Below are 115,343 nucleotides of genomic sequence, written 5' to 3'. Positions count from 1 at the left end.
AATTCATACCATAAATACCCGCAACAAGCATAGGCAACGAGATACACATGGTTATGATTGTAAGTGTTTTAAAAATTTTATTCTGTTCTAAATCAATTCTTGTCGAGATGTAATCTTTCAGATCGTCTAAGCGTTCAAAATTATTCTCTACATATTCATTAACTACTGTTAAATCACTTAATTCTAACAAAATAGCATCGATAATTTCAGGACTAGGCTTCGGACTTTTTCTAAGCAAATGCAAAATTCTTCTAAACTCGTTCATAGATTCCTTTACCAAAAGATTATTGAATTTTAAAGCTGTTATTTCATTCAGACGTTGTTCAGAAAAATTATTCTCTTTGAGCAAACCGCCATAAATTGTTTTAATATTTTTAGAAATAACTTCTGTTAAATCGGCGAAATAATCCGGAATAATTCCAATCATCAATAAAAGAAAAGTATCGGTAATAAACGGCTGATCTTTTATTTTATCAAAATGTTCCTGCTTTTTAATTTCCGGAATGAATTTTTCAAAATTAATATCCATGAAGGAAAACATAATTTTCTCCTTTAGAATAAAAGAAATAATTACTTCATCCATTTTATTATGATCTGAAAAGTAGGGAAATGAAAAATTAAAGGCTAACTGATTTTCTTTTTCCAGATAATGAGAACTTATCTCTATGTCTTCGCTATTGCTTAAAATTGCAGTATCAATCTCAAAGAGTTTTTCAAAAATTAAAACATCTTCCTTGCTGTAATTTATAATTTGTACACTCCTAATGTTGCTAAGATTTTTTGGCATTTCATCAATGCTTTTGAGCATCGTAATGTTTTTATCTTTGTCTAACAATTCAATTGTCATGATACTAATTTTGTGCCGTGATTTTAATGTAAAATTTTCACAGCAGGTTTACAACTAAGGTAAGTCCATTATTCGAATTTGCCAAAAGCTGTTATAATATCAATTTTCATTTCACTTACAAAAAGGTTACATCTCTATAATTGTATCGAAATAAATACTTCACATGATTTATAACTTTATATAGTAGATAATTTGTCCTATTATCATGATAACAAGGAAAGTTCTTTTTATAGATACTACTAAATTTGTTTTAGATAAACTTACCTAAAAGATATTGACAAAATCGCCTCTAACAAATCAATAACAATCGATATTCACCTTCATTTTCTTTTGGAGCTCTGTGAATACAAGGCTGAACTTGTTGTTTTGGATGATCTACTGCAAGACGCCAAAGATGCATTTGCCCTAAATTAACAGGTTCTACATTTGCATGTGCCTGATAATGCAAATCGAAGTAATTCTCCTTTAAAAAGTTTTCAAACTCTTCTTCTGTTCCATTATGCAGTTCTTTTAGCTTTGCTCTAATTTCCGGAATTAGAACTTTTTGCTCTGCCTGCGTATTAGAAATAATATCACTTGCTGCTCCGTGATAAGTGCATAAAAAAGTATCAGTTGCAATGGGCGAACGATCAACATGAAATGAATATACATCGGTAGAAATGAAATCAAATTCATCATCACGTTCATAACACTTTAGCAAATTAAGAGAAGGCGAAGCACCAAAGTCAGTTAATAATTGTAAATCATTTAGGATTATTTCCCGGGCTATATTCCCTTTTTCTGATAGTTGGAGTGCTCTTAAATCTTCAGGATAAACTTCGGTTATATTTTCTTCTAAACATAGTCGGTTTACAATCTCATTAAAATCGCCATCTAAATTTCTGTACCAGCATAATGCATTTATTTCTCCTTTGAAATCGGTATGCACAAGTTCAGAGAAAGTGGATACTATGCCAATTTGATTGCTGGTAGAAAATGTATTATCCATATTATAATATTTGTGACTTTAAGCATTACAAAAATATATAATAGTAGCTAGTTAAGGTATTTTTATAGCTTTAAACTTTAGAAATTACCTAAATTATAAACATCTGGAGCAACATAAATTTTATATACTTATACTTCCAATTTGTGAGGGCTTTTAATTTATATTAAAAACTTAGGTATTACAGCTGCTAAAATTAAAATCACTAATCATACATGGCCCAATAATATCGGGATCTATCCTGTTTTTAAATGCTATATGACATTTATATTTCTCATTTAAATAAACTTCTTTTAAAAAGAAATTTTCAGCATTTATACTAGTAGAATTACCAATAACCTGAAAGTCTTGCAATTGAATCGAAAGCCCTTTACCACTTGCTTTAATGACAGCCTCTTTCTTAGTCCAAAAATCAAAAAAGGCTGCCTTAGAATTTTTTGCCCGTCTAATATAATTTCGTTCGGTAATTGTCATTTGCGATTCAAAATCTTCAATATTTATGTCACTCATTATCTCCACATCTATACCAACTTCATTTAGATCTGATAATATACAAACCACAAGCTCACCAGCATGTGATATATTGAATTTAATATCTGAATCTATCAAAAATGGTTTATTATAAGATGTATATCCTATATTATCTTTCTCCTCAAAGGCATCATTTATCTGGAGACCATAGCGCAAAATTAATCGTCCCAAAAGTGACAATTGGGCATCTTGCCAATTTCTAAACGATAGTATTTTTTTTTGAAAATCTACCGGAAAAGTCCTTAAATGTTCTTTTATAAGATAATTATGGTTTTTCTCAGAGATGTAAGCGTACAGGATTTGAGTCATAACTTTATCATTTTATTAATCAACAACTTCAAATACAATAGCTTCAACTGCTCCTGTGGCAGAATTAATAACTCCAACATCTGTTTTTACTTCAGACATTCTTACCCACACTCCTCCATATGCATCCCCAAAGCCAAAAGACCCCCAGATAAGTTTATGAGGTGTCCAATTATTTTGCCCATTTGGCGCCATAAAATCAATAGACTCACTAAATTCCTGAGCAATAAATGCGTTGGTCGATAAAGCTAAATCAATAGCCTCCTGCCATTCATTATCAGTGATGAATTTTCCAACAAAAACATCTTTTCCCTGATATCCTCTCGCTACTTTTATAACAAACTGTTCTTTATTATTTTTCAATAGCTCCAACAAATTATATTCTTTGTTTTTAAACAGTATCTTTTTATTTTCAATAAAAGCTGTCCATGGAACGTTTTTAAGAACGAGTTCATTTTCTTCAGGTGAAAATTTTTCATTGATCGCTAATTCCAATAAAATAGCCAGATTTCTTTTATCTCCCATCATCTTAAGTCCAATGTGATCGGGAAAATATACGCGATCTGTTACGAATGCGCGAAAGACTGCTATATTTACCTGAACTTCCATTGATAAAACAGCAATACCGTGAATCAGATTATTCTTGTAACATAAATCATTATTAACTAATTGTAATTCATTTAAATTACCCGAAAAAGCTTCACCGGTAAGTCCTCTTTTAGCAAGTTCCCGCTGCAAAAAATCATTAAAAAACAACAGACTTGATTTATCTGCCGATTTCTGTTCTAATTCGGTCTCCTCAAAGCCATTATCTATAAATATATTAATAGTATCTTTTACTGTGGTTACTTTTTTAAGTACCTGATCTACAAGAAAATTGATGTAAATCTGTAAAGTGTTCTTTGACTGGTATTGATTCTTATTTTCTGTTAATTCGGGATGAAGTCTCCTTATTAGATTTTCAAAACTATGAATTTGCCATCCTCCTATTGAAGATCCTATATTAGCCTCTAAAATTTTAAATCCGTCTTCAGTATAGGTCAGATCTAAGCGACAACCGGTTTCTAAATTTTTCTTATGGCACATAATTGCAAATTCTGCAGACATTTCATCTCCTTCATAATAAAAATCGGTAATTCTTTTTTTATCATCATTAAAATATAATGAAGGTATTTGCTGTAACAGCTTAGGAATTGTAACGGATAGATTGGCAAGCTCGGTAGAAACCTGACTATTTATCAATACAGGCCAGCCTGTAACAGCATAGATATATTGTTTAAATAAATCAGGAACTGTATCATCATTAGTATTAATTCTTGCCGGAACGTTTGCATTATTTTTGAATTCTGAATATTTTTCTGAAATGATCGAGTACGTTTTTGTGATTTCTTCTGTTCTCATATTTATGATAATTAGTTATTTTTTTTAGGGATGAATAAGGAATAAAATTTAAATTATTCCCCAGTAAAACAGGTAAGTTGCCAGCAGGATATTGGAGAAAATTACCGTAAAAGTGACACTTCTGTCATTTGTTTTTTGAAGGGTCGAGATATAATATACTACTGATAAAATCAGGAATCCTATAAAGACCAAAACCAATGAAAATATATAATTGAAACTATCCGGTAATCCAAATGCCAAAACAAAGAAGTTTTGTTTTGAAACTTCGATTATTGCCAAAACCAAACATCCCAATAGTACTAACCCCAAAACCGAAGTAATGGTAATAAAGATTCTTATAATTTTATCCTGAGTTGTGGTGTATTTATTCTGAATTAATTTTATAACATACATAAAAACAAACACCAGCATCAATACTAAAGCAATTAGCAAAGGAATTAGGAAAACAGGATCTAAATCGCTTATACTTTTACCTGTTTTGGAAACTCCCTGATTAATAATAACCCCCGAAACAAGAGATAATTTCGTGGCTTTATCAAAAGCTTTTTGATCTGGTTTTTGGTTTGAATTATCAATGAAGTTTTCTGCAACTTCACGGCCTATTCTTGTAAAAGCAGGCACATGTCCGTAGGTTTTTGCTTCAATATAAGTGGCATTTTTAAATCTTGCCGCAACTTTTTTTCCGTTGCTCAAGGGCGTAATCGGGTCAAACTCCCCAGAAAAAACCAATATAGGATAAGCAGCTTTAGAAAGATTAGAAAGATCATACGATTTTTTTATGTTCTCTGTACGATTACTATTCCATGCATTACAAACTTTAAAATCAGATTTATAAAAAGAAACCCCTCCATTTAAACCTTTAAAATTTGATGCATTTTGCTCATATTTTGCATAATCATTGTTAGGTATCGTTTCATTACAAGTTATGCAGTAGTATACTCCATAATCCATTCCTAATAAACTGGAAAACGCGCTTACTAAATTTCCTAAAGATTCTCCATTTCGTTTATGAAACTGATAAACCAGTAACGGTATAATCTCGACCAATTGTTTATTGTATAGTGCTTGTTGAATTGCAATTTTAAAATCTTCGGCATTGTATGTAAATTTACCTGTCGAGACAATCGATTTATCTACATTTACCGTAAGCGGATGTTGTTCTAAGTCGGCAATTACCTCATAATACACTTGCTCCAGATTAGGATATTGTTCTTCTTTTTCTTTTTTACAGATTTCAAATACTTTTTTAAGACTATTCATGTAGTTTGAAGTATTCTCTACATAATACGTTGAGATGTCATAAATTGCTGAATCCAATAATAATGACTTTACATCCTCCGGATAAGTATTAGCATAAACCTGCGCTATATAAGTCCCGTACGATACGCCGTAAACGTTCCAGTTTTTATAATTTAAAGCCGATTTTAAAGCGTGAAGATCTTCTGCTACAGCCAGACTGTTATAAGAATCAATATTAATTTTTCTGTTAATAAGATCCTGTTTACAGGCAATGGCAACATCTGTTTTTTGCTTTTCGTCTTCTTGTTCGGTTTGGTTTTTGGCCAGGATTTCAAGAAACTTTTTCCCTAAGTCTGTAGAAAGTCTTGGTTGCGAATAACCTGTGCCACGAACATCAAACAATACAATATCGTTGTTTTTTCTAAGAGGATGATCAAGCCATGACCATATATTATCTATACCGCTGGCTCCTGGCCCTCCCTGCAAAAAAACTACGGCATCAGGGTTTTTAATATTAGATGTGTTTTTTAAAACTGTAACTGCAATTTTTATAGTTTTACCGTCTTTACTACCCCATGTTTCGGGAACATTCAAATACCCCCAAACCATTTGATTTGAATCTGATTTTTGAAATTGAGAAAGAAAAGCAGCACTCTTTTCAAAAGTAACGTTCTGTGCATTTATTTTTCCTAAAAAAGTAACTAATAAAAAAGCAATAGCTATAAATGTGGTTTTTAATTTCATGGTTTTATTTATATGTTTTAATTATAACTTTTAAAAATTGAAGTCTATATCAATTATCTTTTCCTTTTCAAAATCTAACTCTAAATCTGCTGTATTTAAAGACTTATTGGGGGTTTCGATAATCGCAAGCAGTAATTTTTCATATTTTAATTGAATGAGTTCAATAGTTTCTTTTTGATAATTTGAAGTATTATAATCTATAGTTCCTGATAAATTCCCATTATCAATACCAAATGTGATAAGCAGTGGTAATCTATTATAATTTGTACTTATATCTTTTAATTGCAATTCCAGGCTTTCGTTTACTGCTATATTTTCATAAGTAAAGGATTGATTTTGAAGTACCAATAATGTATCTAATCGAAATGTATTTTGTATAATTTGAGGTACATCCTGATGCTCATCGATAAGCAAGGAGTTTTGCTGGGTTTTTAAAAGTACTTCCTCAAAAGTATGTTCTGAATTAATCTTGTTGCGTAGCGGCAGGGTTTTTACAAACATGCCCAATTGATTTTGCAATTCAGCATGGGTTCGTCCTGAATTAACCGTTCCCAAACAAAAATCTTCTTTTCCATACATGATATACAGGAGCATACTATAGGCACCTGTCAATAAAGTATGTAGCGATATATTTTTCTTTTGGATAAATTTATTTATCGCATCAAATGTTAGCGTTTTATAGATAAATTGAAGTTTACATGCATGCTCTTCCTCATATAAATCCTTATCTACAGGAATACTATTTTCCCATGTATATTCGTGAAGGTAAGTTTCCCAAAACTTCAGGTTTTTTTCATGATTAATTTTTTGTTCTTTTTCATACCAAACCGCATAATCTCTAAACTGAAATTCCAGTCTTACATCATTTGAATCTTCCTTATTTGCTATTTGTTTGTATTTGGATACAAATTCGTTTATTAAAATTTCAAGAGACCAACCATCCATTATAATATGATGGGTACAGAATACGAGATAATTGTTCCCCTCATTTTGATGAAATAAACCCACTTTTAACAGCGGTTCCTTATTCAATTCAAATGATTTATTTATATAATGATTTATAACATTTGTAACATTTTCCCCTTCAAAATTGAATTCTTCAATTAATACAGGCCTTTCTTCCTGCGAAAAAATTTGTTGATATGGAATTCCTCCAATCTCAATAAAATTAGTTCTCAATATTTCGTACTTCTTTTGCAATTTTAAAAATACCTGCTCCAGAACTTGCTTATTTAACTCACCGTTTATCCTGAATAATGCCGGCATATTGTAGGCTATTGATTTTTCTTCTTGCTGCGATGCCAGCCATATACCGTATTGTGACTGAGTTACATTATAATATTGAAGATCTTCTACGGCTATGATTTTTGTATTCTCTTTTTTCTCTTTTTTTTCTAAATATTTTGACAATGTTTCGATAGTAGGATAATCAAAAATATCTTTTAAGGTTATCCTGTAATGCAGTTTTTTATTGATCCTATTGATTAATTTCACTGCAATTAATGAATGTCCGCCAAGCACAAAAAAATTATCTGTAACACCAAATTCTATACCTCTTGGTAATAGTTCTTTATAGTATTTACAAAGTGCAATCTCTATTTCTGTCGTTGGGTCTTTATGGTTGACACCCAATTTTTCAGAGGCTAATTTTATAGATGAAAGGGCTTTTCTGTCTACTTTTTTATTAGGTGTTAACGGAAATTCATCCAAAGGAATAATCGCATGGGGAATCATATATTCCGGTAAAACTTCTCTTAAAGATTCAATTATCAAATTACTATTAAAAGTTTCTTTTTCTGTAATTAAATACGCTATTAAAATGGCTTGTTGTTCTTCACTTTTTTGTGCCACGACAACAGCTGCTTTTACAGATTGTATAGTATTCAAAATAGTTTCTATTTCCCCTAGTTCTATACGATATCCTCGTATTTTGACCTGATTGTCATTGCGTCCAAGAAATTCTATTTCGCCCTTCTCGTTCCATTTTCCTAAATCGCCGGTATTGTATATTCTTCTTGTAAGATCAATAGTGCTCTTAATGAATTTTTCATTGGTCAATTCTTCGTTTTTAAAGTACCCCGCAGCAAGGCCATCACCTCCAATATAAATAGCACCAACACTATCTACTGGTAAAAGCTGCATACATTCGTCCAGAATATATATCTGCGTATTATGTATTGGTTTACCAATATTTGAGGCTTCATTCGCCTGAAGTATTTTTTTACAACTTGACCATATCGTGGTTTCTGTTGGTCCATACATATTCCATAATTCTCCGTTGGTCTCTAATAATTTTTCGGCAAGTGTTTCGCTAAGCAAATCTCCGCCACATAAAATTTTAATATTTTTATTTCCTTTCCAGCCTGCATTATAAAGCATTTGAAAAAAGCTTGGTGTCGCCTGAATAATAGTTGGTTTTATTTCTTTTATTTTTAAAACAACTTCTAAAGGATCTGATAAAAGTTCCTGACTTGCCACATATAATTTAGCACCAGATATTAATGGTGCGAAAAATTCCAATATCGAAATATCAAAGGATTGTGTCGTTACAGAAAACAAATAATCCTTGTGTTTTATTTTTGGTTCATGTTTGATGCTGATTAAAAAATTTAATAATGCTTTGTGACTTATAGCAACTCCTTTGGGGTTTCCTGTAGACCCCGAAGTATAGATAATATAAGCAACCGAAGCCGCAAATGCTTCATCCACTTCAACCGAGTCTAAAATTGATTCTTCATTAATGATTAAATCTATATCTATAATTTCATTCTCTAAGTTTAGATCCTTTTTTAGATCATGGGTTGAAATGACTTGTTTAACTTCACTATGCTCAATAATATATTCCAGACGATCTTTTGGAAAAGCAGGATCTAAAGGGATATAGGCATTTCCGGATTTTAATATTCCGAGTAAAACCGCTACCAGATTTGCCGAACGATTCATTAAAACTGCAATTGGCACTTTATCTGATTGTTCTGTTCTTTTTTGCAGATAAAAAGCAATTTTATTTGATAAAACATCAAGATCATGATATGTATAAAATATCTCTTCGTCTACGATGGCGATGCTATTTGGTTTGTGAAGGACTTGCTCTTTAAAAAGGTCCACAACTGTAGCATTTTGAGGATAGTTAAATTGTGTTTTATTAAAATCGTAAAGCAACATCTGCCTTTCTGCAGTTGTTATATATTCATAATTTGAAATTAATTCTTTTGGGTTTGCAATTATCTCAGAAAGCAGTTTTTCAAAATGTGCTGTTACTTTATTAATTGCCGTTTCATCAAAATAATTAACATTATAATCAAAGTCAATTTTTACATCTTCAAGAGCATCAAATTCCCGAATATAAATAGCCAGCGCCACACGTTCTGAGTGATGTGACAGCGGAATTACAGTTGTTTGGGTATCATGAAAATGATCTGCATAATTTTGTTTTTCATACGATAAGGTGATATTAAAAAGTCTGTCTTTTTCATGAAACAAATCCAGTTCTTTTATCAGTTTTCCTAAAGGAAATCGTTGATGACGATAATCTTGTCGTAATTGTTGTTTAATTGTTTTTACCAGATCTTCAAAGCTGTCATCCTGATTAAACTGAATTCGCAAAGGAGAAATCCCCATAAACAAACCAACTGTTTTTTTATATATTGATTTACCTCTGTTCAATACTGGTAATCCTATGGCAAAATCTTTATTATGATGTTTTCTTCCAAAATAAAGATATAAGATGCCCAGAATTACATGAAAAGTTGTGGCCCCTAAATCTGTCGCTATTTCTTCGACTACATTATAAACCGATCTTTTGATTATTATTTCTTTTCGTTTACTTTGATTGGTTTTATCATTTTGATTGATTTTTTCAAATAACCTTTCAGGAAGCTGCTGAAATTTTGTTGTCCAAAATCTTTTATCATTCTGATAACTTTCCGATAGTGAATATTGCTCATCATCCTGAACAAAGTCTTTGTACGTAAAAGGGTAATCTGTGCTTATTTCTCCAAATTCAGAAAGTTCATTGTAGTTCTTCACCAATCTCTGAAACATTAGAGATGTTCCCCAGCCATCGGTAATAATATGATGATACACTGAGAAAAGATAATGCAGATTTTCCCTTACTTTTATTAAAATAAATTTATGCAATACATTATCCGAGGTAAATTCAAAAGGCGTTTCAAATCTTTTCTGCATAAAATCATTTGCCTCAATATCTGCGTTTTGCAATGATGAAAAATCAACAAATTCTAATGGAGAAATATATTTCTCACTGGTTTTCATTGTTACTTCATCATCAGACAAAGAGATACTGCTTCTATAAGTATCGTGCTGATTTATGAGTGCCAAATAAGCATCATTAAGTGTATTATAAACTATGGTTCCGTTAATAACTATTTTGGCTCCAATATTATAAATAGGGTCTTCCGGGAACATCAGTTGCTCGAAATATATATCTTGTTGAGGAAGTGTAAGTTTCATTTTTTGAATACTAGAAATTAAGGAATTAAGTGATCAAAAGCTTAGCCTTTAAAAGCCTTTTTAGATTATTATCGATAGAAAACTATACCCAGAAATTTTCTGTCAATTCTTCTTTAGAAGTAGTTTTTATATCCTTGACAATAGTACCGTAATCAAATTTTATGATTCTGTCTGCCAGATGAAAATAGGCATCATCATGGGTTACGGCAACTATGGTTTTACCTGCTTCTTTAAATTTTGGCAGTAGTTCTTCATAAAAATATTTTCTGAAATGAGGATCCTGATCTGCCGCCCATTCGTCGAGAACCAAAATTGGCCGGTTTTCCAGTAAAGCAAATATCAGGGACATACGCTTACTTTGCCCTTTAGAGAATTTCCTTCTAACAGATTCATCTTTATCATCTACAACGACCTTATCTAATTCCATTGTTTCTAATAAACCCGTGTAGTGACTATTATTTTCTAAAGTATAGTTATCGTAGTTTTTAGAAAACAAATGGTTGTCTGTAAATACGGCCGCAACTAAATCCTGAAAACTCATTGAATCAATTTCCTGATAATGGTTATTGATCGTTATTTTACCTTCTGATGGTGGATACAAACCTGTAAGAACGTTAATAAAAGTACTTTTACCTGACCCGTTTCCTCCTACTACAAAAATGGTTTCTCCTTTCTGGATGTTTAGATTTATAGGGCCTAGTTTAAATAAAGAATCACTATCTGCATTGGGATAAGCAAAACCAATGTCATTAAAATGCAATGATTCAAAATCATTGTTAGTTTGTGGCTCAGTTGGCGTATTATCTTCGGGAACTTCAAAATCTTTCATGAACTTTGAAATCCTTGTATTTGCAACAAAAAAACGTGTATATAATTGCTGCAAATTGATAATATTATTAATAGGTCCAGAGATAAAAAGAATTATAACTACATAGGCAATAACATCTTCTCTTGAAAGTAAATCAAAAGCCGGTAAGACAAATAAAATAACCGATACAACAAAATACAATCCATATTGACTGATTAAATTAATGGAGAGAAAGACATAATTTATATTAAAATCAAGATTCATAGCTGCATCTCTGTTAGGAACAATAAATTTATTCATTAGATTTTCTCTTCTTATCAGGTTAATTTTCAACTCTTTAAATCCTCTAATAACATCATCAACAGATTTGTAATAACCATCATTGTATTCTCTTAATTGATTGACACGTTTAGACATTGTGTTCATTACTATAAAATAACATGCTCCAACCAACACGATTAAGGCCACTACTATTAATGCCGAAACAAACGATAATGTAAACATGTATATCAAACACAAAACAAGCATTAGCAATGAATTTATTGTATGTGTAACCGTGTACGGAAGCAGAGAAAATGTTCTTAAATCTTCGACAACGGTATAAAATCGCTGCGAGCCAAATTGTTCGAGTTTTAGCAACGGAACGCTCAAAATTTTCTTAAAAATATTTTTCTCATTTTGATATAACATATCAAAAGAAAACTCATTTAATTTTTTCTGAAAAATAATATTCAGTAAGTAGGTGTAAACAAGAACAGCCGTAAAAACAATTCCCATGTAGCCATTTAAAAAAGCTTTATTTCCTGCCATTACATTATTAATAATGTACACGATTGCAAATGTCAATAAGGTATTTGGTACGGCATACAGCAGTAAATAGATTATCTGTCTTTTTTTTATTTTTAACATTTCTGATTTTATTAAATAATTTGATTTTTAAATTTGATACTCTAAATATTAATTGACTTGTTAGCTGGTTTTATTTTGATAAAAAAGGTATTCTTCTTTACAATTCCTGAAAGTGCATTTCTGTTAAAAACGATTTTTTTATCAGGGTTGTTAATTCCTTTACATGGTTATAAATAAAAAAATGATTCCCTTTTAAAATTTTATATTCAAAACTAGCACTGGTAAAATTCCTCCAGTTTGTGATCTCGTTGCAGCATTCTTCTTCAGATCCCATCATGGCATATATCGGGGTTTGCAGTTTAGCGTTATTCTTATTTTCTGAAGCAGTAGTTTTTTTTTCAATACATTCAAAATCTGCACGCATTATAGGCGCAAAAAAATCATATAAAACTGTATTTGTCAGTACTTCTTCAGGAATTCCACCTAAGTTTCTTAGTTCTTCCTTAAAGTGAAAATCATCTAACAAATAGCGTATAACATTTTCTTTTTTTTGTACACCGGGGCCAGCATTTCCGGTAACAATCAGTCGCTTTGGATAATAGCCGGCACGCTCAAGTTCTGAAACCACTCGTAATCCTAATGAAGCTCCCATACTATGCCCATAAATTATAAAGGGAGATCCATTACTTAAACTAATGATCTGTTTGCAATAATCAGCGATTGCCAATTGTTTTGATTTTAGTAATTTTTCCTCAAATCTTTTTCCTCTGCCCGGCAATTCAAGTGCAATGAATTCGATATCCGCATCAAACTCTTTCTTTAAAAAATCAAAAGAATAGGAACTTCCTCCTGCAAAATGAAGCAAAAACAATTGAAATTTATTTACTCTATTTTCCATGCTTATTAATTTTTAGTTACTTCTTCTTCTTATTTCTTCGTTACCAAAATTTCTGTCTTTTTTAGAAACTTTGTCGTTTCCAAAATTGTAAGACAGTGATACTTTGAAATAGCGATTACTTGGATAAGAGATAAAGCTTTGATTGATACCATTTACTGTTGAATAAGCATAGCTTGGGCTTGAATTGAATAAGTCATTTACCCCCACGGTTAAATTCATGTTTTTTACCAATGACTTAAATGCAACTGCCATATCTAATGAACTTGATGCTGAATAATGAAATAAGACATTATTATAGGCCGAATCATACCAAAAATTGACCTCGCCTACGATAGACTTTGATTTATTGAAATTTATAACATTATTAATTTGTGCACGAAATTCAAAACCATTCAGAAGCTCTACATCTACAGCAGGATCTGTTTTCTTTGCAGTACTATAATTTATAAATATATTACTGTCGGTTTTTAACCAATTAGTGATGTCCCATTGATAACTTTCTGTCAATGAATAATTATATTCATTAAAAAAGTTTTTAAATATAATGGTCTGTTCATTGGTCACTTTATTAACTTCGGGAATTACACTATATGAATTTGTAGTAGCGCTAAATGAAATTTTGGTAGACAAATTACTTTTATAAGTATGCGATAATTCTATGTTATTACTGTAAGATGGTAATAAGTATGGATTACCAATTGCAGATACCTGACTATTAATAAAATAACGTGCCGGATTTAATTGTCTGTAACCAGGTCTGTTTATTCTTTTTCCATAATTTACTATATAAGTGTTATTTTCATTTTGGGCAAATAACAAATAAAGCGTAGGGAATAATTTTGCGTACTTATTTTCATATTCCGGCGGAAATGCATCTAAAGAAACACCTTTGGTTTGTGTAAATTCAGAGCGTAATCCTAATTGCGCTTCCCATCTTTCATTAAACTTTTTAGAACCATTTACATAAACAGACTGAATATTTTCATCAAAGTCAAACTGATTGGATTGCAAAGGATTTAAAACAGGTGTTCCGCTTATGGTATTGTAATTATACAACTGGTAATTGGTTTTACTAAAACTCGCTTTACCACCATACGAAAGCTTAACCCATTCTATTGGAAATTCTACATCAATTTTTCCACTGTAATTGCTGACATCCTGAAAAGAATTTCCTGTGTTAGAAAAATCAATGTTTAAAAATTCTCCGTCAGGACTGTAGTTATTAGACAAAATACTATTTTCTCTTTTTGTATTATAATCCAGAATATCAAAATTAAAGACAATCTTTTTGCCTAACGTATCTAACTTCTGATCTACATAGAAATTAAATATCGAGTTGTTTTTATCATCCTTAGTATCTACGTTTCCTATTAAGTAATTTGTTATTTGCTGATTCTTGTCAAAAAACGTTGTTTTAACATCATCAGTTGTGGTAGGAATAACAACCATACGTAAATATTGTACACCAACTCTTGTGTTTTTAGTAAAGTCATAATCCAGCAGTAATCGGGTAGAAAAATCATTCTTCTTTTCCTTAGATTTACTTATTAATTTTAGAGGACTATCTACAAAATCAATTGTTGTTCTTTCTTCTCTGTAAAATGATCCGGAATTGTACACTCCGCTTATAAGAAAACTTAATTTATCTTTTTGATAACTAAAGTTATTTCTAAAGGTTCTCCATCCGTATTTTGCCTGATTCTCTACTAATGACATGCTATCACTCCAGGTATCTTTTTTGATCTTTTTATAAATGATATTAATAACACCGCTATTTCCTTGTGCTTCATATTTGGCAGAAGGATTCGTGATTACCTCAACTTCCTTGATATCACTTGCTGGCAATGATTTTAAAAAATTACTTAAATCTTCTCCGGAAAGCTGTACCATTCTACCGTCTATAGATATCATTACACCACTTTTTCCCAGCATAGAAATCTGATCATTTCTAACCACTAAGCCCGGGGTTTTTCCTAAAGCTTCAAAAATATTTCCTGTGCTGGTAATTGGACTTCGGTCAATGTTTACGACTGTTTTATCAGCTTCTCTTCTAATTTTTGTCGGAGAAGAATTAATCACCACCTCATCTAAAGAAGTACTTTTTTCTACCAGTACTATTGGTTCTAAAACCATTGGTTCTGTTAAATCAATTTTTTTTACAAAACTCAAATAATTACTATGACTTACTGTCAAAGTATAGGATTCGGCTTTTGCTTCAATTTCAAAATCACCATTGCTATTGGTAAGTGTTTGTTTTATGGTTTGATTTTTACCGTTTGTCAAAACAATGTCCACAAATGCGAGCATAGCTTTTTCGTCCTTGATCTTACCACTTATTTTTATTTGTCCGATACAAAAAAATGGGCTTATAATTAATATTAGTGTTATTATGATTCTTTTCATTTTTTAATTTGTGTAAATCTTTTTTATTATTTATTGTATTGATCTGCTATATTAATATTTTGATTTTCAGCTAAAACACTGAGGAATTCTTCAACATATTGCTCAAGTGATAAAACATTTTTGTTCTCATCATAAAAATGTTTTTTACAAACTAATTTTACCGTAATACCATTTAAGAAGAGTTTACAAACTAAACTTAGATCAAACCCTATATCCGTTTTCGTTTCTTTTATGGTACTTTTTTCTGTATTCTCTACATTATCAATCTCTGTTTCAGAAATTAGAAAATTCAGAAAACCAATAACATTTCGGTCTAAATCTATACCCGAAGCAATCCTAAAATCCTCGCGTATTGTTTCATAAGGAATTGTCTGTTCTATTCTGTCATTTAAATACTGTAAATAATTATTTCTGATAAATTCGATACTTAAATCAAAATCATTATTGAAATAGTTTGCTATCAAAACATCATCAATTACTCCGAGTATATTCTCTGTTTGCAAACCTTTTACTTCCCTTTCTCTGTTGTTGACCAAAATTTGATACAATTTTTGATCTTCTTTACCCGTCTTATTCAGGATCATTAGAAAAAATGCATTAAAAATTGCACTCACAGGAAGGTTCAAATCTTTACTAAACTCTTGTATTTTCTTAAACTCCTGTCCTGAAATAATCATTTCCTGCTCCAGAAAATCTTCTCTTTCAATTTCTTTAGTAACATGATTATAAAGTCGTTGATCTTCTAAGTTTTCAACCAGGTACATTCTTTTTTCGAATGCTTCTTCCGAATTTAGATACTGTTGCTGCAATGCAATAAACTGAAAGGGATGATGAAATTTTTTAATCTCCCTATCTTTTTCAAAATAAGCCACAGCTTGTTCTACAAGTATATCTGTTGTATAAGCATCTGCAAGAGAGTGATGTAATGCTACAAAAATTGTCGCTTTGAGTTTACTAACATCAGGAACAACAAAGGCTCTGATTAATTCTCCGTGAAGTAAATCAAATGGTTTATCCAATAAAAATTCTTTTCCTGTATTATAAATTTGCTTTTCATCATTTACTTCCGGCTTATTTACCAAAATTTTAATTTTAGTTTCATTGGCACTTATATATCTTTGAAAAACTCCATCTTCATTTTCTTCATATTTTATAGTAAGATTTGGAAAATGAGATAAAAAGATTCTGAATTTTTCTTCAAATTGAAATACATTGAAATAGGGCATTGTAAAGCTGAAGCTAACTGCCGAATACTTCATTTTATAAAATCTTTTTTGATTCGGTGATAAGGCTATCACATCCCCGATTTCCCAAATTTTCTCGTGATCGGAGGCAACGATTTGTTTTTCTGAACTACTTTTTTCTACCGAATTCTTCGATATTAACTTTGATAAATCTTCCAGTATTGGATTTTTTAATAAGTAGTCTATTTTTAACAGATAACCTTGTTGTTTGAGATTTGAAACGATTGATATTGCTTTAATAGAATCACCTCCCAAGTTGTAAAAATTATCTTTTAAACCTATCGTATCACATTTAAGAACTAGTTTCCAAACGTCGGCCAAAACCTTTTCTTCTGTAGTTGTGGCAGGCACATATGCTGTTTTTATTAAATCATCTTCTTTAACGGCCGGAAGTGCTTTTTTATCGATCTTTCCATTTATGGTCAAGGGTATCGAATTTAACTGAATATAATAGCTGGGTAACATATAATCAGGTAGTACTTTAATCAATTGAGATTGTATTTCTTTCTTGTCTAAAACGTCATTCAATACATAGTAGGCTACGAGAAATTTATCGCCTTCGTTTTCTCTTATAACCACTACAGAATGACTAATTCCTTTTATTTGCGAAATACTGTTTTCTATTTCTCCTAATTCTATCCTATGTCCACGAATTTTTACCTGATCGTCTGCTCTTTCTGCAAACTCAACATTTCCATCTGGCAACCATTTGCCTAAATCGCCTGAGCGATACATCAATTCGCCTTCTTTAAAAGGATTTGGAATAAACTTTTCTTTTGTGAGATCAGTACGATTAAGATATCCTCTCGCCAAACCATTTCCACCAATATAAATTTCGCCCGTAACGTTAATTGAACATGGTGAAAGGAATTCATTCAAAATATAAATGGCAGTATTGGCAATGGGTTTTCCAATAGGAATATTCACTGTGTTTAGTTTGCTATCTTTTTCTATTTTAAATATGGTTGCACATATACTTGTTTCCGTTGGTCCGTATGCGTTATAAAATGTCCCGTATTGTAAGTACTCTACAACTTTGTCGTACACGGCCGATTCGCCCGCACTTATCAAAACTTTTAAATCTTTTAAACTGCTTATGTCCAGTAGCTTTAAATAAGCTGGCGTTATAGTAGCAATGTCTATTTTATTTTCGATAATGTATTTTTCGAATAATTTAACATCCATTCGGGTTTCGTCGTTTAATACATAAAGACTGGAACCGGACAAAAGCGTGATAAATATTTCTGAAATCGAGGCATCGAACGAAAAAGACGCCAATTGCAAACTGTTCTTGCAATTTTTAAGTTCAAAAATATCAATCTGTGATAGTATGGTATTTACAATTCCTGCATGTTCAATAGCCACGCCTTTAGGATTTCCTGTAGATCCGGAAGTATAAATTATATAAGCCAGATCATCAGGAGATAGTTTTGGTTGCTGATAATGTACCTCAAGTGTTCCATCAAATTCTACATCTATAGAAAAAACATGACCTTCATAAAAATTTAAATCAAAGATGAATAAGGTCTCCGTAATTAATAATTTTAAATCGGCATCTTCAAAAATAAATGCTTTTCTATCTGCCGGTAAATGAGGGTCAATAGGTACATAAACAGCACCAGCTTTTAATATTCCAAGAATTGAGACAATAAACCATTCACTTCTGTTTAACTGCACCCCAATAAAATCTCCTTTTTGAATATTATAATTTTCTTGCAGATTATATGCCAAACGATCAGAAAGTAAATCCAGCTCACTATACGTTAGTGCTTTGTCTTCAAAAACTACAGCAATAGTATCAGGAATGTTTTTAACTTGTTGCTGAAACAAACTGATCAAGGTATTATTTTTTGGATAGTCAACAGCTGTATTATTAAAATCGTGTATTAGCTTCGATTTTTCTACTTCGGTTAAATAATTTAAATCGTCGATCGGGCTGTCTGGATTGTTTACTAATGTTGATAAAATTTGCTTAAAATGCTTCATGAACCGAATAATCATTTCAGATTCATAAACATCTGTATTAAAGTTTACCATGAACGATAAATGGTCTCCTAATTCCTGAAAATGAAATTCAATATCCTGCTTACACTTACTTGCTCCCAGATCATCAATTATTGTATGATCAAAGTTTTTATTAAATTGATTTTCTGATGAAATATTATGAAAAGTAAGCGAAATGTCGAATAACGGATTTCTTGCAGGATCGTAATCTAATTTTAAATCGTTTACCAAAACCTGAAAAGGATACTGTTTGTTATTGAATGCCAAAAAAGTATTTTTCTTTAGTTTTTGATAAAAAGTACTAAACGTATCTTCCGGAGACAAATAATCACGCAATGCCAATGGTTTTATGTAATAACCAATTTGGTTTTGCAAATTAAACTCGTCTCTGTTGACAATAGGAAATCCAATTGTAATATCCCTTTCGTTTGTATACTTGTATAGCAGGATTTTTAATATTGCCAAAATAGATGTAAATAAAGTTCCCCCTTCTTTTTGAAGTAATTTCTTTGTTCCAGCTAATTCATCGGCAGCTATATATGCCTGAAACTGATGTCCGTTATAGGTTTTAAACTTAGGTCTTTGTTTGTTTGCAGGCAGATTAATACGTGGTAATTCACCTGCCAGTTTATCTGTCCAAAACTTTTTATAGCTTTCCATTTTTCCACTCTCAAAAAGTGAATTTTCCCAGACAGCATAATCTTTATATTGCGTTTCTAATTCAGGCAAATTGATTGCCGTACCGTCCAGATAGAAATTATAAAAAGCCAGCACTTCTTTTTCTAAAATAGCATTAGACCAGCCATCACTTATTATGTGATGCAAATTGTAGTAGAAATAAAAGCTCTCTTCCGAAATTTGCAAAAAAGCAACTCTTAATAGTGGCCCTTTTTCTAAATCAAAGGGTTGGTACGAATCATTTTGAATGTACTTAAATACACTTTTTTCACGCTCTTCCTCTTCTCTCAAATCGATATGATGAGCTTTAAAATTCAATGCATTAAAATCTAAAATGAATTGCTTCAATTCGCCTTGATCATCGTTCTTAAAAACAGTTCTCAAAATCTCATGTCTGTCAATAACTGCGTTTATAGCTTTTTTTAAAATGGCTATATCTTTTACGCCCTGCAATAATTTATATGAAGGAATATTATAAGCAATTGAAGCAATTTCGTCCTGACTAACAATCCACAATGATTTTTGTGCCGATGAGGTTACATAACTTTCAGCAGGCCTGGCTTTCTCTATTTTGTTTTCTGACCGATTTTCAGCAGATTTCAGATAACTAATGATATCTTGTTTATGTTCCCTGATTTCCTGAACTAATTCAGAAGGAATTTTTCCATGTTTCACCGTAATTTCTAATTCCTCATTATAATTTACTTTAAGATAAATATCACTATCTCTCAATCTTCTCAACAGGTTTTTGATTAAATCTTCCATGGTTAAACATTTTTCTTCTGGTTAATAATTTATTCTTTTGGAACACATTGTTCAATGCTCAATAGTTTAACTACATTTTCTCCTTATGCAACTTATTAGACTTGTCTTCTTTTTGTTTGCTTTTTTTATTTATGAATGCTGCAAACTCTTCAATGTATGCTTCAAGAGATAAAGAGCTTGTGTTTTTTTCATAAAAATCTTTCTTGGATATCAACCTTACAATGATGCCATTTGAGAATAGATTACAAATCAAACTCACCTCACAAGACGCATCTGATTTGGTATAAATGGTAGTCACTTTTTCAAGTAAATCAATGTTAGAAAGGCTATTTTCTGAAATAATAAAATTCAAAAATCCAATGATGTTAGCATCTAAATCAATTCCTGATGCATCTCTGAAATCCTCTCGCATTGTTTCATAAGGAAGTGTCTGCTCCATTCTCTCTTTTAGATATTGCAGATAGGTATCTCTAATAGTCTCGATGTTTAAATCAAAATCATTTTCATAATAATTATGAATCAAAACATTATCAATTGCACCTAATATTCGGTCTGTTTCTAATCCTTTGATTTCTTTTTCTCTGCCTGTAACAAAAATTTGGTATAGCTTTTTAGCTTCGTTACCCACTTTGTTAAGAATCATGAGATAAAACACATTAAAAAGAGCACTAACCGGCACATTTAAATCAATTGCCAAATCTTTTATTTTATCGAATTTTTCCCCGAAAATTATAATCTCCTGTTCAACATAATCAACCCTTTCATTGTTATGATAGGTACGGTGCAGTAATTGATCGTTTAAATTTTGAACCCAATACTTTCGTTTTTCGAGCCCTTCTTCAGAATTAAGATATTTTTCCTGAAGCGTAATAAATTCGAAAGGATGATGGTAAGCTCCGATTTCTTTTTTACTACTAAAATAATTTACTGCTTCTTTTAAAATTGTATCAGTGGTATAAGCATCTGCAAGTGAATGGTGGATGGCTAATACTACTGTTGCATCACTTTTAATGACATCAGGAACTATAAAAGCTCTTATTAACGCTCCTTGAAGCAAATCAAAAGGTTGTTCTAATAAAAATGCTTTTCCGTTTTGGGTTATTACATCTTCATTATTGCTTTCTATTTCATTTACTAAAACCTGAATTTTAGTATCTTCTGCGGCAATATATCTTTGATAAACAGTATTATTTATCTCTTCATACCTCACTGTCAGATTTGGAATATGGGATAAGAATGCCTTAAAGTCTTTTTCAAATTGTAATAAACTAAAATCAGGTACTCTAAAACTTAGCGTAACTGCAGCATATTTCATTTTATAAAACCTTTTTTGGTTTGGTGAAAGCGGAATTAAATCTCCAATTTTCCAATTTGAAGTTGCGGTTTCGGCCTCCTTTTGACTTTCTTCTGTTGTGTCTTGAATTGCTGTTTTCTCAAGTTTTTTTGCTAAATCTTCCAAAACAGGATGTTTCAGTAAATGATCAATTCTTAATATATAACCCAGCTCTTTCAATTTGACAATTATCATTATTGACTTTATAGAATCGCCACCCAAATTATAGAAATGATCCTTTTTACCAATATTATCTGTTTTTAATACTTCAGACCACATTTTGGCCAAAACAATTTCTTCAGGAGTTTCCGGTGTCTCGTATTGCGTTTTTATCAAATCTTTTTCTGCAACTGCCGGAAGTGCTTTTTTATCTACTTTTCTATTGGTTGTCAAAGGAATAAAAGGTAACTGCACATAATAATTTGGCAACATAAATACAGGTAAAACCTTGCTCAATTCAGTTTGTATTTTGTTTTTATCTAAAGTTTCATCTGAAACATAATAGGCTACCAAATATTTATCTTCCTCATCCTGCTTAACAATTACTACAGAATGTTTTACGCCTTCAATTTCGGAAAGGCGATTCTCGATTTCTCCTAATTCAATTCGATATCCATGAAGTTTTACCTGATCGTCTACTCTTCCTTTGTATTCCAGATTTCCATCAGGTAACCATCTGCCCATATCGCCTGATTTGTACATTCGTTTTCCTTCCTGAAAAGGATTAGGGATAAAGGTGTTAGAAGTCAGTTCCTCACGATTTTGATATCCTCTGGCCAAACCTGCTCCGGCTATATATATCTCGCCATAAATACCTGTTCCGCAAGGATTAAGATTAGCATCAAGTATATATATCTGTGCATTTTTTATGGGTTTTCCAATCGGTATATTTGTAGATTGAAGCTTATCTCCTTTCCCTACCTTATATCCTGTGCAACTAATACTTGATTCTGTTGGTCCAAATGAATTATAGAAAGAACCATATTCTAAATATGCCGTAACTTTATCATAGATTGCGGCCTCTCCTGCCGTGATAAGCATTTTTAGGTTTTTAAGACAATTGATGTCTATAAGTTTTAAAAATGCTGGTGGAAGTGTTGCAATATCAATTTTATTTTCAACTATATAAGCTTCAAATGCTTTAACATCCTTACGGGTTTCTTCACTTAAAATATAAAGGGCACTTCCTGATAAGAGCGTATTGAAGATGTCCCAAATTGAGGTATCAAAAGAAAAAGAAGCAAATTGTAAACTATTCTTATAATTTTTCATTCCAATTGCCTCTCTTTCTGAGGCAATTGTATTTACAATTCCTGCATGCTCGATCATTACTCCTTTTGGATTTCCTGTTGAGCCCGATGTATAGATAACGTAAGCTAAATCCTGGGGAGTTAAATTTTGTTTTTGGTACGCAGCTGTTTCTATAGAGGAATCAAATTCTACATCTATAGAAAAAAGTAGTCCATCATAAAAATCCAGATCAAAAATAAATGCCGTTTCTACAATCAATAGTTTTAAACCTGTGTCAGAAATAATAAATGACTTTCTGTCTTCTGGCAATTCATAATCTATTGGAACATAAACTGCACCTGCTTTAAGAATTCCTAAAAATGAAATAATGTACCATTCACTTCTATGCAACTGAACCCCTACGAAATCTCCCTTTTCGATACCATGTTCTGTTCTTAAACTAACAGCCAATCTATCTGTAATTACATCCAGTTCTTTGTATGTTATGCTCTTTCCTTCAAAGAAAACAGCCTCATTATCTGGTGTTTCTTTAACCTGAATTTCGAATAAATCTACCAGTGTCTTATCTTTTGGAGAGTCACCGGCAGTATTATTAAATTCATGTATTAATGTAGCCCACTCTTTTGTACTTAAATAGTTTAAATCTTTAATAGCCTTACCAGGGTTGCTATGTAAATCAGCTACTAATTCTTTAAAGTGACTCATAAATTGAATCACCATATCTGAGTCATAAACATCAGGATTGTAATTGAGTACAAATGACAAATAATTTCCTATTTCCTTAAAGTGAAATTCAATATCCTGTTTGCATTTATTACTTCCCAAATCTGAAATTTTAGATGTGTTAAAAATTTCAGTGTTATTCTCAGATGAAGTGTTATGAAAGGTTAGTGAAATATCAAAAATAGGGCTTCTGCCAGGGTCATTTTTTATTTTTAAATCATTTACCAGAATCGGAAAAGGATACTCTTTATTATTAAAAGCTAAAAAAGTATTGTCTTTTAGTTTTTTATAAAATTGGGCAAAAGTCTCCTCCGGCAAAATATGATTACGCAACGCCAATGGTCTGATATAAAACCCAATCTGATCCTGTAGGTTTAAATTATCTCTGTTGGCCATAGGAAAACCAATCGTAATATCTGTCTCATTTGTATATTTATACAAAAGAATTTTTATTAACGATAATACGGACATGAACAAACTACCGCCTTCTTTTTGGGTTATTTCTCTTAACTTATTTACTTCGTCAGGCGAAATATAGGTTTGAAACTGGTGTCCGTTATAGGTCTGAAACTTTGGTCTTTGCTTGTTTGAAGGTAAGTTTAAACGAGGCAAATCACCGGATAATTTTTCTGTCCAGTATTTTTTGTAATCCTCCATTTTTTCACTTGCCAGCAAAGAACTTTCCCATACCGCATAATCTTTATACTGCATGTTAAGTTCCGGCAGGTTAATGCCGGATTTAGTACTATAAACGCTGTAAAAAGCAAGGAATTCTTTTTCTAAAATATCATTAGACCAACCATCACTAATGATATGATGCAAATTATAATAAAAGCAAAACTCCTGCTCATTGATCTCTAAAATGGCAACTCTCAATAAAGGTCCTTTTTCCAGATCGAATGGGGTATTGGTATCATTTTTAATATAATTAGAAATACCTGCCTGAGCATTACTTTCGTTTTTGAAATCTACATAATCAATTTTAAAGTTTAAATCAGCAGTATTAAGGATAAATTGTCTTAATTCTCCGTTTTCATTGTTTTTAAAAACTGTTCTTAAAATTTCATGTCTGTCAATTACTGCTTTTATAGCCTGGTCTAAAACATCAATATTTTTTAACCCTTTTAAGACACTATAAGACGGGATATTGTATGCCAATGAAGCTTCAGGATCCTGGCTTACAATCCATAATGATTTCTGGGCCGATGATAACGGATAACTATCTGATTCAGGGGCTTTTTCTATTTTATTTGCAGTATCATCCTCAGATGATTTCAAATATTCAAGAATATCTTTTTTGTGCGCTCTGATTTCTTCAACAAGTTCTGATGGAATTTTACCTTGTTTTACTGTTATTTCAAGCTCTTCTTTATCGTTTACTTTTAGATAAATATCGTTTTCCCTTAATCTTTTCAGCAGGTTTTTGATTAAATGTGCCATTCTTAAATACTTACCTTTTCGTTATTGTATTCTATCGTTTTTTCTCCAAATAATCTTTCGGCATCTATACCTCTTTTTTTACATTCTTCGATCAATCTATTAGATTCTACAATAGGTCTTGATTCGTCTGTATACTTAATTGAGCTTATAAAAACAAGCCAAGGCTCTAACCCCATTGCGTAGACAAAGACATTTTTAGGATTATAGATATCAACAAGCGACTTGCCCTGTTCAAAATCACAACCCGCTAATCTTCTGGATAAGTCTTTGTTTCTTTCTAATTTATCCGGCATTAATGGTCCGTATAGCCATGATAGCGGGGCACCATCACATTCCATACCTAAAAACAATACATCAACATCTCCTAAGATTTCATGGATTTTTTTATAAATAGAAGGCTCCACATTACAAGAATCTGCTACAAAAAGTATTTTTAAATCATTATGCAAAGCGATATGATAGCATAATTTACTTCTTACATCCAGATCAGAATGTTCTCCTAAAAATGGAATTCCTGTTATGGTACAATCGCCCATATTTACGCTTTCCATATCATCAAGTTCAATCACATTTTTAAACCCGATGATATTAAACATCAATTTCAAGTTTGGATCCTGTAAGCTTCCTTTCCCCCCGCTTGGAACAATAATATTTTTAATACGATGACGTAATTGCAATAACGTTTCTAATAAAATATGATCCTGGTGATTGTGTGTAATTAATACATAATCAATTTCTTCCGGTAAGTCGTTTATGGTATATCTGTTTACATCTGTTTCGTAACCATCATAACTAATAACAGGATCTACCAGAATCGATACTTTGCTGGTTTCTACTAATACACAAGCATGTCCGAAATAGCGTGTTCTAACTCCACTACCCTCATATTCTTTAAATTTAGCCGGTGCTTCTTTTGTAAAAAATTGTTTGAACAATGCTTCTTCTTCTCCAGATAAACCAAGTTTATCTTTGATTGTATTGTAATTTCCCGGTACTTTTTTCATTTTAAATAATTCATCAATCACATCTGATTTAAATGGAATATCTAAATGAATAAGATTATTGTCATTAAGTCTTGGTGTACTCAATACAAAAGATCTTGAATCATCGGCCTCAACTAATTGTAAAGAAACAGATTGTGCCTTTTCATCATAATATTTGCTTTTGTAAAGTAAGTATTCATATAATCTGAAATTTGGGTTATTATTCAAATCATAAATCAATTCTACATAACCTTTTAAGATATCAGGAACTTTTTCATACAAAGAATTTAAAGAATATCCTTTTGCTTCTTTTTGCAACAACTCATTTAACTCTACAATTGCATCTGCGAATTCTAATAAAGAAGATCTTCTGCTTAAAGTATCGTCGTATAAATTTTTAATCTCATCAATTCTTCCTCCGTCATAATCAATAAAAGGACCACCCAGCATTTTTGGATTTTGCACTGCTGCTGCATGTATTTTTGGATTCTTGATATAAGATTCCATAATCTTAAGATGTCTCTCTTTAATGTTCATGGCTGCTGTTGCAGGCGATACGATGTGCGACCATGCATACCATCTGTCTACTAATGCTTCTAATGCTACGTTTAATTTTAAATAATAAGTGTTGTCGTTTGATTCCATTTTAATAAATTTCTGAATGTTAAGTCAATTCGTTTTTAGATAATAATTTTGTCTGTAATACTCTCTTCTGTTAATTCCTGACTGTACCAGATTTTGTTTCTGATTTCTGTAGCGATAGTTTTAATATCCGGGTTGTTAAAGAGTACATCCAGTTCAATTTTGACATTGAATGCTTTTTTGATTTCTGCAATAACCATAATGGCCTTTATACTCTGACCTCCGAGAAAAAAGAAATTATCTGTAATTCCAATTTTATCCCGGTTTAATACTCTTTGCCAGATTTCGACCAATTCAGATTCAACCTCGTCGGTTGGAGCTACATACTCAGATCGGATCAAATCTGCATCGTCTACTGAAGGAAGTAACTTTTTATCTACTTTACCATTTGTGGTAATTGGTATGGCTTCAAGTTGAATATAATAACCCGGTAGCATATAATCGGGTAATACTTTGCTTAATTCTGACTGGATAAGGTTTTTATCTAATGTAATGTCAGCAACATAATAAGCTACAAGATATTTCTCGCCATTGTCTTCTTTTACAGCAATTACAGACTGGCTGATTTGCGGAATATTTGAAAGAGCATTTTCTAATTCACCTAATTCTATTCTGTATCCGCGAATTTTTACCTGATCGTCTACACGGCCTGTATAATCAATGTTTCCATCAGCAAGCCATTTTCCTAAATCTCCTGTTTTGTACATCAAAGTATCTTCACGGAAAGGATTTGGCACAAATTTTTCCTGCGTAAGATCAGGTCGGTTTATATAACCGCTTGCAAGTCCGTCTCCGGAAATGTATAATTCTCCTTTTACTCCTATTGCACAAGGATTTAAAGATTCATCCAGAATATAGATTTGCGTATTAGCGATTGGTTTACCTATTAAAACCGTTTCCTGAGCATCTTTTACATCATAAATAATACAACCAACAGTAGCTTCTGTAGGTCCGTATTCATTAATGATTCTGATATTTGGATTTAGGTTTTGAAGGATTCTTACCTGATTCTCCAATAGTGCTTCTCCTCCAACTATTGCCAGTTCTACAGCTGTTGAAGACAACTCCAGACTTTCTAAAATATTAATATGGGCTGGCGTTAGTTTTATGCTTGTAATATCACTTTTTAAATAATCTTCAAGCAATTGAGCAATATCATCTGTGGTCTCAAAAACAGTTAATGCTCCTCCGCTTATCAATGGCAAAAACAAACTTGTTACTGTCAGGTCGAAAGAAAGTGAAGTAAACAATCCGAAATCAAGATTTCCTGATCTGTTTGCTGAATAATAGTCTTTTCCCCAAAGAAGATAATTTGTTAATGATGAATGCGCAATTTCTACTCCTTTAGGATTTCCTGTAGAACCTGAAGTATAAATTACATAAGCCTGATTTTGAGGTAATATTCTTTGTTTTTTGAAATGAACTTCAAGATCGCTATCAAATTCTACATCAACAGAAAAGATATTTCCATCAAAATCCAAATCAAAAATGAATGCAGTTTCTGTAATAAGTAGTTTTAAATCTGCATCTTCAAAAATAAATGCTTTTCTGTCTGATGGTAATTCTGAATCAATCGGAATATAAACGGCTCCAGCTTTTAATATTCCCAGTATAGAAATAATTACCCATTCGCTTCTGTTGAACTGAATTCCAACAAAATCACCGGATTCTACATTATAATTTTCGATTAAAGTATAAGCCAAACGATCTGTAATAAGGTTTAACTCACGATAGGTTATATTTCTATTCTCAAAAATTACGGCAACATTATCGGGTGTTTTTTGTGCTTGATCTTCAAACAAATCAACAATTGTCCTGTCTTTTGGATAATTGAAATTGGTTTTATTAAAATCATACAACAATTGATTTTTTTCTTTCTCAGTCAAATAATCAATAGTACCAATATTTAATGCCTCTTTTCCTGTACTAAATTGATTTGCAATATTAAAGAAATGTGCTTTTAAATTTTCGATCGCTTCTGTGTTGAAAATAGTACTGTCATATTTGAATTCTATTTTAAACCAGCTATCTGAGGGAACTACTGTTGTATGAAAACTATAATTGGTCTGATCTGCAAAATCAACTTTTCCAATTGTTATCTTTTTATCTTCCTGACTATACAAAGATGTTATTTCGTCATCGATGTTGTCTTGTACCAGGAAGTTTTCGAATACAACTATATTGTTAATCAATCCCATGCCTAGTTCGCTTTGCGATTGTACTTCGGATAAATTAATATAATGGTGCGTTGTACTTTCCAGCATTTCTAAATGCAATTGTTTTAGAAATGTTGCCGGCGTATCATTTTCTTTATAATTAACCCTGACCGGTATTGTATTACTAAATAATCCTACGATACCTTCTACATCTTCTAACTCACCTGGTCTGCCCGAAACTACGGTACCAAACAAAACATCGTTTGTGCCATTGTATCTGGATAATAAATATCCCCAAACTCCCTGAATATAAGTACTCAAAGTAATACCTAAATCCTGATTGAATTGCGTTATATTTTGAAAAACAGCTCCGTTCACAAAAAGTTCTTCGGCTTTGTAAACCGGTTTTCCATCTCTGTTTTGAAGATTTTTTTTCTTAAACGGAATTTCAGCAACAGTTTCTATTCCATTCAGATAATTTTTCCAATAAGAAAGTGATTCGTTTTTATCAATTTTTGATAACCAGTTGATATAATTAGCATATTTAACCGGTTCAGGCAAAGTAATATCCTGATTATTGCTCAATGCCATTAAAATGCGGTAAAAATCATTGACCAGGATGCTTACACACCAACCATCCATAAGAATATGATGATGACTCCAGATGAAAACATATTCGTTTTGCTTATTGGTTTCTACAACTTTTAATCTCATTAATGACGGTTTACTCATATCAAAACCGCGGTTTCTGTCATCTTCTTTTATTTTCTCAATAACACTTTCAACATCTGATTCGTCTGCTGAAATTTTTTCAAAAGAAAAATTACCTTCTGCTTCTTTATGCACGATTTGCAAAAGGACATCATCTAAACTATCTGTAAATGAAGTACGAAGAATTGGGTATCGTGCTATTAATTTATTGAAGGCCTGTTTTACTAATTCAATATCAAGATTGTTGGTTTGAATACTGTATGAAAATTGCTCCAGATACAAAGGACTATTGCGGTTTACCAACCAATGGTAGTATAAACCTTGCTGTAATGGGGAAAGCTCATAAATATCTTCAATACCATTATCGCTATTGAATTCTGCCAGTTTTTGATTTGATATTTTTTTATACGTCAAATCTGAAGCTGTTAAATACTTTTGTTTTGCAGAAGCCAACTCAATTATCAGGCTTTGTAAATTTTTGCTATAATATTCGTTAAGTTTTTTGATTGTTTCTTCGGTATAACAATCGGCAGAATAACGTATTGAAATCCTTAATTCACCCGAAATCATCATTCCGGTTATATCAAGCAAGATTTTACTTTTGGTATTTTCTATAGCCAATGGAAGTCCAATACTTTCTGATGAAAATTTAAATAACTGATTTGATTTTTTGTCTTCGGTATTATCTCCAAAATCTCCCAGATAATTAAACTGTATTCTTGGCAAAAGTTCATTTTCAAAAGGTTTATCCAAATAATTCAATATTCCGTAACCAATACCTTTGTTTGGTACTTTGCGCAACAATTCTTTGGTGGTTACTAATTCATACTCATCAGAGTTGGATAAATCCAGTACAAAAGGATACAGGGTTGTAAACCATCCAACAGTTCTGCCTATATCAACACCATCAATGATTTCTTCACGACCATGACCTTCCATAGCAATCACACTTTTTCTGATGCCAAAAACATCACGTATTGCCAATCCTAATCCTGTTAAAAGAATATCGTTTATCTCTGTATTATAAACATCATGAACCTTTGTTTTGAGTGTTTCTGTGATGTCTTTTTCTAATTTAAAACCGTATTCTTTGTTTAAATTCCAGGCAATATCAGACGATTCAAAATCGACGGGAAAGTCCATTATTTTATTCTCAGAATAATTCTCCCAATAAGTACGTTCTGCCTGCATTGTTTTGCTTTGTGCAAACTGACTTTGCGCACTGGCCCAACGCTGAAACGAATCTGTTTTAAGAGGTAAAGGCACTAAAGTTGCTGCTTGATGAGACTCATATAAGGCGGATAAATCTTCTAACAAAATGCGCCATGAAACTCCATCAATAACCAGGTGATTAATAATTAGAGCCAATCGGTCTCCATCTGAAAGTCTAAAATGCCCTATATGAAACAGTACTCCTGAACTTATATCAATTGTTGATTGTAATTCTTCTCCAATTGTTTGCATTGCTGCCAATTGATTTTCTTCTTTTTGCAAATCATAAAATACAATTTTATAATGCTGCGCAGATGCATCACGATTATATTGATTCCATTCACCATTTTCGTATTTGTACACCATTCGCAATGCGTCATGATGCAATACTAAAGACGAGATTGATTTCTCTAAAATCTTAGCATCGATAGCCCCGTTCCAATTTAATAGTACAGATTGATTGTAATAATCCTTATTTGGAAAAAGTTGATTATTCAGGAAATAATGCTGAATTGGAGTCAATAAAACATCTCCAATTACCTGAGACTGATCTACTTTTAATTGATTAAGTGAAAGCATTTTGGCTAAATCCCCTAATATTGGAGTTCTTAAAATCTGCTCTACTTTAAGCGAATAACCTTGCTGTCTCAGGCGTGAGATAACTAATATAGATTTAATAGAGTCTCCACCAAGATTATAGAAATTATCTTTTATACCAATATTTTCATATTTTAAAACATGAGACCATGCCGCAGCTAAGATTTTTTCTTCTACAGATTCTGGTGCTACATATGCTGTTTTAATCAAATCTGCTTCTCCTACTTCAGGCAACAACTTTTTATCGACCTTGCCATTTGTTGTAAGCGGTAATGATTCTAGCTGAACGTAATATCCCGGAAGCATATAGTCGGGCAACACTTTGCTTAATTCTGACTTAACGTGGTTTTTATCTAAAGTTGTATCAGCAACATAGTAAGCAACCAGGTATTTTTCGCCCTTGTCTTCTTTTACTGCAACTACAGAATGGCTAATTTCCCTAATGTTTGACAGCGTGCTTTCCAGTTCTCCTAACTCTATTCTGTATCCACGAATTTTTACCTGATCGTCTATACGTCCCGTATAATCAATATTTCCATCAGCAAGCCATTTTCCTAAATCGCCAGTTTTGTACATCAAAGAAGCCGCACGAAAAGGATTTGAGATAAATTTTTCTTTGGTAAGATCCTTACGATTAATATAACTTCGTGCTAATCCATTACCGGAAATATATAACTCTCCGGTCACACCAATGCCAACAGGATTTAATGCTTCATCCAGAATATAGATTTGTGTATTGGCAATTGGTTTACCAATAAGTACCGTTTCCTGAGCGTCTTTAACATCATAAACAATACATCCAACCGTAGCTTCTGTAGGTCCATATTCGTTAATGATCCTAATATTTGGATTCAGTTTTTGAAGGATTCTTACCTGATTTTCAAGTAATGCTTCCCCTCCTACTACAGCCAGTTCTATCGCCGTGGCAGATAAATCAAGACTTTCTAAAATACTGATGTGCGCAGGCGTTAGTTTTATGCTGCTAATATCACTTTTTAAATAATCTGTTAGTAGTTTTGAAACATCATCTGTAGTTTCAAAAACTGTCAGAGTTCCTCCACTTATTAATGGTAAAAACAAGCTGGTTACAGTTAAATCAAAAGATAATGAGGTAAACAAACCAAAATCAAGATTTCGGACCCCGTTTTCTGAATAATAATCTTTTGCCCACAATAGGTAATTTGTTAAAGAGGAATGTGCAATATCTACCCCTTTCGGATTTCCTGTTGAACCTGAAGTATAAATTACATAAGCCGAACTATCTGCAGAAACAACTTGCCCTGCATTAATAATAGGATATTTGTCTGCTTTTGAATAAAAAGCATTCCACTCAACAGTATCAATAATTACTTTACAATTACTGTCTTTCTCAATAAAATCTATTCTTTCCTGCGGATATGCAGAATCTATTGGTACATATGCTGCACCAGATTTTAAAACGGCTAATATGGATATTACTAATGTTTCGCTTCTGTCTAGTTTTATACCAACCTTATCCTGAGATTCTACGTTATATTTAGTTTTTAAATAACAAGCAAACTGATTGGCTTTTGCATCAAGTTGTGCATAAGTCAATTTAATCTCATCAAACACTAATGCAATTCCATTTGGTGTTTTTTTGACCTGATCTTCAAATAACGTAACAAAAGTTTTTTCACTTGGATAATCAACCTCAGTTGCATTAAAATCAAATAAAACTTCTTGTTTTTCTTCGGCTGTTAAGTACTCTATACTTTTTGTTTGCTGAGTCGGATTTTCGACTACACTTTCAATCAGGTTTTTAAAATGATTAATGAATTTTGTAACAAACGTCTCATCATATAAATCATTATTGTAGGATATAGTTAGTGATATCGTATTACCTACTTCATGAAATACAAGCTCTAAATCAAAATTTAAATTTACAAATCCAAAATTCAGTATCTCTTCCGCTTTCTTTTCGTCAATAACAATTCCTTTGTTTACTTCAGAGAAATTATAAAGATTAACCATGACATCAAAAATGTAATTTCGGCTAATGTCGTGTGCCAGATTAAGCTTAGAAACTGTCATATCAAAAGGATATTTTTGATGTGAGAAGGCTTCTAAAATGGATTTCTTTTCATTTTCAAAAAATGTCAAAAATGAATCTTCCTCTTCAACGGTACTTCTTAACGGTACTGTATTTACATAAAAACCAATTTGATCTTCTAAATCCGAATCTTCTCTTCCCGCAACTGCAGTTCCAAGTGTAATATCTTTTTCCTGAGCGTATTTATGAAAAAGAACTTTTAAAACAGACATTAATCCAACAAACAAAGTTCCTCCGTTTTCATTACATAAAGCTCTCAACTTAGCTGTTAACTGAGGAGACAGATACGAAAAATACATGTGACCATTAAACGTTTTAATCTTTGGCCTTGTTTTAGAACCTGGTAAATTCAGTCTTGTTAAATCTCCTGAAAGTTTATCAAGCCAAAAATCTTCATGTTTTTTATAAACTCCTTTTTCAATTGCTGCCAATTGCCAGGAAACATAATCCTTATACTGAATTTTGATATTTTCAGGCTCTTTTTCTCCGTATTTTATAGCTTTATAAAAAGCAAAAATATCTTTCTCTAATACTTCCAGCGACCATCCATCGGTAATGATGTGGTGCATATTGTAATAAAAAACAAAAGTATTTGCCGTTAATTGTAAAAAAGCTACTCTGAATAAAGGCCCGTTTTCTAAATCAAATAACTTTTTATTATCGTCCAGCATGTAGGTATTCGCTTTCCTTTTGGAATCTTCTTCGGTACTGAAATCCAAATAAGTAATAGGGAAATTTGAATCTTCTTCATTCAAAATCCATTGTCTTACCTCTCCATCTTCGTTTAATCGAAAAACAGTTCGAAGAATTTCGTGACGTGCGATTACTTTTCTCAGGGCTTTTTCAAAAATGGCGATATCATATTCTCCATCCAGATAAACTCTGGAATGAATATGCTGTGCTTTAGAGTTTTCTTCAACCTGGCTCATTAGCCAGATTCTTTTTTGCGCATGCGAAACTGGGTAACTTTCTTGTATAACTGCTTTGGTAATTCCGGAATCGGCATTTGAATGTCTGGCAAGAAAACGAATTAATTCTTCCTTATTTTTTTTAATCTTTCCAATGATTTCACTGTCTAATTCTCCATCAAAATTAATCTCAAGATTATCACCATTCAATGAAATTATGACATCATTATCTTCTAATTCTTTTATTAAGTTTAACATTGATCTAAATTTTAAATATTCTTAAAAAAAATTAACTTTTGGTTTTTCAACATTTATATAATAATAGAATTTTGTCCTTTGGCTTTTTCCTGCATGGTAGTCATCATGATGTCTAGCTCTATTTTTTCAGCTAGTTTTTTAACTGTAGGATTCGTGAATATGTCCAGGATATTCAACTCAATGGCAAACACTTTATTCATACGTTTCATTAAGGTCATCGCTTTTAGCGAATCTGCTCCCAAATCAAAAAAGTTATCCAGTACACCTATTTCCTTGTAACCTAAAAATGACTGAAATAATGCACATAACTGCGACTCGATTTCATTAGACGGAGCCAGATATTCTACTCCAAGTTCATTACGTTCCAGGAAAGAATCTTCTGTTGCTTCTGAAACTTCGGTAATCGTTTCTTTAGTTAACTCAAATAAATTAGGATCTTTTAATGATACTACAACCTGAGGATAGGATTCTGTACGCAATGTTTTTTCGACTATTTCGATCAAATTCTTGTGATTGATACGATTCTCGCCTATACCATCTAAATTGACACTATACCAGTTGTTTTGCTCGCTTATCTGGCTCTTAACAAAAGCATCAATAAATGCATTTGATACTGCGTACGCTCCGTATGTAAGTCCTCCTAAGATGGAAGCTAAACTTGACGTGATCCATACAAAATCCAGGTTTCTGGTTTTGAATACGTTCTGTATATTGATTGTACCTTGTACCTTTGGCAAAAACTGATTTAGGGCAATTTCTTCGCTCAGCTTTTCGACAGGTTTAAAAGTAGATGGGTCTATATTTCCTGCTGTATGAAATACTCCCGAAATATCTCCATAATCTGTTTCGATCTTTTGTACAACGTGATTCAGCTGGCTCAGACTTGAAATATCAGATTGATAGTAATGAATTTGCCTGTTATTTTGTTTTAAGTCCTGTAATGTCCTGATTAGTCCAATGGTATTCGAATCTGCATTTGAATCTGCCAGAATGTTTTCCCATAAAGATTCTGATGGAACATTTTTGCGGCCAATAAGAATAACTGTCGCATTGTAATTATCGGCTAAATGAGTTGCAATAGTTTTACCTACTGAACCTAAACCTCCGGTTATTAAAAAGGTTTTATTTTCTTTTAGCTGTTTGTTTTCAGGATTATAGCTGATTCTTTCATAAAATTCCAACCATCTGTTTTTACCTCTGTAGGCTACCGTAGTATCTGAATAGTTGTATAAAAGTTCTTCTGTAATTTTAGAAACAAGTTGCGTATCACCGTTAGCTTGGTCAACATCTATACTATTGCTAAATATATTTGCATTCTCCTGAGAAAAAACATGTAATTGTTTCATAGAAGCTGCCATCGTTACATTGATGATTTCATCGCCAATGATTTGATGGTTTAAACTATTTAATACAGTTATTTTCTTTTTGGTTTCCGGTAAATAATCCTGTACTCTTTTGGCCAGATTATTAATGATAGAGAATACAGATAATAAATTTTCCTGACTTATTTCATTAAAATCCCAGTTGAAAACAATCTGGTTTACTTGTAAATTATTTTGTTCCAGATTTTTGAATATCGATTTGTAATCTTCTTCATTAAAAGGATTAATTTTTAATTCGTTTTCATTTATAATTTCAAAAGAAGAACCTTTTTTAATTTCCAGTACTTTATATCCGTCGTTACGCAATGCCTTTATTAAGTTCGTAACCAGTATATTTTCATCAGAAAAAATAAGGAATGTATTATTTTGCACGGCATTTTGGTTCTCTTTTTTCAAAATTGACTTTTTCCAGTTTGGTACATAAAACCATTCCTCAAAAGACGAAGTTGTATTATGTCCCATTTTGCTAAAAGGGTCCACTTTAAAATCAAGTTTGTAAGTATCAAAGCTATAGGTTGGTACAGAGATTTTTTTTCTTTTTTCGTGAGCATAATATTCTGCCCAGTTTATTTTTATTCCCTGACTCCAAAGATTTCCAATAGCATTGGTAAATTTTAAATTATCATCTGCTTCCTCGTTAAAACGTCTAAGTGTTTCAATAGCAGTATTTTTCTTAGAATAATTACTATTTTGTTTACTCAAAGACAAAAGTGTAGTTCCCGGACCAACTTCAACCAGAATACTATTTCCTTTTTGAAGAATTAAATCAATTCCATCATTAAAATTTACAGTTTGTCTTAAATGATTGACCCAATATACAGGCGAAGTCGCTTCATCATTCTTAATTTGTTTACCGGTTAAGTTTGAAACAAAAGGTAATGCAGGATTTGATAATTTAACGTTACTGAACTTCTCCTTATACTCTTCTAGCATTGAATCCATCATAGCAGAATGAAATGCATGTGACGTTTTTAACTTAGAAAATGATATTTCTTTTTCGGTTAAAAGCTCGCCAAATAACGCAACATCTTCAATGGTTCCTGAAATAACACAAGTTGTTTTTGAATTGATTGCTGCAATCGAAAGGGTATCATTTAATAAATCTTTGATGTTTTCTATTGGTGAATCAATAGCAATCATGCTTCCTTTTTCGATGCTGTACATTAATTGTGCTCTGTTTACAATTAAATACAAAGCATCTTCAAGAGAAAATACTCCTGCAATACATGCTGCAACGTATTCGCCTAAACTATGACCAATCATGTTTTCCGGCTTAACACCCCATTTGATTAGCATTGAAGCCAAAGCATATTCTATTAAAAATAAAACGGGCTGTGTATTAATCGTTTCATGTATCAGGTTAGGATCTACATCTGAACAGGTTTTATAACCTATAATTTCTGCGTATTGTTTTCCTGTAAGATCAAAAAGTATTTTAAATCCAAGATCCATTGTGGACTTAAATTCAGCTTCATGTTTATACAGCCCTTTCCCCATTCTGAAATATTGACTGCCCTGCCCGGGAAACATAAAAACTAACTGCTGTTTCTCACTAACGTTTGTTACGTGAATTCCCTGAGTACGCACTTCTTCTTCACTGTCTTTTTCTACGATATAATTTCTATATCCAAACTCAGATCGACCTGTGTTCATGGTATATGAAAAGTCACTTAATTGTGATTTTTCATCTTTAAGGAAACTTTCAATTTTGGTTCTGTATCGGTTTACCGCTTTTTCGTTTTTAGCCGAATAAGTAATTAACTGAAAAGGTCTTGAATTAGTTGAATCTGTTTCGTCCTGATATTCCTCGATAATCATATGGGCATTTGTACCCCCAATTCCAAAACTGCTTAATCCGGCTCTTAAAGGCACAGCTGGATCTGTTGATTCCCATTTTTCTTTTTTTGAACTGGCATAAAATGGTCCTCCGCTAAAATTGATTTCAGGGTTTGGATTGGTGAAATATTTTAATGGAGGTATTGCTTTATGTTTTAATGATAAAGTTGTTTTTATCAATCCCCCTATTCCGGCAGAATTACCAAGATGTCCAATATTGGCTTTAAGTGAACCAACTGAACACTTATGCGATTTGTCATTGTTAAAAGCCTGATTTAAAGCATCGATCTCAACCGGGTCACCTAGTTTTGTTCCTGTACCATGGCACTCTACATAAGAGATTGTGTTGTAAGGTGTTTTTGCCATTTTATGTGCAGAAGTAATACATTCTACCTGACCTTTTATACTTGGGGCAGTATATCCTACTTTTAAATTTCCGTCATTATTTACTGCCGATGCACGAATAACTGCATAGATATTATCTCTGTCATTTATAGCATCTTCCAGTCTTTTTAGTACTACAACCCCGGCACCTTCAGCTCTTGTAGTTCCAGATGAATCACTGTCAAATGGTTTGCAATAGCCATCTTTTGAGTTTATCATTCCTTCTCTAAAATAATATCCGGGTATGTTATTGGTTTTTAAGTTCACACCGCCTGCAATAGCCATGGAACATTCTCTTAATAATAAACTTCTGCATGCCAAATGTGTCGTAACAAGCGAGCTGGAACAAGCTGTATCTACAGCCATACTTGGGCCTCTTAAATTTAATTTATAAGAAATCAGACTGCTAATGAAATTTTTATTGCTGATTAGAGACAAAAAATAAGGATCGATATTTTTATTCTCGGTTATTAAACTATGAGCAATCCAGTTAAAATTATCTTCGGCAGTAAGATACATTCCTATCTTATCGTTGTAATTAAAGACATCATATCCCGCGTCTTCTATTGCAAGCCATACTTGTTCGTGCAGGATTCTGATTTGAGGATCCATTAAATTTGCTTCATCCTTTGTATAGCCAAAAAATGGATAGTCAAAGCTATTAGAGTTTTCTATTGCCGATTTTCTTTTAATAAAATTGGCATCTTCTACAATTTTCTTATCAATTCCGAGCTCTTTTATTTCCTCATCAGTATAAAATTGAACCATCTCGTTTGCTTCAATTAAATTTTCCCAAAATTCTTTTGAGTCATTTGATTTTGGAAATTTACATGAGATACCTACAATTGCGATGTCTCTTTTTAATGATTCTCTATTCATAATTTTTGTCTATTAATTCTTCTAAAAATTCGTCAAATTGCTCTAGTATGTTTTCTTGTTGAATCTCCGGCTGGATCTGGGTATTGTTTTCTAACCCGTATATTTTATCTGCTAAATTTTTTATGTTGGTAAACTCAAACAGCATCGAAATATTAATCTCAAATCCTAATTGAGATTTTATGATATCCTGTATTCTGACAAGCTTTAAAGAGTTAATTCCTAAGTCAAAGAAATTATCATTAATTCCAACTTCACTTTCATCAATGTTGATGAGTGACGCAATTATTTTTATAAGCTGTTCTTCGAGTTCATTTCTCGGAGCAACATATTTTTTATGTATAATATCCTGGCTCGTAACGCTTGGTAAGGCTTTACGATCTGTTTTGCCATTTGGAGTTAAGAGGATTTTATCTAATGCTACATAAAAACTTGGTACCATGTAGTCTGGTAATCTTTTTGATAAATAATCTTTAAGATCTGATTTATCGATATTATTTTGAGCAACATAATAGGCCACCAGTGTTTTCTCGCCTTCTATTAGTACTGCTTCTACGGCACCTTGTACGATATCTTCTGAATAACCCGACAACAAACTTTCAATTTCTCCTAATTCAATTCTATAGCCTCGAATTTTTACCTGATCGTCGATTCTTCCTAAATAATCGATGTCACCATTTGGCAATTTTCGAACTAAATCTCCCGTTCTGTACATCAATTCTCCTGCCCTGAACGGATTTGGTAAAAACTTCTGATCTGTCATCATCTGATTGTACAGATATCCGCGTGCCAAACCGTATCCTGAAACAAATAGTTCTCCTGAAACTCCAACCGGACATGGGGATAATGATTCGTTTAAAACATAAACCTGTGTATTTGCAATTGGTTTACCTATAGGAATGCTAGTAAAACTTAACTTCGTTCCTTTTTCAATTTTAAAAATGGTGGCGCAAATACTGGTTTCTGTTGGACCGTATGCATTAAAGAAAGTACCGTGATTTAAATACTCGACTACTTTTTCATAAACTGCAGCTTCGCCGGCAGTTACAAGTACTTTTAAATCCTTTAGCTTGTTTACTTCTATTAATTTAAAAAGTGCCGGCGGAATTGTAGCAATTTCGATTTTATTCTCTACGATGTATTTTTCCAGCAATTTTACATCTTTGCGTGTTTCTTCGTTTAAAACAAAAAGTGTATTTCCGGATAATAGCGTAATAAAAATCTCAGAAACAGAAGCATCAAAAGAAAATGAGGCAAATTGTAAACTGTTTTTGCACTCCTTAATACCAAAAATATCAATTTGAGATAAAATCGTATTTACAATTCCGGCATGTTCAATTACCACACCTTTTGGGTTTCCTGTTGATCCTGACGTATAGATTACATATGCCGTATGGTTTAAAGAAGCATTTCTTTGTAAATTATCAAGCGGATAGTTTTTTGATTCTGAATAAAACTCTTTCCATTCCTTTTCAGTAATAACTGCTTTACAATTACTGTCTTTCTCAATATAATCAAGCCTTTCCTGTGGGTAACCTGAATCTAGCGGTAAGTAAGCTGCTCCGGATTTTAATACCCCTAACAATATGATTATTAGTTTTTCGCTTCGGTCTAATTTAATTCCAAAAAGATCTTCCGGTTGTGCATTGAATTTATCTGTTAAATAAGCCCCGAATTGATTTGCCTCTTCATTAAGCTGTTTATATGTTAATTTTACCTCATCAAATACTAATGCTGTTTCATCAGGTGTATTTTTAACCTGTTCTTCAAATAAATCAACAATACTTTTTCCTTTTGGATTTTCTACTATAGCAGCATTGTAGTCTAATTCGATTTGATTTTTTTCACCGGCTGTTAAGTAATTAATGTGCTGTATTTTTTCTTCCGGAGAATCAATCATTGTTGCAACTATTATTTCAAGATGCTGAATTAATCGCTCTATAAATCCCTGATCATAAATATCTGTATTGTAGTTAATTCTTAGGGATAAGCTCTCTTCTTCTCTGAATTCAAATGTTAAATCAAATTTTGAAATATCTCTTTTTAATGTGTAGTTTTCTACCTCTAAATTGGCAAGTTCAAGGTCATCACTTTTTGAATTTGCGGCACTAGACTGGTTTTGTAAAACTACCATAACATCAAACAATGCCGATCTGCTTGTATCTCTTTTTAACTGTAATTTTTCAACCAGTTCATCAAATGGATAATTCTGATTTTCATAAGCAGCCAAAATCATTTTCTTTTCGAATTCAAGTAATTCTAATACACTTGAATCTTTATGAATACTTGTTCTTAAAACCAATGTGTTCAGGTAAAGTCCTATCTGATTTTCAAGATCAACATGATCTCTTCCTGCAACCGGTGTACCAATTATAATATCATCCTGACCACTGTATCTGCTCAATAAAGCATTGATGCTGGTTACTAAGGTCATAAATAAGGTTGCATCATACTTATTAGAAAAAACCTTTAATTTTTTGAATACATCCTTAGGAAAAGTATACGTGATATCATTACCATTATAGGTTTTTATTAATGGGCGGTTTTTAAATACAGGTAACTCTAATACCGGAATTGTTCCTGAAAGTTGCTGTAACCAATACTGCTCAGATACTTTGTATTTCTCTTTTTGTACTCCATTATTTAACCAGGCTGCATAATCTTTGTATTGAATTTTTAACTCTGGTAATTCTATATTTTTATCCTGTACCAAAGAATTATAGATCACCACAATCTCTTTTATCATTAATTCCATCGACCAGCCATCACTTATTATATGATGCATGGATAAATAGAAAACATGTTCTTTTTTGTTTGTTTTAATAATAGCACTTCTTAAAAGTGGTGCTTTTTCTAAATCAAATGCTTCAGAATTCTTATGATGCAAATAGGCTTTTACTGCTTGCTCAGAATCGCTTAAGGAACTAAAATCTTCTCTTGTAATAGAAAATTCTAAAGAAGCTGCTGGCACGATGTACTGATGAACATCGCCTTTATCATTACTTCTAAAAAAAGTTCGCAAAATTTCATGACGTGCTATTAATACTTGAAAAGATTGTTCCAGTTTTTGAATGTCTAAATCCCCCTTAAACAAAACCGTAGCCGGTATATTATAAGCCAACGAAGCCTGTGCAAACTGACTCAATATCCAAAATCTTAACTGAGACGCCGTTAACGGATAATGATCTGAATCCGGCACATTTTCAATTGCCTGGTACGTAAATCCTTCCAGTTTACGGGCAATTCCTTCAATTGTTGGAGTCTGGAAAAATTCAGTAATACTGATATTTTTTGATAATTGTCTGTTTAGTTGGTTCACCACCTTTATAAGTGTTAAACTATGACCTCCCAGTTCAAAGAAATTATCTTTAATACCTATTTTATTTATTTTTAAAACATCCTGCCAAATTTCTGTAACTTGTTGTTCTGTACTATTTCTGGCAGCAATATATTCTTTACGAATAAGATCTCCGGTTGTTGTATCCGGCAATGCTTTTTTATCGACTTTTCCGTTTGTTGTCAGTGGAATTGCCTGCAATTGAATGTAATATCCCGGAAGCATATAATCTGGCAACACTTCACTCAATTCTTTCTGAATCAAGATTTTATCTAATATGGTTTCAGCTACATAATAAGCTACCAGATATTTTTCCTTTTTATCATCTTTTACTGCTACAACAGAATGGCTGATTCCTGCAATCTTTGAAAGACGGTTTTCTAATTCGCCCAATTCTATTCTATATCCTCGAATTTTTACCTGATCGTCTATACGTCCTGTATAATCAATATTTCCATTAGGCAACCATCTTCCCAAATCGCCGGTTTTATACATTAAAACCTCTTTATTAAAAGGATTGGTTATGAATTTTTCAGCCATTAATTCAGGACGATTGATATAACCTCGCGCTAATCCGTTACCGGCAATATATAGCTCTCCTGTAACACCTATTGCAGATGGATTATGGGATTCATCCAAAATATAAATTTGTGTATTAGCAATTGGTTTACCTATCAAAACTGTTTCCTGAGCATCTTTAATATCATAAACAATACATCCTACGGTAGCTTCTGTAGGCCCGTATTCGTTGATGATTCGGATATTTGGATTTAGGTTTTTAAGAATTTTTACCTGGTTTTCCAATAATGCTTCTCCTCCTACTACAGCCAATTCTACAGCTGTTGCTGATAAATCCAGACTCTCTAAAATACTAATGTGTGCAGGTGTTAGTTTTATGCTGGTTATATCACTGCTTAAATAAGCTGTAAGCAGTTTTGAAATATCACCTGTAGTTTCAAAAACTGTTAAAGTTCCTCCGCTTATTATTGGTAAAAACAAACTGGTAACCGTTAAATCAAAAGAAAGCGATGTAAATAAACCAAAATCCAGACTTCGTGATCCGTTTGCTGAATAGTAGTCTCTTCCCCAAAGAAGGTAATTCGCCAGCGATGCATGAGCAATATCAACTCCTTTTGGATTTCCTGTAGAACCCGAAGTATAAATTACATAAGCTGAATTTTCAGGAGCTGCTTTTTGATCTAAATTGCCAACCGCATAGTTCTCTGATTCCAGAACAAAATTATTCCATTCGGCAGCATCAATGATTACTTTACAATTACTGTCTTTTTCTATAAAATCAATTCTTTCCTGCGGATATGCAGAATCTATCGGAACATAAGCTCCGCCTGACTTTAAAACCGCTAATATGGATAATACTAATGTTTCGCTTCTGTCTTGTTTTATACCAACTTTATCGTGAGCTTGCACATTGTATTTTCTTTTTAAATAGCTTGCAAATTGGTTTGCCTTTGCATTAAACTGAGCATAAGTCAATCTAACTTCATCAAATACTAACGCAATATCATCTGGTGTTTTTTTAACCTGATCTTCAAATAATGTAACAATAGTCTCTTCTTTTGAATAATCAACTTTGGTTGCATTAAAATCAAATAAAACCTTAGCTTTTTCCGCAGCTGGCAGATAATCTATATTTTTAATTTTTTCTTTAGGTGCATCAATTATTTTTGAAATAATTATTTCAAAATGCTGAATCAATCGGTCTATAAATGAACTATCGTAGAGGTCTGTATTGTAGTTAATTCTTAGTAAAAGATTACTTTCTTCTACAAACTCAAATGTTAAATCAAATTTTGAAACTTCGCGTTTAAGATTATATCTTTCTACTTCTATATTGGTCAATCCCTGATTATCATTATTAAAACCGGATAATTTAGACTGGCTTTGCAAAACGATCATTACATCAAATAACGCTGATCTGCTTGTATCACGCTTTAATTCCAGTTTTTCTACCATTTCATCAAAAGGATAATTTTGATTTTCGTAGGCTGAAAGGATCATTTTTTTCTCAAAATCCAATAGTTCTAATACATCATCATCTGAATTGATAGTAGTTCTCAAAGCCAGTGTATTCAGGTAAATCCCAATTTGATTCTCTAAATCAGCATGATCTCTTCCTGCAACCGGCGTCCCGATAATAATATCATCCTGACCACTGTATTTACTTAACAAGACATTAATACCTGTTAGTAAAGTCATAAATAATGTGACATCGTGTTTACTGGAAAAAGCATGTAGTTTTTTTAATAAATCTGATGAAAAACTATGGCTGGCATAATCTCCGTTATAGGTTTTAACCAACGGACGATTCCTAAATGCAGGCAGCTCTAATACCGGAATGGTTCCTGAGAATTGTTCTAACCAGTACTGTTCTGAAACTTTATATTTTTCTTTTTCTACTTCACTATTTAACCAGGCTGCGTAATCCTTATATTGAATTTTTAATTCCGGTAGATTTATATCTTCCCCCTGAATTAGAGAATTGTAAATCAGAACAATCTCTTTTACAATTAGTTCCATAGACCAACCGTCGCTAATAATGTGATGTATGGATAAAAACAAAATATGTTCCTGATCTTTTATTTCAATGATACCACTTCTTAAAAGAGGCGCTTTTTCCAAATTAAATGCCTCATTACATCTGGTTTGAAAATAATCATCAATTTCGATTTCGTTTTCTAATGCTGAGCCTGATTTTAATTGAATGGTATCAAATTCCGGGTTTATTTCGTCAACTGGCAAAATAAATTGGCGTACCTCTTCCGTTTTTATATCGTATTTAAACAGTGTTCTTAAAACTTCGTGACGATCTATTAGAGCTCTGAAAGCTTTATGAAACAGAACTGAATCTAAGTCTCCTTTTAGCTTTACTGCATAAGACATGTTGTAGGCTTGCGAACCACCTTCGAACTGACTTAATATCCATAATCTTTTTTGAGAAGCCGATAAGGCATAACTTTCCTGAAAAGGAGCATTTGGAATGGTTACAAAATTATCCTCTTTCAGTTTTGCTGATAATAACTGAATCGTCGGGTTCGAGAAAAATTCCCTGAATGTGATTTGCTTGTTTAATTGTTTGTGTATCCTGTTGATAACCTGAGACACTACTAAACTATGTCCGCCTAATTCAAAGAAACTATTTTCGGTTCCAACTGCTTCAAAATTTAAGTTTAGGGTTTCTGCCCAGATTGTAACAAGTTGGTTTTCGAGTTCATTTTTAGGTGCAACGTATACTACTTTTCTTAAATCAGAAAGCACTGGGTTTGGTAATGCATTTCGATCTATTTTTCCTGTTCTTGTTAAAGGAAATTCTTCCAGGACAAGATAAATTGACGGGATCATATATTTGGGCAATATTGCTCCCAAAAGTACTTTTACCTCATTAATTTCCTGATTTTCATTGACTTTTATGTATGCTGTAATATAGCTGATATCCTGTACTTCCTTAACTAGTACTACAGCTTTTTTTATAGAACCAATTTGTTCCAGCTGATACTCGATTTCAGATAATTCGATTCTTAAACCATTTAGTTTTACCTGAGAATCTTTACGCTGAAGAAATTCAATTTCTCCTGTAGGAAGCATTTTTCCAACATCACCTGATTTATATATTCTTTTATTTTGTGATTCAAAACCACTTACAAAAGCTTTACTGGTCAGTTCTTCTCTATTTAAATATCCTAGCGAAAGATAATCGCTCCTGAAAACAATTTCTCCTGTTTGATAAACGCCTTTTCGATTGTTGTTTTCATCTAAAAGAAAAATTTCTGTGTCGACTACGGCTTTACCCAAAGGCACATTATTTCTCGTTAACTGAGACTTATGGTTTAAGAATTTTTGAGCAACAATAGTAGATTCTGTTGGTCCATAATCATTTACTAAAAATGCACCTTCGGCAAAGTGTTCCTGAAATAGATCAAAATCAGTTTTATGACATGATTCTCCTCCAAGATCAATTAATCTTATGTTAGGCAGAATCTCATTCTTTGCCAGACCTTTCAGAAAATTTCTGTAAATCGTTGGCACCATATGTATTACCGAAATGTTTTGATCCAGCAACCATTGCGGAAGTGTCTCTAAACCATTCTCAACTATATCATAGATACTAACTGTAGCTCCGTTCAGGATGGCTCCGTAAATATCTTTTACAGAAGCATCGAATGTATAAGTAGAGAAAACACTTAAATTGTCGTCAATTGCAATGTGAATATTATTGGTATAAACTCTAATGAAATGAAGTACATTTCTTTGGCTTTGAATAACACCTTTTGGCAATCCTGTTGAACCGGAAGTATATAATATATAAGCTTCTGTATCTGAATTTATAACCTGCTCAATATTTGCAATTTCAGGAAGATTATAATCATCTTCTATTTTAATAATAGCTAATTCCGGCACATCTTTTACTAATTGATGCGCTACATCAATAGTAGTTGCATTACAAACAAGATGTTTACATCCTGAATCTTCCATTATATATTGTATCCTGCTCAACGGACTATTAGCGTCTATTGGCACATAGGTATATCCTGCTTTTAGAACTCCAAGCATACCTATAACACAAGTTTCGTTGTGATTTAAAAGCAATGCAATACGTCTTGTTTCAGGATTCGTTTTTTCCTGTATTTGTGTAGCTAAATAATTCGCACTATTATTCAGTTGGGTATAAGTAAGACTCACCTGATTGGCATATACAGCTATGCGATCAGGAAATCGTTGTGCTTGTTTTTCGAATCGTTGTGCTATACTTTGTTCAATCTCAATACTTTCAAAATAGTCAAAACTATTGGCTGGTTTTAAATCTTCTGCTTGTGGGATATAATTTTCAAATATTCTTATCGTATTTACAGCATCTTGCTCATTTTCAACAACCTGATCAATAATGCTTAAATAAGCTTCTATCCAATATTCTATCGTTTCTTTTTTAAACAGATTATGATCGTAAACACAATTGATCACATACCCGTTTGAAAAAGTTTTTACGTAACATTCTAAATCAAATTTTGGAGAAGATTCTAATGTTTTATGAATTGGATTAAAATCTGTAATCGTTTGAGTGCTTTCTAAATCAAAATCCAGCATATTAATAAATACCGGACATAACGGAAAACGATTGTCCTCGCTGGTAACTTTAATAAGTTCCAACAATTTTTCGAACGGGTAATTTTGATTTGCTAAGGCATTTATTAATGTTTCATTTACTTGTTGTAACCACACTAAAAATGAATCATTTTCATTTATTCTGTCTCTTAAAACAAGTGTATTAATAAAACAACCTACTAAGTCTTTTAATTGGTAATGATTTCTGTTTGCTGCAGGAATCCCTATAATGATATCTTCTTCGGCAGTAAGTCTGAATAATAAGATTTTTAGTGTTGCAACAAATAGCGCAAAACTACTAATGCTGCTTTCTTTTGATAGTTTATCAATTTTTTTCTTCTGTACAGCATCAAGATAAACGGTGTAGGAAGAAGAAGTTGACGAGTTGGTTTTTATTTTTGAGGCATAATCAGATGGCAATTGCAAATAGGGTAATGACCCTGAAAGTTTTTCTTTCCAATACGTTTCATAACTACTTACCCCCGAAGATTGCAACTGATTGTTTTGCCATGCTGCATAATCTTTATATTGTATTGGCAGCTCTGGTAAATTTGCATTTTCTTCTGCAATAACGGCATTATAGATATGCATTAAATCTCTGGAAATAACATCTATAGACCAACCATCGCTAATGATATGGTGTATATTAAAATATAAAGTATGTGATGCCTCGTTTTCAAGAATACCCACTTTGAAAAGCGGATAGGCTTCCAGATCAAATTCGTGATCAAATATCTCATTCCTGATTTCTGAATCTTTTGTAAAAGCCGGAATTGTTACAGGAATATGTGACAATACTTTTTGTTTTGGAATACCGCTATCTTCCGTAAATACGGTTCTTAAGATTTCATGACGCTCGACAAGCTTATTAAATGCTTTTTCAAAAGCCTGAATATTTAAATCTGCTGGTAATTGTTGTGTACTGTAGATATTGAATTCCTGAGATTTTTCCTGAATTTTATATAGCAACCAATAACGAACCTGAGACGGAGATAAATCGTAATGTTTTTGATCTGCTAATTTTTCAATTTCTATTACTGCAACACTTTTTTCTTTTTTTGATTCATTAATAAGAACGGCATGATCTTTTAAACTTGTATTTACATAGAGAGCTTTTAAGTTTACAGATATCCTAAATATTTTTTGATATTCAGTCAACAATCTGGTCAATAAAATACTATGTCCTCCCAGTTCAAAAAAATCGTCTGTACTACCTATTGTTTCAAGATTTAAAAGTCTTTGCCAGATCTCTGCTACAATTTGTTCTGTTTCGTTTGTTGGTGCAACATATTCCTTTCTGGTAATATCTTCATTAGCAATACCTGGTAAACTTTTACGATCTATTTTTCCATTTGGTGTTAACGGCAGACTTTCAAGAGCAACATAAATATTCGGAACCATATATTCCGGCAGTTTTCCTTGCAGATAGGTACGTAATGCTGTTTTTTCTATATTATTTTCAGAGACATAATAGACCACTAATGCTTTTTCTGCATTTAATTCCCTTGCCACAACCACGACCTCTTTTAGATCTTTTGAATATTGAGAAAGAGCTGTTTCTATATCTCCAAGTTCTATACGATAGCCTCTTATTTTAACCTGATTATCGTTTCTGCCTAAAAACTGAATCTCTCCTTTTTCATTCCATTTTCCTAAATCACCTGTTTCATATATAAATTCGCTTTCGCTAAAAGGACTTTTGATGAACTTTTCTTTCGTTAAAATCTCATTTTTATAATATCCTTTTGCTAAACCGTCACCACCAATATAAATTCCTCCAACAGAACCTAGCGGGCTTGTTTTTAGATATTTATCTAATAAATAAAATTGTGTGTTGTTTATAGGTTTTCCAATGTTTGAAGCATCTTTAGGAAATTCAATTTGTTTTAAACTCGACCAAATCGTTGTTTCAGTTGGTCCGTACATATTCCATACTTCAGAGCAGGCAGCAACTAATTTTTTAGCTAATTCTTCGTTTAGTAAATCTCCTCCGCACAGCACTTTTAAAGCTTTACTTCCTTGCCAGTCAGCATTAAACAACATCTGATAAAAACTTGGGGTTGCCTGAAGTACGGTAGGCTTTATTTCTTCTATTTTTTGAATTATAGAATCTGGGTTTACCAAAATTTCCTGTTCGGCTACATATAAAGTTGCTCCTGAAATTATCGGAACAAAAAATTCTAATATCGAAATATCAAAAGAATAAGTTGTCACCGAAAATAAAATATCATTTACGCCAATACCCGGTTTTTGCTGAATACTTGTCAGGAAATTGACGAGTGACTGATGACCAATTTCAACTCCTTTCGGGTTTCCTGTAGAACCTGATGTATAAATGATATAAGCTGTATCTTGCGGAACCGTAATTGCTGCAATCGTTTCTTTAAAATCAGTGATTTTAGCAAATAAATCTTCTGATTTTATAGTTGTTTCTACTTCTTTACCAATATGGCTGTATTCTTCTGCACTAATTACAATTTTAACCTCGCTATTGTTTATAATGTAGTTTAATCTTTCTTCGGGAAATATAGGATCAAGCGTAATATAAGGTCGCCCTGATTTTAATATTCCTAATAAAACGGCAACCATTCCTGATGATCTGTTCATTAAAACTGCAATAGGAGATTTATCCTCTTCACCACGAAGAGAACGCAGATAATTAGCAATTTTTCCGGATAAACGATCTAGTTCAGAATAGGTATAAGACTGAAAACTATCTTTTAAGGCAATATTATTTGGCGTTTCTAATACTTGTTTGCTAAATAAATCTACAACTGTTTTATCTTTTGGATAAACTACTTTGGTATTGTTATATTGAACTAAAACCTGATTTTTTTCTTCATCAGTCAAAAAGTCAATTTGTTCAACCAATTTCTCTTTGTTTGCAATAGCTTGTAATAAAAGGGCTTCAAAATGTGTAACTATTTTAGTTGCCCATGAAGCCCCATAAATATCTGTATTGTACTCTATATTTAATGTAATCTGATTGTTGTATTCTGAGAAATTAAAACTAATATCAAACTGAGATGATTTTTTTTGATACTCGTATTTTTCTAATTTTAGTCCGTTAATTTCTTCCTGAATATTTAAACTATTCTGAGATTGATTTTGAAAATTTACCAATACATCAAACAAAGCCGAACGGCTTAAATCTCTTTTAACATTCAGTTTTCTGACCAACTCATCAAACGAGAACATTTGATGTTCATTGGCTGCAATTAGATTGTCTTTTTCAATTTGCAGCAATTCTGCAAACGTGTTTTTGTCATTAAACTGAGTTCGTATAACCAGCGTATTAATGTATAATCCTATCTGGTTTCCAAGATCAGGGTGTTCTCTTCCCGCAATTGGTATTCCTACTATAATATCATCCTGACCTGAATAACGGTATAACAAGGCTTTTACACCTGCCATAAACGTCATAAATAAAGTTGCTTTATTATCTTCAGAAAACGATTTTAATTTATTGGCAAAATCTTCAGAAAATGTATGTTCCAGCGTATCACCGTTAAAAGTCTGAATAGCTGGTCTTGCTTTAAAAGCAGGCAAATTAAGTATTGGTAATTCGCCTTTAAATTTGTTAAGCCAGTATTTTTCTGCATTCAGATATTTCTCTTTTTGCATTTCTTCATTCAGCCAGACTGCATAATCCTTATATTGAAATTTTAAAGGTGCAATAGTGCTGTTGTCTTTTCCTTGCAATAAATTATCATAACGCTGTACAATCTCTGAAATTAACAATTCCATAGATAATCCGTCGCTTATAATATGATGCATTCCAAATAGAAAAATATGCTCATTATCTGCAATCTTAATTAATGATGCCCGAACAAGAGGTGCTTTTTCTAAATTGAATTCTTCATTAATTTTATAATTGATATACTCCCCTAACTTTTGATCGAAATCAGATTCAGCAGAAAAATCTGCTTGTGTAATCTTAAATTCAATTTCGTTTACTGGAATAATAAACTGTCTTACCTCATCCGTTTCAGTATCATTTTTAAATACCGTTCTTAAAACTTCATGGTGTTCTATAAGTTGTTTAAATGATTTCTCAAAAGTTACAACTGGCAACTCACCTATCAATTTAATGGCATACGACATGTTATAAGCCTGAGAACCACCCTCAAACTGACTTAACATCCATAATCTTTTTTGAGATGGTGATAAAGGATAACTCCCCATTTCTACAGATTTGGGTATAGCTTGGTATTTTTTGAAATTTGTTTTTTCCTGTATAGTTCTTTTTAATTCTTCTTTATGCTCCTTTAGTAACCCCAAAAGAGTGTCATCAATACCTGCATCAGGCAGAATACAAATAAGTTTATCGTCTTTTATGGCAAGTTTTACATTCTTACTCCTTAACTCGGCCAATAATAATTCTATATTCATATTTCAATATAATTATTGTTAATATCACTCTCAATATCAATAACCTCTACTAAATCAAGTGTTCTTTTCTTTGATTCTATGAATGCTGCCAATTCTTTTATTGATGCACATTCTGATAAATCCCTAAAAGACAAAGTGATTTCGAATTCATCAGATAACTGGCTTAGTAATTTTGTAGCCAGTAATGAATTTCCGCCTACTTCAAAATAATTATCTTGTATGCCTACAGGTGCATACCCCAGAACATTACCCCAATACTCAGCAATGCTTTTTTCGGTAGCGGTTTCCGGTTCTACAAACAGCGTACTACTATTTCTCTTTTGGTTGAATATTATTTCTTCCTGAGTTGATGTTTCGCTGTTTGATAAAAGCTCATTAAATAACACCTCAACTCGATCTGTAACTTTTTCTTGTGACGAAAAAAGCTTTTTGATATCCTGTATATATTGGGTATTTAAATTATTTAAGTTCTTTAATATCTCATCTGAAACTTCGTTACCAGCAAGCTCAATTTCAATTGAAGTTCTTAATCTATCGCTTGAATATTTTTCGCTTTTAGAATGATAACCCTCTTTTACTTCCTGAAAATCATTAAAGCTTACATTTACTTTTGGTTTCCAAAATCTGTTCTTTGAAAAAGCATAACCTGTTAACGGAACTCTTTTTCCCGTATGGGTTTCAGGTAAATTAAAGACTACTCCTTTTGCACAAAGAATGGCTTTTGCTTCATAAAAATTAGTCAGGGAATTATCTGTACTGGATGATTTTGAAAGTAAATTAACGGTGCTTACCTCATAATTAAAAATCGATTTTACAAAAGAAGACAAACCATTTCCGGGGCCAATCTCAATAAAAACCGGATTAGCAAAATAAGAAACCGCGTTTTTTACTGCATGCGAAAATTTAACCGGATTAATAATTTGATTTAACCAATATTCTTTCGAACAAAAATCTTCAGGTGCTACTACATCTCCTGTATAAGTAGAAAATACCATTACATCAAAAGTTTTAAACTTTATCTGGGATAATATCGCATCGTAACTTGCTAACACGTTCTCCATCATTTTGGTATGATAGGCATGTGAAACTTTTAGCTTTTTATACTCTATATTGTTTAACGCTAATATTTTAGATTGCTGTTCTACATCGGCTGCTTTTCCGCCTACTACAATGTTATCATCAGCATTGTATGCACATATAGAGACTGATTCTATTAATAATGATTTTAATTCATCTTCAGTAGAACGTACCAAAATCATATCGCCTTCCGGCATGTTTCCCATTAATCTGCCACGATGAAAAACGAGTTTTAATGCCTCTTCTATTGTAATGCAGCCAACAATACAAGCTGCAGTATATTCTCCTAAACTATGTCCGATAATGGCATTGGGTTTAATTCCTGTTCTCAATAACTCTTTAGCGAGACAATACTCTACTATAAATAATGCGATTTGTGTATTTTCTGTTCTATCAAGTAAAGTTGTATTGTCTGAAAAAATGATTTCTTTAAAATTGGTATTCGACAGTGATTTAAGATAATCAAAACAAAAATCCATATCTTTTTTAAAAGCCTCTGTCTTATGATACAATTCAGCGGTCATGTTTGCATATTGACTTCCTTGTCCTGGAAACATAAATATACTTTCAGAAATACCAGTACTATATCCTTCATAACACATGTCTTTCTGAATACCTTTTAACTGATTGATAAGCTCCTCTTTTTCATTATAAACCACACTAAACCTGTAAGGCATTCCTTTTCTTCCGTAGATTGTTGTATACTCTACATTTGCAAGATTTATGTTAGGATTTGCATCGATATAATCTGCAAGCTGTTTTTTCTGAATATTCAAATTTTGCTGGCTAAAAGACGATACGGTAGCAACATAAGGGCGTTTCTCAACTTCTTTTTCTTCTATTGTTGGTGATTCCTCCACAATTACGTGAACATTTGTTCCTCCAACTCCAAAAGAACTTACCCCTGCACGTCTCACCTCAAAATTATCCGGCCATGATGTACAATTCTGGCTGACATAAAAAGGTGAAGAATCTAGTTTTAATGCCGGATTTGGTTCTGAAAAATTAATACTTGGAACCAAAATTCCTTTGTTAACACATAAAGCAGCTTTAATAATTGCTGCTATACCTGCCGCAGCGTCAAGATGACCTATATTTCCTTTCACAGATCCAATAGCACAAAATTGTTCTTTATTTGTATATTCTCTAAAGGCTTCTGTAAGAGCAGCTACTTCTATAGGATCTCCTATTAAAGTACCTGTACCATGCGCCTCAATCATACCTATTGATTCCAGACTAATATCTGCAACTGCTGAAGCTTCAAGAATAACATCTCTTTGAGAATTTATACCAGGTGATGTGTAACTTTGTTTGTTTGCGCCATCATTGTTAATTGCTGTACCTTTTATTATAGCATAGATGTAATCTTTATCATTAACGGCATCAATTGCTCTTTTTAAAACGATAGTTCCTACTCCATCTCCGCTAACTGTTCCGCTTGCCTCTTTATCAAAAGGACGACAAACTCCATCCTTTGAATAAATAGATTCCGGAGTATGTATGTAACCTACATTTTCATTTGAATCAAAAGATGCTCCACCGGCAAGTGCCATGTCACATTCTCTGTTTAATAAACTCTGACAAGCTAAATGTACAGCTAGTAATGAGGTTGAACAGGCGGTTTGTACCGTCATTACAGGTCCTGTTAAATTAAGCTTATGCGAAATCCAGGTGGCCAGAAAATCTTTTTCGTTTAAGATTCTGTATAAAAGAGGATCTGCAAAATCTGTATATGAATTGGTATGCAAAAGCTTCAGCAAATAAGAATTGGTAGACATTCCGCAGAAATTACCAATTGTAAGATCTGTACGTGAAATATCGTAACCGGCATCTTCAATAGCATGCCAGCTTGTTTGCAAAAGCAATCTGATTTGCGGGTCCATAAGTGCCGCTTCGCTATTTGATATTCCAAAAAAAGCAGCATCAAAATACTTTGCATCTTCAAGTTTTGAACTTGCGTTTACAAAAGATTTATGATTTAAAATAGGGGCAGCAATACCAGATGCAGTAATCTGTTCCTGAGCTACTTTTTGTATACTATTAACTCCATTTTGAAGGTTTTGCCAATAGTCTTCCAGATTTTTCGCATTAGGAAAACGTCCTGACATTCCTATTATTGCTATATCATTTTCAGAAATTTGTTTCATTTTTGTCCGGAATTATATCAGTTTAATCTATTAGCTCGTGCGTTTCTTCTTGAAGCACCTTTATTCATTATTTTTTGAGTTGCATTGCTATCTTTTGGGGTGCTGTTTTGCATTAGTTTTGCTTGTTGTTGTATAGTAGGATTACGAAACAATTCGACCAATGAAAAAGTAATATTGAACTCTTTTTGCAGCTTCTCATGTAACAGTACTATTTCTATCGAATTTCCGCCTGCTTCAAAAATGCTGACGTGATACGGAATGCTTTCTTTTTTTAAGACTTCGCACCAAAGACGATAAATATCCAGCTCAATTTGACTGCTGAGTTTGATGTTATTGTTTGTTGTTGCTTCCTGCGGTTTCAGTTCTTTTAATTTTATTAAATCAACTTTTCCGTTTTCCATCAAAGGGATAGAAGATACAAAAGCCACATCTTTTGGATTCATATAATCCGGAAGCATCTTTTTTAAATGATTTCTAACAACGGCTTCATTTACCTGCGAAGAAATCTGAAGTGCTTCTGCATTATTTTTTTCTTTGCCATATTTATGATTTATTGCATACAACATATAAGTATTATCATCTAATGCCGTTTCAGAATCAGTAATAGCTAATTCTTCTACATGAATTTCATAGCCCTTTTCACTAAGGAGATTTTCTATTATATTCAGATTTGAATCTCCATCAACTTCAAGTGCGAGCTGATGAATTTTTGACCAATGCTCTTCTCTGATGCCTTCTAAAACAAGACATTCGCTTTTTTCGACATCTACTTTTAGCAGGTCTATAAAAGGGATATTTAATTCGTCTATAACATCAGATATAGTGGTAAGTTGGCAATTCACTTCTTTTGCTTCATATAATGAAGTCAGGTAGTCTTTTAATTCTCCGGAAACTTCATCATCACTTTCTACATTTTCATAAAAAGATTTGATAATAATATCATCATCTGAATGATTTGAACTGTCTGATAATATCGCATTATCATGCTTCATATAATTTTTGACAGCGTCTACGATCGTACCTTTTTCTGCAAATCTGCCGGACATTCCGGACATTTCCGGATAGTAATAAAAGGTGGCATTTTCTTTTTTATTCGAAACTCCGTAATTTAAAATACGTCCTTTTATTTGGCGATGTTCGAAATTTTGTTTTAATCCAGAAAAAATTTGTGGTATAGGTTCAAATGCAATAATTGTTGCACTTGGCTGTCTTTGATTTACATCTATACTAAAAGACCCAATATTCGCTCCTGCATCTATAACTACTCCATTTTCCGGAACTGTAATGTTGTGTTTAAAATAGATTCCGTCCTGAAATATTTCTTTATACAACATCGCCAACTGGCGATCTGACTGATGATAAATTACACTTCCGTCAGGAAAATAAAAAGCCTTTGCCTGCTCCTGAACCGGGAGTTCTTTATAATTTCCAAAAACAATATCTTCTTTGACAATATATGCAGATAAATGTGTGCTATTTTCATTGCTAATTGGAACAATCTTACAGTTTTTGACTCCTGGAATATTAGCAATTGTTTTCTCTATTTCTTCAGGTTCTACTCTGTAACCGTTGATTTTTACCTGATTATCTTTTCTGCCAATGTACTCAAATGTACCTTCGGCAGTTAACCTCATCAAATCTCCGGTTTTATAAAACCTCGTATTTCCAAAATAGGAATTATTGATATTTTTAAAACTTTTGTTAGTGAGTTCAGTATTATTATGGTATCCTTTTGCAACGCCTGCCCCACCAATATAAAGTTCGCCAACAACTCCTAACGGAACCTGTTGTTCAAACTCATTTAATAGTAACAAATTGGTATTCAATATAGGTTTGCCAATTTTAAAATCATCTTTATTAATTTCCCTCCATGCAGACCAAACTGTAGTTTCTGTTGGCCCATACATATTGTACAATTTTGATTTGGTGATAGCACTTAAACCTTCTAACAAGCTTTCGCTTAATGGTTCGCCACCAATCATCCAGTGCTGTACTGATGATATATTTCTTGATTTATCCTGATGGTATAAATCGACAATCAGTTTAGATTGTGATGGCGTCATTTGAACATGAGTTACTTTGTAAGTATCTATAAGTTCCAGCTCTGTTTTTTGATTTTCAACATTTAATAAATCCCTAAACTCAATTTGTTTTTGGTACAAAGCTTTAGTTTCGTTTATTTTTTGAAGTCCGGATAATACTTTTTCATTTTCAACTCCAAAATCAACCAGACATGCAACTTCGGTAACTCCAATATCCTGAATGCTCTGAAGCATTTTCTGGCAAGATTCTACACTGCCAATCAGCGTATTTTCTTTACTGAATTTTTTATATGCAATCTCAATAATTTCATCACTCTGGGTATCTATATCCAATCCTGATTCCTGAGCCAGGGGTTCCATCAATTTCATTGAAGACCTTAAATAATCTTTAAAAGGTTTTTCGCTTAATTCCAGAGCCGTGTCCTGCATTTCATCAATATAGGTATGAAGCATTAAAGACACTTTTTTATCCTTTAAATCAAATCCATTATCACGTAATGATTTATGATAAATGGCTATGTTTTCGGCCAATTTCTCTAATGATTGCCCTAACATGTGAGTTAGAATATTGGCACCAATTTCTCCCGCATATTTAAAAGTTTCAGGGCTTCCTGCAGCGGTAATCCAAAGTGGTAATTCTTGTTGTATTGGTGTAGGTCTTATTTTTATTTCAAAATCCTGATCTACTCCATTCTTTCTGGTTATTGGCGTTCCTTTCCAAAGTTTTTTAAGCTCTGTTATTTTCTCACGCATTTCAGTATGGCGGTTACTGTAATTTGAATTTGAAAACACAAAATCATTTGGATGCCAGCCTGAAGCGATACTAATTCCGGCACGTCCGTTACTTAAATTATCAACAACTGCCCATTCTTCGGCCACACGAATAGGATCATGCAACGGAAGCACTACACTACCGGAACGAATTGCAATATTTTTGGTTAAAACTGATAAAGCAGCACTTAAAACTGACGGACTTGGAAATGCTCCTCCGAATTCACTAAAATGGCGTTCAGGTGTCCAGATTGCAGTAAAATTATTCTGGTCTGCGTATTTTGCAGTTTCTAACAATAAATCATATTTCTGATCATTACCTTCTTTGTCTGCACCAAAAAACATTATACTAAAATCGATATTTTTAGCAGGGGCAATTTTTTCCGGAGCCAGCAATTTAAAAGGATTAGATTGCTGTAATACAATTTGATGACCTCTTGAAATAGTCCAGATTAGTTCTAAAACCGAAATATCAAAATTCATACTGGTTTGTGCAAGCCAGGTTTGTTTTGTATCTGTCCCAAAAGAAATATCCAATCCTTTTAACAAATTATTCAAATTGGCTTGACTTACTTCAATTCCTTTAGGTTTTCCGGTTGTGCCAGATGTAAAAATGATATAAGCAGTATTCTCATCGTGACAATTGGTTATGATTTCACGATCTGTTTTTATTGGCTGAATTTTATCCAGATAAACAAAATCTCCTGTTAATTCTTTTAAATACAATTCTTTTAAAGAAGACAAGGTCAAAATATATTTGGGCTGGGCATCAGTCACAATCTGACTTAATCTAACTGAAGAATAAACCGGATCCAGAGGAATATAAGCTACTCCTAATTTAAAACAGGCAAAAATTGCAGCTACCATTTCGATAGTACGCAACAAACATATTCCTATTTTATCGCCGTTTTCTACATCATGATCAAATAGATAAAGCGCAATAACATTAACTTTTTCTCCTAATTGTGCATAGCTGTAAGACACATCATTGTTGACAATAGCAATTGCATCAGGGTTATTTTTAACTTGATATTCAAAAAGGTTTACAGCATTTTCAACATCAGTTAAATCCAGCGTATCACCTTGTAAATACTTATAAATTTGTTTTGCATCATTTTCGCCAATCAAGTCAACTTTAAAAACATTTTCGTCCGGGTTTACCAATAAAGAATGTACTAATGTGTTAAAATGTTCTGACATTCTAACGATTGTTTCTTCTTTAAATAGATCTGTATTGTATTCCCACGAAAGTGCAAGTCCTTCAATGGTTTCAATAATATTTAAGCTAAGGTCGTATTTGGCACTCTTTACATTTTTATAAACAACGGGCTCTAAAACGATATCTGTTAATGCAATTTCTTCCTGCGTATTATTCTGAAGGGATAATAAAATTTGAAATAAAGGATTGTGTCCTAAATTTCTTTTTACTTTTAATTCTTCTACTAATTTTTCAAAAGGCAATTGCTGATACTCATACGATTCCTCCAGCATTTGCTTGCTTTGCTGAAGCAATTTTCTGAAACTAGGTTCTTCTGATAAATCACTTCTTAGTATTAAAAGATTCATAAAAAAACCAACCAGGTCAGCAACTTCAGCTTTGCCTCTATTTGCAATTGGTGTTCCAACCACTATGTCTTTTGCATTGCTGTATCTTGATAATAAAATACTGAATGCTGCATGAATCGCCATAAATAAAGTTGCCGATTCTGCTTTACATAAACTATATAATGATGCCAGCGTGCTTTTATCAATATGCGAATTAATAGTATTACCATTAAAACTTTGTATGAACGGTCTGGGGCTATCTACTGGCAAAGTATGAATTACAGGCAGGTCTGCAAGTTGATTTTTCCAATAGTTTATTTGATTTTCCAATACTTGTCCTTTCAGCCATTGTCTTTGCCAATTGGCATAATCTGAGTATTGTATTTGTAAGTCCGGTAATGAATTTGATTCTCCTTTTGAATAACTATTATAAAGACTATTAAATTCTTTTACCAAAACCCCTATCGACCAGCCATCTGAAGCTATATGATGCATGGTAACGATCATAAAGTGTTCTGTTGCATTTACTTTAAAAAGCCGAACATTTAATAATAAATCCTTAGTTAAATCAAATATTTTATTTGTTTCTTCTTCAATTTTCTGTAAAATCTGGTCTTCTCTATTATCAATTGATGCATCAAATTCTTCAATAGCAATGGTAAAATCATTTATTACCTGGATTTTTTGAGCAGGTTCTCCGGAATTATCCACAAAAAATATACTACGTAAACTGTCGTGTCTTTGGAGAATAGTATAAAAGGTTTGGTTCAAAGCATTATAATCTATTTTTCCTTTTAGCTTAAAAGTTGATGTAAGGTTATAATGAGAACTTCCGTTATTAATTTTATCTAAAAGCCATAAACTTTGCTGAGAAAAAGACAATGGTTTTGGAGTATTTATATCGGTACTTTTAATCAAGGGAATTTCGTGCGTTGAATTCTCGATTAAAGCAATAATCTCGTTTTTATTTTCTTTCAAAAATTCTTTATGTTCCTGACTAAGCAAACTCAAATCACCTTTTACCAAAAGTTTTCCCTGAGAAGCTTCAAAACTTATTCCTTGCTGAATTAACTGGGTTAATCTTTGTTTTAGGATTAAATCTCCCATATTTCTGAATTTTTATCGTTTGTAATTTCTTCTTTTATAATCGCATTAATTCCGGTTGTAAATACTACTTCATTATCTACAGATTGAGCCAGTTCATAAATATTTTGCATAGTAAAAACATCCTTCATCTTCATTTTGATGGCAAAAACTTCGTTGATTTTATAAATCATTCGAACCACATAAAGTGAATGTCCTCCCAACTCAAAAAAATTGTCCATTATACCCACTTTTTCTATGTTCAGGATCTCTTGCCAGATTGCTGCAAGTTTTGCCTCAGTTTCATTTGTTGGAGCAACATATGCAGTCGAAACATTATTTTCGAGAATAATATCCGGCAACGCTTTTCGGTCAACTTTACCATTTGATGTCAATGGAATGTTTTCTAGTTTTATATAAAAATTAGGAATCATATAATCCGGAAGTCTCGATTTTAGAAAACTTACAATCTGACTTTTATTTAGATCTTCTTTTGATACGTAGTAAACTGCAAGGACATTTTCGTCGTTTATTTTTTTAGCTTCTACAACGGCATGTTCTATAACATTTGAAAATTTTAAAATCTGAAGTTCAATTTCTTCGAGTTCAATTCTATATCCTCTTATTTTAACCTGCGTATCATTTCTTCCCAAATAAATTAGAATACCGGAATAATCTACATAAGCCAGATCGCCTGTTTTATATAATTTTTGACTTGCATTAAAAGGATTTGTGATAAATCTTGTTTGTGTTAATTCAGGTAAGTTTACATAACCGTTAGCCAGATTATCACCTCCTACATAGATTTCGCCAATTACTTTCTCGGGCACGGGCTGAAGATTATTATCTAATAAATAAATAGTCGTATTAGGTAATGGTCTTCCAATAGGGACATAATTCGCAATAGTTCCGGCCTGAGCAGAAATAGTATGACTAGTAACCACATGTGTTTCTGAAGGTCCGTAATGGTTATGCAGATTAACATGAGGGAATTCTAATAAAAAATTTTCTAAAGAACGTCCCACAACTAACTGTTCACCAGAAGATATAACATGTTTAACATTATGGTTTTCAAAAAATAGCTGATCTGTAAAATCAAAAAAGCTGGATAAGGCCGAAAACGGGAAACATAAAACCTCAACTTTATTTTTCGTTATATACTTCGATAAGCTGTCAAAATCCAATTTCATAGCTTCCGGCGTAATATATAATGTTCCTCCACTTCCCAGAACAAACCAAACATCCTGAAGCGAAACATCAAAACTAAATGAAGTATATTGCAAATGCTTTAAACCTGATGGAATACCAGAATCATATTTATTCCATTGAATTAAATTAGATAACATTCTGTGTGTCTGAATTACTCCTTTAGGATTTCCTGTTGACCCCGAAGTATAGATAATAAAAGAATGATCATCTAAGTCGTTTACCACAACTGGATTTTCTGTGGGTTCATCTGTAAATTCAAATTCGTCCAGATAGATAATATCAATAGCATCAACGCCTACTTTGATATCGCCTGTAGTTAATATGATTTTTATTGCAGCATCTTTAATGATATAATTTTTACGCTCTTTCAGATATTTATTATCCACAGGAACATAACAACCACCGGATTTGATTACTCCCAGCATGGCAATCACATTGTATTGTGATCTGTTTAGCAATACGCCAACATTTGTATTTGGCGTTATACCGTGATTTTCTCTTAAATATTGCGCTATTTGATTTGAATAATTATTGACTTGACGATATGTAATTATAACATTATCATAAACCAAAGCAACAGCATCTGGCGTTTTACCTGCCTGATTTTCAAAAAATGAAATGACAGTTTCTTTTGTATACTTTTCTAAATCAATTTGATGATTTTGTATCCCAATTTGTCCTTCCAGATAATTTAAGCTGCTTATTTTTTCTTCAGGTTTCGTTAAAAGTAACGCTACTATTTTTTTATAATGTGTGATAAATTGTCTGATAAATTTTTCTTCAAACAAATCGGTACTATATTCTATTTTGAGAGATAAAAGGTCATTTTCATCTTCTTCTATGTATACCAATAAATCAAATTTACTTGTAGTATTTTTTTCTTTAACAATTGTTTCTAACGCCTCAGTATCTGGATCTTCATCTGTATTTTTTGATCCGTTCTTTGGCATGACAACAAGCATAACATCAAAAAGAGGATTTCTTGACGGATCTTTTTTTAGTTTTAATTCTTTTACTAATTCTTCAAATGGATACTGTTGATGTGTATGTCCTTCTAATAAGGATTGTTTAACCTGATTAAAAAAGGTATCAAACGAATCTTGTTTGTCTAATCTATTTCTAATTGCCAATGTATTTGTAAAAAAACCTATCTGATTATTTAAATCGATATGCTCTCTGGCTGCAAAAGGACTTCCAATTATTATGTCGTCGTTCCCGCTATATCTGGCTAAAAGAACATGTAGCGTTGCAGTCATAATCATATGCAACGATGCGCCTTTATCCTTTTTATAAGACTGTATTAAGTGAGATACATCTTTGTTAAAATATGTTTTTAAAGTTTCACCTTCATATGTTTTTACTGGCGGACGAATACCTTTTACAGGAAAATCCAAAACAGGAATTTTGCCTGAAAATTTTTCTAACCAATATGTTTTTTGTTTTATAAAAGACTCTTCCTTTAAATTTTGCAAACTCCACGCTGCAAAGTCTTTATACTGAATTTTTAGCTCAGGCAACAATGGAATAGTAGCTGATTTTAAAGCATTATAAGCCAGTAATATTTCATTTTTGAGAATAGGAATAGACCATGCATCACAAATAATATGGTGCATATTGCAATAGAAATAATACTTATTGCTTTGGTATTTTAATAAGGCCACTCTAATTAAAGGGCCATTTTCTAAATCAAATTCTGTATTTGTAATGCTCTCAATGTGTCGGTCTATTTCTGCTGAAAAATTTGCAACAGCTGAAAAATCGCTGTAATCAACTTTGAAATTTATCTGTTGTACAGGTAAAATGTATTGACTTAATTCATTTTCGTGATTAAGCCTAAATACGGTTCTCAGTATTTCGTGCCGATCAATTACATAACACAAAGCCTGTTCTAAAATAGGGTGATCATAATCTCCTTCTAATTTTAATTCAAAAGGAATATGATAGGCTTTGGATGCATTTGCCGACTGAGATTCAAACCATATTCTAAATTGAGCATTAGCAACAGGATAGCTTATTGCTTCCTCAACTTTCGGGATTTCCTTAAATTTATTAGTTTCAAGAGACTTTAAATAATCTATGATTTGGTATTTGTTACTTTTAATCTTTTCAATGATTTCATTACCAATATTTTCATTTAATAGTGATACTTTCAATTGATCATCTACTATTTTTAAAGCAATACCATTCGTTCTTAACTCTTTAAGTAATGTGATTATTTCCATTTAGATTAGATTAAATAATTAATTGGTTTATGGACTGATCATCATTTACTTCTTGTAGCCACTTTGTATTTTCTATAGTAACAGCTAAATTTTCTATCGTTGGCGCTGTAAAAAGTGCATCGAGTTTTATTGTCAGGTCAAATCTTTTATGAATGATGGATAATAATTCCATAGCCTTTAAACTATGTCCTCCTAATTGAAAAAAATCATCTGTTATTCCTATTTTATTAACATTTAAAACTTCCTGCCATATTTCGACTAATTGCCGTTCTGTTTCATTTTTTGGCGCTATATATTCTTTGTGTATGATATCTTTTTCAGATATACCAGGGAAAGCTTTTTTATCTAATTTACCATTCGGAGTTAACGGAAAAGCACCTAACTCTATATAATAATTAGGAATCATGTATTCCGGAAGTTTGCTGCCCAAATAATTTCTGATAGCAGATTTCTCTACTTCACCATCTGTTACATAATAAGCAACAATAACTTTCTCTTCATTATCTTCCTGCACAAGAACTACAACGTCGCGAATCAATTCAGAAAAAGTAGAAATTGCAGATTTGATTTCTCCTAACTCTATTCTAAATCCACGAACTTTAACCTGATCATCTTTTCTTTTAGCAAACTCTATATTACCATCTGTTAACCAATATCCTAAATCGCCGGTATCATACATTTTTGCGCCCTGAATAAAAGGGTTCACAATAAATTTTTCAGCAGTTAGTTCCGGTTTATTGAGATAGCCACGAGCAAGTCCGTTTCCGGAGATATAGATGTTTCCTAAAACCCCTACAGGAACAGGTGATAAAAAATCGTCCAGAATCCATATTTGTGTATTTGATAATGGAGATCCTATTGAAATTGATTTCTCATTTTTTGAATTAATCAAATAACAAGTACTATATGTAGTATCTTCTGATGGTCCATAAAGATTTCTAACTTCTATTGATTCTATCGGTAACTCATTAATGATATCTGGTGACAGGGCTTCTCCTGCCAAATTGATAATTTTTATATTCTCTAAAGAAACTTTATCTGTCAATAGTTTTCTTACTACAGAAGGAACTGTATTTAATAATATCTTTTGATCACTGTCTGCATATCTGGCAATTTCTAAAGCATTTTTAAGTACACGTAATGTTTTTCCTGTACTTAGTGTGAAGAAAAACTCATACACTGATAAATCAAAACAATATGAAGTGACTGCATAAACAATATCAAATTTATTAAGGTCATATTCTCCTTTTGACCAATGAATTAACTCTACCGCATTTTTATGTTCAATCATTACACCTTTAGGATTTCCTGTAGTTCCCGAAGTATAAATAATGTAAGCTAAATCACTTTCCTGATTTATTTGCGCCAGATTTGATGCCCTAAAATCATTTGCAACATTATCGTATTGCATTAAAAAACCACTGTCAATAAGAGTTTTAGCTTTACTGTCATTTTCTATATATTCTATCCTTTCCTGCGGGTAATTGGTGTCGATAGGCACATAAGCACCTCCCGATTTTAATATCGCCAGAATTACTACAATCATTCTTTCACTTCTGTCTAATTTGATACCTACCAAATCATTAGGCTGAATTTTATAATTGTTTCTTAAGTAATTAGCTAATCTGTTAGATTGTTCATTTAATTCCTGATAGGTTATTTTTTGATTTTCGAATACAACTGCAAGATGATTTGGAGTCAGAGCTGCCTGCTCTTCAAATAAATCTACAATTGTTTTCTTTTTAGGGTAATCGACTTTTGTATCGTTAAATTTCTCCGTTACAAGATTATTTTCTTGTGGCGTTATATAGATAATTTCTTCAATATTCTGATTTGGGAATTTGATCGCTTCAGTCATTAAAATCTCAAAATGAGAAAACATTCTTTCAATTAAAAATGAATCATAAACGTCTGTATTATATTGTATGTTAAGTAATAATCCTTCATTATTTTCTGTAAAAGCATAACTCAAATCAAATTGTGATGCATTACTATTGAACGGATAATTTTCTATTTTTAATTCTGATAATTCTTCCTGATTTACCAGATTTTTTAATTGTCTTTGATTTTGCAAAACAACCATTACATCAAATAAGGCAGATCTTGATCGGTCTCTTTTTAAATTAAGTTTGCCTATCAAATCATAAAATGGATAGTTTTGATGATCATAAGCTTGTAATAAAGTGTCTTTTTCTCTTTTTACTATTTCTGAAAAGTTGTTTTTTTCCTGAAAATGAGTTCTAATTGCAATGGTATTAAGATACAATCCTATTTGATTCTCCAGATCCGGATGATCTCTTCCTGCTATTGCAGTTCCCACAATAATATCCTGTTGATCCGTATATTTATACAATAGACTTTTTATTCCGCTCAATAACGTCATAAAAAGAGTAGCTTCATTTTCTGTTGAAAATGCTTTCAGCTTATTTAAAAAATCTTTTGAAAACTGATGATCAATCGTTTCACCGTTATACGTTTGAATTAAAGGACGCTTTTTAAAGCTTGGCAAATCCAAAAGTGGAATTTCACCCTCAAATTGCTTCAACCAAAATTTTTCAGATGCAAGATTTGCTTCTTGTTGCTTTTCTTCGGTTAACCAATTAGCATAATCTTTATATTGTATATTAAGATCTGGCAATACAATTGGAGCTCCTGCAATCAGTGCATTATAAATAGATACAACTTCTGAAACTAATAATTCCATAGACCAGCCATCGCCAATAATGTGATGCATTGACAAGAAAAACAGATATTCTTCTTTTTTTCTTTTTACCAGTATAGCCTTAACAAGAGGTACTTTTTCAAGATCAAAAGCAATATTACTTTGTTCGGTAAAATAACTTTTAATAAATTCTTCATTATTCTTTATTAATGAAAAATCTTCTTCCTTTATATTAAATTCAAAAGAAACAGCTGACTGAATAAACTGATTTACTTCTCCTGACTCATTAAGCTTAAAATACGTTCTTAGACTATCATGTCTTTTAATTAATAATCTAAATGATTCTTTAAATTTGTAGATATCTATATTTCCTGTTAGTTTTACAACAAAAGGCATATTGTAGGCCAGAGACCCGCCCTCTAACTGGCTTAAAATCCATAGTCTTTGTTGTGAACTAGTTAAAGGATAACTACTTCTAAATTTAGCTTGCTGAATAGGTAAATACTCCTGATTTTTTAATGCTTTTTTTAAATCGCTAATACTCGGATTCGTATATAGTAATTTATAAGGTACACTCTTTTGAAGTTTTTTGTAGATTAGGTTTATGATTTGAGAAATCATTAAACTATGTCCGCCTAATTCAAAAAAATGATCTTTTATACCTATAGGAGAAATTCCAAGAGTTTGTTCCCATATCTCTACCAGTATTTTTTCTATGTCATCGGTGGGTGCACTATATTCTTTTCTGGAAATAATTGTATCCGTTATTTCCGGAAACGCGTCTTTATCCACTTTTCCATTTGGAGTCAAGGGAATACTTTCAACTTTCATAAAATAAGAGGGAATCATATAAGCCGGAAGCTGTTTTTCAAGATAACTTCTTAATCCTGCTTTTTCAACAACTTTAGACTCTGTATAATAAGCAACTAAAACATCCTCATTATTTTTTTTCTTCACAGCAACAACTGCCTGTTTTATAGCAGTAGAAAATGAAAGAACAGCATTCTCTATTTCAGAAAGTTCAATACGATATCCTCTCAATTTTATTTGATGATCTTTTCTACCAAAAAAGGCAAGATTTCCATCTGGCATCCATTTAGCCAAATCACCGGTATCATACATTTTTAACCCTTTTACAAAAGGATTATCTATGAATTTAGTTTCTGTTAAAAGAGGTTGATTGAGATAACCGTTTGCTACTCCATCTCCGGATAGGTATAATTTACCAATAACACCTTCTGGAACCAATTCCAGATTTTTATCTAAAATGTAAGCTAATGTATTTGCAATTGGTTTACCAATAGGAATTGCACTATTATAACTATTTTCTGAGGAGAGACGGTAACAAGTACTGTATGTAGTATCTTCAGAAGGGCCGTACAAATTTCTTATTTCGGCCTTAGTAAGTACTAGTTTTTTAGCAATATCTACAGGAAAAGGTTCACCTGCCAGATTAATTACTGTGATATTTTCCAGAGAAGATCCGTTTTCCAAAATGTGACGCATACTGGAAGGAACTGTATTTAATAAAATCCTTTTATTTTTTGGCAATTCAGCTTCAATTTCTAAGGCATTATTCAATATTTTTACTGTTTTCCCTACAGACAAAGTGTAAAACATCTCGTATACCGAAAGATCAAAACAATGTGAAGTTGCTGCTAACACAACATCAAAAGTTTCACTGTCAAATTCCTGCTGAGCCCAATTAATTAATGCAGCGGCATTTTTATTGGTAATAATTACGCCTTTAGGTTTACCTGTCGTTCCCGAAGTATAAATAATATAAGCTGGATCATTTGCAGCAATGCTAACTCTTATATTTTCTTTAGAATACTCTTTTTGGTCGTTTAAAAAAAGAGCATAAATTTCTGCATTGATTACTAATTTACAATTACTGTCGTTCTCAATATACTCTATTCTGTCACTTGGGTAATTTACATCAATTGGCACATAGACTGCCCCCGATTTTAAAATTCCAAGAATGGCAATCAGTAACTTTTCACTTCTTTCAATTTTTATTCCAACAAAATCACCTTTTAAGATCCCATACTTTTTTTTAAGGTAGTCAGAAAATTGATTTACCTGTTCATTTAGCTCACTAAAATTTAAAGCTGAATTTTTAAAAGTGACAGCAATGCTTAAAGGAGTTTTATTAGCTTGTTTACCAACAATTTCTGCCAGGGAAATTTCATTGGTAAAATCAAAATTTTCAAAATTGAATTGACTAAGAAGTTTTTCTTTTTCTAAATCTGAAACTAATGGAATCTCAGAAATCGGAACATTAATATTTTCCTTTAATTTTAGTAACCAATCTCTAAATCTTGTTAAAAAGTGAAAAGCAATTATACTGTCTGCAAAATTGTTAGAAAATTGAAGCGAAATTTTTAGATTTTTATTCCGGTCTTTTTCAATATTAAATAAAACACCAAAGGCTATATCCTTACTTTCTTTAGGAACTCCATAATTAAACTGAAAAGGAATATAATTTACACTAGGATTAGAGAAAATAGAATGATCCTCAGAATAATTAATATATTTATAAACAGTCTGAACCTCTTCTTTTGTTATTTGCAGAAATTCTTTTATTGTCTTATTTTCTATTGATTCAAATACATAAAACCCCATTAGTGGTTTTGAATCTACAATGATATCAGAACCAATAGCAATAGCATTATCATCAAAATAGCGCTGAAGAAGCATGTTATATAATGCGATTAAAAGCGTATATTCAGCAATAGTACTTTCGCGGGTTAAGTCATAAAAATAAGAAAGCTCACTAGCATCTACAATAATGTGATCTGTTGAAGTAACCTCAGAATAATTTTCTGTTTGGTGAACAATTTTACTTGTTTTTTTATGCCAATATTCTTTTGCAATTTTCTGATTTATGTTATGCATTGTGTGGTATTTATTGTTGTAATAAATAGCTGCTCAAACAATTTTAAAAGAATAGTAAGATCAAACATTTTAATCCTCTAAAGATGCTTTTTTTTTGTACTTAAAATATAAAACTATACATGTTCTATAAAATATATAGAAATATTCTTTTCAACTTTCCGCACAAAACCTATACAATACTGATTTTCAGAGTAACTAAAATGTTTTTTCTTTACTAATATCCATTTTAATATTGTCAGCTACAATATTTAAAACGAAAATAACAGGAATACAAAGGTAAAAATTACGGGTTTTTAATATAAAAATTACGGAGTTCTAAATTCTAATAAAAACAGGATAAAACTGACAGTAGAAAAACAAAAAAGTGAATATACATTCAACGAATATACATTCACTTTTTTACCTGATTAAGGTATATTTTTCGGGTACTACTAACTATAAAATTATAAGGAGAAAAAGAATCTTTATGAAGTTTCATTTACTGAAATGAGATTGAATATAACTTCAATTCTTGTCCCTTCATTAAATTTTGATGTAATATTAATTTTCCCGTTTAAAGATGCCACCCTGTCTCTGATATTATTTAATCCAATGCCGTTTTTTTTACTTTTAACATCAAATCCCGCACCATCATCAATAATTGTAAGTCTCAATGCATTATTTTTTTTCTTATAAATTTTAACTTCACAATTTTGTGCATTTGCATGTTTATTAATATTCAAAACAGCTTCCTGAATGATTCGATATAAATTTATTTTATAAATAATCTGTGTATTTCTCCAATCGATATTACCACTATCCTGATAAACAAATTTTGTTTCGGAAATTCCTTTTTGATTCTCAATTAAGGTAGACAATAAAATATCAAAATCACTTTGTTCCAAAAAAGAACTATTTATTAATCCATGAGATATTGTGCGTATTTCATTTTCAATATTTTGCAATTCAGAAATATAATTCTTTCTTTTTTCTATAATTTCTGCATTACTGTGAGCATTAAAAAATCCAAGATTCATTCGAACACTGTAAATTTTATTCATCACACCATCATGCAGCTCTTTTGCTATTTTTGTTTTTTCATTTTCTTTTGCAGTAAATATTTTTTCATGCTGATCTGTCAACAGCTGGTATATTTGTTCGTTTGCCTGTTGCTCTTTCTTAAAAAAATTAAGTTCCTGATTTTTATATTTAAAATACCTTAAGACGATCATTATTAATAAGCCCAGAATTAATACAACTGATATAATCAAAATATAAAAATTTGTTTTAGTTAAAACTTTATTCTCATCCTCAATTCTTGATGTTTCATATTCTATTCTTGAATACTTGTCATGTGCATTTCTTTGAATAATATTAATACTATCACTCAACTTGATATACTCATTGGTATAAAAAAGACTGTTTTTTTTATCAATTTTATATAGCAATCTTAAAGTTGTAAGAACTTCATTACTGCTTTTAATTTTGATCGCCAAACGATTGGCTTCATTTAAAATCTTTATAGAATTTACGGTATCCTTCTTAGACAGGTAATATTCGCCAATATGTATTTTTTTATATATAATATCTGGCTCCAAACCAATACTGTCAACTATTCTTAAAGATTCAAACAACATATTCCCGACCTCTTTATAGTCTTTACTTTTCATCTTCGAATATGCCAAATTACTAAGGACATTAGCATATATTCGAGGCCATCTTTTTTTTAATTCATCTGTTAATAAAGGCTCAAGTCTTTTTATAGATCTAGTATATTCTCCTTGTAAATCATATAAATTACAAACATTTATAATAGACGTAATATTATAATTATTTATTTCGTCTTTTCCCTTATCCTTCATTTTATCTAAAACCTCTAAAGCCATATTATGATACTTTAAAGCTTCTTTATACTGAATTAACTTTTCAAGACAATTACCCATTAAAGTATTGCAGGAATAAATTAACTCATAATCTTTAGAGTTTTTTAAATTTTGAAGTGCCTTAGAAATTTCGACATTACATTCTATATAGTTACCATCATAAAACAAGACATAAGCTTTATTAAATAACATCCTGGCAATATTATCATTATCATGAAGTTTAAAATAAATTTTCTCTGCCTGAAGATAATAGCTATAGGCACTGTCTTTTTTGGTGTTCTCATAACTGTCACCCACAAAACAACATGCCTTGGCCATTCTAATGCTATCATTAGCCAATTTTGATAATTCTAAAGCTTTTAAACTTACTGCCAAAGATTTTTTCGAATTATTAATATAATAATACTCCGATGCAATCCTTAGATATGTATTTCTAACCTCTAAATCATTTTTTTTATCTTTTAATAATAATACAGTAGAATCTAAATATTTTTCTTTTTCATTGCATTTTAAATTATCTGCGTATTTCTTATCAAAAAAAATAGTGGAATTCTTTTCTGTATAGAAAGAATCACTTTTTTTACAAGATAAAAAAAAGAAAAAAAGAAGGTAAAACGGAATTTGGTTTAAAATCTTCAAAATTATATTTGTTTTGTTTCCAAATATAACATTTTGCAATAAACCAAAATCCTTATAATAAATCTATTAATTAACTATTTTCTTGGTGGTTTCGGATTACTCGGATCTCCATCAGTCTCAGTATCATTAATATTCATTAACCCCGAATTCAATTTTGTTGAATCAATTTTCTGTATTGATGACTCTGCCTCAACTTTAAGCTTTGTACTGGCACTTTCGTTAGTCTCTATTTCATCATTTGTGCATGAAACAAATACTAAGGACATAAACATTGAAGCACTTAAAAAAAACCCGATTTTGTAAAATTTATTTCTCATATAATTCTAATTAATGTTAATTGTTTAATAGGTTGTAAAAAAAATGCTTTGATAAATTTTAATTGTACGGGTTTTCCGTAATATTTTAATTAGATTTGATTTAAATTGAAAGCACATATATGAATTTAAATATTTTAATAGTTGAGGATCACCCAATGACGGTTGATAGCTACATTAACCTATTGTCAAACAGCGATTTAGCCGACAAGGATTTACATTTTATAAAAAGTTATAATTGTGAGGAAGCTTATGACAAGATAAAACTTTATGAGAAACAAAACACTCCTATACATTTTGCCTTGCTTGATATAAGTATACCTCCTTACAAAGAATTAGAAATAAATAATGGAGTAGATTTAGCTCATCTATTAAGAAAAAAGTTTAGTTCCTGCAAAGTAATATTACTTACTATGCACAGTGAAGCCTTAACTGTTGACAAAATAATTAAAAAGATCAAACCGGAAGGGTTTATTTCTAAAAGTGATATAAACTTTGAGTTGTTTCCAATTATTTGCAAAAAAGTTTTAAATGGCGAATATTTTAAAAGTCCAACTATTATACAATCGCAAAGAGAATTATTTAAAAAAAATATAAACTGGGATAATCATGACAGCCAAATTCTGATATTACTCTCAGAAGGAGTAAAAACAGTTAATCTCCCAAATTACATTCCACTTTCTATGAGCGCAATCGAAAAGCGCAAAGCCAATATAAAAGATCAGCTTTTAGAAGGAAAAGGAGGAGATAAAGACTTAATAGATAAGGCGAAAAAATTAGGGTTAATTTAATTAAAACCAAATATAAATGAAAACAAGAAAATTTTTATATCTGATTACAGCTTCGCTTTTTTTCTTTAGTAGTAATGCGCAAGAAAAAGATTTAGTAAAAAAAACTATCGAAACCTATTTTGATGGCTGGATGACTGGTGACACATTAAAACTTGGAAAAGTAATGCATAGCTCCTGTAACCTAAAAATAATTAAGGACAACAATGTACTTGTAATAGACAGAAAAACTTATTTAAGCAGATTTAAACTTCACCCAAAAACAGCAAATACAGAAGGCAAAATAATTGATATCAATATTACAAAAAACATCGCATCTGCCAAATGTGAAATACAAACTCCGGAAAGACTGTTTGTTGATTATTTTAATATGATGAAATTAAATGACGAATGGTATATCGTAGATAAAATCTCAACTAGCTCTGAAAAAAAATAAATGTAGATTTCAATACTCACTTATCTAATAATAATTCTCCAGAATTAAAAAAAAGAGAATCTGAATAAGTAGACTGCTCCCAAAAGATTAGACAAATTTAAAATTAAGTTTGATAGTAATGAGCCCGATAGTGTATCGGGCTCATTATTATTAGATTAAGTTATTTTATATACTTTGTGGGCACGGATTACAAATCCGCGTTATCGGGTATCGGGACACTTCGTAGAGCTACCTAATGTAAAGTATAATAGCTATAAAGTAGGCAGATCTTTTTTAAATTCGGCTAACATTTCTTCCTTGGTTTGTTTTTTTACAAAACCACTTTTTTCTCCCTTATCTATTTTTGTTCTCACAAACTCATAGTATTCTTCCTTTGAACGAGCTTGCTCAATCAAATGGTTAATCGCTTCACTTTTACTGCTAAACTCTTCTGTATTAACCTGATTTTTCAACCACTCTTTATTTAGGGCAGTTAATGATATGCTTTGCCGGCATGATTTTAAAAATGTCTTATTGTGTTATTCTTATACCTTATACTGTATGTAAGGTGTTTTTTACTTTTCTATTTTAGAACAAATAATCTGATATCGTCAGATCTATAAAAAGTTGTACGAAAACATTGAGCTACATAAAGCACAGTAAAACTGATAAAAATGATAAAAGGAAAAATTATTTTTGGAATTGACAGTAAAGAAATCTCCCATTTTACTTCAATAGAACTAAATCAGAGCATCAACAATCACCATCATTTTAATATCAAAGTGCCACATTCAGTAATCGAAAAGCCACGAGCTTACACGATGCAGAATGCACAAAATTGGTTGGGAAAAGTCGTGCATATAAGACTTGAAAACAATAACAATTTTCTCGGTATCATAACCAATATTGAATTAGAACTCAATGCAGACCTTGTTGGCAGTCAAATTATTTTAAGTGGTTATTCAAAAACAATATTGTTGGAATCGGGGCAAAAAATGCATTCTTGGGAAGATAGCTCAATTCAATATATCGTTAAAGAAATCATCAAAAACAGTACCGATGAACAACTTCAAAATGAAATAGAACCCGAGTTCGCAACTATACTGCACTATCAAACCCAATATCTAGAAACTGATTTTGAGTTCATTCAGCGACTAGCCAAACAATATAACGAATGGTTATTTTATGATGGTGAAAAACTATTTTTTGGCAAGCCCAAAAATAGCACAGCAAATGATAAAATCACACTGACTTTTAACCGGGATTTGTACACTTTTAATATTGGTATTCAAACTAAACCTGTTCATTTTGAAGCTTTCACCTATAATGAGGACATTAATAAACTCTACCAAGCCAAAACACAAAATAAAGTAGAAGGACTGCCTATAATGGGTGAACAAGCTTTTGATACTTCCGAAAAATTATACAAAACTGCCTCTTTTGAATATGGACGATTTGCTACAGGCTATGATGCAAACTTAGAATTAGCGCTTAAAAAACGTCAGGAAGCAACTATGGCCGATGCCAATTATATCACTGCAACCAGTAGTAATAAGAAATTAAAAATAGGTGCAATTGTTATCATAAATGCTCTTGAAGAAATAGGAAATACTGTTGATCTTGGTCTTGTAAAAAAACAATTTAAACCTCAGGAAATAGGGCAATACATCATTACCGAAATCACTCACAAAGCCAACCATTTGGGCAAATATGAAAACAATTTTAAAGCGCTGCCCGCTTTTATAAAAAAATTGCCCGAACCACAAATAAATTTCCCGCAAGCCCAAACCCAACAAGCAATAGTTATAGACAATGCCGATCCCAAAAACCAAGGCAGAATAAGAGTCAAAATGTTGTGGCAACAAGCTAAAAATCTCCGCACACCATGGATAAGGGTAATGACCCCCGATGCTGGCAGCAGTAGTGAAGTTGCTAAAAATCGAGGTATGGTTTTTATTCCGGAAATTGGCGATCACGTTATGTTAGGCTTTCGCTATAATGACCCCAACAGACCTTTTGTAATAGGGAGCATTTTTAATGGCGCAACAGCAAAAGGCGGACAAGCCAACAACAAAATAAAAAGTCTAAGCAGTAAAAGCGGAAATATAATAAAACTAGACGACCATAAAGGAAGTGTATATATCTCAGACAAAGGGACTTCAAATATGAAATTTGATGGTGCAGGAAGCGCTACCACCAATGCCAATGTCAACCATAACGTTAATGCAGGAAGCAAGCATGCTGTTAATGTGGGTGCAACAAAAGAGCAGCCTCCGCAAACAAGTTTAGCAATGAATGCCGATGGCAGTATTGTTTTAGACGGAAAAACAAGTATTACCATAAAAGTAGAAGGCAATACCATTACAATAGACAAAGAAGGCATAAAAGTAGCATCAGCCGAAGGAATAATCGATTTAACGACACTGGCAGGTGCTTTGAGCGTTTCGAGCAAAGGAACAATGGATATTAATACAGCCAGCGATCTTACCATTACAGCTGGTCCAAGTGCAAACATTTCTTCTGGAGATACTAACATTATGTAACTATGGAAGAACTAGAATACATAACCAAAGATGCACTAATAATGTGCGACCAGGGAGGGGCTCCGGATTTTTTTAAACCCACCTACAACAATAAAGTAAAAATACACGGTTGTCTGGTTGCAACAAACAAAGATGCTATTCCTTTGGGCAATATACCCTCTTTTAAAGTTTGCAAAATAACAAATGTACCTTGTGTGCCGGCAACTGTTCCGTTAACCTGGCAAGACACCTGGCAAGTTAAAATAAAGGGAATCAATTCCCTGATAGGAAAAAGTACTTGCCAATGTACCGTAGGAGGAAAAATAGAATTTATGACCAGCGGGCAAGTACCCTTGCCCGACGATGCCATGGCAGAAGTAAAAGAACTGCAAGAACAAGCGCAACGAGAGCTTGACGACAGCGGCAATGGCAACAGCATTGGCGAGGCAGGTTTTGCCGAAGGACTTATACCAGTGTGGGGAAGCGGCAGAGATTTAATAAACGACATACAAACAGGTGATGGTCTGGGAGCAGTCATGAATGCAGGATTCTTAATTTGGGATGTCGCCTCTATTGCAGCCGGAGTTGTTTCTTTTGGAGCTGCTACTGTCGCAATGCAAGGAGCAAAAACGGGGCTAAAAGCCACACTAAAAGCAGGCGGAAGAGTAATTGCTAGATCAGCAGTCGAGGCTTTGGGTAAAGTAAGTTTTAAAAAGCTGAGTAAAGAAATTTTAGAAGGGTCTATTAAACTTAAAGCAAAACTATGCAAGTTAGTACCAGTATTAGGATGCTTTACTGGCGAAACACTTATAAAAACACCAAATGGATTTATAAAAATAGAAGATATACAAATTGGCGATGACGTTTATAGCTATGATGAAGAAGCACATCAAGTTTGCATTAGAAAAGTAACTCACTTATTTGTAGAAGAAGTTGCAGAGATAGTAGAAATACATACTAAAAACGAGGTAATTAGAACCACACGAAATCATCCTTTCTTTGTAAACGGAGAATTTAAAGACGCCGAACAAATAGAAATAGGGGAACATCTTTTTACACACGATGAAAAATTAGTAGCAGTAATCTCTTTAAATTATTTACCCAAAACAGAAAAAGTATATAACTTTGAAGTAGAGGAAAATCATTGCTATTTTGTTGGCGAAGAGGGAGTGCTGGTGTTGAATACTTGCCCTAAGCTAATAGAATCTTTAATATCAAAAATACCTAACGCATTAAAAAAAAATTTACAATGTGTTGAATTTGCAGATGCTTTTAAAAAATTATTAACTCAGAAAGGAATTAAGGGAGAAACTGTTGAATTAATGTCTTCAAGATATATAACGGATGCAACAGGTAAGGTGATTTCTGAAAACGGTTATCATATAGGAACTAAAATTGATAATATTATATATGATAACTTAAACCCTAAAGGGATACCATATGAAAAATGGTTAGATGATTTAGGGGCAGGATTTCCTGGTATGAGCGATCCTAAAATAACTCCCTTTTAATATTTAAAACTAAAAGAAATGAATTTATTAGAATTATTAGGATACATAGAAAAAAGACCTCTTATGTATTTAAAAAATAAAGATATTGATGAACTAGATAGCTTTTTAGCCGGTTATAATTTATGTTTAAGCCTAAATAAAATAGTAGATAAAGAGAGTAATATCTTTAACAAAGATTTTTATTACTATATTTTAAAAAAATATGAAATAGAAAAAGGCCATACATGGTTAGAGTTGATAAAACAAATTTCTCTAGATGAAAATAGAGAAGAATTCGATTTATTTTTTGAAGTATTAAAAGATTTTAAAAAGGATAAAGAATTATAACGCCAGATGGGTAAGCCACATATAGTGTAGTATAAGAATGAAGTTTATAGATCCTATTTCTTTTATGGCATTCCAAATTAAAAAGTATTATGAATAATATTGAAAGACTAAATCAAAATCTAATTAACAGCACAGATTTTCAAGAAATACAAAAAGATTACCTTTTGTCTCTATTGTTGGATACAGACAATATTGTTTTAATACGGGATATATTTGTATATAAAGGAAATAAAATGATTTTTAAAGGTAACCAAAAACAAATAGGTAAGGAAGAATTTAGTTTATTTTTAAGAGATACAGTAAACCCTAACCTGTGCAAAAATTATATTGTCGTAGTGAATGATAAAGATGTTTGTATTATAAATGAAGATGGCACTATCTTAAAATATAATAACTTAAAATAAAAATTTGGAATAATATACCTAGTTTATGCATTCTTTAGAAAATTTTTGAGGAGTTTCTAAAGAATTGAATAAACATCCTTCATTTAAGTGATATTAGAAAAGAATGGAATAAATTTTATAAAAAATTTGAAGATGCAGATTTGATTCCTACTAAAAAACAATTAGAAGATTATACTAAAGCAATTGATAAAAAATTTGCAAACCAATTTAATCCTCCATTTTCTGTATGGAAATAATATTTAAAACTTATTAAACAAAATATCATGTATAAAATAATTCAACCAGAAGTAATTGTAGGTCTTGGAGAAAAGACTGAATTTTTAGAGAAAGAAGCCCCCTTTAAAACTGTTACTAAACTACATATAGAATTAGAAGACTGGTTAGGTGATGATTTGATGGAATGTTTTCCTTGTTACGTAATTACTGAAAATTTAAAAAATGAATTAATAAACAATGATTTTTCTGGTTATCAAATTAAAGATTTGGAAATAAGTATGTCTGAATATTTTTTAAATAATTATAATTTGCAAAAGCCAATACCTAAATTTTATTGGTTAATAATAAATGGTATTGAAGATAAAACAGATATATATTTAGGAAAAGAAAAGAAGTTATTTTGCAATGACAGATTAATTAAACTTATTACTGAAAAATTTAATGCAAAATATTTAGATATAAATCCACAAAGAAATGAATTTGACGACTTGTTAGATCAAATGATAGCCGAGAGTAATCAATAGTCAACATCGTATGGGTGGCGGATATTATGCAAAACGAAACCTACGACACCATAAGTCTCCACACCGAAATCGAAGTAATAGAAAACACTACCACACCCCATTTTTACAGGCACACAAGACTATGAATGCCTATTGATTATAAAAACATTTTAAAACCAGAATATTTAGGATTATAATTGATTATAGAATTATTTTAAATAAAAAAAGCACATAATGGCAGTTGTTAAATTAGATAGTTTCAATACCGATTATATCTTGCAGAATCAGAGCATTTTTAAAATGGGTTTAGAAAACCCGGAATTAAAAATTACTGGTATAGCACATTTATCATTCTATCAGGAAGTCATAAAAAACAAAATACACAACACAATCATTACCCACTCTCAAACACTTGAAACAGATAGCAATGATTTAAAACCTGGAATTAATGAAACTAATTTTATTACCAATATCTCAAAAAAAAATAATTTAACCAGAGACTATTCAGGAAAAATAATTCATGTAGATAAAAAGGCACTAACGGATGATTGGGAGTTTTGGAAAAAAAATAAAATACAAGATGTAATTCCAGAAGAATATAAACAAAAAAAGTTTATAAAAAAATACGAATCAGGTTTGGCACATTTTGAAGAAGGACTTCAAAATAGTTTATCTCACACCTTGTTGTTGCCTCAAATTTACGATGTTTTATACGACACAAATAGATATGAGAATCCAACATCATCTACTAAAAGACAGGTTTCAAAACTCATTGACGATTTAAGTATAGAATATTGTTTCTATCCTTTTTATATCAAAGAAGAAAAAGATATGCTAATAATGTGTTTCGAAACCAGAATAAGCAACAAAAATCAAATACTTGAAAAATTACTGCCTCTATACAAACAAAATAAAGATTTTTCTATTGAAAACTATGAATTTAAAATTATAACCAAGTATTTCCTAGACCCTGCAAGCTATAAAATAAACTATGCAGAATTAAATCTAACTGAAAAAATGCACGATAATTTAAGTTATTCAGTTACTATAAATCTTTCAGAAAAAGAATACGATATTGAGCCATTAAAAAACATGGTTTTAAATGTTAACAAAGATAAAACCTATTCAAAAGAAGATTATGAAGGTATTAATAGGGATAGTAAAAAAGAAACACAGTTTGATTCAGCATTAGAAATTGAAAAAGCACAGAAAGACAAATCTAAGGAATCTATAATAATGGTAATTTTAATTACAATTATTCTTGCTATAATAATTCTATTTCTAATTTATGGTTAAAATATATCCGTAATATTTTTTTTTACAATCTAAGTAATTAACCAAAAATAGAGGAAATTTTCTTGCTACATAGGTTTTCGTATTAATCCCTCGAACCTGTGTCCGTCGCGGTGGATATGAGCCCAAAAACTATTATTTCATTAAAACAAAAAAGCTCCAGATTTCTCTGAAGCTTCGTCTTATTCGTTTTTACTAGTAAAATTTCCAACCATTTTTCAATGATTAAAAAATAATAACACCACTTTATTTATTGATTAATTTCTCAAGTCTCGCCATCATTTCATCTTTCTCTTTCAACATACGCTCGTACAAGGCAATTTTTTCTTCGTGCATCTTTATCACTTGCTCTATAGGATTAAAAATAGGATTATCATTTCTCTGATATCCAATACCATTATTTCCAAAAGTATTTGCAATAACATTCACCGCTTGTTCTTCATCAAAATTTTGAAAAGCTTCAACAGGAATTTTCAATATTGCTGAAATTTGTCTAAGCAAACTTTCCTCAATTACATCTTTTTGCTCCAGCATAGAAATTTTCTTTTGGTTCCAGTCTTCTCCCAGATCATAAGCTAATCCTTCCTGCTTTATGTTAAGCATTTCTCTGAAACGCTTAACGTTTCTTCCCTGATGTATTTTCTGTTCCATAATGCGTTTTAATTTTCTGAAGGCTCAAAGATATCGCCGTGCGTATTAAAAAATCTGAATTTCAAAGATAAAAAAATATCCTGTAAAACCTCTTTTTTGTCAGACATCATCTTCACTTTCTAAATAGTTTAATCTTTAGAAAGAGTGAACTTCACTTTAGAATATTAATCAGATATGCGTAACGATAGCGCGGAAATTCTTTTCGTGCCCGTTCCTAATATTAATAAAGGCTATTTAAAAAAAAATCTGTGAAGCTATACTTTGCGGCCACGGATTACAAACCCGCGCGATATGGATTTAAAATTTATTTGTCTTGTTCTGTTTGCGGCTAGTAGAAAGTTGTATTGTAAATCTATTTAAGTAGTATTAAGAAATTTAGTTTCGAATGCAAAAACTTCAATTCAACTAATGGCTTATAATGATACTTTAAAATCTTATTGCGGCAATGTTTAATTTTTTTGTGATTTTAATTTATTCTTTATTAACTAAAACTAAGATGATTATGAAAAACACACCAAGAAAAGGATGCCTTTTTCTTTTAAGTTTGCTGTTTTTGTTTGCCTGTTCCAGGGAAAATGAAATGGAAAACTCTAAAAGTGCCCAAAATGAAAACTTTGTAAACTTGTCTACAGTAAAAGAAATTGCAGGCGGAATAAAGTTTGAGCCTAAAAGCAATAGTTCACAAACAAGTAAAAGTTCTACTTTACCCATTACCAAAAAAATTGAGAAAATTGATGAAGTTAAGAATGAATATGGCTTGACCGTTTTTTATGTTATAAATTATGTTAAAGGAGGATATATTATATTATCATCTGATAACAGAGCACAGCCAATAATTGCTTTTTCTGAGGATAATAAATTTGTACTTGACGATGGCAAAGATAAATCTTATCCATTAGGACTGAAATCCTGGGTAGAGAATGCAAAGAGACAAATTTCGATGATTCAAAATTTAAATTTGAAGCAAGAAAAACGTGAAAAATTAGCATGGAAAGAAGTAAAAAATATTATGATTGATGCTGGCATGTTTGAAGATAAAAGTGTTACAAATAAGAGGGATATTCCAAATAATACTATCTGTTACGATCGTGTTGTATCTCAAACTAAGGGGCCATTTTTAGAAACAACATGGTGGCAATACAATGGGTTTAATGATTCATTAGATTATATGTCATGTTCGGACGGTACTAAACATGTTTACGCAGGCTGTGTTCCTATTGCTATGGCGCAGATTATGAAATTCCATCAATATCCAAATAATTATAATTGGTCAGCAATGCCTCTTACTTCTTCTTCAGCTACAACTGCTAATTTTATTCTGGATATTCACAAAGCTATTAGCAGTGTTTATCCTGGGGAACCTTATTATGGTTGCTTAGATACAGGAGTAAATAATAGTAAAGATATGAGTACAGTACTAAAAACTAAATTTGGTTATACTTCTGCGCAAACGGCAAAATATGACTATCAGGTTGTAAAAGCAAATCTTGATGCAGGAAGACCAGTTTTGCTAAGTGGATTTAATAAAAATGATTTAAGTGGCCACCAATGGGTTTGCGATGGTTATAGTGCATTACAATATACTTTTGATGACTGTACCGGCGCAAGTGCGCTTTATTTTAATATGAATTGGGGATGGCCAGAAGGAAGAAACAATGGTTATTTTGCTTTTAATAATTTTAATCCTGCTTCAACAAACTATAACGAGGCTATAAAAATGACATATAATATAAAACCATAAATTATGAAAAAAATATTAATACTATTAGCTGTCACGTTACTTTATGCATGTGACAAAAATGATAAGGACATAAGTTACAACGCAATACTTGGGAGTAATGTTGATTTTTCAATTTCTAATGCTCAAGGCGAAGATTTATTAGATCCGGAAACTCCAAACCATATAAAAGAATCTGAAGTAAAATTATTTTATCTCATAAATGGTGTTAAAAAAGAAGTTTACAACGGTTTTTTAACACATCCTAGAAATTTTTCAATTCATAAAAATGAAAATGAAAAGGAATATCATATTGTAATATTTTTGAATGATATTGATAAATCTGATAAAACAACAACTTATATTCAATGGAATGAAAAAGAGACAGATACAATTGAAACAACTTTTTTTAGAGAGAAAGGTTTCATTTTTACAAAAGATGTTTGGTTAAATGGTGAATTAGTATTTACAAGTAGCTTTCCTAACAATACTCCATATGTGAAATTGATTAGGTAGAAATAAACTAAAGAGCGTTATACTATCTTGTCTGGATTACAAATTTTGCCCAATTGGTATTAATAATAATTATTTTGCTATTAATAATTTTAATCCAGACTCAACAAATTATAACGAGGCTATAAAAAATGACGTATAATATAAAACCATAGATTATGAAAAAGATATTGATACTATTAATTGCTTTCGTTTTTTTTTGCTGTAATAGTGACGATCAGTACAGAGAATTAAATTCTACACATGATATAAGTACAGAGATTTCGGTTTTTAACGATCAAAACGAAGATTTACTCAACCCCAATAATTTTAATCATCTTGATTTTTCTAAAATAAAACTTTTTTACGTCATTGATGGAGTTAGCCATGATTATACTACTCAACTAGATTTAGTTAAGAGAGAGAATGAATATAGAATAAATATGCTTTTAAATGATATAGATAAATCTGAAAAAAAAGTAATGTATATTCAATGGAATGAAAATGATAGGGATACGATCGAATTCACCATTAAAGCATATAAAAATTTGTACAAACCCAATACTATTTGGTTTAATAACAAAGTTGTCTGGCAATTTACTTGTGGAATATGTGGTGCAGAGTTTAAAATAATAAAATAGACTATAGAAGATCAAAAAAAGAGGCTACCAAAGCAGCCTCTTTTTTAATCTTTAAAAAGGGTGAACTTCACTTTAGAATATTAAACCCTATTAATTATCTAAGTATAAAACCATTCTTCATAGGATCTTTTGGGTCTATTAAAAACGTGTTTATTCCTGTTACAAAAGCTGTTCCTTCAACTTGAGGAATTACAGCCTTGTGAGATCCAAATTTTTCTTCCCTCACCAAAGATCCTGTAAACGTGCTTCCTGTAATACTTTCTATGGTAATAAATTCGTTTTGGTTGATGGCATTTCTGGCTTTTTCAATCGCAATTCTTCCTGAAACACCCGAACCTGTTGGGGAACGATCGACTTCTCCATCGGCAAAAACACAAACATTTCGGCTGTGATTAGCAATATCGAGCGGTTCATCAATAAAAATAGTTCCGTATAAAAAACTCAAATCGTCCTCAAACGGATGCTGAATTTCTGTATCATGATCCATTACGGCATGTTTTATGTCTACCCCGTTTTGAATGATGGCGCGGTAATTTTCATCGGTTAATGCAAAATTTAAATGTGTATTTTTTCTCAAATCAACATAAGCATAAAAAGCGCCGCCATAAGCCAAATCATAAACCACATCGCCAATGCCGGGAACCTTTACAATACGATCTAAACCTACTGCAAAACTTGGTACACAATGAAACCTTACTCCTGTTACTTCACCTTTTAACACGGTAACAAATGAAATAATCCTACCGCACGGAGCATCGATTTTTAATTCATTTTCTCCTTCTTTTATTGTTATCCAGTTCATTTTTGCCGCCAAAGTGCTTATCGCAATAATGGCATGACCGCACATACTGCTATATCCTTCATTATGCATAAACAGAATTCCAAAATCGGCCTCATCATCATTCGGCGGAAGCAAAATACAACCGTACATATCAGCATGTCCGCGAGGTTCAAACATCAATGCGGTTCTTAAATAATCGTAGTTTTCTTTAATATCTCTTCGGTATTCTAAAACCGTATTTCCTTTAAGTTCTGGAAAACCGGAAACAATTACGCGCAAAGGCTCACCGCCTGTATGCATATCAATTGTTTTTATTTGCAGTACTGAAGCGTCTGCTTTATAATTGGTGTTAGTACAGATATTTTGGTAGGTATTAGACATTGTTTTGTGTTTTTAAATTATATGCTTCATAAAAATATCCGGCTGCAACAAGATCTTCTAAAGCGTGTCCAACGGATTTAAAATAGGTGATTTCAGTCTCAGATGTTCTGCCTGGTTTTGTATTACTGCACAGTTCAAACAAATCGGCTTTGATGGTTTCTTTGGTGATAATTCCGTTTGTAAGCGGAATCAAAATATCGCCGCTTTCTTTTAGTCCGCCTTGATACGTATCCAGAAACAGACTTGATTTTAAAACCGCTTCGTCATCTGCCTCGCGCATATCTTTTTTATATGCTCCAACAAGATCTAAATGTTGTCCTGGTTTCAGCCATTTTCCAAAAACAAGCGGAACGGGCGATAAAGTCGCTGCCGAAATAATAGCAACCTGTGAAATAACCTCATCAATCGTTGAAACTGGTTTGCAAGTAATCGAAGAATTTTTGAATGTATTGCAAACCAATTGGGCTTTTTCTATGGTTCTTCCCCAAACATAAACTTCTTTTATAGGTCTAACGCTTGCGTGCGCCTGAATTAAATTTATGGCTAATGCCCCAGTACCAATCATAAGCATGGACGAGGCATCTTTTCGTGAAAGGTAACTGCTTGCTAAAGCCGATGTTGCAGCAGTACGTTTACCTGTAAGTGATTTTGCATCCAGAATGGCTTTTATGTTTCCTTTGTGTCCGTCGAGATAAATATATGTTCCTTGAATGGAAGGCAAATCAAATTTACCATTTTCAGGACTTACCGTAACTATTTTTACGCCTAAGTCTTTTCCTGCCTGAAACGCCGGCATTAATAGAAGCGTTGAATCTTTGCCTTCTTCCGGATTGGGGTAATCATGATGATGACGCATGGGCACTTTAATATCCGAAGTCGAAAACCCCGCACGAAGTCTTTCTATAAGTTCTTTAAAATTGCATTTTTCTTCAATAAAATGATCTGAAATAAGTTGTATTGGTTCCATGTATTAGTTGAAATTTGACTAAAAATAGAAGATTATTCTATCATAATACTATTTCATCTTCAATCAGATAACATACGCTAATTTAAGGTTAACATAGTACCACTTATTTAAAATTTAAGCCGCTTTTCCCAACCTAAAACATTCACACTATTCTATAAAACAAAAAAACAACCCGAAGGTTGTTTAGTAGGTTATGAATACCGTAAATCATTGGTTTATGCGAATGTTAAAATGAAATTACTTTCTCAAAAACATTGCACATTATTTCGTTTGTGGGAACATATTAAATAATAGTGATTTTTTTTATATCAATATTTCATAACCTTAAAAGGAATCTGAGACTATTGCTCAGGGCAAGCTAAACCATTAAGTCTGCAGATTGAATCTTGGCCCATAGGACAACAATAGTTACCTGGCTTTGGACATTTACCTCCTACACAAGCTAAACCACCTTGAATACTTCTTTTTTCAGTTTTGGTTAATTCTACAGTACCACTTAAGCTTAAAATTTTTCTTAACATAATATAAAGTTTTATAAAATTAGTTAACACCTCAATCCATTTAAAGACACTTGAAGTTTGTGTCTATTCTTGCGCAAGAATTTTTTATATATTTTATGAATTTATTAAACTACTTTTCTCAGCATCTTATCATCTGATAAATCACTTAAAAAGTATTTTAATTCATTTATTTCATATTCGTGAGGAAACATTTTATTATTTACAATTTTGACTGGTGTATAATTAAATCCATTTTCGTGGCACCAATTGTATTGCATTTCTATTTGTTGATTTACTTTCATACTAATCGGACCTACACTCCATTTTGCAAGCCATTTATCTAATCCTATTTTTTTTATGTGCCAGTCTGAGATTGCTTCTAAAATTGAACCTTGATTGGAATGGTTAATTTCTAATAATCGTTCTACCACAACCAAATACGGATTATCCTCATTCTCGGGATTAATATTGAATAAAACATTGAGAGATACTTTTTCGGGATATCTTGTTATTAATTCTAAAGAATCTTCAAAAGCTTTATGACAATGTCCGCAACCCGGACTTAAAATAATTAAAAGCTCAACATCGGCACCAATACTACCCAATTGCAAACCAGTTAATTTGTCTAAGCCTGCTAAAACAGGAACTTCTTTTGATAAGAAATCTAAAACCTTGTAATTTCTTTTGAATTTTTTCAATTTGCCTGCCTCCTTCTCTGTTTTCATTTTGCTTGTTAAAACAGGTCTTAAACTTAACCATGCGGTAACAATCAGGATTGCTGAAAATAAATAAGAAGAAATAGCAGAAAGACTATAAATAAATGGTTCTCTCATAAAAGCCCAAACCGCACTTTGAAGAATTAAAATAAAAGAAATTGCCAGACACAATAAACACCACTTTTTCAGCTGCCACTTTTGTAACCAAATAGAATATGCAATTACCGGGAGAGAAAGTAAACTTAAAATTCCTATTATAGCGCTTGAGCCGATAGGATTAGTTAGTAATGCTATTACATTAATTCCAAAAAAAAGTACCGGAAGATCTGAAAAATTAACCCATTTACTAATTTCTCCTTTACCGGAACTAATTACAGTGTCACACGATGCTTTTGGGCTCATATTACAGAATTTAGAGACCATTTCGTTTTTTACACCCAATTTTTCCTGAACGATAAAAACACTAAAAACTAAGCCTGCAATTGAGGTAAACAACAAGATAATTTCATTGATGCCAAAATGATTACTAATAAATGAAACAATAACTAAGGCAAGAATTGCTAAACTATAATACAGCCAATTTAAATTTGTTCTGAAGTTTACACTTTTTGAAGTTTCATTGGGCTCAATAAGGATTACAATTCCGTCCCAGTCCTGAACAAAATCATCAAGCACTAAACTCTTCTTTCCTTCATTTTTCGATTCGATATTTATTGTACCCCCGTGTTTGGTCACCAGCACAATATTATTTTTGTAAACAGCCATGAAAGAATCGGGCAATTCGTTTAATTGTTCTTTTTCAATTTTAACGGCTACATTTTCTATGGACAGGAGATCAAAAGTATCGGTAATTGCAAAGAGACTTGGAAAATCGGGGTGGGATTGAAATAAATCTTCAAACTCTTCTGTTTGATTACTAAAATTATTTATGCTTAAGTACTTTTGAACTGATTTTACCATAAATTTTTATTGTCTTGTTTTCGTAAATGTAATTTAAATCTTTCAATCTACAATTACTTTTCAATAAAAAAAATACTACATTTTAGTACATTTTTCAACAATTCCAATAAAATAGCGCAATAGAGGTGATTTATTAGCAATAAACATGCGTTTTCCCTAATCAGACAAAGTAAGTACTATTTTCAGTAATTTCCTGAGAATTGATGTCTTTTTGCTATATCTGTTTACATTTTTAATCGGTCAATAACTCCGATGAATATTTCGTCTTATCTGCGATATTATTCTGAGAAATTTTCTGAATATCGACAAGAATATCAATATCATTTTTAAAAATTGAATTTAAAGCTTCGGTAATTTCTTCGGAAGTAATATCATTCGAAAATCCAGTAAACTCAATTAATTTATCTTTTCTCTGATGCATTTTGAAACCTGCCAAAGACAATTCAGACAAACGATTAGACACGTCAATATTGTTAATTTTTACATCTGATTTTGTAAAAAAGACTACTGGATTTCGTGCTTCTAAATCTACTAAAAACGGAACTCCATTTTCGATCTTTAAACTGCAAAAATCTCCCGTTCTGTATCGTATTAAAGGCAAAAAAGGATTATTGCCCCCAGTAACTACCAATTCTCCTCTTTCGCCATATGGAAGTTTTACATCTCTAAACTCATCAAAAATTTCTAAGTATAAATCTGGGCGTATTATTTTATGTCCGGTTTCAGTAGCATACGCTATATTTCGGCATTCGGTTAAAGAGTAAAGATCTATGACAGGACATTTAAAATAATTCTCCAGTTTGTTTTTAGTACCTTTTGTTAACTTCATCGCCGAAGATATCATGGCTTTTGGTTGCAATTGAGGCTTTAAGTCCAATAATGCCATAAAAGCTAATGGATCGCCGGTAAGAATTTGAGGATTGTATTTTTCAAGGTATTTTATAGCGTCATCAGGTTCATTCCACTCTGACGGATTTAAATTTATTTTTAATACTCCTGCCCCCTCTAAATAAGTTGATAAAGAAGCATAAGTCAATGTTTTTTCTTGTGCACAGATTAGCGCAATCGCCGCTGTATCTTTGCCTTTGGTTATTGAAACATCAAAATCTTCTAGGATAGATTCTATTTGTGGCAGCCACATTGCCTGAGAAACTGCATCAAAAAGGACATCTAACTTTGGTCCGGTTGATCCTGAAGTATGATAGACTAACAGCTCTTTTAAATTTGCTTCATTTGAAACAAATAAGTGAGGAAAATCTCTGACATCTTCTCTGGAAATGGTTGGAAAAGAATCTAAATCGCTTTCTTTATTTTGGTAGAAAGGAACTGTTTCAAGGCACCATTTTAGGTAATCGTTTATCCAAACCGGAGTTTGTTCTTCGCTCCAAAATACTTTTTCCTGATAATTTTTATTCTTTTGAGAATGTACTTTTGAAAGCTGGACACCATTTAATCGATCGCCACTTTTAAAATTAAATTTTGGCGCAAGCACATCTTGTCTAAGTTCATTTAAAAAACTTAAATCATCAAGCAAAGGAAAACGTTCCTCGTCTGTTAATGCTATTTGTGGATTACTATTCACGTCCATAAACATTTGCGGCTTCACGGGCTGCTTTTTCGGCCATTTCTTTCTTAATATTCATTATTCGCTCATGTGCTGCATAGGATTGCTTTAGTACTTTATGTCTTTCTGCACTGCTCAAAGACGATAATTTATCTGCTGCTTCATCAGCACTTTCTCCGTACGGCAAAATTTCGCAGCAATATAGCAGCAATCTTACCATTTCTTCGGCACGTTCATCATCACTTATCCACTCTTTAAATTTTACATATTTAGAGGCCGGTTGTAATTCAACAAACCAAAAATCATATAATTTATCTTCTATAGCAGGAACATTTATAAAATCCTGATGAGAAAGTAACCATGCCGAAATATGAATTGTACGCCAATGATTATCATCAACATACTTTAAATTAAAATCGGAATAAACTTTAAAATCATTTCTTAGAAAGTCATTTGTTACAACCTTGTACGTATCATATAACAAAGCTATCGAATTTATTCCACGCTCTAAAGAAAAGTCAGAAGGCTGCAAATAAACATCCGGACATTTTCGTAAATGAGTTACAAGTTCAAAAACATCATATTTAGACATAGGCATAATTTTGTTGTGAAAATTCAGATGCAAATTTTAAAAGTTCCTGTTCATTGGTAACGTAATATATATTCCAGCCCATTTTTGTTAATCTTATGACTAACTCATTTTGATAATCCGGACAGGAATGTAAAACCATTGTTCCGTGTCCGCCTGCATTTTTCAATGCAATTTCAGCCAATTCCCAGTGTGTTTGCTCTGTGTGTGTATCTGCATTTAACATACTGAATATATCATTGTCGGTAACAATTACAATATGTGATTTTTTGTTGGGTTTTCCTTCAAAGGGTTTTCTTAATCGCTCAATTCCGTAGGCATAACCTGTACCTAAATAGGATGTTAAAGTCGTTAGTAAATCGGTTTCATCTGTAATAAAACCATCTGTTTCCAAATAATCTCCCGGCTCTCCGGAAAGACATCCCATCACGGCTGCTCCGGCACGCAAAGCAGATAATCCGATAATTGTCGCCGCCAGAATGGGCCATGAAAAATTATGCTTCGGATTCGTCATCGAACCTGAACAATCAATACCCAGATATATATTTAAAGGTTTTTTTGAAATGGTATTATCAGAATCTGAACCGTATGTTCTCTTTTGAGTGGTTAATCCCGGAATAAGTTGTGGCGACAAAATAGCCGATTGCAGCCAGTCTACTTCTTCAATGGCATCTCCGATATCCCAGGTTTCTAATCCTTCCGGTAAATCGAAAGACAGATTTTCTGAAATTTCTGCTGGAAAATCAATTAAATGTGGCAACGCAATCTCTTTATAATAGGCATTAACCAAACGTTGCTCGTCGGCATTTGGATTTACCTGTTTCATTAAATCAATATAACTTCCCGGCCCCATGTATCCATTTCTGGGTCCTTGGCCGCCATAACTGTTTTTCTCTATCCCTAAACTGTGCTTTTTCTTTTTATCCTCTTCACTATCTTGTGAATCGATAGCTTCTTTTCGCATATCAATAACCTCATCATAACCTTCTAAATCAAGTTCTGTCATTCCGGAAATTTCCTTTGCTCCACTTCCAGCATCTTCTGCATCTAATAAAATTAAAATTTTCTTGCGTGCATCCTGAAAGGTTTTTTCATCCATTAAATAAGGATATAACATCACTGCAAATCTGCCTCCACCGTGAATCCATCCTTTTGAATAACTTCTAATTAAGGAAGCCAATAATGAAGCATCTGCATCTATTTTTTTACTGTGAAAGGATAAATTTATTGCCAATTCACCTCGATTTAAACGCCATAAATATTCATACGTACGCATCATCAAGGTCCATAACTCAGAAAAATTATCTTCCGAATTAATTCCTTTAAAAACTGCTGCCATTCTTAATTTATTGGTTCGCTGTAATTTATCATTGATTAAAAAATCAGTATATAAATTGGAAACCATTGGTGCTCTGTCCTCGATTCCCGGCAAGGCAAAACGAATTCTGTTTAACAAAATAGCATTGTCGTATAAATTTGAAGGTGCAAAAATATGATGACCAATTTCGTGTGCGAGTATTTCGAGCGCATAATCGACAATACCACGTTCTGTGATTTCTTCTAAATTAATCACAATACGATGATCTGTAAGTCGAATCATTGCAAAACTTCCTGTAAGTCCCTCTTTCTTAGCTTCCTGATGCGACAAACACCAAATAGGTTCCTGCAAACGCAAGAAAGGATTCCACTCCAGTTTTGCCTGCTTCCATTGCGATTTCCACAACGCTAATGTTTCCTCTATTTCAGATTGACTATGCATTTGCAAGACTGAATAAATATAAAAAATAAGAATTTTGAAGCGTAAAAACCAGCGTATCTTTTGTTGCTACTACAGATGAAATGGTACTTCCGTCAATTTTCTCATTGTCTTTTCCTATCCATTTTTCTAATGTTTCTAATCGCTTCGTATTAGATAAAATATAAGAGGTGTCAACGGTATCAGCCGGAAGTAAAACTTTTCCAAACTGATCTGCAAAAAGTACATAATTACTTTTTGAGTCGGTTACAAATATATTTCCATCAATCTCTGCTAACTTTGGCGGATGTTCAAAAAAACCGGTATTACCTTTAAAACCTCCTTGTACACCTTCAAATTTTGTATGATTATTGGTCCACGGTTGTTCAAAAATGCGAGTGGTATTTACAGGAAAATCTATTGTATTTACAATTGTCTCTTTCAGATTTTCGGAAAGTTCATTGTAATCTGTCTTTAAACGGATTCTTAAATGCGCCAAACCGCATTTCCACGCATAAATACGCCCAATAGTTTTAAAATCTTCAATTGTTTTTATAGCGTCGCTGCTTGTTTGCACAAGTTCACACCAGTCTATTATTTTTTCAGGTGCATATAAATGAAAATTCGAAAGCACATCATTTAATAATGAAATCGTTTTTACCGGAAATTTCACTGCCAAATTTGGCATTTGCGCCATTAACAACCAGGCAGTTTTGTATTCCTTTTTATAACGAATTGCCTGCCCGCTTCCGATTAATTTGAGCGACTCCTGATACAGTGCTTTTACTACTTCGTGGATTTTTTCCGGAGCCGAATTTTGAGCCACAGTAGCTTTTACAATGGGCTCAACAACTTCTGTCATCCAGGCAGCAATAACAAGAGACGGCAAACTGCCGTACTTCATTTCGCTCTCATTGTACCATTGATTGTATAGCGCACTTTTTTCGCTTAGTTCTGCAATAAGTTCCGGAAAGCTTATTTTTTCCATTGCAGCCATCTTTTGTAATTAGTATATCGTTGATGTAAATACTTTAATTTTAAAATATCATCGGCTCTGTAACCGTATAACTTTTTCTCTTCAGACCATTTCTGAAGTTGTTTTTCAATTTTGAAAAGTCGATTATCAATTTCTTTTGAAGATATATTTTCAAGACCTTTTTTAAATTCTTCTTCAAAATCATCAACCGGATCATTACGGTCTAAATCCTGACTTAGATACTCATCGCAAGACAAATCAAATAAGTTTCTCAACCACACAATTCTATCCACTCTGTAAACTTCATTACCCGCCTGATCAAAAAATGGCGATTCTAAATGTGGTGTCAAACTATCGTGCAAAACAAAGGGTAAAACTTGTCTGATGTCTTCTAATTCTACTTTTTTATTTCCTCTGAAATAAGCCAATGCTTTAGAAAACATCAACAAAGTCATGATTTTTCTAACCGATAAACCATTTTTTGCCTGTGATCCTAAATCTTTAATTGGATCTTTTCCTGTTTCTTTTCTAAAAAGAGTTCGCATATCTAAACCAGACAATTTTGCGGTGTCTTTGGTCATGTATTCCAATCGGTTAGAAGCGGGTTCAAAAAACTCAAACTGACGACAGAAAAACTCAATACGTTTGCGTAATCCGGGCTCTATCTGAATTCCTCTGATTTGTTTATTGACAGTCGAAAGTTCTTCTTCTGTAAAAATAATTTCTTCCGGAATTATCGATTCCGGATTAAAATTAAGTTCAATACGCTGCAATAAATCCTCAATAAAACGGGTATTAAAATGCATGGCTCTTATCACGATATCAATCCTGTCTTTCAGGGCTTCAATAACCTGATACGTTCCTCCGCCGGCATCATCATTGGCGGTCAGATACCATGCTCCTTCCGGACATTCATAAATCTGATCGAAAATTTCTGCATAGTTATCTGCTAAAACCGTTAATAAAGCAGATTGGGTTCTGGTGGGAATTCTATTGTATTCGTCAATAATTTTAACTCTCATACCCAGCCATTTTCGCCAGGCAATTCTAATATCTGATGTTTTTTCGGCCTTTACCATATCTGATGGTAGCGGATGCCCTAATAAATCTGAAATGGTCATTTGAGGCTGACCATGCTGAATAGCGCGCATTACATCTTTTTTATCATAACCTGCCAATAAACCCATCAATATAGATGTGGCTGTTTTTCCGCGGCCTGGCCCTCCAACAATAAGACATTTACCTCTTGTTGCTAAATTCAGTAAAGGCATTAATACAAAACTGGAATAACTTTGATCGCTAGGCAAATGAACAGGGACTTTGCTGTCTCCAAATAAAAACTTTTTAGCATCTCCATCATTAAATTCGATATCGTAATACGGACTAATAATGGCTGTATTGGTAATCCAAAAATAAGCCTGACGCAATTTTTCATCCAAAGAAATTGAACTACCTGATTCATTCTCCACAGTATCGCTAGAATACAGGTCTTCTATCTGAAATTTCTTGTTGATTGTAGATTCCTGCGGATTGGTAGGTGATTCCGGGACTTTCTTAAAAAATCCCATTGTTTTATTTAATAAATCAGACATCGCTATATTTTTGTTCTAAGTTACTTAAAATTTACTGTTTTCTGCAGCAAACAATACTTTTGATACGGCTTCAATTCTTTCCTCAATCGTTCCTTTGAGCATATAATATTTAAGGCTTCTAGCCTTTAAATCTTCCAATATTTTTTCCTGAAACTCTTTTCTTTTCACATCTCCAGATCGATCCCAGGTATCATCATAAGGAATATCTGTATCACAAACAAAGATAATATCGTGTCTGTTCTCGGCTGCTTTTGCCAGACTTTCCAATTCTAAAAGAGCGCTTCCGTGATAATCTAATGAAAACAAATAGGTCGTAATCGCATTAGTATCAGAAAACAAAAACCGATTTGACTTTAAAATTAAATCATCTTCTCGTTCGATATGGGTTTCTGCAATTTTTAAAAGATCCTCGAGCGTTAATCTTTTATTTACCTGATGCTGTTCCCAATATTCTCTTCCATATTCTGGCATCCATTGTGTATCAAAATGAATTGCTAGTTTTTCTGCCAGCGTAGTTTTTCCAGTCGAAGGCGCACCAAGTAAGACCACTTTGGTAATTAAATCGGTATAAACCACCGGATGGATAAAATCCTTATTTTTAAACGAATCGCTTCTAATTTTTGTAGCGGATATTGGAATGGTATTTCGATCAATATCAACTTGCCTGTTAATGGCATTTAATGCAATACTCATATGAACACCGTAAGGTTCACTCGAATAAAAATGAGAAATTTGACGATTATCTAAAACTTTCAGCACATAATCTTCCTGAATCTTCATAATCTCTGGTGTATAACCCGTATCGTTTGGTGAATTAGCTCCTTCAATAACCAAAATTTGCGGATATATTTCGCGGATCCAACTTGCTCTTGTTTCCAGAGGAATATTTATTACAGGATCATCATAAATCAGTACGATTAGTTCATCAACTTCATTAATAGCAGTTTCAATTAACAATTGATGTCCTTTATGAAAAGGTGCAAACTTTCCTAATGTCAATCCAACTTTATGCTTGTCCTTCATATACATATTCTTCGTTATAGGCTTTTTTCCATTCCAGATAACCCATTATTGCCATTATTAAAAAAAGCGTGTACAATGCGGTTGTAAAATACAATCCTTTGTAAAAATAGATGGTTATGGCAACTACATCGACTATGATCCAAAACAGCCAGGAACCTAATATTTTTTTTATCATTAAATATTGCGCAACGAGGCTTGCAACGGTAATAAAGGCATCTTCATAAGGAAAAGAGGCATCTGTTTTTGTCTGCATAACATATCCCAAAAGTGCGGTTGATAAAACAGTCAGACCAATCCAAAATATTGTATTTGTAAGCAATGTGATGCGTAATGTACTTTTATTTGCGCCGCCGTACTTCCAACTGTACCAGCCATAAAATTGCAGAAATATATAAATAATATGCAAAATCATATCAGAATATAATTTTGATGTATAAAAAACATAGCAATAAAGTACTACCTGAAGTAAGCCAAAAAACCAACACCAAATGTTTTGTCTAATGGTAAAGTAAACAGAAAGAAAACCGAAAATTGCGCCAAAAATCTCTATAGTTGTATCCATAATATTGGTATAAATATAGGATAATGGATTAAATTTTTAATTGATAAGGAGTAACATTTGATTAATTAATGCTGTTTTCTTCATTAATTCTCTTTTTTAAATTCCTTTACGCAACATTTTATTCCCCATTTTAAAAACGCTTAAAAAAATAAGTGAATATTTAAATCCTGTTTTTAAAACTATTATTGAATATATTAATTTGGCCCATCAATAACTGGGTTCGGATCCAGCTTAAATTTTTTTGTTTTTGAATTAAAGGTAATGGTTAAATAACCGCCCATTCTTCCAACATCATTCCAGACTATGAACTGTTTTTTCTTAGTATCGATAATTTCAACATTATCAAAAATTATTGTCATTATGTTACCGGTTAAGGTTTTTATTTTTGAAAAATCGATTATTTGAAAAACAGTATTATCTTTTTTATTGATAATCTTCAGTCTGTCCATTTGTGCTTTATCGTAATTCTCCTTTTTTGAATATTCTCCGATAAAATAGAATTCTGTAAATGAGGCTGCTTGCAAAATTTCGATATTGTTAAACTCATTTTCCTCTATCTGATCTATAAGAATTGAAGTATTTGATAATTCTAAAGACAGTTGCTTATTTGTTGCCAGATTCGTCCAGACACCAACACTTTTATCTTTAGAAAATTCAAACTCAAATGTGGCGGTATATTTTCCGTTATTGATTTCATAAAGTAAGACTTTATTCTTTTTAAAATCCAGTTTGCCTTCCAGTCGAATTGGGTTATTGTGGCTCTCGTATTTATAAACTCCAATAAGATTAAAATTCTTTTTATTTTTTTCGCCAAAATAGCCTTCTTTAATTTGAAAAGAAAGGGATATTGGGTATTTATCAATTTTGCCTTTATAGCCAAAACATTCATACCAACCTGCATAACTGTTTGTTATAACTAGTAGAAATGCTAAAACTGTGACTATTTTTTTATTCATATTTTGTTTCTTTAATTATTAAATTCGTTCTAATATTTTGGATCTTTTAATTCGGATGGGAATTTGAAGTATGAAACTCTTTTGAACTTTACATTTCGGCTCGTCTGATCCAAAAATCTTTGTTAGCGGTAATTTCTTTTAATCTCGTTTATACTTCTTTTGAATTTGTCAAAAATAATTTGCTCGTCTTCATTATCATCTGGTTTCCATTTTTCAATTGTTATATGTCCCTTTTTATTTTTACGGGTTTGACTTGAAATTAATGTGCCTTTCATTGGATCTTTAAAATTAATATCTACTTCTGTGTTTAGATATTTTTCTATACTATCTGGTATTTCCCCAAAATATTTTGTGTCATTTTTAATGTCAATTATTTTACTCTGAGAATCTTTTGGAAACAACTTATTCAACCATGATTGCTTTGTATATTTTGTATAAACAGGAATTGTATTCAAATAAAGCTTATAACCAATATAATGCTCTGTAAAATCACCGCTAACAATATAATTATAATATACAATAGCCTCAATAGATTGCCAGCTTATAAAACAATTCTTGTCAAACAATGGCATTTTAATTGTAATTCCTTTATCATCATAAAACAATTTATTTTGCCTTTCTTCTATCTGTTTTTGCTGTTTTTCGGAAATTGAAAACCCGAATAGTAAACCATAAATTAAAACTAATGGAGAAAAAGCAAGTAACGAAATTGTTATCCAACCGAAAAAATCAACATTCCATTTTAACCAAAGAGCAAAAAACAACACCAAAAAGCCTATTACTGAAAATGCAGAAAGTGGTAAAATAAAAAATACTAAACGTGAATGCTCCATCATCCATCTCTTGAGTTTTATCGCTTTTTTTCCGTTAAACCATCTCGCAATGCTATCTTTTAAAATAATCAATAATGAAACGATAACAAAAACAATAGGAATTATATATATATACCAAATGATCTGTACCCGCTTTTGATATAAAAAAGGATTATGGCTAAACCGAATATTAGCATAAAAACGCCTACTAACTTCGCAATTGTTTTTTCCTTTAAATCCATACTAATTTTTAATAACAAATATATTCTTTGAAATTTTATTCTTCATTTCAATTTTGTTTATGGTTTACTTTTGAAATATAATTAATCCAAACTGCTGCTGCAATCGATAAGACCAAAACAGGCACAATAGAAAGGGAGAAAATATAAACCAATTCGTCCTTAAAAGCATAGGTATTCCATGACGATTCCCCATCAACTAAGATAGTGTAATTCAAAAAAAAACAAATTGAAATTAAAGATATCAACTTGATTGTGCTCTCTAAAAACATTTTGTTACCGAGGGAAAGCAACAACAATACTATTGTTAAGAAAGCTGCGGTTGAAAGTGACATTAAATAAACATTTTCAATAAAAGAACAATCTAAGAACCCTGTTGATATTCTATTAGAAAACCCTCCCATAAACCAACAAATCTGGATAAAACTAATCGTGAAAAGTATTAAGCCTATGAATAGTGCTTTCTTTAAAACCTGTATTGTTTTATTTTGAAATATTTGTTTCATTAATTTTTGCTTTGTCCATTCTGGTGCCTCTTTATAAAACTACTTCAGCTTAAACCTGTTTCTTTTCTTTCACTAAATTCCTTGTTATACGAAGTGTTGTTTTCATTTTATAACGCCCCAAAATGTTTTATGGTTTCTCTGGATACAAATCTTTTAAAGGAATGACGATGCCATTTTTAGAAATTTCGCATTTAATATATTCGTTTCTATGTACTTTGAATGTAAAAGTTATAGAATCTGATGAATCGATTTTTTTTAGTTTTCGGAAAGCACTTAAAATTTCAATTGGAGAGAAATTATACTGAATGTAATATTCCTTTTTATTTTTCCCGGAAATATAAAATGTCTTTGGAATATTTCGGGCTACTATTGTATCGTTATCTTCTAAGATTTCTATTCTGTCCTCTTTAAAAGAAAATGCATAAACACTCTTTAGGACATCTTTTTCATCTTTTTCGATCTTTACAGCCCATTTGTATTGATTTTGAAGTAAGTCTGAATAATCGGTAATATTCTCAATACTTTCGTAACGATTGTATTTCTGGCCTAAAGATTTTTCATATACCAACATATCCAAATCTCCTGTGTTTTTTTTAGCGGTAAATTCTTGTACAAAATGAGAAACAGAGTTTTCTTTTTGTTGTAGAATTATTTTTAAAAGTGCTTTCCCTTTTGGTTGGATTTCCAGGATTAAAACCGGAACATCATTTTTTCCTTTAGCCAAATCTTTCATTTTTTGATAAGGAAGCGAAACAGTAAGGTGATAAAATTGACGCTCATCTATAGAAAAATATTTCAGGCTTAGAGAATCGGGTAAAAGTTCTTTTTCCCAGATTTTAAAATAAACAAAATTTTCACTTTTAGCACTAGTAATCAGTTTGGATTCTGAATCAAGATTACTTTCTGAATGGTTGAAATTATTGTAAAAAACAGCATCTATAATTTTGATGCTATTTAAATTTCCGGATAAAGAATCCTTTGCTGAACTATGAATTTCTGCATTCCAAAGCATCTTATCCTGTTCTTTATTTTTAAATCTTGTTGCAAAATTGAGGATAATTAGTAATCCTAAAATTATGGCAAAGAAAATATTGATGTAATCTAATTTTGTTGTTTTCATTCTTTTTTAGTGTTGATATCCTCTTCCTAATGCAAACAAATAAGACAATACTACAAACAAGACAGTTGAAAAAATTAAAAGAAATACCGAAAAATTTCGAAACTCCTTTTTAAATTTCATATCTCTGACAAAAACCGAAATCAAAAACATAATAACAGGAACTACAAAGCATAAAACAGGCATAACAAAATCTGTAAAATCAGAAGAAGGTCGTATCAATTCTGTATAGTCTAAATAAATATATAATACTATTTCTATGCAAAACAAAAGTATTACAGTAATAAAGGGATTGTTTCTCATTGATTAATTGTATTTCATTTTTGGATTTTCATTTTACAGATTACTTAAATTTCAGCTTTATAATAAAAATAATCTCTTAGCTCTTTTCCATTCGAATCAAATCCAATTGATTTATATGCTTTTATGAAAATTACATTATTACTTTTCCATTTAATTTCCTCGATTGAATTATCACTTTTTGTAAAACAGCTTTTATATTCTGTCAGAAATCTGACAGGAGAATTTTTATCATTGACTTTTAAAATTACAATTGTAAGATCTTTAGATTCATATTCCGGATTTTGAAAATAAACCATATACCTATTGTCTGGCGACAGTTCCGGTACTGAAACACTTGAATCTCCCAACGAAATAATTTTATACAGATAATCATTGGATGTGTCTAATAATTGCATTTCAGAAAACCCTAAATGATCTGCGGTACTTAATTCTTCTAAAGCAACCAAACTTAAACTTGCACAATTTCCAAAATACTCGTAACCACTCCAGCTTAATTCTCCTTTGTAATCTTTATATTTTTTGAACTCAAACTTTTGATTTACTCCCTGTATATAAAAGAAATCGTTACGCTCTTCTAATTTTGTTATTTTAAAACTTTTAACCCATGTGATGTTATTATACGCTGTTTCTTCTATACTATCTAATTTGAAATGTGGAAGATTTTCTAATTTGTCGTAGTATCCTATTTCAACAATTTTACTGTCTTTCTCGGGCTTTGCCTCATTATTATTTTCTAAACCAATTTTGCTTTTAGTTAACCCAGATTTTAATGACGAAGGTTTTTTTTCTGTTGCTTCTTTACATGAAGTAAAAAGTAAAAAAATAAAAATGAAATATTTAAAATTCATAAAATTGTAAATTAACTAATGATGAAAAACGTTATTCGCAGTATTAAAAACTTTGAGGAAAATTATAAATAATCAGAACTAAAACAACAATTGCAGGATAGCCAACAGTTACCATTTTCTTCAAAAAAAGCTTTTTATTTGTTTTACGTAATAGACTTATTAAACAGAACAACCAGATAATTGGCATCAGGAAAGGCAAAGGAAGTAAAACCATTAAAAATGGAACCCAAAATTTATCAATACCGTAATTTTCATCATGCCATCTGGTTATCAAAACTGGAATTAGTTTTTTTTCTTTAAGTGCCTTTTTAAAAGCTTGTTCATTATGAAATTCTTCTACCTTGTTTGTTTTTTCATTAATTATAAAAAAAGTCCCCTTTTCTATCGCAACTATATGTCTCTTATAAAAATAAAACTCCTTAAACCAAATATTTAAATTATTTACGGTTAGCTCAACCAATTCATCATTTTCTCCATCATGGTAAAGTCTGTTTCCATACGGAGTAACATCCTCCCAGGAAGAAATCCCTCCCGCAAAACAACCATTAGAGAAGGCCAAAAACATAAACAAGCTTATAAAAACCTTAATCAATTGCATTTTCTCTGGTAGTAATTTTTTTGTTAGCAATTTTTCTTTAAAACTTTATTCCTCTTTTCTATTTTTATTTCTTCACAAGAAAAGGGAGTTAAACACAAATAAGCTGTTCTTATTTTATTTTGGAATAAATCTTTCCTCTCCAGTACATTAATTTATTCGGATTTTCCGGATGATCAAACTTCATATCAAACTCCGCTTTAAAAATTCCTTTTTGCATTGCCTTTCTGTCAATTTTCATATTGCATTCATTACACGCATAGGTTACTTTTCCATCCACAATACTATTCAGTTCAATTCTTGGATTACTCACAACATTCCTGACAATATAAAAGTTTAATGTCGCATGGGTTGCAGCATTTGCCAGAGTATAACATTCAATAGTGTCTTTACTTAATCGGTTTGCTTTCATTTCGGTTGCACCTGCATATTCATAACACCATGCTTCACCTTTTAAACTATGTTTTTCTGAAAAAGAAAAATCACCGTTAAAATTTTCAACCCATTGTATATCGAAATCTTTGAAAGGAAACAGATAAAAAAGTAAACCGAATAAAAGAACTGTATATTTCATCGTGATTCTCGTTAGTATGAACATAATAAATGCATCTTCTTTTTTACTTTTTTTTATTTAAAAATCAACATTCGTCTTTCCTTACTCCTGAAATCTGAACCAAAACATTAACTCCTGTTACGGAGTACAAATTTTCACAAAAAAATAATGCCATTTTAAACAAGTATCAATTAGTCTAAGATCATTTAATATTCGTAAGGATTCTTTTCAAATTCGTATTAATATCTACTGTTTTTAATAGGAAGTACAAGTAAAACAACGGTTCCGGTCTCGTTGAAAGTAATTTCTATACTAGTCTTTATTTTATTCTCTCTGGCTAAAATCTCCAAACGTTCCCGGGCTATAGCTCCCGATAAAGACTGATGATTATCTTCTATGTTCGATTTGTCCTGATACCCTTTTCCGTTATCTGTAATTTTAACCAGTACCTGATTCTCCTTCGGAACAATTTCGAGCGTTATCAATCCTTTATCAGACTGTTTTGCTATTCCATGTATTATTGCATTTTCAACAAAAGGCTGAATGAGCATTGGAGGTATTAATATGGCCGAAGCGTCTGTTTCGGGCATTATAATTTTATAGGCAAACGTATACTGAAATCGCATTTGTTGCAAGCTCAGATAATTTTCTATTGCCTCAAGTTCCTGGTCAAGAGCAACATAATTTTGACGGCTTAATTCGAGACTGCTTCTAAGTAATCTGCTAAACTGACTGAGATATTTTATTGATTTTTCTTTTTCATCAAACCTTATAAAACTTTGCAATGCCGACAAAGTATTGAAGATAAAATGAGGTTCCATTTGCGTTCTCAATAATTGTTGTTGTAATAAGATTTTCTCTTTTTCCTGCTTTTGTCTTTTTTGTCTTTGGAAGAAATAAAGCAGAAATATCCAAGAAACTGCCAACAGCGCCAATAAACCAACAATAAATAGCAGCAATTTATTGCGTTCTAAACGATTTGTAGTGTGATCAATCGTTTTATTCAGTCCGTAAATAGATTTATCTTTGGCTTGTAACTCGTAAATAGTTGCCATTTCTTCTGTTGCCTGAATACCCGAATTCCTGAGAATATTATCTTTTAATTCTAATACCTGATTGGCTTCATTTTGTGCATTAATATTATCTCCTTTTGCCAAATAATAATGCATTTTTCCCTGCTTATTTAAACACTTTTCATAATAGGATAATGATGGCAAATGTTGTCTTTCAATTTTGTCAGTTTCTTTAATTAAGTTTTCTGCCTCAGCAAATTGTTTGCTATCAACATATAAATCAGTAAGATTAGACAAAGTGGTGTACAAGTTTCTTATTGCGCTTGGTTTTTCAGGATTTTCCAGTACAATTTTATAATCATATTCTTTAACCAAATTATAATACGAAATTGCAGTATCGTACTTATTCTCTAATATATAGTAATGCGCCATATGTTCATTAGTAAATCTAATTAACATTGGATCATTTGTTTTTACAGAAATGTGCTTCAGCTTTTTAATATAAAAAAGAAGCGAATCTAACTTGTAAGTATTACTTGTCTCACAGGCGGTAAGCAATTGTGAATATGCCCTGAATTTGTATTGATAATTATCTTCAGTTAGTTTATTCAGAATTTTTAAAGCAAGCTGATTCTGTTCTATAGATTTTGGATACTGGCTGATTTTATTATTATCCTGAGCCGCATTAAGTAAACAAATCACTTTTGCCAATGGTTTACATTGAAGCGAATCGTCGCTCATGATTATAGCAGTCGATTTATTAAAATAATAAATAGATTGGTAAAACTTACCTTCGTGTTCTGATATTAAACCAGCTCCGTTGTAAATCGTAAATTTAAGTGCATTAAATTCTTTTTCCTTTTCTATGACATCTAAAGCAATATTAATATGGCTTTTAGAGCTGTCAATATTAGTCTTTGCAAAACTTTTAGCAAGATTGTAATGTATAAAAGCTATAGCCGGACCTGTTTTTGAATACTCCTTTTGTTTTAGTTGGCCCGACCAAAAAACAAGCTTGTCACTTTGAGGATTTTGGTCCAGACTATCACTGGTCACCTGTAATTTTTCCAGCATTTTTTCCGGATCCATTAATACTTTTTCAGATTTCTGCTGGCACGAAACTAAGATCAGCAATACAAACAATACTGTTTTGCTCATTATCTCAAAGGATTTAGATGATCCATTACAAACTCTTTTCTGCGGGTTGCCACAGGAATTTCAGCAGAATTTTTCATAATGATAATACCCGTTTTCATGTATTTATCAATAAAATTTTTATTGACAATATAGGACTGATGTGTTTTTATGAAGAAGTCAGACGGCAAAATATCTTCGTAGTATTTTAAAGGTTTAGAAGCCGTAACTATTTTTTTATTTTCAAGATGAATTTGGGTATACGATCCTTCGCCGGAGAGGTATACAATTTCGTTAAGCCGAACGATTTGCATACAGTCTAAAGAAGTGATACAAATACTGGAACTCATGTCAATAGTTTTTGCAGTACTGTACTCCTTTAAAACAGCCAGCTGATTGAGATAATCTGCAGTTTCAATTTTCTTAACCTTCTGTATTGCAACTGTAAATTCTTCACTGTCGATTGGTTTTAAGAGATAATCAAGTGCACCGTATTTAATAGCCTTAATGGCAAAATGATTATAAGCGGTAATAAAAATAATATGAAATGTAGGCTGTTCTAACTGATTCAATATATCAAACGCGGTACCATCCGTCAATTGAATATCCATTAAAACTAAATCAAGATCAGTATTTTTTATGATTTGCAATGACTCTTTTACAGAACTGGTCATTGCTTCTAATTTTAAGGATTCTTCTTGCGAAACTAACCACTGCAATTCTTTTCTTATCGCCGGTTCGTCTTCTATAATCAAGGTTCGTATTTGGTTCATATATCAAATAGTGGTTAAATAAATTATTTCCCGGAAAATGAGTTTTAACCAAGTAAAATTTACAACACGAATATATACTTTTTTATTTTAATCCTTAAAGCAAACTGCTGCCCCTAGCCCTTTTTTCTATGGAATTATCCTTATTGATACTGCAAAAAAAATAAATTATTATGACGCATTTAAAAAGGATATTATCAAATCCGTCTCAGCTTACTGCGAATTTATATCTGCCCAAACATTCATCCTTTATTTTCTAATATTTGTATGTAATAATTTTACCTTTTATCCCAAATCATGGTATGCAAAAACTTTAAAATTAGTGTTTCTTTATGCTTGCTGCTACTCACTTATGCTTGTCAAAATGAACAATTTTCAGACAATCTTTTAAAAAATAAATTTGCTTTGAAATTAGCCGATAAGCTACTAACGACATCAGAACCAGTAGTAATGAAAAAAGATATCTTAGGTTCTGAAATATCTCAATTTATGGAGGATAATAATTATAAAATTCAATATGAAGCTGATGGGTATCTAAATCAGGATAATTTTAAAGATAAAATTTTAGTTCTGCAGGAAAATGACGAAAACAAATCAACAGGACGTCTTACCATAATTTTATTTGGACAAAAACAAGGTTATAAGCTATTCAAAGAAAGTTATACTATTATGCCTCCTGAATATACCTTAGATGGTTACAAACTTTTTGATATTGAAGATGTGACCATCGAAAAAAATAAAATTGCAATTGATTTAAGTTCTATTGGTCCTAACGGACACATTTATTTTGAATTCCTATTTCAAAATAACAATTTAGAATTATACGGGTATAACGGTTATTTTATGGGAGCTGGTTCGCATACCGAATATATTTATAAAGCCGAAAATAAAACCAACGGAACACTTGAAGAAACTGTTATGAATACAATGGAAGACGATATGCGATCAACAACAAAATCTTATACTATAAAACTCAAATCACCTGCGGACTTTGAGAATTTTGATCACTCTAAATTTTTAACCGAAATTAGTCAACAAACTGAATAAGCATTTTATTATACCGCCTCAAACTTAAAAGAATTAAAATCTGTAAAAGAAACTTTGACTAAATTAGAATTGACTAATCAATAATAGCTTTTTTTATGCTATTTTGATTTCTCTCATCTATTGCTATAATTATCCACAAAAAACTTCAAATCCCTGGATTTGAAGTTTTTTCGTTTTACACCGCTTTTCTTATTTCACGAAACCACACAAAACAATTTTTGCCAAGTAGCTAATAGAATAGGTTATTAATTTCATCTAAATACTTAATACCCACATTTTACAAACTCATAAACAAACTCAACAATCAACGCGAAAAAAAAATTTATCTATCAAATATTTTAGTTAACATTTAATTTCAAATGTTAATAATATGTTTCGTTTTAAGGTGGTTTTATTAATGTAAACGTAACCTTTTAGACCTACCCTCACCTTTAATTTTGAAGACATATAAGAAGAACTCAATACTTTGTTTATGTCATTTTTAAAGCCGCACGATCATTATCCAAACCAAATCAGAAAAAGTATCTCCACTTGTCAGATTTCGTTACTTATTCATCTCCAAATAATGTATCATGTATAAAAAGTTTACCGACGAAGACCTTGTCGAATTATTAAAGTCCGGCAAGGATAAAGCTTTTGATGAACTTTATTTTAGATATCGTGATATCCTAGTTCGATTTGTATATCTCAGAATGAAATCGATACCCATTTCAGAAGAAATCGTTCAGGAAGTTTTTACCACTATATGGGAGCGCCGAAAGACCATTATAATTCAAAAAAGCTTTGCAGCTTACATCTACACTTCGGTGCGTTACATGACTTTAGATTACTTTAAATCGCACAGCGTTACAGATCAATATATACAAGAAGTTTTAGATAAAAATACTGTTTCGTATTCCAGTCACAATGCAACGGAAGATTTCATTTATTATGAAGAATTGCAAAAAGCAGTTGATAAAGCGACCATGCTTCTTCCTAAAAAATCAAAAGAGGTTTTTATTCTGAGCCGCATAAAACATTATACCAACAAAGAAATCGCCGACGAACTCAATGTTTCAATTGAAACCGTAAAATATCATATTACGTACGCGCTTAAATTCATGCGCACTTATTTAGGCGAGTTTAATTAAGAAGTAATATTCATATTAAGAGTTCAGCTTTTTTCTTAACAAAAGCGTAACCTTTTGCGCCTACCTGAAAATACAATTCCAAAGACATTCTATTAAAGACATAAAGAAATTATAATGCCTGAAAAATTAAGACAAGAAATAAAACATTTTTTAGACGGAAAGTACTCTCCGAAGGGACAAGAAATGTGGAATAAATGGTACGACCGTACCGATGATTTTTTTGAAAACATGGAAATGATTCAATCAAATCGTTCAAAACTAAAAAACGAATTAAAAGCTATTAAGAAAACCAACAATGTAATTTCTCTTCATTATAAAAACTGGGCTGTTGCTGCGTCTTTAGTTTTTCTAATCGGATTATCTATGTTTTACTATCAATCAATGCCATCTGTTGAAACCAAACAATTTAGTGTAAAACTAGGTGAACATGCCGAAATAAAATTAAGTGACGGAACACAGATTTGGTTAAATGCCGGAAGTATTCTTAAATATCCAAAAGAATTTAAAGGAGATACCAGAGAAGTATTCCTAAGCGGTGAAGCTTTTTTTGATGTAGCCAAAGACAAAAAACATCCTTTTATAATTCACACCAATAAAATGGATACCAAGGTGCTTGGAACCAGTTTTAATGTTCAGGCTTACCCCGATCAAAGAACACAGGAAGTTTCTGTTTTAACCGGAAGAGTGAATGTAAAATCTACGGTTACAGAAGAAAATGTGTACGTAACTCCGGGGCAAAAAGTAGTATTTAAATCCCAAAGCAACAAACTGCAAGCGTTTAAAGATGTTCCTGTAAACAGTATTTCACTATGGCGAAAAAATATTATGGTATTTGAAGAAACACCACTTCCGGAAGTTGTAGCCACTATAAACCGCAATTACAATGTCGCGATTGAAATCAAAAATAAAAATTTAAACGAATTAAAGATAAGCGCCTATTTCAAGGAATTAACTGCTGATCAAACCATTGGATTGGTGTGTAATATCATTAATGCCAATTATAAAATGGACGCTGGAGTATACAAAATAGAGTAAGCGCATTAAAAATAAAACTACGTAGAAACCCGATAAACAAAACAATTAAAACTAAAAATCATGAATGAGAAACAAATGCGGCTTACCATAAAGTGCCAAAGCATAAGGACAATAGGAATTAAATTATTCCTGTTTATTGCTTTATTTTTTGCATCACTAACGGTAAATGCCGGGAATGTTGACATTAGCAAAAGAGTAACTTTAAAAGTTGAAAATGAAAGTATAAAAAACATTTTTCATAAAATTGAAAATCAAGCCGATGTACATTTTATGTATGAAAGCAGTCAGGTAAATACCAATCAGAAATTAAGTTTAAAATTAAATAATGTAACGCTTGAACAAGCTTTAGCCAAAATCTGTGGTGTTGCACTTCGATACGAAATTGTGAGCAACAATATTGTGATCAAGAAAAATCAGAAAGTTACTGTTTCAGACCAGAATAAAATTATTATTTCAGGAACTGTTTTTGGTGGCGATGATAATATGCCGTTGCCTGGTGTGGGAATTAAAGATAAAGGTTCTGATGCTGCCGCTACTACAGATTTTGACGGAACATTTAAAATGGAAGTCAACGCTTCAGAAGCAACACTTATCTTTTCTTACGTTGGTTATATTACACAAGAGGTTAAGGTAACTAGCTCTCAGTCTATAACTGTAAAACTGGCTGCTGATGTTAAACAACTTCAGGAAGTAATTGTAATGGGTTACGGAAGTGTGAAAAAAAGTGAGGTTTTAGGAGCCGTAGGATCCGTTTCTATGAAAGAAACGGCAAGCAGAACCTACAACAATGCTGCCGAATTATTACAAGGAACTGTTGCCGGTGTTACGGTAATTAGTGACGGAGGTGATCCAACTGCATCACCAACAATTAATATTCGTGGTATTGGTTCTTTAAATGCAGAAACGCCTTTAATTGTTCTAGACGGAATTATTTACAGTGGTTCTTTAAACACGATAAATCCTAATGATATTGGTTCGATCAGTGTGTTGAAAGATGCAGCTTCGGCAGCAATTTATGGAGCAAGAGCTTCTGGTGGGGTAATTTTAATTACGTCCAAAAAAGGAATTTCTGATCGTATCAATGTGAATGTAAATTATCAGGGAGGTTTTCAAAATGTAGCAAAAAAATTAGATGTTTTAAACGCTGCAGAATATGCCGATGCCATGAATATTGCCAGAGATAATGCCGGATTACCAAGAATTCTAGCTTTTGATCCCGCATTTGAGCCAACAGCACGAACAACAAAAACAAACTGGATGGATGAAATTTTCCATACCGGAGAAATTCAGGATTTATCACTTTCAGTAAATGGAAAAACAGAAAAATCAAATTTCTTTCTTTCTGGTAGTTATAGAAAAAATGAGGGTATTTTGCTCAATACGTATTCAGAACGTTATACGGTACGAGCAAACTCTTCTTTTAAATTGGCGCCAAACTTTACCTTGGGCGAAAATTTATCGTATTCCCTAACAGATGGACAAAGTGCAAATACCTCAAGTGCCTATACCGGAGCAATTTTAGGAGCAATTTTTTATCCGCCAAACGCTACAATTTACAGAGAAGACGGTTCCGGACAATACGGTGGTGTTCCTGAAAAATACATTGGTTCTTACGGAGATGTTATCAATCCCGTAGCCTACTTAAAAAGGCTAGACAACAGAAATCCTGTTTCTACGATATTGGTTAATCCTTATGCAGAATGGGAAATCATCGAAGGTTTAAAAGTAAAATCAAACTGGGGATATACGAGAATACAAGATAACGCAACAGATTTTACCGTTAAAATTACAGAGCCGGGTAAAATATTTGATTTTAACCGACTAACAAAAAAATCTCTTACAATAAGTGATTTATTGAGTGAACAAACTATTTCTTACGAGAAATCATTCGGAAAACATAATCTTAAAGCCTTAGCCGGATATACGTATCAGGAAACTAAAAGAGATTATTATACTATTGAAGGAACAGGATTTGATAACGAAGATCCTTCGCAACGTTATTTGTTGAATGCAAAACTAATTCAGCAAACAGCCGCAGGATTATCAGATGAAATTATTTCGTCTTATGTGGGAAGAATCAATTACGACTTCAATCAAAAATATTTGTTCTCTGGAATTGTACGTCGCGACGGAACATCAAAACTTTTACAGGAAAATCGTTGGAAAGTTTATCCCTCAGTTTCCGCAGGATGGTTAATCTCTGAAGAAGGATTTATGAAAAGCATTAATCCAATTGTAAGCAGTTTGAAATTACGTGCGAGCTGGGGAGAAATTGGAAATTTAGGAAACCTTGGTCCTTACCAGTTTAGTGTGCCATTAACTCAGACCACTGCTTTAATAGGTGCGACTCCTGTAATCAATTATGGTTATTCTGAAAGAGAACTTTCAAACCCTAATTTAAAATGGGAAAGCTCAGAGCAAACTAACATTGGTTTAGATTTTACTATGTTCAATAACACATTTTTAGGATCTATTGATGCTTACGTAAAAACAAACAAAGACATGTTGGTTCGTGATCAGTTACCAGGTGTATCCGGAACGCCACAAGGAAGAATTGTAAACTCCGGGGACGTTGAAAATAAAGGTCTTGAAGTTAGTTTAACGTATCAAAAAACACGTGGAGAATTTAAATTTGATGTAACAGCAAACGCCGGATTCCTAAGTAATAAAATTGTTTCTATTAAAGATGATTTGACTTCTTTGGAACCATTAAATCTAAGCCGAGTTAGAAGTTTACCATTGGCCAATATTTATCAGGTAGGAAGTCCGGTTGGTGCTTTCTATGGATATGCAACCGATGGATTATTTCAAAGTAACGCAGAAGCAAAAGCGTATGTAAATACTAAAGGCGAGGTTTATCAGCCAAATGCCGTTGCCGGAGATATTAAATTTAAAGATCTTAATGGTGATGGTGTAATCAATAACAGTGATAGAGAAGTATTAGGAAGCCCATTTCCAAAAACAACATTCAGTTTAAATTCTAATTTTAAATACAAAGGATTTGATTTAAACATCTTTTTTAGCGGAGCAGCCGGAAACAGCGTTTTTAATGCTGTAAAACATACTGGTTTAAATGGTTCTTTCCCAGGATATAATTTATTGGCTGAATCAAAAGACGCATGGTCACCTACAAATACGGATACCAATATTCCTGTACTTTCAGCAACAGATAACAATAACAATTTCGGAAGAATCTCTAATTTCTATATCGAAGATGCTTCTTTTATACGGTTAAAAAACATTTCTCTTGGCTATACAATTAAAGAAAACTGGTTAAACGGAAAAGCAAAATTGAGATTCTTTATTTCAGGACAAAATCTATTTACAATTACGAAGTACTCAGGAATGGATCCGGAAGTTGGACTTACCAATTTCGGAATGGACTTAGGTAAATATCCACTTTCTCGTATTTATATGACGGGTATAAACGCAACATTTTAAAAATATAAAACTAATAAAATGAAAAATTTAAGTCTTTTAGTATTAAGTTTTGTGCTTTTAGTAAGCACTTCAGCTTGTGAAAGCGAACTTGATGTAATTCCGCAAGGAGCTCCTTCAAGTGGGAATTTCTGGAAAACTCCGGCAGATGCCAAGGCGGGAGTAAATGCAATGTATGCTTTATATTCCGATGATAATATGTACGGTCGTGGTTTCTTCTGGTTGAATAATGCAAGTGACGACATTGGAACAAAACCGAGACAAAATGCAGAGCGTATTAAAAACTTTATTGTTGACGGAGCTGAATCTGATACCAAAGATATCTGGAGATTGCATTACGAAATCATGAAACGCTGTAATGATGTAATTCGTAACATTCCGAATATTCCTTTAGATGAAAAAACAAAGAACGGAATGTTAGGCGAAGCATATTTTAACCATGCAGTAATGCATTTAGAATTAGCGTATCATTACGGAGATGATCGTGCGGGAATTCCAATTCAGGACAGACAAAACCCTTCAAACGTATATGTACCGCGTGCAAAAAACGTTGCTGAAAATTATGCTTATATCGCAGCCGACTTAATAAAAGCTGCCGATTTACTTCCTTATTTCAGTGAACTTTCAGCTGATAATTACGGCCGCGCTCATAAAACAGCTGCCTGGGGATATTTAGTTCGTACTTATTTGTATGCAAAAGACTGGGATAATGCGATTAAATATGCCAATTTGATTGTAAACAGTGGCAAACATAAATTGCTGGATAATTTTGAAGATGTTTTCAAAATCAAAAACAACTGGTCTTCAGAATATATTTGGTCCGTAACATCAAGTGCAGACAATACTTCTTTGGGTTCTATTTTTCCAGGAGTATGTCTGGAAGATAAAGGATGGGGAGCTTATAACGGATGGGGAAATTTCTATCCTACAAAAGAATTGTTTGACACCTATGATCCAACAGACAAACGCCGCAGTGCTACCATTCTACAAAAAGGTGACAAATTTGTTTATTTTGGAGAAGAAGTAACTTTTAATGAAGGAAAATATACTGTAGGTTCAAGCAACAGAACCGGATATCAGTTCAAAAAATACATGGAGCCTTTCAGTTATCCAAAAACAGGTTCAGGTGCTGTAGATATTCGTTACGTAAATGCAAACGGAGACAAACCATCTACGACTTTAAATGTCCCACTTTTGCGTTATGCTGATGTAATTCTAATGTTGGCTGAAGTAAAATTAATGAAAGGTCAAAATGCAGATACAGAAATCAATATGATTCGTCATCGTGCAGGACTTGGAGATCTTTCCGGAGCTACAATGACCGATTTAAAAAGAGAGAGAAGATGCGAACTTGCAGGTGAATGGACAGATCGTCATTTTGATTTAGTACGCTGGGGAGATGCCAAGGAAACGTATGCAAAACCATTACACCACTATAACGGAACTGTAATTTATCCTGCTCGTAATTTTAATCCGGCAATTCACCATGTTTGGCCAATACCACCAGATGAAATTGCAATAAGCAAAGGAGCATTAACTCAAAACCAGGGTTGGTAATAAAGTAGTTTCATTTTGTGTTTATTTTTTTACTGCACAGGTTTGTATAAAACCTGTTGTGGTAAAAAATAAAAAACATTTCATACAATACATCATAAGCCAGTCTTTCATAAGGACTGGCTTATATATAAAAGTTCATTCATACCCTAATTTAATTTTTCATAAAGTTACCTACGGCTCTTATGAAATAAAATCTATTTTCGATGAAAAAAATATTCACCCTTTTTTGCCTTCAATTTTTCTTTTTTGCCCAAGCGCAGGACTATAATTCTTCTAATATTCATTCTCATAATGATTATGAAAGTAAATTACCTTTTTACGAAGCCTATTCCAATGAAGCCGGAGTTATCGAAGCCGATGTTTTTTTAGTCAATAATGAATTGTATGTTGCCCATACATCCAAAGAAATCAAAACTTACAACACTCTTAAAAATTTATATCTCGAACCACTTGCTACAAAATTAAAAACATTAGAAGGAAAAGCTTATCCAAGCAATAAATCTTTGATTTTAATGATCGATATCAAGTCTGATGCTGACTTGACATTAAAAGCAATTGCACAACAATTAAAGACTTTTCCAGAACTTATCTCAAATAAAAACATAAAAGTGGTTATTTCTGGAAACCGTCCTCTGTCTTCTCAATGGAAAGATTTTCCAAATTTTATTTATTTTGACGGAAGATTAAATGAAGAATACACACCAGATCAATTAGCACGTGTTGAAATGATCAGTGAAGATTTGAAAGAAATCACAGTCTGGAATGGAAAAGGAGTTTTAACCCAAGCAGATACAGAAAAAATTCAGGCAGTCATTAAGAAAGTTCATGATCAAAATAAAAAAGTACGATTTTGGGCAACACAAGATAATGTCAATACCTATATGACTCTTATGAATTTAAAAGTTGATTTTATTGGTACTGATAAGGTTGCTGAATTAACACAGTTCATCAATAACATTAAGACTACATTCTACCAAAATACAGAGTTTCACCAGACTTATATTCCTAAAAATGCATTCAAAAGCAAACGTCCAAAAAATATTATTTTACTTATTGGTGACGGAATGGGACTAACTCAGATTTACGCGGGATATACCGCCAATAAAGGACAGTCAAATCTTTTTAACATTCAAAATCAAGGACTTTCAATCACAAAATCTTCAGACAGTTACATTACCGATTCAGCGGCAGGTGCAACGGCAATGGCAACAGGTCATAAAACCAACAATAGATTTATAAGTGTTGATGAGAAAGGAAAGCCTCTTGAATTAATTACACAGCAATTGGCTAAGAAAAACTTTAAAACAGCTATTATTTCAGCCGGAAATATTACAGATGCAACTCCTGCCGCTTTTTATGCACATCAGCCAGAAAGAAGTTATAGTGAACCTATTGCTAACGATTTTCTGGCAAATCTTTCTGACATTTTAATCGGAGGAGGACAAAATGAATTTAAATCAAGAAAAGACGGAAAAGATTTGTCTAAAACGTTATTAGAAAAAGGCTACACATTCACCGATAATTTTTCAACCTTAGATACCATTAAAAATAATAGATTTATAGTTTTAGAAGATAAAGCAGTAGTTTCTATTAAAAACGGAAGAGGAGATTTCCTGACTAAATCTTTTGTAAAAACAACATCCACTTTTGCAAAAACAAAAAATCCATTTTTCATTATGGCAGAAGGCGCACAAATTGATTATGGCGGACATCAGAATAATGTAGAATATGTGGTTCGTGAAATGCTTGACTTTGATAAATTAGTAGGACAAGCAATGGAATTTGTAGATAAAAATCCAGAAACTTTATTAATTGTAACGGCAGATCACGAAACCGGAGGATTATCATTAATCGACGGAAGCACAGAAAAAGGATACGTTCATGGGAGTTTCAGTACAAATGATCATACAGCAGTTCCTGTTCCCGTTTTTGCCTACGGCCCCGGATCATCAAAATTTACAGGGGTTTATCAAAACACCGCTATATATGATAAAATTATGACGCTGATTTCTGAGAAATAACTGCCAATATATAATCTTAAGTAACCGCAATTTTAATTTAAAAATTGCGGTTTTTGTTTTATTCCAAAAAAAAACTTCAATCAGCAAAAGCTAATTGAAGTTTTTAGTACTCAGAGCGGGACTTGAACCCGCACGAACATTGCTGTTCACTGGATTTTAAGTCCAGCGTGTCTACCAATTTCACCAT

General features: G+C 32.1%; 61 protein-coding genes (1 of these 61 running past the window's edge). 17 read left to right on the top strand and 44 right to left on the bottom strand.

What is annotated here, in order from left to right; translation table 11 throughout:
• The 21 genes from KHA98_RS20450 to KHA98_RS20350 all read right to left on the bottom strand — a co-directional run.
• Positions 1 to 847, bottom strand: the 5' portion of a protein-coding gene (locus KHA98_RS20450; protein WP_213259848.1) for a CorA family divalent cation transporter. 113 nt of this gene lie to the left of the window's left edge; only the first 847 of its 960 coding nucleotides appear in the window; its start codon is at positions 845 to 847; the stop codon falls past the left edge of the window.
• A gap of 289 nt (positions 848 to 1,136) precedes the next feature.
• Positions 1,137 to 1,835 carry a DUF1826 domain-containing protein gene (locus KHA98_RS20445; RefSeq protein ID WP_213259847.1) on the bottom strand — a complete coding sequence of 233 codons (699 nt, stop codon included), beginning with the start codon at positions 1,833 to 1,835 and terminating at the stop codon, positions 1,137 to 1,139.
• Positions 1,836 to 2,006: 171 nt separating this feature from the next.
• Positions 2,007 to 2,672, bottom strand: coding sequence for a 4'-phosphopantetheinyl transferase family protein (locus KHA98_RS20440; protein ID WP_213259846.1), 666 nt, complete (start codon positions 2,670 to 2,672; stop codon positions 2,007 to 2,009).
• Between the two features lie 15 nt (positions 2,673 to 2,687).
• Complete coding sequence (locus KHA98_RS20435) at positions 2,688 to 4,070, bottom strand: hypothetical protein (RefSeq protein WP_213259845.1); 1,383 nt, start codon at positions 4,068 to 4,070, stop codon at positions 2,688 to 2,690.
• Between the two features lie 48 nt (positions 4,071 to 4,118).
• On the bottom strand, positions 4,119 to 6,053 hold the full coding sequence (locus tag KHA98_RS20430) for an alpha/beta fold hydrolase (RefSeq protein ID WP_213259844.1): 1,935 nt from the start codon (positions 6,051 to 6,053) through the stop codon (positions 4,119 to 4,121).
• A gap of 30 nt (positions 6,054 to 6,083) precedes the next feature.
• Positions 6,084 to 10,526 carry a non-ribosomal peptide synthetase gene (locus KHA98_RS20425; protein ID WP_213259843.1) on the bottom strand — a complete coding sequence of 1,481 codons (4,443 nt, stop codon included), beginning with the start codon at positions 10,524 to 10,526 and terminating at the stop codon, positions 6,084 to 6,086.
• Between the two features lie 82 nt (positions 10,527 to 10,608).
• A complete protein-coding gene (locus KHA98_RS20420; RefSeq protein WP_213259842.1) occupies positions 10,609 to 12,243 on the bottom strand; it encodes a cyclic peptide export ABC transporter in 1,635 nt (544 codons plus the stop codon).
• 97 nt (positions 12,244 to 12,340) lie between these two features.
• Positions 12,341 to 13,081, bottom strand: a complete 741-nt coding sequence (locus tag KHA98_RS20415) for a thioesterase II family protein (RefSeq protein ID WP_213259841.1) — start codon at positions 13,079 to 13,081, stop codon at positions 12,341 to 12,343.
• A 12-nt stretch (positions 13,082 to 13,093) separates the two neighbouring features.
• On the bottom strand, positions 13,094 to 15,484 hold the full coding sequence (locus KHA98_RS20410) for an outer membrane beta-barrel family protein (RefSeq protein WP_213259840.1): 2,391 nt from the start codon (positions 15,482 to 15,484) through the stop codon (positions 13,094 to 13,096).
• Between the two features lie 26 nt (positions 15,485 to 15,510).
• On the bottom strand, positions 15,511 to 20,175 hold the full coding sequence (locus KHA98_RS20405) for a non-ribosomal peptide synthetase (RefSeq protein WP_213259839.1): 4,665 nt from the start codon (positions 20,173 to 20,175) through the stop codon (positions 15,511 to 15,513).
• A gap of 70 nt (positions 20,176 to 20,245) precedes the next feature.
• Positions 20,246 to 24,922, bottom strand: coding sequence for a non-ribosomal peptide synthetase (locus KHA98_RS20400; RefSeq protein WP_213259838.1), 4,677 nt, complete (start codon positions 24,920 to 24,922; stop codon positions 20,246 to 20,248).
• Between the two features lie 2 nt (positions 24,923 to 24,924).
• Positions 24,925 to 26,550: an MBL fold metallo-hydrolase gene (locus tag KHA98_RS20395; RefSeq protein WP_213259837.1), complete on the bottom strand. Its 1,626-nt coding sequence runs from the start codon at positions 26,548 to 26,550 to the stop codon at positions 24,925 to 24,927.
• 35 nt (positions 26,551 to 26,585) lie between these two features.
• Positions 26,586 to 34,460 carry a non-ribosomal peptide synthetase gene (locus KHA98_RS20390; protein WP_213259836.1) on the bottom strand — a complete coding sequence of 2,625 codons (7,875 nt, stop codon included), beginning with the start codon at positions 34,458 to 34,460 and terminating at the stop codon, positions 26,586 to 26,588.
• Between the two features lie 53 nt (positions 34,461 to 34,513).
• Positions 34,514 to 38,941, bottom strand: coding sequence for a type I polyketide synthase (locus KHA98_RS20385; protein ID WP_213259834.1), 4,428 nt, complete (start codon positions 38,939 to 38,941; stop codon positions 34,514 to 34,516).
• Complete coding sequence (locus tag KHA98_RS20380) at positions 38,934 to 51,785, bottom strand: non-ribosomal peptide synthetase (RefSeq protein WP_213259832.1); 12,852 nt, start codon at positions 51,783 to 51,785, stop codon at positions 38,934 to 38,936. The genes KHA98_RS20385 and KHA98_RS20380 overlap by 8 nt, the downstream gene beginning before the upstream one ends.
• A complete protein-coding gene (locus KHA98_RS20375) occupies positions 51,782 to 55,009 on the bottom strand; it encodes a type I polyketide synthase (RefSeq protein ID WP_213259830.1) in 3,228 nt (1,075 codons plus the stop codon). Before KHA98_RS20375 ends, KHA98_RS20380 begins: the two co-directional genes overlap by 4 nt.
• Before the next feature lie 17 nt (positions 55,010 to 55,026).
• A complete protein-coding gene (locus tag KHA98_RS20370; RefSeq protein ID WP_213259828.1) occupies positions 55,027 to 60,474 on the bottom strand; it encodes a MupA/Atu3671 family FMN-dependent luciferase-like monooxygenase in 5,448 nt (1,815 codons plus the stop codon).
• On the bottom strand, positions 60,462 to 63,881 hold the full coding sequence (locus KHA98_RS20365; RefSeq protein ID WP_213259826.1) for a non-ribosomal peptide synthetase: 3,420 nt from the start codon (positions 63,879 to 63,881) through the stop codon (positions 60,462 to 60,464). Before KHA98_RS20365 ends, KHA98_RS20370 begins: the two co-directional genes overlap by 13 nt.
• 10 nt (positions 63,882 to 63,891) lie before the next feature.
• Complete coding sequence (locus KHA98_RS20360; RefSeq protein WP_213259824.1) at positions 63,892 to 69,441, bottom strand: non-ribosomal peptide synthetase; 5,550 nt, start codon at positions 69,439 to 69,441, stop codon at positions 63,892 to 63,894.
• Between the two features lie 464 nt (positions 69,442 to 69,905).
• Complete coding sequence (locus tag KHA98_RS20355; RefSeq protein WP_246522459.1) at positions 69,906 to 71,942, bottom strand: tetratricopeptide repeat-containing sensor histidine kinase; 2,037 nt, start codon at positions 71,940 to 71,942, stop codon at positions 69,906 to 69,908.
• Positions 71,943 to 72,016: 74 nt separating this feature from the next.
• A complete protein-coding gene (locus KHA98_RS20350; protein WP_213259822.1) occupies positions 72,017 to 72,259 on the bottom strand; it encodes a hypothetical protein in 243 nt (80 codons plus the stop codon).
• 119 nt (positions 72,260 to 72,378) lie between these two features.
• Between KHA98_RS20350 and KHA98_RS20345 the strand changes: the two genes are divergently transcribed.
• Together KHA98_RS20345 and KHA98_RS20340 are read left to right on the top strand one after the other, a co-directional pair.
• Entirely contained in the window at positions 72,379 to 73,047 is a 669-nt protein-coding gene (locus tag KHA98_RS20345) for a response regulator (protein WP_213259820.1), read from the top strand.
• A gap of 16 nt (positions 73,048 to 73,063) precedes the next feature.
• Entirely contained in the window at positions 73,064 to 73,480 is a 417-nt protein-coding gene (locus tag KHA98_RS20340) for a nuclear transport factor 2 family protein (RefSeq protein ID WP_213259818.1), read from the top strand.
• Positions 73,481 to 73,731: 251 nt separating this feature from the next.
• Here KHA98_RS20340 and KHA98_RS20335 read toward each other — a convergent pair whose 3' ends face one another.
• Positions 73,732 to 73,932, bottom strand: coding sequence for a CopG family transcriptional regulator (locus KHA98_RS20335; RefSeq protein WP_246522457.1), 201 nt, complete (start codon positions 73,930 to 73,932; stop codon positions 73,732 to 73,734).
• 201 nt (positions 73,933 to 74,133) lie between these two features.
• Here KHA98_RS20335 and KHA98_RS20330 point away from each other — a divergent pair, with 201 nt between their 5' ends.
• The 6 genes from KHA98_RS20330 to KHA98_RS20305 all read left to right on the top strand — a co-directional run bounded on the left by KHA98_RS20330 (position 74,134) and on the right by KHA98_RS20305 (position 80,238).
• The gene (locus KHA98_RS20330; protein ID WP_213259816.1) at positions 74,134 to 76,002 is read left to right on the top strand and encodes a type VI secretion system Vgr family protein; all 1,869 of its coding nucleotides are present in this window, start codon (positions 74,134 to 74,136) and stop codon (positions 76,000 to 76,002) included.
• Between the two features lie 2 nt (positions 76,003 to 76,004).
• Positions 76,005 to 77,492: a polymorphic toxin-type HINT domain-containing protein gene (locus KHA98_RS20325; RefSeq protein ID WP_213259814.1), complete on the top strand. Its 1,488-nt coding sequence runs from the start codon at positions 76,005 to 76,007 to the stop codon at positions 77,490 to 77,492.
• An 18-nt stretch (positions 77,493 to 77,510) separates the two neighbouring features.
• Entirely contained in the window at positions 77,511 to 77,819 is a 309-nt protein-coding gene (locus KHA98_RS20320) for a hypothetical protein (RefSeq protein WP_213259812.1), read from the top strand.
• An 89-nt stretch (positions 77,820 to 77,908) separates the two neighbouring features.
• A complete protein-coding gene (locus KHA98_RS20315; RefSeq protein ID WP_213259811.1) occupies positions 77,909 to 78,223 on the top strand; it encodes a hypothetical protein in 315 nt (104 codons plus the stop codon).
• A gap of 263 nt (positions 78,224 to 78,486) precedes the next feature.
• On the top strand, positions 78,487 to 78,963 hold the full coding sequence (locus tag KHA98_RS20310; RefSeq protein ID WP_213259809.1) for a hypothetical protein: 477 nt from the start codon (positions 78,487 to 78,489) through the stop codon (positions 78,961 to 78,963).
• A 213-nt stretch (positions 78,964 to 79,176) separates the two neighbouring features.
• A complete protein-coding gene (locus KHA98_RS20305) occupies positions 79,177 to 80,238 on the top strand; it encodes a hypothetical protein (protein ID WP_213259807.1) in 1,062 nt (353 codons plus the stop codon).
• Positions 80,239 to 80,481: 243 nt separating this feature from the next.
• On the opposite strand, the gene KHA98_RS20300 is transcribed toward KHA98_RS20305, so the two are convergent.
• Entirely contained in the window at positions 80,482 to 80,886 is a 405-nt protein-coding gene (locus KHA98_RS20300) for a helix-turn-helix domain-containing protein (RefSeq protein ID WP_213259806.1), read from the bottom strand.
• A gap of 502 nt (positions 80,887 to 81,388) precedes the next feature.
• Between KHA98_RS20300 and KHA98_RS20295 the strand changes: the two genes are divergently transcribed.
• The 3 genes from KHA98_RS20295 (at position 81,389) to KHA98_RS20285 (ending at position 83,736) form a co-directional block, all read left to right on the top strand.
• Positions 81,389 to 82,627 (top strand): C10 family peptidase, encoded by a 1,239-nt coding sequence (locus tag KHA98_RS20295; protein WP_213259804.1) that lies wholly within the window; start codon positions 81,389 to 81,391, stop codon positions 82,625 to 82,627.
• 3 nt (positions 82,628 to 82,630) lie between these two features.
• Entirely contained in the window at positions 82,631 to 83,119 is a 489-nt protein-coding gene (locus KHA98_RS20290) for a hypothetical protein (RefSeq protein WP_213259802.1), read from the top strand.
• 155 nt (positions 83,120 to 83,274) lie between these two features.
• Entirely contained in the window at positions 83,275 to 83,736 is a 462-nt protein-coding gene (locus KHA98_RS20285; protein WP_213259800.1) for a hypothetical protein, read from the top strand.
• Between the two features lie 94 nt (positions 83,737 to 83,830).
• Here the strand turns inward: KHA98_RS20285 and KHA98_RS20280 are convergent, their stop codons facing one another.
• The 21 genes from KHA98_RS20280 to KHA98_RS20180 all read right to left on the bottom strand — a co-directional run bounded on the left by KHA98_RS20280 (position 83,831) and on the right by KHA98_RS20180 (position 104,931).
• Positions 83,831 to 84,898, bottom strand: coding sequence for a proline racemase family protein (locus KHA98_RS20280; RefSeq protein WP_213259798.1), 1,068 nt, complete (start codon positions 84,896 to 84,898; stop codon positions 83,831 to 83,833).
• Positions 84,891 to 85,865 (bottom strand): bifunctional Delta(1)-pyrroline-2-carboxylate/Delta(1)-piperideine-2-carboxylate reductase, encoded by a 975-nt coding sequence (lhpI, locus tag KHA98_RS20275; protein WP_213259796.1) that lies wholly within the window; start codon positions 85,863 to 85,865, stop codon positions 84,891 to 84,893. Before lhpI ends, KHA98_RS20280 begins: the two co-directional genes overlap by 8 nt.
• Before the next feature lie 341 nt (positions 85,866 to 86,206).
• Entirely contained in the window at positions 86,207 to 86,386 is a 180-nt protein-coding gene (locus KHA98_RS20270) for a hypothetical protein (protein ID WP_213259795.1), read from the bottom strand.
• Between the two features lie 104 nt (positions 86,387 to 86,490).
• The gene (locus KHA98_RS20265; RefSeq protein ID WP_213259793.1) at positions 86,491 to 88,041 is read right to left on the bottom strand and encodes a vitamin K epoxide reductase family protein; all 1,551 of its coding nucleotides are present in this window, start codon (positions 88,039 to 88,041) and stop codon (positions 86,491 to 86,493) included.
• A 232-nt stretch (positions 88,042 to 88,273) separates the two neighbouring features.
• Positions 88,274 to 89,629 (bottom strand): AMP-binding protein, encoded by a 1,356-nt coding sequence (locus tag KHA98_RS20260; protein WP_213259791.1) that lies wholly within the window; start codon positions 89,627 to 89,629, stop codon positions 88,274 to 88,276.
• Positions 89,616 to 90,197, bottom strand: a complete 582-nt coding sequence (locus KHA98_RS20255; RefSeq protein ID WP_213259789.1) for a hypothetical protein — start codon at positions 90,195 to 90,197, stop codon at positions 89,616 to 89,618. Before KHA98_RS20255 ends, KHA98_RS20260 begins: the two co-directional genes overlap by 14 nt.
• On the bottom strand, positions 90,190 to 91,953 hold the full coding sequence (locus tag KHA98_RS20250) for a hypothetical protein (protein WP_213259787.1): 1,764 nt from the start codon (positions 91,951 to 91,953) through the stop codon (positions 90,190 to 90,192). Before KHA98_RS20250 ends, KHA98_RS20255 begins: the two co-directional genes overlap by 8 nt.
• Positions 91,946 to 92,917 (bottom strand): hypothetical protein, encoded by a 972-nt coding sequence (locus tag KHA98_RS20245; protein WP_213259785.1) that lies wholly within the window; start codon positions 92,915 to 92,917, stop codon positions 91,946 to 91,948. The genes KHA98_RS20250 and KHA98_RS20245 overlap by 8 nt, the downstream gene beginning before the upstream one ends.
• Positions 92,905 to 94,497 (bottom strand): AAA family ATPase, encoded by a 1,593-nt coding sequence (locus KHA98_RS20240; RefSeq protein ID WP_213259783.1) that lies wholly within the window; start codon positions 94,495 to 94,497, stop codon positions 92,905 to 92,907. Before KHA98_RS20240 ends, KHA98_RS20245 begins: the two co-directional genes overlap by 13 nt.
• A 24-nt stretch (positions 94,498 to 94,521) precedes the next feature.
• Complete coding sequence (locus KHA98_RS20235) at positions 94,522 to 95,520, bottom strand: AAA family ATPase (protein WP_213259781.1); 999 nt, start codon at positions 95,518 to 95,520, stop codon at positions 94,522 to 94,524.
• Positions 95,504 to 96,082, bottom strand: a complete 579-nt coding sequence (gene pnuC, locus KHA98_RS20230) for a nicotinamide riboside transporter PnuC (protein WP_213259779.1) — start codon at positions 96,080 to 96,082, stop codon at positions 95,504 to 95,506. The genes KHA98_RS20235 and pnuC overlap by 17 nt, the downstream gene beginning before the upstream one ends.
• A 194-nt stretch (positions 96,083 to 96,276) precedes the next feature.
• Entirely contained in the window at positions 96,277 to 97,038 is a 762-nt protein-coding gene (locus tag KHA98_RS20225) for a hypothetical protein (RefSeq protein ID WP_213259777.1), read from the bottom strand.
• Positions 97,039 to 97,160: 122 nt separating this feature from the next.
• Entirely contained in the window at positions 97,161 to 97,874 is a 714-nt protein-coding gene (locus KHA98_RS20220; protein ID WP_213259776.1) for a hypothetical protein, read from the bottom strand.
• Between the two features lie 265 nt (positions 97,875 to 98,139).
• The gene (locus tag KHA98_RS20215) at positions 98,140 to 98,595 is read right to left on the bottom strand and encodes a hypothetical protein (protein ID WP_213259775.1); all 456 of its coding nucleotides are present in this window, start codon (positions 98,593 to 98,595) and stop codon (positions 98,140 to 98,142) included.
• A 127-nt stretch (positions 98,596 to 98,722) separates the two neighbouring features.
• Positions 98,723 to 99,715 (bottom strand): hypothetical protein, encoded by a 993-nt coding sequence (locus KHA98_RS20210; RefSeq protein ID WP_213259773.1) that lies wholly within the window; start codon positions 99,713 to 99,715, stop codon positions 98,723 to 98,725.
• A gap of 6 nt (positions 99,716 to 99,721) precedes the next feature.
• Positions 99,722 to 100,015, bottom strand: a complete 294-nt coding sequence (locus KHA98_RS20205; protein ID WP_213259771.1) for a hypothetical protein — start codon at positions 100,013 to 100,015, stop codon at positions 99,722 to 99,724.
• Positions 100,016 to 100,059: 44 nt separating this feature from the next.
• A complete protein-coding gene (locus tag KHA98_RS20200; RefSeq protein WP_213259769.1) occupies positions 100,060 to 100,863 on the bottom strand; it encodes a hypothetical protein in 804 nt (267 codons plus the stop codon).
• Between the two features lie 43 nt (positions 100,864 to 100,906).
• Positions 100,907 to 101,428, bottom strand: coding sequence for a hypothetical protein (locus KHA98_RS20195; RefSeq protein ID WP_213259767.1), 522 nt, complete (start codon positions 101,426 to 101,428; stop codon positions 100,907 to 100,909).
• 142 nt (positions 101,429 to 101,570) lie between these two features.
• Positions 101,571 to 102,032 carry a hypothetical protein gene (locus KHA98_RS20190; RefSeq protein ID WP_213259765.1) on the bottom strand — a complete coding sequence of 154 codons (462 nt, stop codon included), beginning with the start codon at positions 102,030 to 102,032 and terminating at the stop codon, positions 101,571 to 101,573.
• 218 nt (positions 102,033 to 102,250) lie between these two features.
• Positions 102,251 to 104,182 carry a sensor histidine kinase gene (locus KHA98_RS20185; protein WP_213259763.1) on the bottom strand — a complete coding sequence of 644 codons (1,932 nt, stop codon included), beginning with the start codon at positions 104,180 to 104,182 and terminating at the stop codon, positions 102,251 to 102,253.
• Positions 104,182 to 104,931, bottom strand: coding sequence for a LytR/AlgR family response regulator transcription factor (locus tag KHA98_RS20180; RefSeq protein WP_213259761.1), 750 nt, complete (start codon positions 104,929 to 104,931; stop codon positions 104,182 to 104,184). Before KHA98_RS20180 ends, KHA98_RS20185 begins: the two co-directional genes overlap by 1 nt.
• A gap of 447 nt (positions 104,932 to 105,378) precedes the next feature.
• On the opposite strand from KHA98_RS20180, the gene KHA98_RS20175 reads away from it, so the two are divergent.
• The 6 genes from KHA98_RS20175 to KHA98_RS20150 all read left to right on the top strand — a co-directional run bounded on the left by KHA98_RS20175 (position 105,379) and on the right by KHA98_RS20150 (position 115,156).
• Positions 105,379 to 105,975, top strand: coding sequence for a hypothetical protein (locus KHA98_RS20175; protein WP_213259759.1), 597 nt, complete (start codon positions 105,379 to 105,381; stop codon positions 105,973 to 105,975).
• Between the two features lie 572 nt (positions 105,976 to 106,547).
• Positions 106,548 to 107,105: an RNA polymerase sigma-70 factor gene (locus tag KHA98_RS20170; RefSeq protein WP_213259757.1), complete on the top strand. Its 558-nt coding sequence runs from the start codon at positions 106,548 to 106,550 to the stop codon at positions 107,103 to 107,105.
• Between the two features lie 114 nt (positions 107,106 to 107,219).
• Positions 107,220 to 108,140 (top strand): FecR family protein, encoded by a 921-nt coding sequence (locus tag KHA98_RS20165; protein ID WP_213259755.1) that lies wholly within the window; start codon positions 107,220 to 107,222, stop codon positions 108,138 to 108,140.
• 60 nt (positions 108,141 to 108,200) lie between these two features.
• Positions 108,201 to 111,581, top strand: coding sequence for a TonB-dependent receptor (locus KHA98_RS20160; RefSeq protein WP_213259753.1), 3,381 nt, complete (start codon positions 108,201 to 108,203; stop codon positions 111,579 to 111,581).
• 18 nt (positions 111,582 to 111,599) lie between these two features.
• The gene (locus KHA98_RS20155; RefSeq protein WP_213259752.1) at positions 111,600 to 113,135 is read left to right on the top strand and encodes a RagB/SusD family nutrient uptake outer membrane protein; all 1,536 of its coding nucleotides are present in this window, start codon (positions 111,600 to 111,602) and stop codon (positions 113,133 to 113,135) included.
• Positions 113,136 to 113,338: 203 nt separating this feature from the next.
• Positions 113,339 to 115,156, top strand: a complete 1,818-nt coding sequence (locus tag KHA98_RS20150; protein ID WP_213259750.1) for an alkaline phosphatase — start codon at positions 113,339 to 113,341, stop codon at positions 115,154 to 115,156.
• Positions 115,157 to 115,343 lie beyond the last annotated feature (187 nt).

This window comes from Flavobacterium branchiicola, from assembly GCF_018383905.1.
GTDB classification, from domain to species: Bacteria; Bacteroidota; Bacteroidia; order Flavobacteriales; family Flavobacteriaceae; genus Flavobacterium; species Flavobacterium branchiicola.
The sequence above is the reverse complement of the archived record's forward strand: the minus strand, read 5'-3'. Positions and strand labels throughout refer to the sequence as shown.

What these genes read in the sequence shown, in the direction of transcription:
- KHA98_RS20445 (WP_213259847.1), bottom strand. Translation starts at nt 1,835, where the DNA reads ATGGATAATACATTTTCTACCAGCAATCAAATTGGCATAGTATCCACT.
- KHA98_RS20440 (WP_213259846.1), bottom strand. Translation starts at nt 2,672, where the DNA reads ATGACTCAAATCCTGTACGCTTACATCTCTGAGAAAAACCATAATTAT.
- KHA98_RS20435 (WP_213259845.1), bottom strand. Translation starts at nt 4,070, where the DNA reads ATGAGAACAGAAGAAATCACAAAAACGTACTCGATCATTTCAGAAAAA.
- KHA98_RS20430 (WP_213259844.1), bottom strand. Translation starts at nt 6,053, where the DNA reads ATGAAATTAAAAACCACATTTATAGCTATTGCTTTTTTATTAGTTACT.
- KHA98_RS20425 (WP_213259843.1), bottom strand. Translation starts at nt 10,526, where the DNA reads ATGAAACTTACACTTCCTCAACAAGATATATATTTCGAGCAACTGATG.
- KHA98_RS20420 (WP_213259842.1), bottom strand. Translation starts at nt 12,243, where the DNA reads ATGTTAAAAATAAAAAAAAGACAGATAATCTATTTACTGCTGTATGCC.
- KHA98_RS20415 (WP_213259841.1), bottom strand. Translation starts at nt 13,081, where the DNA reads ATGGAAAATAGAGTAAATAAATTTCAATTGTTTTTGCTTCATTTTGCA.
- KHA98_RS20410 (WP_213259840.1), bottom strand. Translation starts at nt 15,484, where the DNA reads ATGAAAAGAATCATAATAACACTAATATTAATTATAAGCCCATTTTTT.
- KHA98_RS20405 (WP_213259839.1), bottom strand. Translation starts at nt 20,175, where the DNA reads ATGGAAGATTTAATCAAAAACCTGTTGAGAAGATTGAGAGATAGTGAT.
- KHA98_RS20400 (WP_213259838.1), bottom strand. Translation starts at nt 24,922, where the DNA reads ATGGCACATTTAATCAAAAACCTGCTGAAAAGATTAAGGGAAAACGAT.
- KHA98_RS20395 (WP_213259837.1), bottom strand. Translation starts at nt 26,550, where the DNA reads ATGGAATCAAACGACAACACTTATTATTTAAAATTAAACGTAGCATTA.
- KHA98_RS20390 (WP_213259836.1), bottom strand. Translation starts at nt 34,460, where the DNA reads ATGTTAAACTTAATAAAAGAATTAGAAGATAATGATGTCATAATTTCA.
- KHA98_RS20385 (WP_213259834.1), bottom strand. Translation starts at nt 38,941, where the DNA reads ATGAATAGAGAATCATTAAAAAGAGACATCGCAATTGTAGGTATCTCA.
- KHA98_RS20380 (WP_213259832.1), bottom strand. Translation starts at nt 51,785, where the DNA reads ATGAATATAGAATTATTATTGGCCGAGTTAAGGAGTAAGAATGTAAAA.
- KHA98_RS20375 (WP_213259830.1), bottom strand. Translation starts at nt 55,009, where the DNA reads ATGAAACAAATTTCTGAAAATGATATAGCAATAATAGGAATGTCAGGA.
- KHA98_RS20370 (WP_213259828.1), bottom strand. Translation starts at nt 60,474, where the DNA reads ATGGGAGATTTAATCCTAAAACAAAGATTAACCCAGTTAATTCAGCAA.
- KHA98_RS20365 (WP_213259826.1), bottom strand. Translation starts at nt 63,881, where the DNA reads ATGGAAATAATCACATTACTTAAAGAGTTAAGAACGAATGGTATTGCT.
- KHA98_RS20360 (WP_213259824.1), bottom strand. Translation starts at nt 69,441, where the DNA reads ATGCATAACATAAATCAGAAAATTGCAAAAGAATATTGGCATAAAAAA.
- KHA98_RS20350 (WP_213259822.1), bottom strand. Translation starts at nt 72,259, where the DNA reads ATGAGAAATAAATTTTACAAAATCGGGTTTTTTTTAAGTGCTTCAATG.
- KHA98_RS20345 (WP_213259820.1), top strand. Translation starts at nt 72,379, where the DNA reads ATGAATTTAAATATTTTAATAGTTGAGGATCACCCAATGACGGTTGAT.
- KHA98_RS20340 (WP_213259818.1), top strand. Translation starts at nt 73,064, where the DNA reads ATGAAAACAAGAAAATTTTTATATCTGATTACAGCTTCGCTTTTTTTC.
- KHA98_RS20330 (WP_213259816.1), top strand. Translation starts at nt 74,134, where the DNA reads ATGATAAAAGGAAAAATTATTTTTGGAATTGACAGTAAAGAAATCTCC.
- KHA98_RS20325 (WP_213259814.1), top strand. Translation starts at nt 76,005, where the DNA reads ATGGAAGAACTAGAATACATAACCAAAGATGCACTAATAATGTGCGAC.
- KHA98_RS20320 (WP_213259812.1), top strand. Translation starts at nt 77,511, where the DNA reads ATGAATTTATTAGAATTATTAGGATACATAGAAAAAAGACCTCTTATG.
- KHA98_RS20315 (WP_213259811.1), top strand. Translation starts at nt 77,909, where the DNA reads ATGAATAATATTGAAAGACTAAATCAAAATCTAATTAACAGCACAGAT.
- KHA98_RS20310 (WP_213259809.1), top strand. Translation starts at nt 78,487, where the DNA reads ATGTATAAAATAATTCAACCAGAAGTAATTGTAGGTCTTGGAGAAAAG.
- KHA98_RS20305 (WP_213259807.1), top strand. Translation starts at nt 79,177, where the DNA reads ATGGCAGTTGTTAAATTAGATAGTTTCAATACCGATTATATCTTGCAG.
- KHA98_RS20300 (WP_213259806.1), bottom strand. Translation starts at nt 80,886, where the DNA reads ATGGAACAGAAAATACATCAGGGAAGAAACGTTAAGCGTTTCAGAGAA.
- KHA98_RS20295 (WP_213259804.1), top strand. Translation starts at nt 81,389, where the DNA reads ATGAAAAACACACCAAGAAAAGGATGCCTTTTTCTTTTAAGTTTGCTG.
- KHA98_RS20290 (WP_213259802.1), top strand. Translation starts at nt 82,631, where the DNA reads ATGAAAAAAATATTAATACTATTAGCTGTCACGTTACTTTATGCATGT.
- KHA98_RS20285 (WP_213259800.1), top strand. Translation starts at nt 83,275, where the DNA reads ATGAAAAAGATATTGATACTATTAATTGCTTTCGTTTTTTTTTGCTGT.
- KHA98_RS20280 (WP_213259798.1), bottom strand. Translation starts at nt 84,898, where the DNA reads ATGTCTAATACCTACCAAAATATCTGTACTAACACCAATTATAAAGCA.
- lhpI (WP_213259796.1), bottom strand. Translation starts at nt 85,865, where the DNA reads ATGGAACCAATACAACTTATTTCAGATCATTTTATTGAAGAAAAATGC.
- KHA98_RS20270 (WP_213259795.1), bottom strand. Translation starts at nt 86,386, where the DNA reads ATGTTAAGAAAAATTTTAAGCTTAAGTGGTACTGTAGAATTAACCAAA.
- KHA98_RS20265 (WP_213259793.1), bottom strand. Translation starts at nt 88,041, where the DNA reads ATGGTAAAATCAGTTCAAAAGTACTTAAGCATAAATAATTTTAGTAAT.
- KHA98_RS20260 (WP_213259791.1), bottom strand. Translation starts at nt 89,629, where the DNA reads ATGGACGTGAATAGTAATCCACAAATAGCATTAACAGACGAGGAACGT.
- KHA98_RS20255 (WP_213259789.1), bottom strand. Translation starts at nt 90,197, where the DNA reads ATGTCTAAATATGATGTTTTTGAACTTGTAACTCATTTACGAAAATGT.
- KHA98_RS20250 (WP_213259787.1), bottom strand. Translation starts at nt 91,953, where the DNA reads ATGCATAGTCAATCTGAAATAGAGGAAACATTAGCGTTGTGGAAATCG.
- KHA98_RS20245 (WP_213259785.1), bottom strand. Translation starts at nt 92,917, where the DNA reads ATGGAAAAAATAAGCTTTCCGGAACTTATTGCAGAACTAAGCGAAAAA.
- KHA98_RS20240 (WP_213259783.1), bottom strand. Translation starts at nt 94,497, where the DNA reads ATGTCTGATTTATTAAATAAAACAATGGGATTTTTTAAGAAAGTCCCG.
- KHA98_RS20235 (WP_213259781.1), bottom strand. Translation starts at nt 95,520, where the DNA reads ATGAAGGACAAGCATAAAGTTGGATTGACATTAGGAAAGTTTGCACCT.
- pnuC (WP_213259779.1), bottom strand. Translation starts at nt 96,082, where the DNA reads ATGGATACAACTATAGAGATTTTTGGCGCAATTTTCGGTTTTCTTTCT.
- KHA98_RS20225 (WP_213259777.1), bottom strand. Translation starts at nt 97,038, where the DNA reads ATGAATAAAAAAATAGTCACAGTTTTAGCATTTCTACTAGTTATAACA.
- KHA98_RS20220 (WP_213259776.1), bottom strand. Translation starts at nt 97,874, where the DNA reads ATGATGGAGCATTCACGTTTAGTATTTTTTATTTTACCACTTTCTGCA.
- KHA98_RS20215 (WP_213259775.1), bottom strand. Translation starts at nt 98,595, where the DNA reads ATGAAACAAATATTTCAAAATAAAACAATACAGGTTTTAAAGAAAGCA.
- KHA98_RS20210 (WP_213259773.1), bottom strand. Translation starts at nt 99,715, where the DNA reads ATGAAAACAACAAAATTAGATTACATCAATATTTTCTTTGCCATAATT.
- KHA98_RS20205 (WP_213259771.1), bottom strand. Translation starts at nt 100,015, where the DNA reads ATGAGAAACAATCCCTTTATTACTGTAATACTTTTGTTTTGCATAGAA.
- KHA98_RS20200 (WP_213259769.1), bottom strand. Translation starts at nt 100,863, where the DNA reads ATGAATTTTAAATATTTCATTTTTATTTTTTTACTTTTTACTTCATGT.
- KHA98_RS20195 (WP_213259767.1), bottom strand. Translation starts at nt 101,428, where the DNA reads ATGTTTTTGGCCTTCTCTAATGGTTGTTTTGCGGGAGGGATTTCTTCC.
- KHA98_RS20190 (WP_213259765.1), bottom strand. Translation starts at nt 102,032, where the DNA reads ATGAAATATACAGTTCTTTTATTCGGTTTACTTTTTTATCTGTTTCCT.
- KHA98_RS20185 (WP_213259763.1), bottom strand. Translation starts at nt 104,182, where the DNA reads ATGAGCAAAACAGTATTGTTTGTATTGCTGATCTTAGTTTCGTGCCAG.
- KHA98_RS20180 (WP_213259761.1), bottom strand. Translation starts at nt 104,931, where the DNA reads ATGAACCAAATACGAACCTTGATTATAGAAGACGAACCGGCGATAAGA.
- KHA98_RS20175 (WP_213259759.1), top strand. Translation starts at nt 105,379, where the DNA reads ATGAAAAAAGATATCTTAGGTTCTGAAATATCTCAATTTATGGAGGAT.
- KHA98_RS20170 (WP_213259757.1), top strand. Translation starts at nt 106,548, where the DNA reads ATGTATAAAAAGTTTACCGACGAAGACCTTGTCGAATTATTAAAGTCC.
- KHA98_RS20165 (WP_213259755.1), top strand. Translation starts at nt 107,220, where the DNA reads ATGCCTGAAAAATTAAGACAAGAAATAAAACATTTTTTAGACGGAAAG.
- KHA98_RS20160 (WP_213259753.1), top strand. Translation starts at nt 108,201, where the DNA reads ATGAATGAGAAACAAATGCGGCTTACCATAAAGTGCCAAAGCATAAGG.
- KHA98_RS20155 (WP_213259752.1), top strand. Translation starts at nt 111,600, where the DNA reads ATGAAAAATTTAAGTCTTTTAGTATTAAGTTTTGTGCTTTTAGTAAGC.
- KHA98_RS20150 (WP_213259750.1), top strand. Translation starts at nt 113,339, where the DNA reads ATGAAAAAAATATTCACCCTTTTTTGCCTTCAATTTTTCTTTTTTGCC.